Source organism: Streptomyces asiaticus, from assembly GCF_018138715.1.
Taxonomy (GTDB): Bacteria; Actinomycetota; Actinomycetes; order Streptomycetales; family Streptomycetaceae; genus Streptomyces; species Streptomyces asiaticus.
Map to the genome: position 1 here is coordinate 2,690,700 of NZ_JAGSHX010000006.1, position 113,764 is coordinate 2,804,463.

The following is a 113,764-nucleotide window of genomic DNA, read 5'->3' on the forward strand; positions in this document are numbered from 1 at the left end:
TGGACGTGGCCAAGGTGCCGCTGCTCGCCACCATCGCGGCGATCGTCTTCGAGAACTCCCCGGACAAGCCGCTGCCCAAGCAGCGCTTCGACCTGTACGAGGAGTTCCTGACGCATCTGGCGGAGGGGCGCGGCAAGCGGGTGAAGGAGGGTCTGCGGACCCTCCTGGAGGACCTGCCCAACAGCGGTCGGCTGGTGGACGAGATCCGGCAGCGGCGATCCGAGCTGGGCAGGCGGCTCGCCGTGGCGGCGTCCCAGGGCGAGACGGACCTGCTGGGCCAGGCCGAGACCTGGACGCGGCAGCTCGCCAAGGAGCTGGACGTGGCCATTCCGGTCACTCCCCGGTGGCGCAAGACCCTGTTCGCGCTCGCGGAGTACACCGGTCTGGTCACCCGGGACGGGGACAACGTCCGCTTCTGGCACCTGTCGTTCGCCGAACACCTGGCGGCGGAGGTCCACGAGGCGGATCTGCCGGGGGCGTTCGACCCGGAGGCGGAGGTCTGGGGCGAGTGGCTCGACCGGATCTTCGACGGCACCGGCCAGGAGGAGGTCGCCCGGCTCGTGCTGGTCCGGCACACCCACAACCACCCGGACAGCGCCCTCCTCCCCTGGCTCCAGCAGCGGACGGATCGCCATCAGGCGCTGGTGGGCGAGTTGCTGCTGCGCGGCGCACAGGCCGCCGGGCCGGTACTCAAGACGTTCTGCACGATGCTCCGGCGCGTGCTCATCCTGTCGGCGGACGAACGCGACGACGTGCTCACCACGGCGGCGCTCCTCGGCGATCCCGAGGTCTCGGCCACACTCGTCCAGGTCATGGAGGACGACGCGGTCGCCACCACCGGCCGCGTCGTAGCGGCCCAGTTGCTCAGCGAGCGCAGCGAGGCCACGGCGCGGACCGCCGTGGACTACCTGTGGACCGTGATCGACAACCCACACATCCCGGATACGGACCGGGTGCGCGCGGCGTCCGCGGTCGCCCGGTCCCAGCACCCTTCGCGTGGCCGGGCGGCCGAGGCGCTGCTGGCGACGGCCCGTGACGACCGGATCGACTTCTCCCAACGCCGAACGGCGGCGGAGGCCCTGGCGAATCTCGGCGGCGACCGCCTCGCACAGGCGCAAGGCTGCCTGATCGACCTGATGCAGAATCCTGGTGCTTCCGCCCAGCATCTCGTGCCACTCGCGGAGACCCTCGCCAAGCTGTCCTCCGTCGCGTCCGCCGATGCCCTGTCGGCCCTGGAAACACTTGCCGAGGACCCGGCGACCACCGTCTCCAACCGGATCGACCTGCTGCGCGTCATTCCCCTGCTGGATCCTGGCCGCGGACCACGATCCCTCGATGTGCTCGAGGACCTGATGACGTCGGGCAAGGTCACCGCCGGTTCCCGGGCGAAGGCGGCCCAGACGCTGGCCGCGATCGCACCGGGCCAGAGCGATCTGGCCGTGGGCGTGCTGTGGAACCTGGTGCGGAATACCCGCCTCGACATGTACGACCGCATGGACGCGGCGGAACGGCTGGCGGATCTGGATGCCACCCATCGGGTCGAGGTGGCCGAGGAGTTGTTCCGGCTGGCGCAGTCCCCACACTGCCCCACGAACAGCAGGATCGACCCGACGGTGAAGTCCGCTTCGCTGGCACCCCGGACACGGGACCGCTGTCTGGCGCTGCTCGCCTCGATCGCGGCCGATCCCGCGCACGACTGGGACGAGCGGCTTCGCGCGGTCTCGAACCTGAGCGAGATGGACCCGCAGAACCTGGAACAGGTGGTCCCCGTTCTGGAGGACGCCCTGAGTGCGCCGGGGGTGAGGCCCCGCGAACGGGCGAAGGCCGCCGACTACCTCGGAAGGCTCAGTGACGCCCACCGAACGCGTGTCGTCGGCATCCTGCTCGAACGCATGTCGTCAGCGGAGTCGGGACTCAAGGAATCCTGGGAGCTCGCCGAGACGTTGGCGCTGCTCGCTCCGGAGCACACCGAGGAGGCGGAGGCGGCCCTCACCCGGGCATTGGAGTCCCCCTTCCTCGGCGCGAGCGAGCGCGAGGAAGCCGCGCGTTCCCTCGTCCGCGTCGCACCGCACACACAGCCCCGCGTCGTCGAAACGCTGCTGAGCCAGGCAGCCGCGGAGCCGGACGCGTTCTACGTGTGGTGGATGGCCACCTCCGCGGTCGAAATCGACCCGGGTCAGCGCGAAGCCGCGGCCCGCATCCTGCGGTCCCGGCTGACCGGGCTCGCCGCGCGTTCGGACGGAAACCGCTGGGCCGCGAGGGGACTGACGGAGTTGGGCGGTGCCCAGGAGCGCGCCGAACTCATCCGCCTCTTTCAGGCCCGGGTCACCGAGGCCACCACTACCGAGGTACGTCTGGCGGCGGCGGACGACCTCGCGACGATCGACCCCAGGGCGCTGGAAGCCGTGGTGGACGCCCTGGTGGCCATCGCCTCCGATGACTCGTGCCCGGCGCCGTACCGCGTCCAGGCGGCCGCCCGGATCGGCGGGATCGGCCGGGCCCATCACGAGGCGGCCCGGAGGTTCCTGGAGTCGATCGTCGCCGACGAACTCTGCGATGCGAAGGACCGGGAGAAGGCTCAGCACGAGCTCCAGAACCTCCACAACGTCCCGCCGCCCCTCGCCCCTGCCTGACCGGACTCAGCCGCCCGGCAGGGTCGGCGCGGCGCAGCCGTGGTGTTCGGCCGAGGCGGCGGCGAACGCCGCCAGCGCGGCGCGTTCGTAGGCGAGGTCGGGGCGGCGGCGGGTCTCGCCGTCGGCGGCGGCGGCGCGGATGAGGTAGAGGGCGGACTCGGTGCCGCGCGGGCAGGTGGCACCGGCCCAGTAGGCGCTCCGGCCGAGCCGCCCGGCGGGCTTCTCGGCGGGGGTCACGTTCTCGTAGTCGTAGTCCCGGGTGTACTGGGAGCGGGCGTCCTCCGCGTAGGGGCCGTAGTACGCCTCCAGCCGGTAGAGCGGTGAGCCGTCCCGGGTGCCGAGGACGCAAGCCTCGCGCGGTGCGCGGTCGCGGGCGGTCTCGCGGGCGGTGGAGACGGCGGAGCGGGAGGCGGTGGGGACGGCCGCGCAGGTGCCCTTGGCGCCGAGCAGCGGCTCGTACTCGTCCTCGTTCACCGGCAGGCCGACGGTGCGGACCGGCTTGCCCAGGCGCGCGCCGCAGCCCCAGTGGTCGTTGGCCGCCTCGGCGGTCGCGGTGGCGGTGCGGACGAAGTCGGGGCGGACGGCGGGGTCGTCGAGGGTGGCCGCGCCGCGCAGCGCGGTCTCGACGGTGATCAGCAGACTGTCGCCGCGCCGGGCGCAGTCGAGCAGTACGGCGGTGGTGGCCGTGCCGTCCTCGGCGTCGTCCAGCCGTGCGGTGTCGGTGGCGAACAGGCCGGACCAGCCGTGGCCGAGGGGGACGGGGAGCGTACGGCGGGCGGGTACGGCGGTGTAGAGGTCGTCGTATCCGTACTCGGCGCGGGGGCGGGGCGAGCCCGCGATGGAGATGGCGATGTGGCCGGTGTCCTCGGCGGTGATCCGGCAATGGACGGAGAGGGAGTTGGCCCGCCTGGCGCCGTTCCCGTCGCTCTCGCCGCTCTTGGCGTTCCCGTCGCTCTCGCCGCTCTTGGGGCTCCCGTCGCTCTTGGCGCTCTTGGGGCTCCCGTCGCTCTTGGCGCTCCCGTCGCTCCCGGAGGCCGTCTTGCCGAAGGAGCCCTCGGTGCGGTTCGTGACGTCCAGTTCGGTGTCGTCGCCGAGCACCTCGCGTACCTCGCTCACCGGAAGCACCCCGTCGCAGGCCCCCGCCAGCGCCCGGTCCTCGCTGCCCGCGAACCAGACGAACGCTCCGGTGAGGGCGGCCAGCGCCACCGCCACGGCCACCAGGGCGCGGATCTGGCGCCGGGTGAGTGCGGGTCGGGTCAGTGCCACTGCTCGACCTCCCCGAGCACCTGGGTGTCGCGGCACTTCGCGGACGCGGGCCAGCCGTCGTCGGCGTCGAGATAGCGGTCCAGGACCGTACGCGCGGCGGCGGAGAGCCTGGCGCGGTCCTTGCCGCCGATGACGGCCGTCTCGCCGTCCTCGAGCCGGATCTCGGGGAAGACGGCCACCCGGTGGTAGGTGGTGCGGCCGCCGCACACCGACCGGGCCCACAGGGCGAGTTGGGGCCGTCCGGCGTAGGAGGAGACGCGCTCCTCCTGCCGCGCACCACGATCAGCGTCCGTCTCGGAACCGGCCTCGGAGGGGCGCTCGTCGTCCTCCGCCCCCCACCCGGGCACATGGCCCTCGCGTTCGTAGGAGTCGTACGCCGACCGGCCGAGGATCCCCGACCAGCTGGCCGCCTCGACCTCGGTGACCTGCCACTGCTTCGGACGCGGGCGCTCACCGGCGTTCTTCTCCGCGTCCCACTCCCCGGCGCAGGCGCTCAGACCGGTGGACTCCTGAAGATCGCCGAGGGTGGTCCAGGAGCCGGAGGCGACACCGGGGAGCGAGGAGCCGTCGATCCACTCGCACTTGCGCAGGCCCTGGCCGGGCGCGCCATGGGTCTCGTCCGTGTCCACCACGGCGGTGGGCGTCGTGAGCGGGCCGGAGCCGCAGTGCTGGGCCTTGGTGAGGGCGTTGGCCACGTGTACGGCGGTACGGAAGCCGAGGAGCGCGGTGGCGCGGTCCGGCTTGCCGTTCCCCGCCGTGGCGTCATCTGCCGAGTCGGTCCCGTCGGTCCCGTCCGTCACCCGGGCCGTCACATACAGATCGGTCGTGGGCCGGACCCGGCCGCCGAGCCCGCCCAGGCAGTCGGCCACCAGCCACGCGCCCCGCTTCCCGTACTGGCCGGTGGTGCCCGGCGCCACGAAGGTGCCATGGCCTCCGGCCGGTTCGAGGAGGTCCCGGGTCTCGACGGCCTCGGGCACATCGGAGACCAGCGCCTCGGCGTGGACCGTGACCCCGTAGCCGTCGCCCCACGACAGCGAGCAGTCCAGCAACGAGCGGCTCTCCTGGCCGGGGGCGAGCATCGTGCCGTGCTGTCTGAGCTCGCCCGGCCGCTCGTCACGCACCAGCCGTTCGAGGTCCCCGTACGGCAGGGTGCCGTCGCATGCCTTCCTCAACTGGGCCCGGTTGGCGGCGAGATGGCCGCCGCCGCTGTCCCGGGACGCGAGGAGGGCCCCCGCGATCCCCACGACCGCCATCAGTACGACAAGGGGCGTGCGGCGCTGCCACACACGGCCCCATAAACCACGCATCCCGCCCGTAACTCCTTACATCCCCTGACCAGTTCCCCCTTGATCAGGCGGGGACAGTACCAGAGGAGCGGAACCAAGCCACACCGTGAGCTCCGCGGGCCCCACCCCACAGGCCCGTACGAAGGTCCTGTGTCCCGGCCCTGTCCGGGACTGCTCCGGAACGTGTCCCGGACACGGGTCAGCCTTGTTCACACCAGGCACTTGTTCAAGGCTGAACCTCGCCAACAGCACACGGCCGCAGCGGCCTTGATCTTCCACGAGGGAATGATCAAAACCGCTGCGGCCGACGAAGACGAGAAGAAGAAGCGAGAGGACGGAGGCCGTGGCGGCTCAGAAGACCGACTCGGCCTCGTCCATACGGTCCACCGGCACGGTCTTGAGCTCGGTGACCGCGTCGGCGATCGGCACCATCGTGATGTCCGTGCCGCGCAGCGCGGTCATCATGCCGAAGTCGCCCCGGTGCGCCGCCTCGACGGCGTGCCAGCCGAAGCGGGTGGCCAGCACGCGGTCGTACGCGGTGGGCGTGCCGCCGCGCTGCACATGCCCCAGGATGACCGGGCGGGCCTCCTTGCCCAGGCGCCGCTCCAGCTCGGCCGCGAGGCGGTTGCCGATCCCGGCGAACCGCTCATGGCCGTACTGGTCGATCTCGCCCTTCTGGTACTCCATGGAGCCCTCGGCCGGGTGCGCGCCCTCGGCGACGCAGATGACCGCGAACTTCTTGCCGCGGGCGAACCGCTCCTCGACCATCTTCACCAGCCCGTCGACCTCGAAGGGCCGCTCCGGCAGGCAGATGCCGTGGGCGCCGCCGGCCATCCCGGACTCCAGCGCGATCCAGCCCGCGTGGCGCCCCATGACCTCGACGACCATCACCCGCTGATGGGATTCGGCGGTGGTCTTCAGCCGGTCCATGGCCTCGGTGGCGACGCCGACGGCGGTGTCGAAGCCGAAGGTGCGGTCGGTGGAGGAGATGTCGTTGTCGATCGTCTTGGGGACGCCGACGATCGGGAGCCCGGCGTCGGAGAGCATCCGCGCCGCGGTGAGGGTGCCCTCGCCGCCGATCGGGATCAGTACATCTATCCCGTAGTCACGGGCGTGGTCCTTCGAGGTTTCGCACGCCTCGCGCAGCCGGGCGCGCTCCAGGCGGGAGGAACCGAGGATGGTGCCGCCGCGGGCGAGAATGCCGCTGACGGCGTCGAGGTCGAGCTTGCGGTGACGGCCGTCGAGGAGCCCCTTGAAACCGTCCTCGAATCCGATCACCTCGTCTCCGTGGCCGGCGACCGCGCGGTGCACCACCGACCGGATCACAGCGTTGAGACCGGGGCAGTCGCCGCCTGCGGTGAGAACTCCGATGCGCATCGTGCTGTGTCTCCTGCTCCCTACGGGTAGATGTGAGCCAGTCCGATTGTTTCATGGGCGGGGTGGTGCTGTATCCCCCAAGCGACAAGCGCCTTAATCATGGTCGCGGGTATTGTCAAGAGGACTGGGCCGGTCAATGTGGCCGATTTGTGTCCGATAGGCGCACATAACGAAAACACCGACGAACGCCAGAGGAACGGAGAGCACGCGTGACACGCAGCGTGTACGTGACCGGAGTCGAGCGTGGCGACGGACGCCAGGTCGTGGAGCTGGGAGTCATGGAGCTCCTGACCCGCCATGTCGACCGGGTCGGCGTCTTCCGCCCCCTGGTGCACGACGACCCCGACCGCCTCTTCGACCTGCTGCGGGCGCGCTACCGGCTCAGCCAGTCACCGGAGTCCGTCTTCGGCATGCGTTACGAGGACGCGGCCACCCTCCAGGCCGAGCGGGGCACCGATGAGCTGGTCTCACAGCTGGTCGGCCGCTTCCACGAGGTCGCCGACGCGTATGACTACGTCCTGGTGCTGGGCAGCGACTACGCGGCCACCAGCCTCCCCGACGAGCTGGGGCTGAACGCCCGGCTGGCCAATGAGTTCGGCGCCTCGGTGATCACGGTGGTCGGCGGGCAGAAGCAGACCGCCGAGTCGGCCGGCGCCGAGGCCCACAACGCCTACCGCGCCTACGAGGGCCGGGGCTGCGAGGTGGTCGCGGTGGTCGTCAACCGGGTGGCGCCCGGGGACCGCGAGGCCATCGCCGGGCGGCTGGCCGCAAAGCTGCCGGTCCCCAGCTATGTGCTGCCCGAGGACGGGTCGCTGTCGGCGCCCACCGTCTCCCAGATCGTCCGCTCCCTGGGCGCCGAGGTGCTGCTCGGCGATCACACCGGGCTCTCCCGGGATGTGCGGGACTTCGTCTTCGGCGGTGCGATGCTGCCGAGCTTCCTGCCCGCGCTGACCGAGGGCTGCCTGGTGGTGACGCCCGGGGACCGCGCGGACCTGATCGTCGGCGCGCTCGCCGCGCACAGCGCGGGCGCCCCGCCGATCGCCGGGGTGCTGCTCACCCTGGACGAGCGGCCGGGTCCGGACATCCTGGCGCTGGCCTCGCGGCTGGCCCCGGGGACCCCGGTGGTGTCGGTGGCGGGCGGGTCCTTCCCCACGGCGGCCGAGCTGTTCGCCATCGAGGGCAAGCTCACGGCGAGCGCGCCGCGCAAGGCGGAGACCGCGCTGGGCCTCTTCGAGCGGCATGTGGACACCGCGGCGCTGACCGAGCGCATCTCGGTGGGCCGCTCCAGCCGGGTCACCCCGATGATGTTCGAGCGCGAGCTGATCGAGCGGTCCCGCTCCCACCGCCGCCGGGTGGTGCTGCCCGAGGGCGCGGAGGAGCGGGTGCTGCGCGCCGCCGACGTACTGCTCCGCCGCGATGTGTGCGATCTCACACTGCTGGGCGAGGAGGAGCCGATCCGCAAGCGCGCCGCCGAGCTCGGCATCCAGCTCGCCGAGGCGCAGATCATCGATCCGCAGACCTCCCCGCTGCGGGAGCGCTTCGCGGAGAGCTACGCGAAGCTGCGCGCCCACAAGGGCGTTTCCTACGAGCTGGCGTACGACGTGGTGGCCGATGTGTCGTACTTCGGCACACTGATGGTCCAGGAGGGGCTGGCCGACGGCATGGTCTCGGGCGCGGTGCACTCCACCGCCGCCACCATCCGGCCCGCCTTCGAGATCATCAAGACCGCGCCGGGCGCCCAGATCGTCTCCTCGGTGTTCTTCATGTGCCTGGCCGACCGGGTGCTGGTGTACGGCGACTGCGCGGTCAACCCCGACCCGGGCGCCGAGCAGCTCGCCGACATCGCCATCCAGTCGGCGACGACGGCCGCCAAGTTCGGGGTGGAGCCGAGGATCGCGATGCTGTCGTACTCCACCGGCACCTCGGGCTCCGGCGCGGATGTGGACAAGGTGCGCAAGGCGACCGAGCTGGTCCGCGAGCGCCGCCCGGATCTGCTGGTCGAGGGCCCGATCCAGTACGACGCGGCGGTGGACGCCGCGGTGGCGGCGACCAAGCTGCCCGGGTCCGAGGTGGCGGGCAAGGCCACCGTGCTGATCTTCCCGGACCTGAACACCGGCAACAACACCTACAAGGCCGTGCAGCGCTCGGCGGGCGCCGTCGCGGTCGGTCCGGTCCTCCAGGGCCTGCGCAAGCCGGTGAACGACCTGTCCCGCGGGGCACTCGTACAGGACATCGTCAACACCGTCTCGATCACCGCCATCCAGGCCCAGTCCCCGGCGACCGCCACCTCCCCGACCTCCCCCACCTCCCCCGCACAGAAGGCGCAGTCCGCGTGAACGGCTCCCGAGTCCTCGTCCTCAACTCCGGCTCCTCGTCCGTGAAGTACCAGCTGCTGGACATGGCCGACGGCTCCCGTCCGGCCTCCGGCATCGTGGAGCGGATCGGTGAGGGCCCCGTCGCCGACCACTCGGCGGCCCTCAAGCAGGTGGCCGACGAGCTGGCCGCCAAGGGCCTGGGCCTCGACTCGCCCGAGCTGGCGGCGGTCGGCCACCGGGTGGTGCACGGCGGCACCCGGTTCACCGAGCCGACCCTGATCACCGACGAGGTGGTCCAGGAGATCGAGAAGCTGATCCCGCTGGCCCCGCTGCACAACCCGGCCAATGTCACCGGGATCAAGGTGGCCCGCGCGCTGCGCCCGGACCTGCCGCAGGTCGCGGTCTTCGACACGGCGTTCCACTCCACCATCCCGGAGCAGGCGGCGCGCTACGCGATCGACGTGGCGACCGCCGACCGCTGGGGGGTGCGGCGCTACGGCTTCCACGGCACCTCGCACGCGTATGTCTCCCGGGCCACCGCCGCGCTGCTGGGCAAGGAGCCGGCAGAAATCAACACGATCGTGCTGCACCTGGGCAACGGGGCCAGCGCCTCGGCGGTGCGCGGCGGTGTGTGCGTGGAGACCTCGATGGGGCTGACGCCGTTGGAGGGCCTGGTGATGGGTACCCGTTCCGGGGACATCGACCCGGCGGCGATCTTCCATCTGTCCCGGGTGGGCGGTATGTCGACCGATGAGATCGACACGCTGCTCAACAAGCGCAGCGGGCTGGCCGGGCTGTGCGGGGACAACGACATGCGCGAGATCGGCCGCCGGATGGGCGAGGGCGACCAGGCCGCCCAGCTCGCCTTCGACATCTACATCCACCGACTGCGGAAGTATGTGGGCGCGTACACCGCGGTGCTCGGACGGGTGGACGCCATCGCGTTCACCGCCGGTGTGGGGGAGAACTCCGCGGCGGTACGGGAGGCGGCGATGCGCGGCCTCACCGCGTTCGGCGTCGAGGTGGACGGCGTCCGCAACGCGCTGCGCTCCGCCACGGCGCGGCTGATCTCCACGGAGGCCAGCCGGGTCGCGGTGGCCGTGGTGCCCACCGATGAGGAGATGGAGATCGCCAGCCAGACGTATCACCTGGTCAGCGCCTAGGCTCGGTTCCACTCCGCTCTGCCCTTGACTTAAATATTCCGCTCCGAAACAAACCCGATAGGATCTGCCTCATGCGCCGTTCCAAAATCGTCTGCACTCTGGGCCCCGCCGTCGACTCCTACGACCAGCTGAAGTCCCTGATCGAGGCCGGGATGAACGTGGCCCGGTTCAACATGAGCCACGGAAGCCACCCGGAGCACGAGGAGCGGTACCACCGCGTCCGCAAGGCCTCCGAGGAGACCGGGCACGCGGTGGGTGTCCTCGCCGACCTCCAGGGCCCCAAGATCCGTCTGGAGACCTTCAAGGACGGACCGGTGGAACTGGTCCGCGGGGATGAGTTCATCATCACCACCGAGGACGTGGAGGGTGACCGGACCATCTGCGGCACCACCTACAAGGGGCTGCCGGCCGACGTCTCCAAGGGCGACCAGGTCCTGATCAACGACGGCAATGTCGAGCTGCGGGTCACCGCCGTCGAGGGCCCGCGGGTGCGGACCATCGTCATCGAGGGCGGGGTGATCTCCGACCACAAGGGGATCAACCTGCCGGGTGCGGCGGTCAATGTGCCCGCGCTGTCCGAGAAGGACATCGAGGACCTGAAGTTCGCCCTGCGGATGGGCTGCGACATGGTCGCCCTGTCCTTCGTCCGGGACGCGGCCGACGTCCGGGACGTCCACCGGGTCATGGACGAGGTGGGCCGCCGGGTGCCGGTGATCGCCAAGGTGGAGAAGCCGCAGGCGGTCGCCAATATGACCGAGGTCGTCGCGGCCTTCGACGGGGTGATGGTGGCCCGTGGTGACCTCGCGGTGGAGTATCCGCTGGAGAAGGTCCCGATGGTGCAGAAGCGGCTGATCGAGCTCTGCCGCCGCAACGCCAAGCCGGTGATCGTCGCGACCCAGATGATGGAGTCGATGATCACCAACTCCCGGCCGACCCGCGCCGAGGCGTCCGACGTCGCCAACGCGATCCTGGACGGCGCCGACGCGGTGATGCTCTCCGCCGAGTCCTCGGTCGGCTCGTACCCCATCGAGACCGTCAAGGTGATGTCCCGGATCGTCGAGGCCGCCGAGCACGAGCTGCTCTCGCGCGGTCTCCAGCCGCTGGTGCCCGGCAAGAAGCCGCGCACCCAGGGCGGTGCGGTGGCCCGCGCGGCCGCCGAGATCGCCGACTTCCTGGGCGCCAAGTCGCTGGTGGCCTTCACCCAGTCCGGCGACACCGCCCGCCGGCTCTCCCGCTACCGCGCCCAGCAGCCCATCCTGGCCTTCACCACCGACGCGTCCACCCGCAACCAGCTCACGCTGAGCTGGGGCGTGGAGTCCTTCGTGGTGCCGTACGTCGAGCACACCGACGCGATGGTCGACCTGGTCGACGCCGAGCTGCTGAAGCTGGGCCGCTACGCCGAGGGCGACACCATGATCATCACCGCCGGTTCGCCCCCCGGTGTCCCCGGCACCACCAACATGGTCCGGGTGCACCACCTGGGCGGCACGGGCAAGTAGCGCCGAACGCCCCCGCAACGCGACCGTGGGCACCGCCTTTCGAATGAAGGCGGTGCCCACGGTCGTTTCCCTCCTCATGGAGGGGTGTGCGGCTCCCGAACGGGTCGGTGGGGGCGCGGGATCACTCCCCGGTCTTGAACAGGTGCATACCCGGAACGGTCAGATCGCCACCGAACTGACCGGCCTGGGTGACCGTGACGTCGGTGAAGAACACCTCGGGGATGTTCACCGGCGGCGGGCTCTTGGGGCTGAAGGTGATCGGGATGAGCCCCAGGAGGTTCCCCTTCAGCTCCTCGGTGTACATGGTCACCGTGCCGTTGCGAATGGTCGAGGTGGACCCCTCGCGCGCCTGCACATGCGTGGTGGTCCCGGCCGGGCCCACCACCAGCTGGTGGAGGTCCTTGATGTCCACGCCCGAGGCGGTGAACTTCAGGACCTTCTTGGTCTGGCCCCCCTGCGTCTTGACCTCCACGATGCCCTTGTAGTCCAGGCCGTGCAGGCTCAGCATCGTGCTCTTGAGGGTCCAGGGGTCCTCGGGAAGCAGGCTCGAGGTCGGGTCCGTCTCGGCGTTCTCGTACGCGTCGGCGTCGAACTTCGGGCAGGGGAACGCCTCCTTGCCGTCCGCGTCCTTGGAGGCGGACGCGGAGGGCTTGGGAAGCGCCTTGTCCGCCTTGTCCTTGGCGTCGTCGACGGTCTTGCCCACCCCGTCCACGGTGTCCTTGACGCCCTTGCCCACCTTGTCCACCGTGTCCTTGACCGGATCGGTGAGCTTGTCGGAGGACTTGGACGGGGACGGCGACGGCGACGAGCTGGGCTTGTCGCTGGAGGACGGGCTCGGCGAGGCGCTCGGCTCGGCCGACTCGTCCCCGCTCTTGTCGTCGGGCGTGAGGACGTCGTGGAGCGTGTCCCCGAGTCCCAGCGGGTCCAGCGGGTTCTTGGACTTGGAGGGGCTCGGCGAGGCCGACGGCTCCTTCGACTCCTTCTCGTCCCCGGAGCCGGACGACGGAGCGGAGGAGGAACTGGACGGAGACGGCGTGGGAGTGGCCTTGTCGTCCCGGGACCCGGTCTGGCCACCCGAGGACTCCTCGGAACCCTTGGAGCCGTCCTGGGAGCCCTTGTCGGACGAACCCTTGGAGTCCTTGGCGTCCTTGTCCTCGCCCTGGGCGTCCGAGGCGTCCTTGCCGCCCTTGGCGTCCTTGTCCGCCTCGTCCGGCTGTGACACACACGGGCCGGGCTTGTAGCGGTCCTCGGGCCGGGGGCTGGCCGAGGCGAGCTGCGGAGTGAGCCCCATGCCCATCAGCACGGCCGTCGGCATGGCGGCCAGCGCTATGGCCTTGCCGGCGGGCACCTGAAGGCGGGTGAGTACCGACTTCTTCGGTGCCGCGTGCCGCGGGCCGGTTCTGACCCGGCGTGGGCTCACTCCCTCCGGCTGCTCGGGTCGGTCTTCACCCCGCACGGTGCCTCCCATTCCTGGCTTCCTGGTCCAGCGCGGACCCGGCCCCGGCCGGCTCCGGCACGTTCCCACCGTTCCCGTCGTCCTCTGAAGCGTTTCCCGGCCCCTCGGCCGGCTGAGCGGAGGGAGCCTCCCCGGGGGCCCAGGCGATGCTCATGCCGCCGCCGAACAGCGCGAGCAGGAAACCCATCACGAAACCGCCGAAGTTCGAGACGGGGATCGACACCAGACCGAGCAGGATCGTGGCGACTCCGGCGAACACCCGCACCATGGGCTGGAACCACATGGTCAGGCCCAGGACCACCAGCAACACCCCGATGATCAGCGAGGCCGATCCGGCGGTGGTGGACATGTTGATGGTGAATCCACCGGCGTTGAGGTCGTTGTACGGGAAGTACATGATCGGTACGCCCGCCAGCAGGCTCAACAGCCCGGCCCAGAACGGGCGCTGCCAGCGCCATGCCCTGAAGGACCCCCGCCAACGGCTGATACGGTCACTCGCCCCCGGCGACTCGGCACTCATTGAAAACAGCTCCCTGGGGCCGGCGATCGGTGTGATCGCGGTTGTTCTACAGCGGTACTAGCCTGGCGCATACACGCTGCGGGTCGATGCCCGGGTGAGGGGCAGCACGGCGGCCCCCCACCCTTGGCTCAGCTGATCAGAAGCACTCGTTCTTGCCCTTGCTGACCTTCATCGAAAGGCCGGAGAGCTTGAACGTGCCCGCGCTGGTCGCCCAGGCGGTCTGCTTCACACCGGTCAGCGTGGCGGAATCGGACTGCTGGCCGAACGAACCGGGATCGGCCGCGTCGCCCTTGTTGATGCCGGGACCCTTGTGGGCGTCTCCCGCCGCGACACCGATGTCGATCCCACGGAACGTGGCGTCCGCGTTGAGCTGATCGAGATCGATGAAGAGGTTCTTGGCCTCAACCGTCTTGCTGCCATTGCCGGCCGTCAGCTTCAGCGACACATCGCCGAAAACGGGAACCGGGATCACGACGGACTGGCACAGGCCCTTGAGCTTCGCGCTCTTGAACGCCGACACCGCGACGGGGATCTTCTTGCCCCCGTGCTGGGTGTCAAGCGCGCCGTACTGCGCGAACCCGGTGCCGTCGAGCCGGTCGACCGAGACCTTGAACTGCTGACCGGACACGTTGAACGAGGCCGCGAGCGCACCCTGGGACAGGGCGACGCCGATCGCGGCCGTGGCAGCAACGCTCGGCACCATGACAACGGCGAACCGCTTCCATCTGGTGCCGCCACGAGCCACGGACTCCATGACTTTCCTCCTTCTCGGACGTACATCTCCGGCCGGGGCGGGGCCCCGGACCTGGGATGGGAGAAGTGCTACGTCCTCGGGAAGGAGAGCGCCCACGTCTCACAGGCGCACACCGCACCCGAAACACCGGCGATCACCCCCGAGCGACAACCACTGGCCACGCAATCTCGCGCAACCTCCTGGACAGGCCCTGCTTTGTGGGCAGAGACCCCCCTGTCCACGGTCGGCGCCACTGCCGCCGACCTGCCCGGTGGGGACCCAACCACACCGACGCGCCGACCGGATGCCGAGCTACGGGGGGATGGACCGAGCTTGGCCGATCGTGGTCCATTCCCGGCCTGGGCACAAGGGGTTCGTTACTAGCGAGTAACGGACGGATAACCGAACTGCGGCAGGACGGTCGAGATCGGCCACACAGGGTTGCCGGACAGTGACCGGAAAGAGAGGGAGATTTACTCCAAGACCGGACAAAGCCGGGGCTCACCTTTACTGGCAGTAACAGCGACCGCGTTTACCAAGTTTTAGTAAAGAGCGGTCGCTGTGTTGTTTGAGGAGCCGGAGGTCAGAACAGCACCCGCGCCAATGCGCCGCGCGCCGCCACCACTCGGGGGTCCTCACCGCCGATCACCTCGAAGAGGCTCAGGAGATGAACGCGGGCCGCGTCCCGGTCCTCCCCCGCCGTACGGCGCACCGCGTCCACCAACCGGCCGAAGGCGTCCTCCACATGACCGCCCACCAGGTCGAGGTCGGCCGCCGCGATCTGGGCCTTGACATCCGCCGGGCTCTCCGCAGCCGCCTTGCGCACCTGCGTGGCGTCCACTCCCTGGACGCGCTCCAGCAACTGGGCCTGGGCCAGGCCCAGCTTGGCCTCGCCGTTGGCGGGGTCGTCGGCGAGCACGTTCTGGTACGCCCGCACCGCACCGCCCAGGTCACCGGCGTCCAGCGCCTGGTGGGCCGCGGCGAGCGCGAGGTCCTGCGGCGACTCGGGGGCCGCCGGGGCGACCTCCTCGGCGCCCTCTTCCTGGGCGCCGGATTCGACCGGTGTACCCACGATGCCGAACTGCTGCTCCGCCGCCTGGATCAGCTGGTCCAGCACCTGGCGGATCTGTGCCTCGGGCGCGGCGCCCTGGAAGAGCGGCACCGGCTGGCCCGCGATCACCGCGAAGACCGCGGGGATCCCCTGGACGCCGAACTGCTGGAAGAGCATCTGGTTGGCGTCGACGTCGATCTTCGCGAGGACGAACTGCCCCGCGTACTCGGTGGCCAGCCGCTCCAGGACGGGACCGAGCTGCTTGCACGGCTCGCACCACTCGGCCCAGAAGTCGATGACGACCGGCACTTCGGTGGAGCGTTGCAGGACGTCCTGCTGAAAATCCGCCTCGTCGACATTGAAGATCAGACGGCCGGGCGCGGGCGCGCCCCCGGTGCGGGCCGCGTCGGCCCGCGCCCGCTCCGCCTTCTGCTTCGCTTCTCCGGCCGCCTTCACCGCGGCGAGGTCGACCACTCCACTCATGGACATGTTCCGTGGCTGCATGGTCCCATCCTCCCCTCTTCGCGCGGTGAAGGGAAAAGCGCATCGGCCCATGGACCGGCCGTGGCACACCCTTACGCTACGAGTCGTAGCGTAACTCACCCGGGACGATGCGCGGTACTGGCGGGTAGGGTGCCGCGCATGAGCCCGTCCGCACGCCGCACCGGGCGCCCGCGCAGCGCCGAGGCCGACCGCGCCATCCTGGGCGCGACGCGTGCCGCCCTGGTGGAACTGGGCTGGGCGAAGCTGACCCTGGGCGATGTGGCGGCCCGCGCCGGAGTCGCCAAGACGACGCTCTACCGCCGCTGGGCGAGCAAGTGCGAGCTGGTGGTGGACGCGGTCGCGGCGGTCTTCGACGAACACCTGGAAGCGGGCGACCACGGCAGTCTGCACGCCGATGTGGAGGCCGCGGTGATCCGGCTGGGGGCGCTGCTGGAGCGCCCCGAGACGGGCACCGCGCTGATGGCCGTCCTCGCCGAGGCCATGCACGACGAGACGCTGCGGTGCCGGGTGCGCTCGGCGATCGTGGACCGGCAGAAGCGGCTGGTGACGATCGGCCGGGAGCGCGCCCGGCTCCGCGGTGAGCTGCCGCGCGAGGAGGCCCCGGAGGCGTCGGCCCGCAACGCGGACCTGATCTTCGACGCGGTCGCCGGGACGGTGCTCCACCGGCTGATGGTCAGCGCGGAGCCGGTGGACCCGCGCTGGGCGCGGGACTTCACGGATCTGCTGCTGTACGGGATGACCGGGGCGGACTCCGAGGGCGCCGCGGCCGCCGGACCCGCCCCGGACGGGGCTCAGAAGCCGGCCGGCTCCGTGTAGACGCCCCACTCGTCGCGCAAGGCGTCGCAGATCTCGCCGAGCGTGGCCTCGGCGCGCACCGCGGCCAGCATCGGCTCGATCATGTTGGAGCCCTCGCGGGTGGCGGCGATCATCGCCTGGAGCCCCTTGGTGATCTCGGCATCGTCGCGCCCTGCCTTACGGCCGCCCAGCGCCCGCACCTGCTCGCGCTCGACCTCGTGGCTGACCCGCAGGATCTCCAGCTCGCCGGTGACCGAGCCCTCATGGCAGTTGACGCCGACGACCTTCTTGTCCCCCTTCTCCAGGGCCCGCTGGTAGCGGAAGGCGGATTCGGCGATCTCGCCGGTGAACCAGCCGTCCTCGATGCCCTGGAGGATGCCCGCGGTGATCGGCCACCGGGGCTCCTGCCCGTCCGGCACCGTACGGCGGCCGCGCTCCTTGATCTGCTCGAAGATCTTCTCGGCGTCGGCCTCGATCCGGTCGGTCAGCGCCTCGACGTACCAGGAACCGCCCAGCGGGTCGGCCACATTGACCACCCCGGTCTCCTCCATCAGCACCTGCTGGGTGCGCAGGGCGATCTCGGCGGCCTGCTCACTGGGCAGCGCGAGGGTCTCGTCCAGGGCGTTGGTGTGCAGCGAGTTGGTGCCGCCGAGGACCGCGGCGAGGGCCTCCACGGCGGTCCGCACCACGTTGTTGTACGGCTGCTGGGCGGTGAGCGAGACCCCGGCGGTCTGGGTGTGGAACCGCAGCCACTGCGCCTTCTCGGTGGTCGCCCCGTAGACATCGCGCATCCAGCGGGCCCAGATCCGGCGGGCGGCGCGGAACTTGGCGATCTCCTCGAAGAAGTCGACATGCGCGTCGAAGAAGAAGGACAGCCCGGGCGCGAAGGTGTCGACGTCCAGGCCCCGGGAGAGGCCGAGCTCCACATAGCCGAAGCCGTCGGCGAGGGTGTACGCGAGCTCCTGCGCGGCCGTCGCCCCGGCCTCGCGGATGTGGTAGCCGGAGACGGACAGCGGCTTGTACGCGGGGATGCCCTCGGAGCAGTACTCCATCAGGTCGCCGATCAGCTTCAGATGCGGCTCGGGCGGGAAGAGCCACTCCTTCTGGGCGATGTACTCCTTGAAGATGTCCGTCTGGAGCGTGCCGTTCAGCCGTGAGATGTCCACGCCCTGGCGCTCGGCGGCGACCAGGTACATACAGAAGACCGGGACGGCCGGACCGCTGATGGTCATCGAGGTGGTGACATCGCCGAGCGGGATGTCCTTGAAGAGGATCTCCATGTCGGCGGCGGAGTCGATGGCGACACCGCAGTGGCCGACCTCGCCGAGCGAGCGCGGGTCGTCGGAGTCGCGGCCCATCAGGGTGGGCATGTCGAAGGCGACCGAGAGCCCGCCGCCGCCCGCCTTGAGGATCATCTTGTAGCGCTCATTGGTCTGCTCGGCATTGCCGAACCCGGCGAACTGGCGGATGGTCCAGGCCCGGCCCCGGTACCCGGTGGCGTGGAGGCCACGGGTGAACGGGAACTCCCCGGGCCAGCCGATCCGCTCGAACCCCGCCACGGAGTCGCCCGGGGCGGGTCCGTAGACCGGCTCGACGCGGTCCCCCGACAGCGTCGAGAAGTCCGCGTCGCGCTTGTGTGCCGCGTCGTATCGGGCCTGCCACCGTCGGCGGCCCGCGTCAATGCCTTCGGCGTCCATGCTTCAAAAGTACTAGGACGTCCTACTAATTGTCGACGCAACACTCGCCGCATCCGGCCGATCGGGTGACCCCGGCACATGCGTCCGCGCGCCTCGTCCGGGCTCGGACGGGACGCGCGGAGTACCTCGAAACCGCCGGTCAGACCTGCGCGGGCGCGGGCTCGGCGCCGCTGACCAGCGGCTCCACCTCGCGGGTGACCTTGCGCTCGACGAAGAAGGCGGCCGTCGGGATGGTGCCCGCCACCAGGACCCACAGCAGCTTGCCGAACGGCCACTTGGCCTTGGAGCCGAGGTCGAAGGCGAAGACCAGGTAGACGATGTAGAGCACGCCGTGGATCTGGGAGACCACGAGCGTGAGGTCCTCGCCCGTGTCGAAGCCGTACTTGAACACCATGCAGGTGCAGAGCACGAGCAGCATCACTGCGGTGATGTAGGCCATGACCCGGTAGCGGGTCAGCACGCTGCGTTTCATGCCCTGAGCGTAACCGCCCGTTCCGGGGCGATCTTCGCCGCCCCCGGTCTTCGGCGGCCGCCCCCGAAGCCCCGCTCAGTCGTCGTCGAAGTCCTCCGCCGAGACCCTCAGCGGGCGCAGCATCTCGAAGATCCGGCCGCAGTCCTCGGCGTCGTAGACCCCGAGCCCGAACTCCATCGCCATCAGATCGCGGGTGGCCGACTCGACCACCTCACGGCCCCGGTCGGTGATCGAGGCCAGGGTGCCGCGGCCGTCGTTGGGGTTCGGCCGCTTGTCGACCAGACCCGATGTGACCAGGCGGTCCACCGTGTTGGTGACCGAGGTCGGGTGGACCATCAGCCGCTCGCCGATCTTGGACATCGGCAGCTCACCGGACTTGGAGAAGGTGAGCAGCACCAGCGCCTCATAGCGGGCGAAGGTCAGTCCGTAGGGTCTGACGACCGCGTCGACCTGGCTGAGCAGGATCTGGTGGGCCCGCATGATCGAGGTGATCGCGGCCATCGAGGGCACGGACCCCCACCGCTGCTTCCAGAGCTCATCGGCGCGGGCGATGGGGTCGAACGACAGGCTGAGCGGCTTCGGCACACCACCGACCCTACCGGCCGGTCATATCGTGGTCAGCCCTATCTCACACTTCGGGCCGGACGGCCCCGGGGACCGTACGCCGCACCTCCAGCGCCACCAACAGCGAGCACAGCGCCCCGCAGCCGCCCGCCGTCGCGGCCACCACATGGACCGGTACGAACTCGGCGACCGCCCCGGAGACCGTCATGCCCAGACCCTGCGCGGTCATCAGCCCGGCCGACATCGCCGTCATCGCCCGGCCGCGCAGCTCATCGGGGACGGCGGCGAGGAACCACTGGTCGAGGCCGAGGCTGTAGGCGATACCGCAGCCGGTCAGCACCTGGAGGGCCAGCGCCCAGCCGAACGACGGATGGGCGGCGTACCCCAGGGCGGGCAGCATCGCCGCGACGCCGACCGGCAGCGTCAGCCGGGCCCGGGCACGCGGGCCGAGCAGCGAGCCCACCAGCGCCTCGCTGGTGATCGCGCCCACCGGCATCCCGCACATCAGCAGCCCAAGGCCCACCGAGCCGAGGCCCAGCCCATCGGAGTACGGCGTCAGCAGGACCTCGGGCATCACCACGAACATCGGCGGCACCCACGACAGCAGCATCAGCGCCCGGATCCGGCGGTCCGCGAACAGCCGCCGGATCCCGCTCAGCGAGTCCCCGAGCAGGGGGCACCTCCCAGCGGTAGCCGGGGGAGCCCCGCCCCCGGTCAGCCGGCGCGCCGGGCGGCGGCGGGTGCCGAAGCGGAGCACCAGCGCCGAGCCGACGAGCGCCGCCGCGGTGAGCGCCAGCGCGGCCCGCGGCGAGACGGCGGCCAGCAGCAGCCCGCCGACGCCGAACCCGGCCAGCTGCGCGGTCTGGGCGGTGATCCGGAGGACCGAGCGGCCCAGTACGAAGGCGTCGCCCTCGCCGAGGATGTCGCCGAGCGTCGCCGACCGGGTGCCGCTGAACACCGGGGAGATCGCGGCGGGCACACAGCGCAGCGCGAGCAGCACCGCCACCGGCATCCCCGGCACCACCATGGCGGCCACGCACGCGGCGTGCACCAGATCGCAGACCACCAGCACCCGGCGGGCCGGGAAGCGGTCGGCCACGGAGGACAGCAGGGTGCCGCCGATCACGTACGGCAGCATCGAGGTGGCGAACGTCAGGGCGCTCAGCAGCGGCGATCCGGTGAGCCGGAAGACCAGGACGGACAGCGCGATCTGACCGACCACCTCGCCGAGCATGGAGACCAGGTGCGCGGCGAAGACGGCCCGGAACTCACCGACCGCGAACACCGCGCGGTAGCCAACGCTCCCCGGGCCCCGCGGCGGCCCCTCGCCGGCGCCGGGCGCGAGCTCGGGTCGGGAGGCAGGCGCGTCGGGGCGCGACTCGAGGGGGCCCGTGGTGCCGGGCCCGGAGGGCGTTGACATGCCGGAAGCGTGCCCGTACGGGCGGGGCGGGCTCTAGTGTTTCGGACTGAGCCGAATCTTGTGTCGGACTAAGCCAAATCTTCGGGCCCGGGGTGACGCCATGCCACTGCATATGCAGTTCGGTGCCGACGACCTGCTGCGCTGCCGGTTCGCCATCTCGCCGCTGTGCCAGACCCATGAGGCGGTGCGCACCCTGCGCCGGACCGAGCGGCACGGCTACCACCTGCCGTGGCTGCGGCGGGTGCGGGAGGCGCTGGCCGGGCTCGACCTGTCGGAGCTGTGGCTGCTGATGCCGGTGCGCGGCTACACCCCGGACTTCCTGGGTCCGCCGCCTGAGGTGCCGTACGCGCCGTTCGAGGACGAGCTGGCGCGGATGCGGGCCACGGACCCCGCCGTCGCCCGCCGTGAACTGGCCCTGTCCCTGGAGTGCACCCCGGGGGCGGCCGGCTCCGCGCGGGGCCGGGCGATGCTGGACGATCCGGCGCGGGCCGTCCAGCGGCTGGCGGATGTGACCGAGGCCGCCTGGCGGGCCCTGGTGGAGCCGGACTGGCCCCGGCTGCGGGCGTTACTGGAGGCCGATATCGCCTATCGCTCACGGCAGCTGGCCGAGGGCGGCCTGGAGCGGCTGTTCGCGGATCTGCGCCCGGCCCTGCGCTGGACGGACGGCACCCTCACCATCCGCAACTCCGTGGTGCCCGCCCAGACGCAGGACCTCGACGGCCGGGGAGTGCTGCTGATGCCCAGCGTCTTCGTCTGGCCGGATGTGATCAGCGGCTTCGCCCCGCCGTGGCAGCCCACGGTGATCTACCCGGCGCGCGGGGTCGGCGGGCTGTGGCGGGAGCCGGACGCGGTCACGGCGGACGCGCTCGTACGGCTCCTGGGGGTCAGCCGCGCCGCGATCCTCTCCGGTCTGGAGGAGCCCGCGTCCACCACGGCCCTGGCCGCCCGGCACCGCCTGGCGCCCTCGTCGGTCTCGGCGCATCTGGCGGTGCTGCGCGGCGCCGGGCTGCTCAGCTCACGGCGCCAGGGCCATCAGGTGCTGTACGAGCGCACCCCGCTGGGCATGGCCCTGGTGGGCGGGGGCTGAGCCCCGCCGCCCACGCCGGGTGCTCAGTCGGAGAGGTGCCGCTCGACGGTCTCGACCTTGGAGGTCAGACCGTCCGTGACGCCCGGGCGGATATCGGCCTTGAGGACCACCGAGACCCGGGGCGCCCGCGCCTCCACCACCGCGACGGCGCGCCTGACGACCTCCATGACCTCGTCCCACTCGCCCTCGATCGAGGTGAACATCGCGTCCGTACGGTTCGGCAGCCCCGACTCGCGGACCACCCGCACCGCGTCGGCCACGTACTCCCCCACGTCCTCGCCGACGCCCAGCGGCGTCACCGAAAAGGCGACGATCATGCGTTGACCACGCCCTCCTTACGGGCGCGGGCCGCGATCACCCCGGCCTCGGCCTCCCGCTTGAGCTTGCGCTCGGCGAAGAAGCCGCCGGTGGGCAGGACGGAGAGGACGAAGTACAGGGCCGCGGTCTGCCACCTCCACTTGGCGCGGTTCCAGGCGTCCGCCCAGAAGACCACGTAGAGGATGAAGAGCACGCCGTGCACCATGCCCATCACCGGCACCGCGTTGAAGTCCGTGGTGCGCTTGAGCACCGAGCAGATGAGCAGCAGCAGGAACGACACGGCCTCGGGCGCGGAGACCAGGCGGAGCCGGCGCAGCGCGGTGGCGGTCTTGAAGTCCACGAGAGCACCTTCGTGTGAAGAGAGAGACACGGACCAGCTTGTGAAGGAATGCACAAGCTTTCGCCCATTGTCGCAGCCGCGCGGGCGATCTCCGTCCGGGGGGCACCTCATGCCCCCGGCGCTCCCTGTCCCCCGACGTCGCCGGACCGCTACCGTCGGCTCCGTGGCTCAGTTTCGGCTCCAGGGAAGCAGGGTGCTCGCGGTCGATCTGACCGGCGACTCCGTGAAGGCCAAGAACGGCGCGATGGTCGCCTACGAGGGGGAGATGACCTTCAAGAAGAGGACAGGCGGCGGGGAGGGGCTGCGCGGGATGGTGACCCGGCGGCTCACCGGTGAGCAGATGGCGGTCATGGAGGTGAAGGGGCACGGCACGTGCTACTTCGCCGACCGGGCGAGCGAGATCAACCTGGTGTCGCTCCGGGGCGAGAAGCTCTATGTGGAGTCCAGCAATCTGCTGTGCACGGACTCCGCGCTGCGCACCGGCACCTCCTTCACCGGGCTGCGCGGCTCCGCGCAGGGCAACGGCCTGTTCACCACGACCGTCGAGGGCACCGGCCAGGCCGCGCTCGTCTCCGCCGGCACGGCCGTCGTACTGCGCGTCACCCCGCAGACCCCGCTCCAGGTCGACCCGGGCGCGTACATCGCCCACACCGGCGGCCTCAAGCAGCACTTCCAGGCGGGGGTGAACTTCCGCGCGCTGATAGGCGAGAGCGGCGGGGAGTCCTTCCAGATCCGCTTCGAGGGCGATGGGCTGGTCTATGTGCAGCCCAGTGAGCGCAACACGATCGGGGGTGAGGTCTGATGCCGTTCAACGTCCTGACGTCACGGATGGTCGAGGCCCAGGTGATGCCCGGGCAGACCCTGTTCAGCCAGCGCGGCGCGATGCTCGCCTATCGCGGGGACGTCCGCTTCACTCCCAGCATCACCGGCGGCCAGGGCGGGGTGCGGGGGATGATCGGGCGGCGGGTCGCCAATGAGGCCACCCCGCTGATGACCGTCGAGGGCCAGGGCACGGTGATGTTCGGGCACGGCGGCCACCACGTCCACGTGATCGACCTGGTCGGCGACACCCTCTATGTGGAGTCGGACCGGCTGCTGGCCTTCGACGGCTCGCTGCGCCAGGGCACGATGTTCCTGGGCTCCCAGGGCGGGGTGATGGGCATGGTGCGCGGCCAGGTCACCGGCCAGGGGCTGTTCACCACCACCCTGGAGGGGCAGGGCTCGGCGGCGGTCATGGCGCACGGCGGGGTACTGGAGCTGCCGATCGGCCCGGGACGTCCGGTCCATGTCGATCCGCAAGCCTATGTCGCCCACCGGGGTGATGTTCGCAATAAGCTCTCGACGGCGATCGGCTGGCGCGAAATGGTGGGCCGCGGCTCGGGCGAGGCGTTCCAACTGGAGCTGTCCGGCACCGGCATGGTCTACGTCCAGGCATCGGAGGAGAAGCTGTGAACGGCCCGGTCATCCATGACGTCTGGACGCTGCCCGTCGACGACAACATCAATCCGTACGCCTTCAGCGTGGATCTGAACGGCCGGTGGTTCCTCCAGAAGGGGAAGATGGTCGCCTACTACGGGCAGATCGACTTCCAGGGCGTCGGACTCGGCCACCTCGACCACCTCATCGCCCACAGCTTCCACTCCCCGCTGCACGCGGCGGAGTGGGTGGTGGCCGAGGGCCAGGGCAAGATGGTGCTCGCGGACCGCGCCTTCGACGTCAACTCCTACGACCTGGACGACGGCAACCTCTCCATCCGGTCCGGCAATCTGCTCGCCTTCCAGCCCTCGCTGTCCCTGAAGCAGTCCATCGTCCCGGGCTTCCTCACCCTCATCGGCACGGGGAAGTTCGTGGCCGCCTCCAACGGGCCCGTGGTCTTCATGGAGCCGCCGATCCGGGTGGATCCGCAGGCGCTGGTCGGCTGGGCGGACTGCCCGACACCGTGCCACCACTACGACCACGAGTATCTGCGGGGCTTCCTCGGGGCCGTCCGGTCGCGTACCGGCATCGGGGGCGCCTCGGGCGAGGAGCACCAATTCGAGTTCGTGGGCGCGGGGACCGTACTGCTCCAGTCCACGGAGGAGGTCGTCGCCGAGATATCGGTCGGCGAGACAGGGGGTACCGGTTCGTGAGCGCGAAGGTGCGGAGTGTAACGTCGAACAGGTGACCTCTAGCCCGATACATCCATTGGTTCGGAATTCAACTTCTATAGGTAGAATACATCCCATGGAGACCGAGAACGGCACGCGCTGGCTCAGCGACGAGGAACAGCGCGCCTGGCGCACCCACCTGGATGTCAGCCGGCTGCTGACCTACCAGCTCGAAAAAGACCTCCAGCCGTTCGGCCTGACCATGAACGACTACGAGATCCTGGTCAACCTCTCGGAGTCGGAGGACCACCGGATGCGGATGAGCGATCTCGCGTCCGCGACCCTACAGTCCAAGAGCCGGCTGTCCCACCAGATCACCCGGATGGAGAACGCCGGCCTGGTCCGCCGCGAGAACTGCGAATCGGACCGGCGGGGGCTGTACGCCGTACTGACCGAGCAGGGCTGGGACACCATGCGCAAGGTCGCCCCCCATCATGTGGCGTCCGTGCGCAGGCACTTCATCGATCTGCTCGCGCCGGATGACCTCAAGGCGCTGCACGGATCGCTGGTGCCCGTCGCGGAGCATCTGCGCACCCAGCGGGGCCGGGTCTAAGCAGTGTCCGACGGGTCGTGACGCCCGCGGCGGGCCGCGGCTCCGCCGCGTGGTCCGCCGGACAGCCCGTACCTCACCGCCTACCTCGGCAGCCGCAACTCGAACAGGGCGCCGCCCTCGGGTGCCGCCCGGACGGCCAGCGTGCCGCCGTGGCGCACCGCCACGTCCCGCGCGATGGCGAGGCCGAGCCCGGCCCCGCCATCGTCGCGGCTGCGGGCGTCGTCGAGCCGTACGAACCGCTCGAAGATCCGCTCCCGCTCGGCCTCGGGCACCCCCGCACCGTCGTCCGCGACCTCCAGCACGGCCCACCGGCCCTCGTCGCGCACCGCCACCCGCACCCCGCTCCGGGCGTGCCGCTGGGCGTTGTCGATCAGATTGCCCAGCACCTGGGCCAGCTGCCCGCGCGAGCCCGGCACCGCGACCGGCGCCGCCTCGTCCCGCACCGGCACCCGGTCCGCCACCCGCTGGGCCAGCTCCTCGCGCACCAGGGCGTCCAGCGCCACCGGCGTCCCTCCGGTGGGCCGCTCCCCCGCGTCCAGCCGGGCCAGCAGCAGCAGATCGGCCGCGAGCCGCTGGAGCCGCACCACGTCCTCCACCGCGCCGTCCAGGTCCAGCAGCTCCGGATGGGCCGCGCCCACCTCCAGCTGGGTGCGGAGCGAGGCCACCGGGGAGCGCAGTTCATGGGAGGCGTCGGCCACGAAGGCCCGCTGCCGCTCCACGGACGCCTCCAGCGCCGTGAGCGTCTCGTTGGTGGTCCGGGCCAGCCGCGCCACCTCGTCGTACGACCCCGGCTCGGGCACCCGCCGGGACAGGTCCGTGCTCGCCGTGATGGCGGCCATCTCGCGCCGGATGCCCTCCACGGGCCGCAGCGCCCGCCGGGTCACCAGCCAGGTCACGGCGGCCACGACCAGCAGCAGCAGCGGCAACCCGAGCAGCATCGCGTCCCGCACCGTGGTGACCGCGCCGCGCTCGGTGGCCAGCGGGGCGCCCGCGTAGACGGTGACGTCCTCGCCGGATGGGTCGGTGGCCTCCACGGCCGCCCAGACGTAATCGGCGGTCTCCCCGTCGACACGGGCGGAGCCGTCGCCGTACTCCTCCCCGGAGGAGACCTTTCCGGCGCCGCTGTCGTCATCGCCGGTGTCGTCGTCGCGCTCGCCGACGGCCGCGACGGGATTCACGGACGCGCTCCCGGTGCCCGTCACGGCCTCCAGATCCTCGCTGACCGCCCGCACCCGGCCGTCCTCGTCCACGACCTGCACCGGGACGCTCTCGTCCAGCTTCAGCGACCCGTAGCCCACCCCGGCGGCTATCTTCGACGCCACCTCCCGCGCGTCCACCTGGGCCTTCAGCCGCGCCTGGGCCCCCAGATCGGAGCGCAGCACCTGGAGCACCGCGATCCCCGCCGCCACCAGGGCCACCGCCACCACCACGGTCGCCCCCAGCGCGGCCCGCGCCCGTACCGAACCGAACACCTTACGCACGGAGCCGGTACCCCGCTCCCCGTACGGTCTCGATGAGCCCCGCGCCCAACTTGCGGCGCAGGGCGCTCACATACACCTCGACGATGTTGGGGTCGCCGTCGTAGGCGAAGTCCCACACATGCTCCAGGATGTCGGGCTTGGAGACGAGGTCGCCCGCCCGCGTCGCCAACTGCTCCAGCACGGAGAACTCCTTGGCGGTCAGCGGCACCTCCCGGCCGTCCCGCTCCACCCGGCGCGCGCCCCGGTCCACGGTGAGCGGCCCCACCCGCATCACCGGGGAGGCCCCGGGGCCGCGCCGCCGCAGCAGCGCCCGTATCCGCGCCACCAGCACCACATACGAGAACGGCTTGGTCAGATAGTCGTCGGCCCCGGTGTCGAGCCCCTCCGCCTCGTCGTACTCGCCGTCCTTGGCGGTGAGCATCAGGATCGGCACCTCGTGCCCGGCGGCCCGGAGCGCCCCGCACACGCGGTAGCCGTTCAGCCCCGGCAGCATGATGTCGAGGACGACGAGGTCGTACACCCCCTCCTGCGCACGGTGCAGCCCCTCCCGGCCGTCGTGCGCCACATCGACGGCGAACCCCTCCGCCCGCAGCCCCTTGGCCAGCGACAGGGCCAGCCGCCGCTCGTCCTCCACGATCAGCACACGCATGCGGCCAGCGTCGCAGAGCGAACCTGAAGATCTCTTCAGGCGGCTTCAGGTGGGCTTCAGCATCGGTCGGCCAGGGTGGTTGGCGTCCGAACACGAATGGGGAGGAACTCACATGAAGCGCATCATCATTGCATCTTTCGCCGCAACCGCTCTGGTCGGCGGGGGTACGGCCTTTGCGGTGGCGAGCGACGGGACGGACAGCGCACGGCCCTCGTCCACCGCCATCCAGGCGACCGACGCGCCCGCCGCCCGCGCGTCCTTGTCCGACGCCGCCCATGCCGCCCTGAAGGCCGTCCCCGGCACGCTGGACTCCATCGACCGCGATCACGGCCGCTGGGAGGCGGACGTCCTGGGCAAGGACGGCAAGTGGCACGAGGTCACGCTGGACGCCAACGGCAAGGTGATCGACCAGCACGTCGACAGGGACACCGACCCCGAGGACGCCGCCGAGGCCAAGGCCCTGCGGAACGCCGACGTCTCGGCCATCGAGGCGGCCCGGAAGGCCGCGCCCCAGTCCACCGTGACCTCCGTGGAGTTCGACGGCGACCGCACCCCTGTGTGGGAGGTCGAGGCCGTCAAGAACCACAAGGAGCGTGACCTGAACGTAGACGCCCACTCGGGCAAGGTCACCCAGACCCCGGCCGACGACGACCACGGCGACGACGACAGCGACGACGACTGACCGAGCATCGGCCGAGGAGAGGGGGAGCGGGGGCGGGCCCGCTCCCGTCACCCCTGTTCGGTCACCGCCGCCACCAGCTCGTCCGCCGCCGTGTACGGGTCCAGCTCACCCGCGACGACCCGCTCGGCGAGGGCGCCCAGGCGGCGGTCGCCGTGCAGATCACCGATCCGCTCCCGCAGCGCGGTCACCGCGATCGTCTCGACCTCGCCCGCCGCCCGCCGCATCCGGCGCTCCGCGAGCACACCGTGCTCCTCCATCCACGCACGGTGCTTCTCCAGTGCCTCGACGACCTCGTCGATCCCCTCGCCGCGCGCCGCCACGGTCTTCACGATCGGCGGCCGCCAGTCGCCCGGCGACCGCGCCTCGCCCAGGCCCAGCATGTGGTTGAGCTCGCGGGCCGTGGCGTCGGCGCCCTCCCGGTCGGCCTTGTTGACCACGTACACATCGCCGATCTCCAGGATCCCGGCCTTGGCCGCCTGGATCCCGTCGCCCATCCCCGGCGCGAGCAGCAGCACGCTGGTGTCGGCCTGGGCGGCGATCTCGACCTCGGACTGGCCGACGCCCACCGTCTCCACCAGGATCACCTCGCAGCCGGCCGCGTCCAGCACCCGGATGGCCTGCGGGGCGGCCCAGGCGAGCCCGCCGAGGTGGCCGCGGGTGGCCATGGAGCGGATGTAGACGCCGGGGTCGGAGGCGTGCTCCGACATCCGTACCCGGTCGCCGAGGAGCGCCCCGCCGGAGAACGGCGAGGAGGGGTCCACGGCGAGCACGCCCACCCGCTTGCCCGCCCGCCGGTAGGCGGAGACGAGCGCGGAGGTCGACGTGGACTTGCCGACCCCCGGCGACCCGGTCACCCCGACCACATACGCGCCCCCGGCCAGCGGAGCGAGCGCGGCCATCACCTCGCGCAGCTGCGGCGAGGCGCCCTCGACCAGCGAGATCAGCCGGGCGACCGCACGCGGCCGGCCCTGCCGTGCCTGCTCCACCAGCGTGGGCACATCAGCCATGGGTGCCGTACTCCTTATCGCTTGAGCACATTGAGCACATTGAGCACAATCGCTCGATCCCAACGGAACCCGATTCCCGCGCGGGGACTACTTCCCCGCCGGCACCCGCAGGATCAGCGCGTCGCCCTGCCCGCCGCCACCGCACAGCGCCGCCGCGCCGGTGCCGCCGCCGCGCCGCCGCAGCTCCAGCGCCAGATGCAGCGCGATGCGCGCGCCGGACATCCCGATGGGGTGGCCGAGGGCGATCGCGCCCCCATTCACATTCACCTTTTCGGGGGAGACGCCCAGGTCCTTCATTGACTGCACGGCGACCGCGGCGAACGCCTCGTTGATCTCGATGAGATCGAGGTCGTCCACCGTCAGCCCGTCCTTGCCCAGGGCGTGCGCGATCGCGTTGGACGGCTGCGACTGGAGGGAGTTGTCGGGTCCCGCCACATTTCCGTGGGCGCCGATCTCGGCGATCCACTCCAGACCGAGCTCCTCGGCCTTGGCCCTGCTCATCACGACGACCGCGGCGGCACCGTCCGAGATCTGCGACGACGTGCCCGCGGTGATCGTCCCGTCCTTGGTGAACGCGGGCCTCAGCCGGGCCAGCAGCTCCGCGGTGGTCTCGCCGCGGATGCCCTCGTCCTTGTCGAAGACCACCGGCTCGCCCTTGCGCTGCGGGATCTCCACCGGAGTGATCTCGGCGTCGAAGAGGCCGTTCTTCTGCGCGGCGGCGGCCCGCTGGTGGGACTGGGCCGCGAACTCGTCCTGCTCGGGGCGCTGGATGCCCAGCCGGGTGTTGTGCTTCTCGGTGGACTCGCCCATGGCGATCTGCTCGAAGGCGTCCGTGAGCCCGTCGTACGCCATCGCGTCGAGCATCTCGACCGCGCCGTACTTGTACCCCTCACGGGACTTGGGCAGCAGATGGGGGGCGTTGGTCATGGACTCCTGGCCGCCCGCGACCACGATGTCGAACTCACCGGCGCGGATCAGCTGGTCGGCCAGGGCGATCGCGTCCAGCCCGGAGAGGCAGACCTTGTTGATCGTGAGGGCCGGCACGCTCATCGGGATACCGGCCTTGACCGCCGCCTGACGGGCGGGGATCTGCCCGGCGCCGGCCTGGAGCACCTGCCCCATGATCACGTACTGCACCTGCTCGGCACCGACCCCGGCCCGCTCCAGCGCGGCCTTGATCGCGATCCCGCCCAGGTCGGCGCCGGAAAACGAGCGCAGACTGCCGAGCAGTCGTCCCATGGGCGTGCGCGCGCCCGCCACCATCACAGAGGTCGTACGAGACATTGGTGCGTCCCTTCACGAGGAGAAGGAAGTTAACGAGGGTTATCGTCAATGTACTGACGAGTACCCGCGCGGTCACCGGCCCATCGGTGTGATCGCGCGCACGTTGCGTAACCGACCGTACGGCGGTGCACTGTTCCCATGCTGACGAGAATCGACCACATCGGGATCGCCTGCTTCGACCTCGACAAGACTGTCGAGTTCTACCGTGCCACGTACGGCTTCGAGGTGTTCCATTCCGAGATCAACGAGGAGCAGGGCGTCCGTGAGGCCATGCTCAAGATCAATGAGACCTCCGACGGCGGGGCCTCCTACCTCCAGCTTCTCGAGCCGATCCGGGAGGACTCCGCGGTCGGCAAGTGGATGGCCAAGAACGGTGAGGGCGTCCACCACATCGCCTTCGGCACCGCCGACGTCGACACCGACTCCGAGGCCATCCGCGACAAGGGCGTCCGGGTCCTCTACGAGCAGCCCCGCCGCGGCTCGATGGACTCCCGGATCACCTTCCTCCACCCCAAGGACTGTCACGGTGTGCTGACCGAGCTCGTCACCGCCGCGAACCCCGCCGCGCACAAGGACGAAGAGGATCACTGAAGCGGACCACTGACCTACCCCTTCCCCGGCCGGTAGAGTGCTGCATCGGCCGGGGTACGGAAACGGAGAGGGTTCGGGGTCCGGCCCGGGCTTCGCCGATGATCTGACACCATTTCTTCGGAAGGGCCAGCTCCGGTCCGACCCGGCACGCACGTCGCCTGGTCGGTACCGCAAGGGAAACCGTCGAAGGGACCTCGGGGCACCGCAAGGGACCACGGGAGCCTGAAGGGTTACGGAGCCGGCCGCCAATGCGACCAGGGGACGGATGGGACCGCGCAGTGCGGGGCTACGACCGCTACGAGCCTGACGATCAGCTCTCGAAGTTCGAGGCCGAGATGGAGCGGCTGAAGACCGAGCGGGAGAAGGCCGTCCAGCACGCCGACGACCTCGGCTACCAAGTCGAGGTGCTGCGCGCCAAGCTGCATGAGGCGCGCCGTAATCTGGCGGCCCGCCCCGCCTACGACAGTGCCAACGCCGGCTACCAGGCTGAGCAGTTGCTGCGGGACGCGCAGCTCCAGGCGGACCAGCTGCGCGCCAACGCCGAGCGGGAGCTGCGCGAGACCCGCGCCCAGACCCAGCGGCTGCTCCAGGAGCAGGCCGAGCGGCAGTCCCGGCTCGAGGCCGAGCTGCACGCCGAGGCCGTGGCCCGGCGCCAGCGGCTGGACCAGGAGCTGGCCGAGCGCCGCGCCACCGTCGAGTCGCACGTCAACGAGAACGTGGCCTGGGCCGAGCAGCTCCGGGCCCGTACCGAGGCGCAGGCCCGCCGGCTGATGGACGAGTCCCGGGCGGAGGCCGAGCAGGCCCTGGCCGAGGCCCGCGCCGAGGCCCAGCGGATGACCGAACAGGCGCGCCAGCGGCTGGGGTCGGAGGCGGAGGCCGCCCGCCACGAGGCCGAGGCGATCCTGCGCCGGGCCCGTAGCGACGCCGAGCGGCTGCTGACCAACGCGGGCACCCAGGCCCAGGAGGCCACCGACCACGCCGAGCAGCTGCGCACCTCCACCGCCAGCGAGGCGGACCAGGCCCGCCGTGCCGCGGCCGAGCAGACCCGCGCCGCCGAGCAGCGGATGCAGGAGGCCGAGCAGGCGCTGCGGGAGGCGCGCAGCGAGGCCGAGAAGGTGGTCACCGAGGCCAGGGACGCGGCGGCCAAGCGGCTCGCGGCCGCCGAGTCGGACAACGAGCAGCGCACCCGTACCGCCAAGGCGGAGGTCGCCCGGCTGGTCGGCGAGGCCACCAAGGAGGCCGAGCGGCTGCGGGCCGAGGCCGAGCAGCTGCGGGACGACGCCCGCGCCGAGGCCGAGCGGATGATCGCCGAGGCGAGCGACGACGCCCGGGCCAGGGCCGCCGAGGACTCCGCGGCCCAGCTGGCCAAGGCGGCCCGGAGCGCCGAGGAGGTGCTGACCCGCGCCTCGGAGAAGGCGCAGTCCACCACCAAGGCGGCCACCGACGAGGCGGAGCGGATCCGGCGCGAGGCCGAGGAGGAGGCCGACCGGCTGCGGGCCGAGGCGCACGACACCGCCGAGCAGCTCAAGGGCACGGCCAAGGACGACACCAAGGAGTACCGCGCCAAGACCGTCGAGCTTCAGGAGGAGGCCCGCCGGCTGCGCGGCGAGGCCGAGCAGCTGAAGTCGGAGGCGGCCGCCGAGGGCGAGCGGGTCCGCGCCGAGGCGCGCCGCGAGGCGGTCCAGCAGATCGAGGAGGCGGCCAGCACCGCCGAGGACCTGCTGACCAAGGCCAAGGCCGACGCCGAGGAGACCCGCTCCGGTGCCACCGCCGAGAGCGAGCGGGTGCGCACCGAGGCCATCGAGCGGGCCAACGCGCTGCGCCGGCAGGCCGATGAGCTGCTGAAGCGGGCCCGTGGCGAGGCCGATGAGCTGGTGACCTCGGCCGAGGAGCAGGCCGAGCGGGTCAAGTCGGAGGCGACCACCGCGGCCGAGGAGCTGCGCGAGGAGGCCGAGCGGGCCGCCGAGGACCGCCGCGCCGAGGCCGAGGGCGAGCTCAACCGGCTGCACCAGGAGGCCGAGCAGCGGCTCTCCTCCGCCGACCAGGCGCTGCGGGACGCCCGCGAAGAGGCGGAGCGGCTGCGCAGGGAGACCGGCGAGGAGATCGAGCGGCAGCGCACCGAGTCCGCCGAACGGCTGAACGCGCTGCGCCAGCAGGCCGAGGACGAGGCCGCCCGGCTGCGCGACGAGGCCGCCGCGGACGCGTCGAACGCGCGCGCCGAGGGCGAGTCGGTGGCCGTACGGCTGCGCGGCGAGGCCGCGGCGGAGGCCGAGCGGCTGCGCGCGGAGGCCCAGGAGACGGCCGACCGGGTGCGCGCGGAGGCGGCGAGCGCCGCCGAGCGGATCGGCACCGAGGCCGCCGAGGCCCTGGCCGCCGCCCAGGAAGAGGCGGCCCGCCGCCGCCGCGAGGCCGAGGAGCTGCTCGCCGACGCCCGCGAGGAGGCGCAGGCGGAACGTACGGCGGCGCGGGAGCAGAGCGAGGAGCTGCTGGCCGCCGCCCGGAACCGGGTCTCCGAGGCGCAGGCCGAGGCGCAGCGGCTGGTCGAGGAGGCCGAGCGGCGCTCGGCCGACCTGGTGGCCGCCGCCGAGCAGACCGCCCAGCAGGTGCGGGACTCGGTCGCCGGGCTGCACGAGCAGGCCGAGCAGGAGATCACCGCGCTGCGCGGCGCCGCCGAGCACGCCGCCGAGCGGGTGCGCGACGAGGCGCAGGCCGAGGCCGACCGGGTCCGCGCGGACGCCTACGCGGAGCGGGAGCGCGCCTCGCAGGACGCCACCCGGGTGCGGCGGGAGGCCACGGAGGAGTCCGAGGCCGCCAAGTCGCTCGCGGAGCGCACGGTCGCGGAGGCGATCGCCGAGTCGGAGCGGCTGACCGAGCAGGCCCGCGAGGAGGCGGCCCGGCGCCGCGCCGACGCCGCCGAGCAGGCGGACCGGCTGGTCGCCGAGGCCACCCACGAGGCCGAGCGGCTGCGTGCCGAGGCCAATGAGACGCTCGACGAGGCGCGGCGCTCGGCCAACAAGTCCCGTGCCGAGGCCGCCGAGCAGGCCGATACGCTCATCAGCGGCGCCACCGAGGAGGCCCAGCGGCTGGTCTCGGAGGCCACCACGCGGGCGCAGGCGCTGCGTACGGAGGCGTCCGACGCGCGGGCGACCGCGGAGCAGGACGCGGCCCGCACCCGGGCCCAGGCCCGCGGCGACGCCAACAACATCCGCTCGGAGGCGGCCGAGCAGGCGGACCGCCTGGTCACCGAGGCCCGCAACGAGGCCGACCGGCTGCGCGCGGAGGCGAGCGGCGAGGCGGAGCGGCTGCGCAGCGAGGCCGCGGAGACCGTCGGTTCGGCACAGCAGCACGCGGCGCGCACCCGCGCCGAGGCCGAGCGGGTGGAGACCGAGGCGGCGGCCGAGGCGGAGCGGATCCGCAACGAGGCGCAGGCCGAGGCGGACCGGCTGATCGACCGGGCGCGCGAGGACGCCAACAAGCGGCGTTCGGACGCCGCCGAGCAGGCCGACCGGCTGATCTCCGAGTCCTCGGCGGAGGCCGAGCGGCTCACCTCCGAGGCACAGGAGGCCGCGCTGCGCGCGGCGACCGCGGCCGAGGAGCAGGCGGACACCATGGTGGGCGTGGCCCGCCAGGAGGCGGAGCGGCTGATCGCCGAGGCCACGGCCGAGTCCAACGCCATGGTGGAGAAGGCCCGTACGGACTCCGACACCATGCTGGGCGAGGCCCGGGGCGACGCCACCGCCATCCGGGAGCGCGCCGAGGAGCTGCGCGCCCGTACCGAGGCCGAGGTCGAGGAGTTGCACGAGCGGGCCCGCCGGGAGTCCGCGGAGCAGATGAAGGCCACCGGCGAGCGGGTGGACAAGCTGGTCGCGGCGGCCACCGCGCAGCTGATGAAGGCCGAGGAGAAGGCCAAGTCGCTGGTCGCGGAGGCGGAGAGCGAAGCGAGCCGGGTGCGGATCGCGGCCGTGAAGAAGGCCGAGAGTCTGCTGAAGGAGGCCGAGCAGAAGAAGACCGAGGCCGAGCGGGAGGCGGACCGGCTCCGGACCCAGGCCACGGACGAGGCACAGCAGATCGTGGACGAGGGCAAGCGCGAGCTGGAATTGCTCAAGCGCCGCCGCGAGGACATCAACGCGGAGATCTCCCGTGTCCAGGACGTCCTCGAGGCGTTGGAATCCTTCGAGACCCCCGCGTCGGGTGGCGCGGGCGGCAAGGAGAACGGCCAAGTCAAGACAGCGGCGGGTGCGGGTGCGACGAGGAGTGGAAAGCGATCGGAGGGGTAACCGTATCCGGGGGGACGAGTCTCAGCTGTGCCTATCGAGGTTTCGCTTAAGTCTCGCGTCGGTTTCGCGTAAGTCTCGCGTCAGGCTGCGTCCATCACGGCATGTCCGTATCATCCCGACGAGTGACGAGGTCTCCGTCTTACTGCCACTCAAAAGGCTGGAGGTTTCGCAGATCAAACACACGTTGACTCGATGACACGCCGTTCATCCCCCTAGGATTCCCTCTATCACCTCACCGGTCTCTTTCGACAGGAACCCCATGAGCGACACTTCCTCCCCCTTCGGCTTCGAGCTCGTGCGGCGTGGGTACGACCGCGGTCAGGTGGACGACCGCATTTCCAAGCTCGTCGCCGATCGTGACAGTGCACTGGCCCGTATCACCTCTCTGGAAAAGCGCATCGAGGAGCTGCACCTCGAGACGCAGAACGCTCAGGCCCAGATCAACGATTCGGAGCCGTCCTACGCGGGGCTCGGCGCCCGGGTCGAGAAGATCCTCCGTCTCGCCGAGGAAGAGGCGAAGGATCTGCGCGAGGAGGCTCGCCGCGCCGCCGAACAGCACCGTGAGCTGGCCGAGTCGGCCGCCCAGCAGGTCCGCAACGACGCCGAGTCGTTCGCCGCCGACCGCAAGGCCAAGGCCGAGGACGAGGGCGCGCGGATCGTCGAGAAGGCGAAGGGCGAGGCGGCCACGCTGCGCCAGGAGGCGCAGAAGGACGCCCAGTCCAAGCGCGAGGAGGCGGACTCCCTCTTCGAGGAGACCCGCGCCAAGGCCGCGCAGGCCGCCGCCGACTTCGAGACCAACCTCGCCAAGCGCCGCGAGCAGTCCGAGCGCGACCTGGCCTCGCGTCAGGCCAAGGCCGAGAAGCGGCTCGCGGAGATCGAGCACCGCGCGGAGCAGCTGCGCCTGGAGGCCGAGAAGCTGCGCACCGACGCCGAGCGCCGCGCCCGCCAGACGGTGGAGACCGCGCAGCGCCAGGCCGAGGACATCGTGGCCGACGCCAACGCCAAGGCGGACCGCATCCGCAGCGAATCCGAGCGCGAGCTCGCGGCCCTCACCAACCGCCGCGACAGCATCAACGCCCAGCTGACCAACGTCCGCGAGATGCTGGCCACGCTGACCGGCGCGGCGGTGGCCGCGGCCGGTGCCCCGGGCGAGGACGAGGCGGCCACCCGCGGCGTCCCGGCCCAGCAGTCCCGGTGACCCACGGTCACAACGGAGCGCCCGATGCCCCGCGCCGCCCAAGCGGCGCGGGGCACGTGCATGTACACCCCAGCCCTTCCGGCGATTGCCGACAAACCCAGCCCCTCCGGCGATTGAGGAGCCGGGGTCCGGGGGCGGAGCCCCAAACCAGCCCCTCCGGCGTTTACCGGCAAACCAGCCCCTCCGGCGATCGAGGAGCCGGGGTCCGGGGGCGGAGCCCCCGCGCGGGCCGGGCAAACACCGCCCAAACCAGCCCCTCCGGCGATTGAGGAGCGGGGGCCCGGGGGCAGAGCCCCCGCATGGGCCCGGGCGGGGGCCGACAAACCCAGCCCCTCCGGCGATTGAGGAGCCGGGGTCCGGGGGCGGAGCCCCCGGCGGGGCCGGGCGGGGCCCGGTTTCGGGAAGGGGCGGGGTGGGGCAGGCAACCCCCCGTGACCGACCGCACCCTCACAACCCTCGGCTTCGCCGACGTCCCCGCCCAACAACCCCTCACCTACCCCGGCCGCCCCATCACCCACCCCACCCTCCTCACCACCGGTGAACTCTGGGACCTCACCCCCACCCCAGGGCGCCTCGGCACCTGGACGGTCAACCCACGCCCCGGCGACAACGACGCGCCCAAAGAGTCGCTGGACGCCGTCCTCACCCAGCTCGGCCACCCCCCAACCCCCCACCGCCACCCCGTCATCGCCGTCGGCTCCAACGCCTCCCCCGCCCAGCTCCACCACAAGCTGTCCCGCCCCGACCACCCGGCCACCGTCCCCATGGTCCCGGTCGACGTGCACGGCATCGCGGTCGGCTGCTCGGCCCACATCGGCCGGTACGGCTACGTGGCCTCCGCCCCGTACACGGCACCCGGCGCCCGCACCCCGCTCGTCATCAGCTGGCTGGACGCCGAGCAGCTCGCGGCCGTGGACGCCACCGAGTACCCCAACTACCGCCGCGTCCTGCTGCCCGGCAGCCAGTACCCGATGGTCATGCCGTCCGGCGAGCGGCTCCGCGGCGCGTACCTCTACGTCGGCGAGCGCGGAGTGCTGATGTCCCCGGACGGCACCGAACGCCCTCTCCCTGGCGGCGGCGACCAGAGCGCCCTGCTCACCCGCCTCCTCGCGGGCTCACCACGGCTGCGCGCACTCCTCGGCCCGGACCCCCGCGCCTGGGTCACCCGCGCGGGCGGCGACCCCGCGGTACGCAGCACCGGCACCCGGATCTTCCAGGAGGAGGGCTGGGCGCTGCCGCAGCCCGACCTCCTCCGCTGCCCGGAGGACGGGCAGCCCGGCGATCCCGGCGGCCCCGGAGGCTCCGGAGGCGCCAAGAGTTACGATGCGCTCTCATTTCCCGAGTAACAGGAACCGTCAACACGCCGTTATCCTCCTAACTCTCACGGGGCGAGCACGCCCGACCCATGCTCATAAGGGGCGGAGAATGATCGAGGCAGTCGGCCTCACGAAGCGCTACGGCGCCAAGACGGCCGTGTACAACCTGTCCTTCCAGGTGAGGCCCGGCGCCGTCACCGGCTTTCTCGGGCCCAACGGGTCGGGCAAGTCCACCACCATGCGGATGATCCTGGGCCTCGACGAGCCCACCGCCGGCCATGTCACGGTCGGCGGCTATCCGTTCCGCAAACTCCCCAACGCCCCCCGCCAGGTGGGCGCGCTGCTCGACGCCAAGGCGGTGCACGGCGGCCGCAGCGCCCGCCAGCACCTGCTCTGCCTGGCCCAGCTGTCCGGCATCCCGGCCCGCCGGGTGGACGAGGTGCTGGGCGTGGTGGGCCTCCAGAACGTGGCACGCAAGCGCTCCAAGGGCTTCTCGCTCGGCATGGGCCAGCGGCTGGGCATCGCGGCCGCCCTCCTCGGCGACCCGCAGGTGCTGCTCTTCGACGAGCCGGTCAACGGCCTGGACCCCGAGGGCATCCTCTGGGTCCGCAACTTCATGAAGCAGCTGGCCTCCGAGGGCCGCACCGTCTTCGTCTCCAGCCATCTGATGAGCGAGATGGCGCTCACCGCCGACCACCTGATCGTGATCGGGCGCGGACAGCTGCTCGCCGATATGAGCGTCAGGGACTTCATCTCCTACAACTCCGCGGACTTCGCCCGCGTCCGCACCCCCGAGGGTGACCCGGGGCAGCGCGAGAAGCTGACCGCCGCGCTGAGCGAGGCGGGCGGCCAGGTGCTGCCGGAGCAGGACGGCGCACTGCGGGTGACCGGGCTGCCGCTGCCGCGCATCAGCGACCTCGCGCATGGGGCGGACGTACGGCTGTGGGAGCTCTCCCCGCACCAGGCGTCGCTGGAAGAGGCGTACATGCGGATGACGCAGGGCGCGGTGGACTACCGCTCGACCATCGACGAGCGCGCCGCGTTGCAGCAGCAGATGCCGGGCGCGGTGCCGCAGGGCGGTCCGTACGGCTATGCGCCGGGCGCTCCGGCACAGCAGGTGGGCTTCCCGCCGAGGACCGTACTGCCGGGCTACGCCGAACCCCCGGCCCCGCCACAGCAGCACACCCCGGGCGCCCCGCACACCCCGGGCGCCCCGATGCCCGCCGCCCCGGCGGCCCCGTCCGGCGCTCCCGCCGCCCCCGCGATGCCGCCCACCGCTCCCCCGGCGACTCCGGCGACTCCGGCGGCCCCCACGACTCCCTTGGCTCCCCCGGCTCCCCCGGCTCAGCCGCCCGCGGCGCCGTCCGCCCCCGCCGATCTGACCAAGAGCGACACCGAGGACGCCCGATGACCACCCCGTACCAGCAGCAGTACCAGGCGCCCGTCCCCCCGCAGGGCCCTCCGCAAGGCCCTCCGCAGGGTGGTCCTCCGCAGATGCCGCCGCAGGCGGCCCCGCAGGGGGCCCCGCATCATCCGGCGCCCTCCGGGCCTCCGTCGCAGCCGTACGCCGGTGTCGGCCCGTACACCTCGCCGATCCCGGTCCGCCAGACCCACCTCGGCAATGCCCTCGCCTCCGAGTGGACCAAGATCAAGTCGGTGCGCTCCACGATCTGGACGCTGAGTGTGATGGTCGCGCTGGTCGCCGGGATCGGACTCCTGGTGGCGGCGAGCACCAGCGACAGCGACTACGAGACCGTCCCCACCACCCTCCCCGGGTTCTTCGGCACCCTGCTCGGCCAGCTGTGCATCGTCACCCTCGGGGTGCTCGTGATCACCTCCGAGTACGGCACCGGGATGATCCGGACCACCCTCACCGCCTCGCCGCAGCGCTCCCGGGTGCTCACCGCCAAGGCGCTGGTGTTCTTCACCCTCTCGTTCGCCACCACGACCCTCGCGCTCGCGCTGGTGGCCTTCGCCAGCACCGGGATGCACAGCGGACCGGGTGTCCAGGAGCCCACGAGTGAGCAGCTCCTGGGCTCGACGGTCGGCGCCGGGCTCTATATGTCGCTGCTGGGGCTGCTCTCGCTGGCCGTCGGCTGCATGCTGCGGCACTCGGCGGGCGCGATCACCACGATGCTCGGTGTGGTGCTGCTCCCGGCCATCCTCCCCGCGTTCCTGATGATGTCGGACAGCCTCCGCGATCTGGGGGAGAAGATGCAGGAGTACTCCTCGCCCCAGGCACTGGCCTCCCTCTTCCGGATCGACGAGAGCCTGAACAGCGGCTGGCCCCAGCTGTGGGCGCTGGCCGTGGTCACGGCGGGGGCGATGATCGCCGCCTATGTGCTGATGGAGAAGCGCGACGTGTAGGGCTCACGGGTCCTGAGCGGGGCCCGAGAGGGATGCGCGGGGCTCAAGTCGGACGTACCGCGCCCGAGTCGGACGTACCCGCGCCCGAGTCGGACGTGCCCGCGCCCGAGTCAATATCGCGGCGCGTTACGGGACCGCTGGAGCTTCGCGCTCCGGCGGTCCCGTGCGTTCCAGCACGCCTTGTGCCAGTGGCGCCGGTCGTCCGCGCCCATGTGCTGCTGCCAGGCGACCACATGCGCCACCCCCGGCGGAATCTCCTGGTCGCAGCCCGGGCAGCGGTAGTGCTTGGCGGCCGCCCCGCCGCCGACCTGCCGGACCACCCACTCCTCGCCCTGCCAGGTCTCCATGCGGTCGAGGCCATAACGGTCCGTACTCTCGTGGCCGACGGGCTTTTCGCCGCCTCGCGGGCGGTTTCGGCGTGGAGACACGGGGCACCTCGACAAAGCTGGGAGCTAACGGGCTGTGACCAGCGTACGCGCTACGGTCACCCTCCGGGAAAGCCGTCGTCCACACCCACGCTCTGATCATCATGAAAACTTCATGCGCGGCCGTGCCCTTGGCACGTGTCAGGCGTTAATGCCTACGAGGGGGGATGCCCGCGCCGGCACATCAGCCGCGACAAGGAGGCAGTTTCACCATGGATGTGGGGGCTTTCATCCTGGCCGCTCAATTCCCAGGCCAGGGACAGGAAGAGGCGCTGCACCGGGCGGTCCGGTCGGCCGAGCTCTCCGAGGAGACCGGGCTGGACGCGGTCTGGGTCGCCGAGCACCACTTCGTTCCGTATGGCGTCTGCCCGTCCGCGGTGACCCTCGCCGCCCTGCTGCTGGGACGTACCCGCCGCATCGGCGTCGGTACGGCGGTGAGCGTACTCCCGACCGCTCACCCCGTCGCGCTGGGTGAGCAGGCGGCACTGCTCCATCTCCTCTCCGGTGGCCGGTTCACCCTGGGTGTCGGCCGTGGCGGGCCCTGGGTGGACCTGGAGGTCTTCGGCTCGGGTCTGCGGGCGTACGAGCGGGGCTTCCCCGAATCGCTCGATCTGCTGCTGCGCTGGCTGCGCGAGCCCCGGGTGGGGGCCGACGGCGAGCGGTTCGCCTTCCGCGAGGTGGCGGTGGTGCCGCGCCCCGACGACGCCCTCGCCGGGCCGGTGGTGGACGCCCCGCCGGTCGTCGTCGCCTGCACCTCGCCCGCCAGTGTGCGGCTGGCCGCCGAGCGCGGGCTGCCCATGCTGCTGGGCATGCACTGCGGGGACGAGGAGAAGGCCGAGGTGGTCGGCCTGTGGCGGAAGTCCGCGCTGGCGGCGGGCCGTTCACCGGAGCATGTCGAGGCGGTGGCGGCGCGCCATGTCTCGGCCGGGGTGGTGCAGATCGCGGACACCCGCCCCGCGGCGGCCGAGATCCTGACCAAGGCGATGCCCGGCTGGCTGCGGCAGGGTCTTGAGGCGCATGTGACGGTCGACGGCCGGGAGCGCCGGATGCGCGACCCGGTGGCCTATGCGGAGCTGCTGTGCGAGCTGCATCCGGTGGGCTCGCCGCGGCTGTGCGCCGACCGGCTGGCGGCGACCGCCGAGCGCACCGGGATCCACCGGTTCGCGCTGCTGGTCGAGGGGTCGGGCGATCTGGCGGCCACGGAGGAGAACGTACGACGGCTCGGTGGTGAGGTGCTGCCGCTCCTGCGCTGATACACCTCCCCCTGGTGGAGCGGCAGCGTACGTCTCGTCAGCAGTCGCGGAGTTCGGGTGACTGGTTGAGGAGCTGCCCCCGGACCGAGGTGAAGCGGGCGAGGCGCTCGTCGGCCGATGCGTCCATCGGGAAGACCGCCACCCGGTGACAGTTCTGGAAGGCCAGCCGCACCCCGAAGTGGCGCTGGAGCGCGCCGCGTATCGCGTCACTGGCGAGTGCGCGGAGCAGTTGACCGCGTGCCTGCTCATCGGGCGGCGGCGTCTGGTTGTCGGCGAACTCCCCGCCGTCCACCTTCAGCTGGGCCACCAGCGAGCTGATCATCTCCCATGCGTACGGTAGGGAGTTCCGGACGCAGTCGACGAAGGCCGCTTCGTCGACCTCGCCTCGCTCGGCCTGTTCGAGCAGGGCCGGTGAGACGTCGAGCGACATGGGTTCTCCTCTCGCGACCCCGCGAGCGGGGTCTCAGGGATGGGAAGGGCGGACGGCGACGCAGCGTACCCGTCCGACGACCGCCCGCTTCAACGGTAATTCGGCCACTGCGCCCGCACCAGGAGAATGGGCACACAACCAGCCATCGCCGAAGGGGTCCATCGACGGACGAATCGCGTGCGGCGGTGGTGGTCGAGTAGCGTTGCCGACCATGCGTCTCGTCATCGCCCGGTGCTCGGTGGACTACGCCGGCCGCCTCACCGCCCACCTCCCCTCGGCACCCCGTCTGATCCTGGTCAAGGCCGACGGCAGTGTGTCCATCCACGCGGACGACAGGGCCTACAAACCCCTCAACTGGATGTCTCCGCCGTGCACGCTGAAGGAAGGCGACGACGATGTGTGGACGGTGGTGAACAAGGCGGGCGAGAAGCTCATCATCACCATGGAGGAGGTCCTCCATGACTCCTCGCACGAACTCGGCGTCGATCCCGGCCTGATCAAGGACGGTGTCGAGGCCCATCTACAGGAGCTGCTCGCCGATCGTATCGAGACACTTGGCGATGGCTGGACGCTGATTCGGCGTGAATACCCCACCGCCATCGGTCCTGTGGACATTCTCTGCCGCGACGCGGACGGGGCGACGGTCGCCGTGGAGATCAAACGCCGCGGTGAGATCGACGGTGTCGAGCAGCTCACCCGCTATCTCGAACTCCTCAACCGGGACCCGCACCTCGCCCCGGTGAAGGGCGTCTTCGCCGCTCAGGAGATCAAGCCCCAGGCCCGCGTCCTCGCCACGGACCGGGGCATTGGCTGCGCCGTGCTGGACTACGACGCGCTCCGGGGCATCGAGGACGACAAGCTCCGGCTCTTCTGACGCGGGCCCGCTCCGACGAGGGAGGCCGGGGCCGTGCGCCCCAGCCTCTCCTACGTCATACGGGCTCGCGCCCGGCCCCCGGAGCGGGCCCCCACGGGGTGTCCGCCGGACCACGCGCCGGATCCGCCCAGCGATGCTTTCTCCCCTCCCCGCCCCTTCCCGATACAAGGGCTCCGCTCCTGGACCCCGGGGGCACGAGGGCACGGGGCCGAGGGGCCCGGAGGCCGGGGAGCCCGCCCGGAGGCCGGGGAGCCCGCCCGGGGGCCCGGAGGCCCGCCCGGGGTCCGGGGTCCAGGGGCCCGGGAGGCCGGAGGCCCGGAGGCCGGGGGCCCGGGGGCCGAGGGGCCCGGGAGCCTGGAGGCGCGCCCGGGAGTCCGGGGACCCAGGGGGCCGGGAGTCCGGGGACCCAGGGGCCCGGAGGCCCGAGGCGGAGCCCCACCACGCGGCGGATCCGCACAGCGATGCTTTCCCCTCCCCGCCCCTTCCCGATACCAAGGGCTCCACCCCTGGACCCCCGGGGACCGGGGGCCGGGGGCCGAGGGGCCCGGAGGCCGGGGAGCCCGCCCGGGACCCGGAGGCCCGCCCGGGGTCCGGGGTCCAGGGGCCCGGGAGGCCGGAGGCCCGGAGGCCGGGGGCCCGGGGTCCAGGGGCCCGGGAGCCCGGAGGCGCGCCCGGGAGTCCGGGGACCCAGGGGCCCGGAGGCCCGAGGCGGAGCCCCACCACGCGGCGGATCCGCACAGCGATGCTTTCCCCTCCCCGCCCCTTCCCGATACCAAGGGCTCCACCCCTGGACCCCCGGGGACCAGGAGCCCGGAGGCCCGGGGGCCTGGAGGCCGGGAGGTCCGGAGGTCCGGAGGTCCGATACCCCGGGGCCCGGAGGCCCGGCGGCCCGCCCGGGAGTCCGGGGGCTGGGGCCCGGGAGCCCGTCGGCCCAGGAGTCCGGGGGCCCGGGAGCCCGTCGGCCCAGGAGTCCGGGGGCCCAGCAGCCCAGGGGCCCGGAGGCCGGGGAGCCCGGAGGTCCGGAGGTCCGGGAGCCTGGGAGCCTGGGGCCCAGCAGCCCAGGGGCCCGGAGGCCGGGGAGCCCGGAGGTCCGGAGGTCCGAGGGCCCGGGAGCCTGGGGCCCAGCGGCCCAGGGGTCCGGGCCCCTGGCGGGGCCCGCCACGCGGTGGAGTCGCTTACCGACGTTCTCCCCTCCCCGACGCCTCCCGTCACCAGAGGCTTCGCCCCTGGCCCCCCGGGGGTTGGCGGGTCGGCCGTCGCGTCGTGGACACCTGCGTCGGCGGGCTGATCGCGGTCGGCGCGGCGGTGTGGTGGATGGCTGGGCGGTCGCCGTGCGCTTTCGGCTCGTCTGGGCGGGGGCTGGGGCGGAGCCCCAGTTGTGGGGAGGGGCGGGGAGGGGGACAGCCCGCCGCAGGCGTCCGGACACCCCCTGAGCCGAACAGATCACGCCACGCGCGCGTGGCGCCCCCTGGCGCGATCCGGCGCCCCCGCACCGCCTTCCCGGGCCGCTACGCGAACGGGGTGGCCGTACCCGACGCCGTGTGGGTCGTGGGGGCGCTCGCGGTGGTGGAGGTGTCGCCGGTGGGGGTCGTGGTCGGGGACGACGTCGTGGGCGTCGGCTTGGTGGGCTCGCCGGTCGGCGTCGTCGGCCTGCCCGTCGGCGGCTTGGTCGTCGGCCCCGGGTCGGAGGTCGTGGGGTGCGAGGACGGCGAGGAGGGCGGCTCCTCGGTGTCCGAGGGCGAGCCGCTCGTGGACGACGGGCCGCTGGGCGCCGTGGAGCCACTGGGCGAACCGCTGCCGCTCGGCGCGGTCGGGGACGTGGACGCCTTCGGCACCCCGCTGAGGCCCGGCTGGGGGGCCTGGCTGGTGCCGCTCGTGGGCTCGTCGGCGGTCAGGCCCTTGTCGTCGTCCCGCTGACTGGCCGAACGGTCCGGCTTGACCTTGTCGGCCGGGTGGTCGGAGTCGTTGCCCAGGGTGCCCAGGGTCACCACGGTGCCGAGCACGGCCACCAGCAGCACACCCGCGGCCGCCGCGACCACATTGCGCCGGCCACCGTGCGTCACCAGCCGCCGCAGACCGCCCGGCTTGCCGCCCGAGGGCCCGGCGGGCGCGGAGGCGGCGGTGAGGGCCGTGGGGGTGGCGGGGGCCGCCACCGAGGTCCGGGAGGCGGACGGGACCACCGCGGTCGCCGCCGTGCCGCCCATGGCGGCCATCGGCGTCGTCGTCGCCACCTTCGGGGTGACGATCGTGGTCTCGGTGTCGTCCGGCGCTCCGCCCGCCGCCGGGGGCGCCGCGTCGTCCTTACGGTTCCCACCGCTCGTCCCGAACGCCCCGGCCATCGCCGAGCCGGGCGAGCGGTCGGCGACCAGCGCCAGCGCGCGCCGGCCCGCGACCGTGCCCCGCTTGTCCGCGAGGACGCCCCGCAGCCCGATGGACGCCTCAAGCTCGGCGCGGGCCCGGTCCAGATGGCCCGTGCACAGCGCGAGGACGCCCAGCTCGTGGTGGAAGTACGCCTCGTCCGCGACCTGCCCCGCCAGCCGCGCGGCCTCCTGGCCGTGCCGCACCGCGCGCTCCCAGGCGCCCCAGTGCAGCGCCGCGGCGAGCGCGGGCGCGGCGGCGCGGGCCAGGAGCACGGCGGCGTCGGCGTGGCCCGCCTCGCGGCTGCCGATGAGCGCGGTCATCGCCGCGAGGATCGCGTCGGCCTCGGCCGCGACGCGCTCGGGGGCCACCGAGGGGTGACCGGCCCACCAGGCGTAGTGCTGGGCGACGGTGTGCGCGCGCCCGGCGTCCTCGTCGGCGTAGCCCGCCTCCGCGAGCTGGGCGGTGACGCGCGCCGCCAGCCGGTAGTGCGCTCCGGCCGGGGTGACGAGGCCGCAGCCGAGCAGCTCGCCGAGGGCCGCGTCCGCGTGGGTGTCCGCGGAGAGCGCGCGCAGATGCACTTGGTCCGGGCATTCGCCGCCGAGCGCGACCGCGAACCGCAGCGCGTCGCGGGCCGCCTCGCTCAGCCGGGCGGCGAGCAGCGCGGCGGGGGACGCCGCCTCGGCGATCGAGGGCAGCGGGGCCTCGGCCTCCGGCGCGGAGGCGTCGTCGCGCTGGGCGTCGCGCTGGGCGTCCCGCTCGGCATCCCGCTGCCGCAGCAGCGCGCCCGCCTGGACGAAGCGCAGCGGCAGCCCCTCGGACTCGAACCACAGGTCCGCGGCCCAGCTCGCCTCGTCCTCGTCCAGGGGCCGTCGCGCGGCCCGCTCGAGCAGCTCGAGTCCGGCCGTACGGCTGAGCCCGGAGAGGAAGACCTCCTCCAGGTGGGAGTCGGGGGACGGCGCCGGGACATCGGGGGTGGCGGAGATCAGGAACGCGCATTCGGGGGTCGCGTCGAGGAACTCGTCCAGCGCGGCGCCGCCGAACTCGATGTCGTCCAGGACGACGACCGCGCCGATCTCCTGGACCGCCGCCATCAGCTCCGCGCGGTCCGGCCGGTAGAGCGGGGCGCTGAGGACGGCGGCGTAGAGGTCGTGGAGGAGGTCGGTGGGGGTGCGGTGGTAGCCGGAGAGGCGTACGACACCATCGGGCGCGAGCCGCTCGCAGTCGGAGGCCACGGCCTCCAGCAGGGTGCTGCGCCCGGCGCCGGAGGGCCCGGTGACCCGCACCGAGCGGCCGCGGGCGAGCAGCCGGGCGAGCCGCTCCCGCTCCTCGTCGCGCTCCAGCACCGGCAGTTCGGGCACGACGGTGCCGGACGGGCGGGGCGCGGCGGCGGCGCGGCGCAACTCGGCCCGCTCGTCGGGGCCGTGGCGCTCGGGCCGGGCGGGCCGCTCACCGGGTGGGCAGGGTTCTATCTCGCTGCCGTCGACGGGGTTGACCGTGAGCAGATGGTCACCGGCGACGATGCGCGCGGTGCGGGCCGGGGACGCGGAAGCGGGCGCGGAGGAGGGAGAGGAAGCGGAAGAGGCGGAGGAGGGCAGGGAGGGCGGGGAGGCGGACGCGCCGGGCAGCGGGGCGCCCAGCGCGGGCGTCGGCACGTCCCCTGTCGGCCCCGTCGGCGCTATCGGCCCTGTCGGCCCCGTCGGGCGCCGCGACGAGCCGTCGCCCGGGCCGTCCCCCGGGCCGTCCGCCGCACGCGACGCACCGGAAGCGGCACCCGGCGCGGTCTCGTCGTGGCCGTGCTCCTGCGATCCGCGGTTCTTCGGGTCCACTGTCCTTGCCCCCCAGATGCGTGGCGTGCTGTAAGGCTTCCCGGCCTGCCTTCGCTTCTGGTCCGGTGCCGCCGTAGGGAATGTGTCCGGCGTTCACCGAACCCCGGGCCGTATCAGACGGCCTGGACCTGCTCACAGTATCCACCGCGCCGGAGGTGGCCCACGCCACCCCGGGTAACCCACCGGCCCTGGGGCAGGCGGTCCCCGCCGCTCAGACACGCGGCAGGGACTCCGCCTCCAGTCCGCCTTCGATCGCGAGGATGCGGTGCAGCCGGGTGGCCACCAGCAGCCGCTGCATCTGGGGCGGCACCCCGCGCAGCACCAGCCGTCTGCCCACCCGGCCGGCCCTGCGGTGCGCGCCCATGATCACCCCGAGCCCGGTGGCGTCCCAGGAGTCCAGTTCGGTCAGGTCGAGGACGAGATCCCCGCCGCCCGCGTCGACGGCGGTGTGCAGGGCCGTACGGGCGTCCGCCGCGCTCCGGACGTCCAGTCGGCCCCCGACGACCAGCTCGGCGTGGTCGCCCCTGATGTGCATATGCGCTCCCCAATACGGTGCGTCGTGTCGTCAATGCGCCATTTCTGTCTACAGAACTGACTGTCTCTCACACGAGGAAGTTGCCGTCTGTAAGCGAACCGATACCGAATTCACCCAGGAGGGTGAATTCCGGGCCTGACGCCGCACCAAGGCCCTCAGTAGCGGTAGAAGCCCTCGCCGCTCTTCCGGCCGATGTCCCCCGCATCGACCATCCGGCGCATGATCTCCGGCGGTGCGAACTTCTCGTCCTGCGACTCGGTGTAGATGTTGTCGGTGGCGTGCAGCAGGATGTCCACGCCGGTCAGGTCGGCCGTCGCGAGGGGTCCCATCGCATGGCCGAAGCCCAGCTTGCAGGCGGTGTCGATGTCCTCGGCCGTGGCGACCCCCGACTCGTACAGCTTCGCCGCCTCCACCACGAGGGCGGAGATCAGCCGGGTGGTGACGAAACCCGCGACATCGCGGTTGACGACGATACAGGTCTTGCCGACGCCCTCCGCGAACTCCCGTGCGGCGGCCAGGGTTTCATCGCTCGTCTTGTGCCCGCGCACCAGCTCGCACAGCTGCATCATCGGCACCGGCGAGAAGAAGTGGGTGCCGACGACCCGCTCCGGGCGGCGGGTGGCCGCGGCGATCTTGGTGATCGGGATGGCCGAGGTGTTCGAGGCCAGGATCGTGTCGTCCTTGACCAGTTCATCGAGGGCGCCGAAGATCTCCCGCTTGACCTCGATCTTCTCGAAGACCGCCTCCACCACGACATCCGCGTCGGCGGCGGCGTCGAGGTCGGTCGTGGTGGTGATCCGGCCCAGCGCCCGCTCGGCCTCCTCCGCCGCCAGCTTGCCCTTGGCGACGAACTTGTCGTACGAGGCCCGGATGGTGTCCGTGCCGCGCCGCAGCGCCTCGTCGGTCACATCGCGCAGCACCACGCCCCAGCCGGCCTGGGCCGAGACCTGCGCGATACCGGACCCCATGAGTCCGGCTCCGATGACCGCGAGCTTCTTGGCCACGACACACTCCTTCTGATTCCGTCCGACTTGGTCACAGTCCGATGTGCCGGACCTTAACGCCCGTTCACCCCCGCGGGCAGCCCCTCGTAACGCGCGTCACGGTGTGTTCTTCGCCGCATAGTTGAGGACCGTGTCGCTCAGGAGCGACTCCATGACGTCGACGTTGCGGAGGGCGTCCTCGGCGACCGCGTCCACACCGCCGCCCTCCGCGAGCCCGCGGATGATCGAGCGCAGCACCGCGTTCTGCAACCCGACGAGCTGGTGGGCGATGAACTCGGGTCTGGGGTCCCCGGGGTCGGCCGCGGCCTCCTCGCGCAGGGTGGCCCCGAGCTGGTGGACCGCCTTGCCCTGGATCGTGAAGAGCCTGGCCATCAGCGTCGGGGACTCCACGATGACCTGCCGGAACCGGTCGTAGCCCTCGCTCAGCCCGACATAGGCGTGCCGTTCGCGGATGTCCTGGCGCAGCTGGTCCATCAGCGCCCGCGCCGCGGACTGTCCGGGCGCGCGGTCCCGTACGAGCCGGGAGGGGCGGTCGACGACCTCGTCCTCGCGGTCGACGAAGAGGTCCTCCTTGGTCGGGAAGTAGTTGTAGACCGTGTTGACGGAGACCTCGGCCGCCTCGGCGATCTCCGCGATCGTGACCGCCTCGAAGCCGCGCGCCATGAACAGCCCGGTCGCGACGTCCGAGATGTGCTGTCTGGTCTGCCGTTTCTTCCGTTCCCTGAGCCCTTCCGCCATGGCCTCATCCTAGCTTCGCTGGGGCTCATTGATTTTTGGGGTGATTGCAAAATTGGTGCGCCTCTGTTTTTCTGGACCCCATGGCAGTCATCACGACGAACGGCCTCACCCACACCTTCCGGACCAAGCGCGGCCCCGTGGCGGCCGTGCGCGGTATCGACCTGACCGTCGAGCGCGGTGAGATCCTCGGCTTCCTGGGGCCCAACGGAGCGGGCAAGACCACCACGCTGCGCATGCTCACCACGCTGCTCCCGCCCACCGGCGGCAGCGCCACCGTCGCCGGGCACGACCTCGCCCGCGATCCGGCCGGGGTACGCCGGCGGATCGGCTATGTGGCCCAGTCCGGCGGGGTCGATCCGACCGTCTCGGTACGGGAGGAGCTGGTCACCCAGGGGCGGCTCTACCGGATGGGCAAGGCCGAGGCGGACGCCCGCGCCGGGGAGCTGGCCCGGGACCTGGGCCTGGCCGAGCTGCTGGACCGCCCCTGCGCCGCGCTCTCCGGCGGTCAGCGGCGGCGGCTGGACATCGCCCTCGGCCTGGTCCACCGGCCCGAGATCCTCTTCCTGGACGAGCCGACCACCGGGCTCGACCCCGGCAGCCGCGCCGACCTCTGGCAGTTGATCCGCGGGCTGCGCGCCGAGCACGGCATGACGGTCTTCCTGACCACCCACTACCTGGACGAGGCGGAGGCGCTGTCCGACCGGCTGGTCATCGTCGACCAGGGGCTGGTGGCCGCCGAGGGGACGGCGGAGCGGCTCAAGGCCGAGCACGGCGGCGCTGCGGGCGCCACCCTCCAGGACGCCTTCATCGCCATCACCGGGCGCGGCACCGCCCCCCGGAACCCCGCCCCGCTCGCCGTCTGACCAGGACACCCGCCCCCAAGCCCCGGAAGAAGGCCCGATGCCTCATCTCGTCTCCGACACGGCCCTGATATTCGGCCGCTACGCCCGCCAGACGCTGCGCTCCAAACCCGCCCTGATCTTCGGGATGGTCCAGCCGCTGCTCTTCCTCGTCTTCTTCGGCCCGCTGCTCACCGATCTGCCGCTCGGCGGCCCGGCCGGCTCCTGGCAGACCATCGTCCCCGGCATCCTCGTCCAACTCGGCCTGTTCAGCGCCTCGTTCACCGGGATCGGGCTGATCCTCGAGCGCCGTACGGGCGTCGTCGAGCGGATGCGGGTGACCCCGGTCAGCCGGCTGGCGCTGCTGATGGGCCGGGTGCTCAAGGACGTCGTACTGCTGCTGACGCAGTCCCTGATGCTGGTGTGCGTCGCCGTGGCGCTCGGGCTGCGCGCCCCGGTGCTGGGCGTGGCGATCGGCTTCGTCTTCGTCGGTGTGCTGACCGTCTCGCTCGCCTCGCTCTCCTACGCGCTGGCGATGCGGGTGTCCTCGCCGCAGGGGTTCGCGCCGGTCATCAACTCCGTCACCATGCCCGCGATGCTGCTGTCCGGGATCCTGCTGCCGATGTCGCTCGGGCCCCGCTGGCTCGACATCGCCTCGCACTTCGTGCCGTTCCGCTACCTCGTGGACGGAGTGCGGGCCGCCTTCGCCGGGGAGTACGGGGACGGGAAGATCGCGCTGGCCGCGCTGGTCGCCACCGCGCTCGCGGCGGTGGCCGTCACCCTCGGGGCGCGGCTCTTCCAGCAGGCCGGGGCTTAAGAGGGCGCGCGGATAGGTGGGGCGGCGTCGCGGGGCGATGGGCGGCGCCTGGCGGCGTTGTCGTCGGTCGACGACTCCCCCAGCTACCGCTGGGAGGTGCCCCCTCCGCGTCGCCTCCCTCCTCCGCCTTGCCATGCTTGCCCCTCGCCCCGCTCCTTCCTCCACCCCACCTATCCGCGCGCCCTCTGGTCCGCCGCGTACGCTCGGAGCCATGGTCAATCTCACCCGCATCTATACGCGTACCGGCGACACGGGCTCCACCGCCCTCGGCGATATGAGCCGCACCGCCAAGACCGATTCGCGGATCGGCGCGTACGCCGACGCCAACGAGGCGAACGCCGCGATCGGGGTGGCCATCGCACTGGGCCAACTGCCCGCCGAGATCGTCAAGGTGCTGGTCCGCGTCCAGAACGACCTGTTCGACGTGGGCGCGGACCTGTGCACACCGGTGGTGGCGGACCCCGCCCATCCGCCGCTGCGCGTGGCACAGGGCTACATCGACAAGCTGGAGGCGGACTGCGACCGCTTCCTGGAGGGGCTGGAGAAGCTGCGCAGCTTCATCCTTCCGGGCGGCGCCCCGGGCGCGGCGCTGCTGCACCAGGCGTGCACGGTGGTGCGCCGCGCCGAGCGCTCCACCTGGGCGGCGCTCACCGAGCACGGGGACTCGATGAACGCGCTCACCGCCACTTATCTCAACCGGCTCTCGGATCTGCTGTTCATCCTGGCCCGCTCGGCCAACAAGGAGGTCGGCGACGTTCTGTGGGTCCCGGGCGAGAACCGCTGAAAAACCACGGGCCCCGTCGGCCCGGCGTGGCGCGTCGCCGGGGCCGACGGGGCGGGGCGGGGCTCGTCGTCGTCTGCCCGTTACGGGGGTTAGCGGGCAGACGACGCGGAGCGCTCCCGCTTGGGAAAGAGCGTGTAGCTGAGGGCGATGGCCACGTTGATGCCCATCAGGAACAGCATGTTCCGCTGCCAGTCGCGCAGCGAGCCGATCTCACCGTCGTCGCCGACGTACCAGATCCCGCCCTGGAGCAGTGCGATGGCGATGACCGCGGCCAGCACCCAGCGCCCGGCGGTCTTCCACTCGTGCAGGGTGCGCGCCGCACCGTACTTCGCGGGCTTGACCGGCGGCGGCCCGCCGAAGAAGCGGTGGGCCACCCGGGCGTCGACCCATTTGATCGTCGAATGGCCGAGCGCGGCCGAGTAGCCGATGTAGACCGCGGCGAGACCGTGCTTCCAGTCCGGTTCCGCGCCGTTCCTCAGGTCGATCACGGTCGTCACGAACAGCACCACCTCCAGCACCGGTTCGCACAGGAGCACCACGGTGCTCGCCTTCGGCATCTTCGCCACGTAGCGCAGCAGAATGCCGATGCCCAGCAGCACCCAGAAGCCGACCTCACAGGCGATGATCAGCGCGACAACCACGATGTTTCCTCTCTCGCTCTGCCCTTGGTCCCAAGCCTCCCCGTCGATCGGGCCGCACGCGTCGTCGGCGGCGATGAATCCCGACTGCATCCTTCGATGTACGCGGCCGGGCGGTGGGCCCGGACCCAAGGGGGAGGGCCGACCGGCGCGCCACATGGTGTGATGGGTGCCATGCCGTCCCCTCCCCATCTCCCACGCCCACACCGGCATGACGTCCTCATAGGCCTGAGCGGACTGCTCGGCGGGGCCTTGATGTGGGCGATGGGGGTGCACAACAACCAGTCGTTCTTCCACGCGCCCCGCTGGCTGGGGCTGATCGCGCTGGTCGTGGTCTCCGCGTGCGAGCTGCTGCGGCGTTCGAGGCCCCTCGTCGGCCTGGGCGTGGGGACCGCGGCGCTCTCCCTGGACATCCTCAGCGGCGGGCTGGGCGTGACGTTCCTGATGTACACCGACCTGGTGTACTCGGCCGTCATGTACTCCGGCCCCACCGCCGCCCGGCGGATCCCCCGGATCTGCTGGCTCCTCACGGGCCTGGCCACCGTGGTGCCGCTGGCCATCTACAACGACCCCCTGGCGCTGCTGGTCGGCACGTTCGTCGCGCTGCTCACCCTCACCCCGGCGTGGACCGGGTCGGTGGTCCGCAACCACCGCGAGGAGGCCGCGGCCGCCCGGCTGGAGACCGAACGGGTCGCGCTGCTGGCCGAGTTGGACCGGCGGGAGGCGGTGGCCTCGGAGCGCTCCCGGATGGCGCGCGAACTCCACGACATGGTGGCCAACCACCTCTCGGCCATCGCCATCCACTCCAGCGCCGCGCTCTCCCTCAAGGACCCCGCCGCGACCGACGAGGCGCTCGGCGTCATCCGGGAGAACAGCGTGCGCGGCCTGGCCGAGATGCGCCGGCTGATCGGGCTGCTGCGGGACCCCGGGGAGAGCTCGGAACCGGCCGCCACCTCCACGCTCGACGCGCTCGACACCCTGCTGGAGCAGGCCCGCACCAACGCCCGCCCCGGCGGCCAGGACATCGTCCTGTGCGACGAGCGGCCGGCCGGCGCCGCCCCGCTGCCCGCCCCGGTCGAGCTCGCCGCGTACCGCATCGTCCAGGAGTCGCTCACCAACGCCCTCAAGCACGCCGCGCCCGGCCGGGTGGACGTGACGCTGGCGCATCGCGCGGACGGCCCGCTCGAGGTCAGCGTCATCAGCCCGTACGGCGACCGCGAGGGCCCCCGGGCGCCCGGCTCCGGCACCGGGCTGATCGGGATGCGCGAGCGGGTGTCCCTGCTCGGCGGCACGCTCGACGCCGGTCCGGTCTCCGGGCCCGAGGGCATGGTGTGGCGGGTGCGGGCCGCGCTGCCGCTGGACGACGAGAGCGCTCAGAGCCTGAGCGCGCAGAGTGTGCCATGACCCTTCGACGACCAGGAGCCGCCGTGTCCCCGCCCGCCCCGCCCGCCCGTTCCGCGTCCAAGCCGATCCGGGTGCTGGTCGCCGAGGACCAGGGCTCGGTCCGCTCCGGGCTGGTGCTGATCCTGCGGTCCGCCCCCGATGTGGAGGTGGTCGGCGAGGCGGTGGACGGCCTCCAGGCGGTGGAGATGGCCCGGGCGCTGCGCCCCGATGTGGTGCTCATGGACGTCCAGATGCCCCGGCTCGACGGGGTGTCCGCCACCCGCCAGGTGGTCGCCGAGCAGCTGGCCGATGTGCTGGTGCTGACCACCTTCGACCTGGACGAGTACGTCTTCGGGGCGCTGCGCGCGGGCGCCGCCGGGTTCCTGCTCAAGGACAGCGAGGCGGCCGATCTGATCGAGGCGGTCCGTACCGTGGGGCGCGGCGAGGGCATGATCGCCACCGCGGTCACCCGCCGTCTGATCGCGGAGTTCGCCCGGCCCCAGGCCGCCCCCTCCCCCACCGCGCCCAGCCCCGAGGTGCTCGCCACGCTCACCCCGCGGGAGCGGGAGGTGCTGGCCTGTCTGGGGCAGGGGCTGTCGAACGCGCAGATCGCGGAGCGGCTCACGATGGCGGAGGCCACGGTGAAGACGCATGTCAGCCGGCTGCTGAACAAGCTGGAGCTGCGCAGCCGGGTCCAGGCCGCGGTGCTGGCCCAGGAACTGGGCGTGCGCTGAGCAGGTCAGAGGAAAGTCCGCTACGGTTCGGGCAGCGCCCCGAAGGGGCGCGGGGAACTGCGCGACCAGCCACGACGCCGCCGCAGTCGGCCGACGACGACACCTCCAGCGGACCCCTCAGGCCACGTTGACGCGCTGGCCGGGGGGCGCGGCCTCCAGCCAGGCCAGAAAGCCGGTCAGGGCGTCATCGCTCATGGCCAGTTCCAGCCGGGTGCCGCCGTGCCGACAGGCGAGCACCACCGCGTCGGAGAGCAGCGCCAGCTCCTCCTCGCCCTTGGGGGTGCGCCGCTCCAGCACCTCGATCGAGGCGCGCTCCAGGATTCGCCGGGGCCTCGGCGCGTAGGAGAAGACCCGGAACCACTCGACGCGGTCACCGTTGTAGCGGGCGACGCCGTACACCCAGCCCTTGCCGCTGGGCTCGGATTCGCTGGACGGTGGATCCCAGCGCAGTGAACAGTCGAAGGTTCCGCCGGACCGCTGGATCAGCCGCCGCCGGAGACCGAAGACGAAGAGTCCCACCACCACCAGCGCGACGACCACGCCGCCCACAAGCAGAGCGAGGACCATCTTCACCGACCTCCTCGCGTCATCCGGAAAAACCGCACCTGCATCGCCTCAGCCGCGGACCGCTGAAGGGGAGCTCCAGCGAGGTCCGCGGCTGAGGTTTTCCGACCGTACGTGACAGGCTCAGTGCGCTCCCGCCACCGCGCGCAGCCGGACGTCGGCGCGCCGCTCGGCGGCGGCGTCCGCCTCCGACTTGGCACGCTCCAGCGCCCGCTCCGCGCGCTTCACATCGATCTCGTCGGACAGCTCCGCGACTTCGGCCAGCAGTGAGAGCTTGTCGTCCGAAAACGAGATGAACCCACCGTGCACCGCGGCCACGACCGTTCCGCCGTCGACCGAACGGATGGTCACCGGGCCGGACTCCAGCACACCGAGCAGCGGCTGGTGGCCGGGCATGACGCCGATGTCACCCGATGTGGTGCGCGCGATGACCAAGGTGGCCGCACCGGACCAGACACTACGGTCCGCCGCGACCATCTCGACGTGCAGCTCAGCAGCCAACGTGGCTCCTCGGGTCTCTCCCCGCCGGGTCGGGCAGGGCTTTCGTCAAAGAATAACGGGCGTACGGAGAGGGGCGGGACCGGGCCCACCCCTCTCGCGGAGCTACCGGGCTCAGGAGACGCCCAGCTCCTTGGCCTTGGCCTTGAGGTCGTCCAGGCCACCGCACATGAAGAACGCCTGCTCGGGGAAGTGGTCGAACTCACCGTCGGCGATCGCGTTGAACGCGGCGATGGACTCGTCCAGCGGCACGTCCGATCCGTCGAGACCGGTGAACTGCTTCGCCGCGTGGGTGTTCTGCGACAGGAAGCGCTCGATACGACGGGCGCGGAAGACGGTGAGCTTGTCCTCCTCGCCGAGCTCGTCGATGCCCAGGATGTTGATGATGTCCTGGAGGTCCTTGTACTTCTGGAGGATCGACTTCACGCGCGAGGCGCAGTCGTAGTGGTCCTGCGAGATGTAGCGCGGGTCCAGGATCCGGGACGTCGAGTCCAGCGGGTCCACCGCCGGGTAGATGCCCTTCTCCGAGATCGGCCGGGAGAGCACCGTGGTCGCGTCGAGGTGCGCGAAGGTGGTCGCCGGGGCCGGGTCGGTCAGGTCGTCCGCGGGGACGTAGATCGCCTGCATCGAGGTGATCGAGTGACCACGGGTCGAGGTGATGCGCTCCTGGAGGATGCCCATCTCGTCGGCCAGGTTCGGCTGGTAGCCCACCGCGGAGGGCATCCGGCCGAGCAGGGTCGAGACCTCGGAACCGGCCTGGGTGAAGCGGAAGATGTTGTCGATGAAGAACAGCACGTCCTGCTTCTGCACATCGCGGAAGTACTCCGCCATGGTCAGACCGGCCAGGGCGACGCGCAGACGGGTGCCCGGGGGCTCGTCCATCTGGCCGAAGACCAGTGCGGTCTGCGGGAGCACGCCGGACTCGGCCATCTCCTCGATCAGGTCGTTGCCCTCACGGGTGCGCTCGCCGACACCGGCGAACACGGAAACGCCCTCGTGCAGCTTGGCCACACGCATGATCATTTCCTGGATGAGCACGGTCTTGCCGACGCCCGCGCCGCCGAACAGACCGATCTTGCCGCCCTTGACGTACGGGGTCAGCAGGTCGACGACCTTCAGACCGGTCTCGAACATCTCGGTCTTGGACTCGAGCTGGTCGAACGCCGGGGCCTTGCGGTGGATGGACCAGCGCTCGGTGACCTCGGACTCGGCCTCGGGCTCGTTGAGGATCTTGCCCAGGGTGTTGAACACCCGGCCCTTGGTGACATCGCCGACCGGCACCGTGATGCCGTCGCCGGTGTCGGTCACCGCGGCCTGGCGGACCAGACCGTCGGTGGGCTCCATGGAGATGGCGCGGACCAGGCCCTCGCCCAGGTGCTGGGCGACCTCGAGGGTCAGGGTCTTCTTCGCACCCTCCAGCGCCGGGTCGGCGACCTCGACGGTCAGCGCGTTGTAGATGTCCGGCATCGCGTCGACGGGGAACTCCACGTCGACGACCGGGCCGATGACCCGCGCGACGCGGCCGGCGGCCACAGCGGTTGGCTCAACAGTGGTGGTCATAGTGTCAGTCACTCCCCGCGGAGGCGTCGGCCAGAGCACTCGCGCCACCGACGATCTCGCTGATTTCCTGGGTGATGTCGGCCTGGCGGGCCGCGTTGGCAAGCCGCGTGAGCGACTTGATGAGCTCTTCGGCGTTGTCGGTCGCCGACTTCATCGCCCGCCGGGTGGCCGCGTGCTTGGAGGCGGCGGCCTGGAGCAGGGCGTTGTAGATGCGGGCCTCGACATACCGGGGCAGCAGGGCGTCCAGGACGTCCTCGGACGACGGCTCGAAGTCGAAGAGCGGGAGGATCTCGCCCTTCTTCTCCTGCTCCTCCGCCTTCTCCGCGAGGCTGAGCGGCAGCAGCCGGTCCTGGACCGGGGTCTGCGTCAGCATCGAGACGAACTCGGTGAAGACGATGTGCAGCTCGTCCACGCCGCCCTCGGCCGTGTCCTTGAGGACGGCCTCGATCAGCGGGCCCGCGATCTTCTTGGCGTCCGCGTAGGTGGGGTTGTCGGTGAAGCCACCCCACGACTCCGTGACCTTGCGCTCACGGAAGGCGTAGTACGCCACACCCTTGCGGCCGACGATGTAGGCGTCGACCTGCTTGCCCTCGCGGGTGAGCCGCTCGGTGAGCTCCTCGGCCGCCTTGATCACGTTGGACGAGTAGCCGCCCGCGAGACCCCGGTCGCTCGTGATGAGCAGGACCGCGGCCCGGGTCGGGTTGTCGCTCTCCGTGGTCAGCGCGTGCTGGGTGGTGGAGCCCTTGGCGACCGCGCCCACCGCCCGGGTGAGCTCGGTGGCGTACGGAGTCGACGCGGCCACCTGGCGCTGCGCCTTGACGACGCGCGAGGCGGCGATCATCTCCATCGCCCTGGTGATCTTCTTGGTCGCGGAGACGGACTTGATCCGCCTCTTGTAGACCCTCAGCTGGGCACCCATACGCTCAGTCCTCGCCCAGCAGCTTGCCGCCCGAGGTCTCGAACTGCCGCTTGAAGGAGTCCACGGCCTCGCCCAGCGCCTGAATCGTGTCGTCGGACATCTTGCCGCCCTCGACGATGCTGGTCAGCAGCGACTTGTGCTCACGGTGGAGGTAGTCGAGCAGTTCCCGCTCGAAGCGGCGGATGTCCTCGACCGGCACGTCGTCCATCTTGCCGGTGGTGCCGGCCCAGATGGAGACGATCTCGTCCTCGGTGGAGAACGGGGCGTACTGCCCCTGCTTCAGCAGCTCGACCATGCGCGCACCGCGCTCCAGCGACGCCTTGGAGGCCGCGTCCAGGTCCGAACCGAAGGCGGCGAACGCCTCGAGCTCGCGGTACTGGGCGAGGTCCACCCGGAGGCGGCCGGAGACCTGGCGCATGGCCCGGTGCTGGGCGGAGCCACCGACACGGGAGACCGAGATACCGACGTTCAGGGCCGGGCGCTGACCGGCGTTGAACAGGTCGGACTCCAGGAAGCACTGGCCGTCGGTGATGGAGATGACGTTGGTCGGGATGAACGCCGACACGTCGTTCGCCTTGGTCTCGACGATCGGCAGACCGGTCATCGAACCGGAGCCCATGTCCTCGGAGAGCTTGGCGCAGCGCTCCAGCAGCCGGGAGTGCAGGTAGAAGACGTCACCCGGGTAGGCCTCACGGCCCGGCGGGCGGCGCAGCAGCAGGGACACCGCGCGGTAGGCGTCGGCCTGCTTGGACAGGTCGTCGAAGACGATCAGGACGTGCTTGCCCTCGTACATCCAGTGCTGGCCGATGGCCGAGCCGGTGTAGGGGGCCAGGTACTTGAAGCCCGCCGGGTCGGACGCCGGGGCGGCGACGATCGTCGTGTACTCCAGGGCGCCGGCCTCCTCCAGCGCGCCGCGCACGGACGCGATGGTGGAGCCCTTCTGGCCGATGGCGACGTAGATGCAGCGGACCTGCTTCTTCGGGTCGCCGGAGCGCCAGTTGTCGCGCTGGTTGATGATCGTGTCGACGCACAGCGCGGTCTTGCCGGTCTGCCGGTCGCCGATGATCAACTGACGCTGGCCACGGCCGATCGGGGTCATCGCGTCGACGGCCTTGTAGCCGGTCTCCATCGGCTCGTGCACCGACTTGCGCTGCATGACCGTGGGGGCCTGAAGTTCGAGGGCGCGGCGGCCCTCGGTCTCGATCTCGCCGAGGCCGTCGATCGGGGCACCCAGCGGGTCGACCACGCGGCCGAGGTAGCCCTCGCCGACGGCGACCGAGAGGACCTCGCCGGTGCGGTGCACCTGCTGGCCCTCCTCGATGCCGCTGAACTCACCGAGGACGACCGCACCGATCTCGCGCTCCTCGAGGTTGAGGGCGAGGCCGAGGGTGCCGTCCTCGAACTTCAGCAGTTCGTTCGCCATGGCCGAGGGAAGACCCTCGACCTTCGCGATGCCGTCGCCGGCAACGCTGACCGTCCCGACCTCCTCGCGCGAGGCCGCGTCCGGCTTGTACGCCTGGACAAAGTTCTCCAGTGCGTCCCGGATCTCCTCCGGCCGGATCGTGAGCTCCGCCATCTGGGTTCCCTGCTCTCCTTGTTGGGCCCGAAGTGTTTGACTACGGCCCAACTCGGGCCGCTTACATGCTTGTTGAGTTGGTGGCTGTGTCAGCCGGCCATCCGCCGGGCCGCCTCTTCGAGGCGGTCCGCGATGGTCCCGTTGATGACCTCGTCGCCGATGCGCACCGAGATCCCACCGAGGACCTCGGGGTCCACGTCCAGGTTCAGGTGCATCTTCCGTCCGTACAGCTTCCCCAGTGCGTCACCGAGCCGCTGCTTCTGCCGGTCGCTGAGCGGCACCGCGGAGGTGACGACCGCGACCGTACGGCCCCGGCGCGCCGCCGCCAGCTTGGACAGCTCGTCGAGACCCGCCTCCAGGCTACGACCCCGCGGGTGGGTCACCAGACGGATCACCAGCCGCTCGGTCCGCTGGTCGGCGCGGCCGCCGAGCAGCTCGGCGACCAGGCCGGACTTGGCGGAGACGCTCGCGCGCCGGTCGGTGAGCGCACCGCGCAGCTCGGGCGAGGAGGAGACGATCCGGCCGAACCGGAACAGCTCGTCCTCCACGTCGTCGAGGGTGCCGGCCCGCTCGGCCGCGACCAGGTCGGCGGCGTTGGCCAGCTCCTCGATCGAGTCCACCAGGTCACGCGAGCGCGACCAGCGGGAACGGACCAGGCCGGAGATCAGGTCGATGGTCTCGCCGCCGACCTGTCCGCCCAGCACCCGCGCGGCAAGCGTGGCCTTGGCCTCGCCGGGCTGCGCCGGGTCGGTGAGGACCCGGCGCAACGAGACCTCGCGGTCGAGCAGCGCGGTGACGGCGGCCAGCTCATCGGCGAGCTTCGTCGCGTCGACGGAAGTGTTGTCCGTCAGGGCGTCGAAGCGCTCGCGCGCGGCTGCCAGTGCCTCCCGGCTCGCTCCGTTCATCGGCCGGCCTCGGCCTTCGAGCCATCGGTCGCCTTCGCCTCGAGCTCGTCGAGGAACCGGTCGATGGTGCGGCTCTGCCGGGCCACGTCCTCGAGCGACTCACCGACGATCCGGCCGGCCAGGTCGGTGGCGAGCCTGCCCACGTCCTGGCGCAGGGTCTGAGCGGCCTGCTTCCGATCGGCCTCGATCTGCGAGTGACCGGCAGCGATGATCTCCTCACGCTGCCGCTGGCCCTCCGCGCGCATCTCGGCGATGAGCGCGGCGCCCTGCTCCTGCGCCTCCTGGCGCAGTCGCGCGGCCTCGTGACGGGCGTCGGCGAGCTGGGCTCGGTAGTCCTCGAGGACCTGCTGGGCTTCGGCCTGAGTGGCCTCGGCCTTCTCCATGCCGCCCTCGATCGCCTCGCGGCGCTCCTCCAGAACCCGGTTGATGTTCGGGAGGAGCTTCTTGGCGAGGAAGATGAAGACGATGGCAAAGGCGATCAGGCCGATGACCAGCTCCGGGATCGGCGGGATGAGGGGGTTCTCACTCTCCTCAGCCGCCACCTGTACCAGGGCGTTCACATCAGTGCCTTCCGTCTGTCGTGGTTAAAGCGGTCCGTTCAGGACTTGAAAAGGAAGCCCATGACGATACCGATCAGCGCGAGCGCCTCACAGAAGGCGAAGCCCATGATCTGGTTGGCGCGGATCAGGCCGGCCGCCTCGGGCTGACGGGCGAGGGCCTGGGTGCCGTTACCGAAGATGATGCCGACGCCGACGCCGGGGCCGATGGCGGCGAGACCGTAACCGATCGAGCCGAGGTTGCCGGTGATGCCGTCGGCGGCGAGGGTCTGGAGAGCGGACATGCCGGTTCTTCCTTTGCGTTTCATGGGCCGGTGGGGGTTGGCCACCGGACGTCTGATGGTCTGGGAGGCAGGTGTGCTCAGTGGTGCTCGGCGAGCGCGCCCTGAACGTAGTTGCAGGCCAAGAGCACGAAGACGTACGCCTGGACAGCCTGGATGAAGAGCTCGAAGGCGGTCAGCAGAATCGTCATCACGAAGGACGCGCCCGCGTAGGCGATCCCGATGCCGTTCAGCAGGTACCAGGAGCCGATGGTGAACATCAGCAGCAGCAGGTGGCCGGCGAACATGTTGGCGAAGAGCCGGACCGCGTGGGTGAAGGGCCGGATGATCACGTTCGAGAAGAACTCGATCACGACGATCATCGGCAGGATCGCGCCGAGCTCCTTGTCGTAGCCGGTGATGTTCTTCCAGCCGCCGACGAAGCCGTGCTTCTTGAAGGTCAGGTACATCCAGAGGACGTAGACGATGGCGGCGAGACCGGCCGGGAAGGCGATGATCGACGTCACCGGGAACTGGGCGACCGGGATGACCGACCACAGGTTCATGATCCACACGAAGAAGAACAGCGAGACCATGAGAGGGACGTACTTCTCGCCCTCCTTCTTCCCGAGGGCCTCGTAGACCAGCCCGCGGCGCACGAAGTCGTATCCGGCCTCGCCGACCATCTGTAGCTTGCCGGGGACCACCTTGGCCCGGCCGAAAGCGGCCCAGAAGAACCAGACGATGACGACGGTGCCCAGCAGCGCGAGCAGCATCGGTTTGTTGAAGTCGAATCCGCCCACCGAGAAGAGCGGCTCGAACTTGAACGAATGGAGTCCGGGTGCCGGGAAGCCGCACCCGTCGAAGATGTGGCAGTTCGTCTCGAAGGCGAGCGTCTGGTCAGAACTCACCGCGAGCTCCTTCAGCGTGGCGCATGGGTACGGCAACCTCGTTGTGTCGGCGCGGCACGCGGCCACGGAACGGCACTGGACTGGTCTTACGAATGTGGGGGCGGCTGATCGGCGCGGGGCCGAGTGGTATGGAGGGCATCAGCTGCATGGGCCGCCGATTCCGTCCCGTGAATTCCGGGGGTTCAGCTACCTGCGCCCGCTGTGCCTCAGATGGCACCGGACGATAGCAGGTGAGCGCACATGCTCTTATCCCGGCCCTACTTCTCACGGCGTGGACCCGGCGGGAGCGGACTTCTTCGCCCCCCCGGGCTTGCGTTCGTCCTCGGCTTCCGGCTCCACATAGAGGATCTTGGCCTTCATGTGTGCACGGGTCTGTGCGCCGACCCACACCAGGGTCGCGGCGAGCAGTGCGAGGGCGAAAGCCTTGACGTTGAACAGCGTGGTGTCCTGGAACACCGCGAGCACGACCGCCACCAGCAGGAACTCGGCCATGAAGAGGACCATGCCCATGGCCTGGAACAGATGGGGCAGGTGCTTCGCCGTGCGCTCCAGCACGATCAGCCCGGAAGCCATCACCACCACGGCGACGAATGTGCCAAAGCCCGCGCCGATCGCTCCCTTGCCGCCTGCGAGCACAGAACCGACGGCGACGGCGACCACACCGGCGATGGCTGTGGGCACGGCGCAACTCAGGAGCGTTCTGGCGTCGTTGGACTGCATGAAGGGTTTCTCCGGCAAGTGTCGGAAGCAACGATTCGTCGTGGACGAGCGTATCCCCGGGGACAGAGGAGACCTCACGAGGAAGAGCCGTCGCCCTACGGCCCCTCGGTTCTCAGCACCGGGTTTAGTGAACGGTATCACAAACTATTTGATGAGGTCTTTACCCACCGGATGTGCTGCACGTCACACGGGAGAGTTATGAGGTGGGTACCTTGTTGACGCCGCCCTGTGATCTTCAGCGCTCTCGCCGACCCCTTCGCCGGGCGCGATGACTGGGGACATCACGGCGATGACTGGGGAGATTACTGGGGTGTTCCGATGCGCCGACGGTGGGTGAAGCGGGACCGGTCGCCGATCGCGGTGGCGCCGTTCACACCGCTCGCCCCACTGCTCGCGCCGCCGTTCACCCCGGAGCCCACCGGCCCGGGCTTGACCAACTCCGGCTTCGCGGCGGCGGACCCGGCACCGGCCGTGGCCGCCACGGGCTCGGCGGCCGCCTCGGCACCCCGCTCGGCCCTGGCGATCCGGTTGGCGCGGCGGTAGCGCGGCGGAACGAACGCCTCCGCCCAGCGCGGAACACGCGGGGTGAACCGCGGCAGCAGCAACAGCACCAGCCCGACCCCGCTCAGCGCCACGATCGCCAGCACGAACCACACACCGGCCGAGTTCACCGAGTACGCCACGGCGCCGAAGGCGATCAGCGCCGACCAGAAGTACATGATCAGGACGGCCCGGCTGTGCGAGTGGCCGATCTCCAGCAGCCGGTGGTGCAGATGGCCGCGGTCGGCGGCGAACGGCGACTGACCGCGCCAGGTACGCCGGACGATCGCCAGCACAAGATCGGCGAAGGGCACCGCGATGACGGTCAGCGGCAGCAGCAGCGGGATGTAGACCGGGACGGTGGCGTGCACCGCGGCCTGCTCGGAACCCTCGAACAGCTTCATCGCGTCCGGGTCCACCTGGCCGGTGATGGAGATGGCGCCCGCCGCCAGCACCAGGCCGATCAGCATCGAGCCCGAGTCGCCCATGAAGATCCGCGCGGGGTGGGCGTTGTGCGGCAGGAAGCCCAGGCACATGCCCATGAGGACGGCGGCGAACAGGGTGGCGGGCGCGGCCGCCTCCAGGCCGTAGCCGTACCAGATGCGGTACGCGTACATGAAGAACGCCGCGGCGGCGATGCACACCATCCCGGACGCCAAACCATCAAGCCCGTCAACGAAGTTGACCGCGTTGATGGTGATGACGACCAGCGCCACGGTGAGCAGCGTGCCCTGCCAGGGCGTCAGCGAGACCGGTCCCACACCGGGCACCGGAAGCCACAGGATGGTCAGACCCTGGAGCACCATCACACCGGCGGCGATCATCTGGCCGCCCAGCTTGATCAGCGCGTCCACGCCCCACTTGTCGTCCAGCACCCCGAGCAGCCAGATCAGCCCGGCGCCGGACAGCAGCGCCCGTGGCTCGTTGGAGACCGCGAAGACGTCCTTGAGGTTGGTCAGGTGGGCGGCGACCAGCAGCCCCGCGCACAGCCCGCCGAACATGGCGATGCCGCCGAGCCGTGGCGTGGGCTCACGGTGCACATCGCGGGCGCGGATCTCGGGCATCGCACCGGCCGCGATGGCGAATTTCCGCACCGGCCCGGTCAACAGATAGGTGACCGCGGCCGTGATGCACAGAGTCAGCAGGTATTCACGCACAGGCTGCCCCAGAGGTATCGCTGGCCATCACAGCCCCACACCCTATGCGTGTCCGACGCCTCGCGGTGACCGTACTTACAGACGTCCTACACCTTCGGATGGTTGCATGATTCGGCCCTCGTCCGGATAGGGCGGAAATCTCCCGGCCAGATCCGCCACCTTTTCCCGTACCACGCCCTCGTCCCGCAGGACGGTTCCCATGAGATTGGCTATGCGCTCCATTTCCGGCGCTCCCATTCCCTGGGTGGTCACCGCGGCGGTGCCAAGACGCAGCCCCTTCACGCATCCCCGGGGCTCGGTGGCGGACGCCAGCGCGCAGGTGTCCAGGACGATCCCGGCGGCCGCGCAGCGGCCCTTCGCGGTGCGCCCGTCCAGGCCCAGCGGGGCCGGATCGGCGGTGATCATATGGGTGTCGGTGCCGCCCGTGGTGACCGCCAGACCCTCCCCGACCAGGGCGTCCGCCAGTACCCGGGCATTGGCCACCACCCGTCGCGCATAGGCGGTGAAGGCGGGCGCCGCGGCCTCGCCGAACGCCACCGCCTTGGCCGCGACGGTGTGCATCTGGGCCCCGCCCTGGGTGAACGGGAACACCGCCCGGTCCACCCGCTCGGCGAGATCCGCACCGCACAGCAGCATCCCGCCGCGCGGCCCGCGCAGCACCTTGTGTGTCGTTGCGCACACCACGTCCGCGTACGGCACCGGGGACGGCGCCGCCTTCCCCGCCACCAGGCCGATCGGATGGGCGGCGTCGGCGATGAGATACGCGCCCACCTCGTCCGCGACGGCACGGAACGCGGCGTAGTCCAGATGGCGGGGATAGGAGATCGAACCGCAGACGATCGCCTTCGGGCGGTGGGCGTGGGCGAGCCCGCGCAGCCGCTCGTAGTCGATCAGCCCGGTCGCCGGATCGACGCCGTAGCCGATGAAGTCGAACCAGCGGCCGGAGAAATTGGCGGGCGAACCATGGGTGAGATGGCCGCCGTGCGGCAGCGCCATCGCCAGCACCGTGTCCCCGGGCCGCAGCAGCGCGGCGTAGGCGGCCAGCACCGCGGACGACCCCGAATGCGGCTGCACATTGGCGTGCTCGGCGCCGAACAGCGCCTTCGCCCGGTCCTGGGCCACCCGCTCGGCGATGTCCACGATCTCGCAGCCGCCGTGGTGGCGGGCGCCGGGATACCCCTCGGCGTACTTGTTGGCCAGCGGTGAGGCGAGCGCCGCCAGCACGGCCGGCGAGGCGTAGTTCTCGGCCGCGATCAGCTGGAGTCCGCCGGAGACGCGGTCGATCTCGCTCAGGATGATTCCCGCCAGCTCCGGGTCCTGGCGGGCGAGGCTTGCGAAATCGGGGCCCCAGGGGGTGACGGCCATGGCTGCTCACAGCCTCGGGAGGGGACAGCGGATCGTTGTCGGTGGTCACCCCCAATGTAGGCCCCGCGACGCCGCACGGCGCGCCGTACGGCCCGTGCAGGCCCCCTTACGGCGCGCCCCCCGGGTCCCCGAGGGGCTACGCGGGTGCGGGAACGCCCGTCAGCGCCGTGACGACCGGGTCCAGTGCCTGGTTGATCTCGTCCCCGATGGAGCGGAAGAAGGTGATCGGCGCCCCGTACGGATCGTGCACCTCGTCCGCCTCCTCGTTGGGCGCCAGCAGCCAGCCGCGCAGCGCGGCCGCCGCCTGCACCAGGGCGCGGGCGCGCTCCACCACACCGCCCGCCTCCTCCGGGTCGGGCAGCGTCGCGGGGTCTATGGCCCGCACCAGCCGGGTGAACTCCTTGAGCGTGAAGGTGCGCAGCCCCGCCGAGTGGCCCATCGAGATCACCTGCGCCCGGTGGTCGCGGGTGGCGGTCAGCACCAGGTCGGCGCGGATGACGTGCTCGTCCAGCAGCTCACGGCCGAGGAAGCCCGCCGGGTCGGCCCCGAAGTCGGTCAGGACCGTCGCGGCGTGCGCCTCCATGGGCGCGCCCTCATGGCCCCAGGTGCCGGCGGACTCCACGATCAGACCGCGGGTGCGGACACTTCCGAGGCGGTGGGCGAGGGCATGCCGGGTCAGCCGCTCGGTGATCGGCGAGCGGCACACATTGCCGGTGCTGACGTGGAGGATGCGGAAGGTGGCCTCGGCGTTCTTCTCACGGTGTTCCGCTATGCCACGCCCCTCAGGGGCTGTCAATTGGCCACCTCGAGGTCGGGTACGACCTCCCGGAGCTGCTCGGCGGTGAGCGCGCCCGCCCGGAGCAGCACCGGCACCTTGCCGGTCACATCGACGATCGAGGAGGGCACGGCGGCCGGGGTCGGACCGCCGTCCAGGTACACCGAGACGGAGTCCCCGAGCATGTCCTGGGCGGCGTCGCAGTCCTGCGGGGAGGGGTGTCCGGTCAGATTGGCGCTGGAGACCGCCATCGGGCCGAAGTCCGTCAGCAGCTCGATCGCCACCGGGTGCAGCGGCATCCGGACCGCCACGGTGCCCCGGGTCTCCCCCAGGTCCCAGGTGAGCGACGGCTGGTGCCGGGCGACGAGGGTGAGCGCGCCGGGCCAGAAGGCGTCCACCAGCTCCCAGGCCATCTCGGAGAAGTCGGTGACCAGTCCGTGCAGGGTGTTCGGCGAGCCGACCAGCACCGGAGTGGGCATGTTGCGGCCGCGCCCCTTGGCCTCGAGCAGATCGCCGACCGCCTCGGCGTTGAAGGCGTCCGCGCCGATCCCGTAGACGGTGTCGGTGGGCAGCACGACCAGTTCGCCGCGGCGGACGGCGGAGGCGGCCTCGCGCAGGCCGGTCTTGCGGTCGGTCGCGTCCCCGCAGTCGTATCGCCGTGCCATTTAACGGACCTCCTCGTACGTGGCCAATGTGTGGTGCGGTGCCGCCGTCACGGCATGGCCTTCCGCGCGGTGGCGAACCGGGGCCGGTTGTTCAGGTCGGGGTGGTCGGCGGCGTCCGCCCAGCCACGCTCCTCGGTGAAGATCCACGGCACCTGGCCGCCCTGGGTGTCTGCGTGCTCGATGACCACCACGCCGCCGGGGCGCAGCAGCCGGTGGGCGGTGCGCTCCAGGCCACGGATGACATCGAGGCCGTCCTCACCGGAGAAGAGCGCGAGCTGGGGGTCGTGATCGCGGGCCTCCGGCGCCACGTACTCCCACTCGGTCAGCGGGATGTACGGCGGGTTGCTGATGACGAGGTCCACCTGCCCGTCGAGCTCGGGCAGGGCCGTCAACGCGTCCGCGTGATGGAGAACGACGCGGGACCCCTCGACGTTCTTGCGCGCCCAGCGCAGGGCGCCCTCGTCCAGCTCCACGGCGTGCACCCGGGAGCGCGGCACCTCCTGGGCGAGCGCCAGCGCGATGGCCCCGGAACCGGAGCACAGGTCGACGATGAGCGGTTCGACGACGTCCATGGCGCGCACCGCGTCTATCGCCCAGCCGACGACCGACTCGGTCTCCGGCCGGGGCACGAAGACCCCCGGCCCGACCTGGAGCTCCAGATAGCGGAAGAAGGCGCGGCCGGTGATGTGCTGAAGGGGCTCGCGGGCCTCGCGGCGGGCCACCGCCTCCCAGTAGCGGGCGTCGAAGTCGGCGTCGGGCACGCCGTGCAGCTCTCCCCGCTTGACGCTGTGCACAAAGGCGGCGAGCTCCTCCGCGTCGAAGCGCGGTGAGGGCACGCCCGCGTCGGCCAGCCGCTGAGTGGCCTGCGCCACCTCGGCGAGCAGCACGTTCACTGAATTCCTCCAGCCGGTCCGGACAAGGGCACGAAGCGTTGATCAGTGGGTGGCGCTAGCCCGCGGCCGCCAGCTTGGCGGCCGCGTCGGCGTCGACGCACGCCTGGATGACCGGGTCGAGTTCACCGTCGAGCACCTGGTCCAAGTTGTACGCCTTGAAACCGACACGATGGTCCGAGATCCGGTTTTCCGGGAAGTTGTACGTACGGATGCGCTCGGACCGGTCGACGGTGCGGACCTGGCTGCGCCGCGCGTCCGACGCCTCCCGCTCGGCCTCCTCCTGGGCCGCGGCCAGCAGCCGCGAGCGCAGGATGCGCAGCGCCTGCTCCTTGTTCTGGAGCTGGCTCTTCTCGTTCTGGCAGGAGACGACGATGCCGGTGGGCAGGTGGGTGATGCGCACCGCGGAGTCGGTGGTGTTGACCGACTGGCCGCCGGGTCCGGAGGAGCGGTAGACGTCGATCCGCAGATCGTTGGGGCCGATCTCGACCTCGACCTCCTCGGCCTCCGGCGTGACCAGCACACCGGCCGCGGAGGTGTGGATACGGCCCTGGGACTCGGTGGCGGGCACCCGCTGCACCCGGTGCACCCCGCCCTCGTACTTCAGCCGGGCCCAGACGCCCTGGCCGGGCTCGATGGCGCCCCTGGCCTTGACCGCGACCTGGACGTCCTTGTAGCCGCCGAGGTCGGACTCGTTGGAGTCGATGATCTCGGTCTTCCAGCCGATCCGCTCGGCGTACCGCAGATACATCCGCAGCAGGTCGCCGGCGAACAGCGCGGACTCCTCGCCGCCCTCCCCGGCCTTGACCTCCAGGATGACGTCCTTGTCGTCGCTCGGGTCGCGCGGGACGAGCAGCAGCCGCAGCCGGTCGGTGAGCTGCTCGCGGCTCTGCTCCAGCTCCTTGACCTCGTCCACGAAGTCGGGGTCGTCCTGGGCCAGCTCGCGGGCGGTCTCGATGTCGTCCCCGACCTGCTTCCAGGCGCGATAGGCGTTGATCATCGGGGTCAGCTCGGCGTAGCGCTTGTTGAGCCGCCGTGCCTCCCGCTGGTCGGCGTGGACCGCGGGGTCGGCGAGCCGCTTCTCGAGGTCGGCGTGTTCGCCGATGAGTTCCTCGACCGCCTCGAACATCGGAGGGCTCCCTGAGTGGTCTGCGTGGTGTTGCGGAAAGTTCCGGAGGGCCGGTGACGACAAAACGCCGGTCCGGTCGCCCCAGGGAAGGGGCGACCGAAGACCGGCGCCGTGCGGGTCGCTACTTCTTGGCGGACCCGGCGTTCTTGCCGAAGCGGGCCTCGAACCGCGCCACGCGGCCACCGGTGTCGAGGATCTTCTGCTTGCCCGTGTAGAACGGGTGGCACTCGGAGCAGATGTCGGCACGGATGGTGCCGCCGCCCACGGTGCTACGGGTGGTGAAGGAGGCGCCACAGGTGCAGCTGACCTGCGTCTCGACGTACTCCGGGTGGATGTCGCGCTTCAAGGGAATCTCCTAGGTTCGGGAGGGCACCGGGTCGACGGGCGGATTGCCTGTCGTGAACCGGGACCGACGATCCAGTTTGCCAGTACTGGCCGCATCTCCCAAAACCGGGGGGCGGGCCCGGATATTCCCGGCCCGCCCCGGAGGCTGTCGGACGCCCTCCAATGACCCTGGACGACCCTATTTGACGACCTTGCCCGCGCTGGTGGCGTCGCCCGCGGAGCCCTTGGTGGCGGAGGCGGGAACCGGCCGGTCATGGCGGAGCGCGGTCCATATCAGCTTGGCCTTGCGCTCCATGGGCAGCACCCGGGCCGGGTTCTGCGGGTCGTACTCGACGGGCAGCGTGGTCATCTTCATGTTGCCCGAGCCGATGCCCTTCAGGGATTCGGCGAAGCCCTTGAGCTTGCTCACCGAGGCCAGCTCGGAGTCGGTGGTGAGGGCCTTGGTGGAGGTGTCCGCGAGGTCGTAGAGCTTCTTCGGGTTGCCGAACAGGTCCACGTGCTTGACCTGGTCCAGCAGCGCCTTGACGAACGCCTGCTGGAGCTTGATCCGGCCGAGGTCGCTGCCGTCGCCCACGCCGTGCCGGGTGCGCACCAGGCCGAGCGACTGCTCCCCGTCCAGGGTGTGCGGGCCGGCCTCCAGGTCGAGGTGGCTCTTGGGGTCGTGGATCGGGGCGGTGGTGGTGATGTTGACGCCGCCGAGGTCGTCTATCAGCTGCTTGAAGCCGGAGAAGTCGACCTCGAGGAAGTGGTCCATGCGGATGCCCGTCATGGACTCGACGGTCTTGATGGTGCAGGCCGGACCGCCGGCCTCATAGGCGCTGTTGAACATGGCCGCCTGCACGGCGGGCGTCTGCTGCCCGCCCTTGGTGGTGCAGGACGGCCGCTGTATGAGGGTGTCGCGCGGGATGCTGATGACGCTGGCCTTCTTGTGGCCCTTGTAGACGTGGACGATCATCGCCGTGTCGGAGCGCGAGGTGCCCTCGTCCGTGCCGTACTTGGCGTTCTTGCCGGCCCGGGAGTCGGAGCCGAGGACGAGGATGTCCATCGAGCCGTTGTCGACGTTCTTGGGGCGGTTGGCACCGAGGGCGGCGTTGACGTCGACGCCGGTGAGGTTGCCGTTCAGCTTGTAGTAGAGGTAGCCGAGTCCGGCACCGCCGAGCACCAGCACGGCGGCCAGCGTCCACACCGTGTAGAGCACGGCCCTGCGGCGCGTGCCGGCCCGCTTGCGACGGCGTCCCGCCGCCGAGCCGCGGGCGCGGTGGCGGCCCGGACTCACCGGTGCCTTGCTGCTGTCCTCGGCCATGTGCTCCTCAGTCCTCTTTGTGCTGCCCGAGTACCCCCTGCCGTCGCGGTCAGGCGTGGCGTCGCGTTGCGCGGTGGAGTCAGCCTGCGTTCGGGCTCCGTATTCCGACCTGACAGATGGAAGGCCGGCCGCCAGGGTTGCATATCTGCGATGGCCGGTTTTCGCGCGGGCCGCCGAGCGCACCGTTCGCCCCCTTCGTCCGCCTTACCGCTCTGACCTGCACTTTCGCGGGCGATAACATGATCAGAACCGGTCCGTGGCCTGGCCGGAAGATGTGGCTCACCTCTCATGGAACGCAGCGAGGCCCCCCGCGGTGCGGGGGGCCTCGGCTACGGAGCGTTCCGGCGGGTGTCCGGTCAGTCGCCGTTGTTGCCCGGGGTGGGCGTGGTCTTGGCGATCTGCATCAGGAACTCGGCGTTCGACTTCGTCTGCTTCATCTTGTCCAGCAGCAGCTCGATCGCCTGCTGGGAGTCGAGCGCGTGCAGCACCCGGCGCAGCTTCCAGACGATGTTGAGCTCCTCCGGCGCCAGCAGGATCTCCTCCTTGCGGGTGCTGGACGGATCGACGTCCACCGCCGGGAAGATCCGCTTGTCGGCGAGCTTCCGGTCGAGCTTGAGCTCCATGTTGCCGGTGCCCTTGAACTCCTCGAAGATCACCTCGTCCATGCGCGAGCCGGTCTCGACCAGCGCGGTGGCCAGGATGGTCAGCGAGCCGCCGTCCTCGATGTTGCGCGCGGCGCCGAAGAACTTCTTCGGCGGGTAGAGCGCGGTCGAGTCGACACCACCGGACAGGATGCGGCCGGAGGCGGGCGCCGCCAGGTTGTACGCACGGCCCAGGCGGGTGATCGAGTCCAGCAGGACGACCACGTCATGGCCCAGCTCGACCAGGCGCTTGGCCCGCTCGATCGCCAGCTCCGCGACGGTGGTGTGGTCCTCGGCCGGGCGGTCGAAGGTCGAGGAGATGACCTCGCCCTTGACCGACCGCTGCATGTCGGTGACCTCCTCCGGCCGCTCGTCGACGAGGACGACCATCAGATGGCACTCGGGGCTGTTGCGGGTGATCGCGTTGGCGATCGCCTGCATGATCATGGTCTTACCGGTCTTCGGCGGGGCCACGATCAGACCGCGCTGGCCCTTGCCGATCGGCGCGACCAGGTCGATGATCCGGGTCGTCAGCCCGCCGGCCTCGGTCTCCAGACGCAGCCGGTCCTGCGGGTAAAGCGGCGTCAGCTTCCCGAACTCCGGCCGCCCGCGCCCGGTTTCGGGCGCCATGCCGTTCACCGAGTCCAGCCGCACCAGCGCGTTGAACTTCTCGCGGCGCTCGCCCTCGCGCGGCTGACGGACCGCACCGGTGACGTGGTCGCCCTTGCGCAGACCGTTCTTGCGGACCTGGGCAAGCGAGACGTACACGTCGTTCGGGCCCGGGAGGTAGCCGGAGGTCCGGATGAACGCGTAGTTGTCGAGGATGTCGAGGATGCCCGCGACGGGGATCAGCACATCGTCCTCGGACACCTGCGGCTCATTGCCGAAGTCGTCACGGCCACGGCGGCCACGCCGGTCGCGGTAGCGGCCGCGGCGCCCGCGCCGCCCGCCCTCGAAGTCGTCGTCGCTCTCGTCGGCGCGCTGCTGGCCCTGGCCGCGCCCGTCGCGCTGCTGACGGCCGCCGCCCTGCTGGCCGTCCTCGCCCTTGCCGCGGCGGTCGCCGCGGTCGCCGCGGTCGCCGCGCTGCCGGTCCCGGCGGTCGCCCTTCTGACCGCGCTCCTGGCGGTCACCGCCCCTGGCACCCTTGCCCTCGGCGGTGTCGGCGGCGGCCTCGGCCTTCCCGTCGCCCTTGGGCTCGGTCCTGGCCTCGGTCTTGGCGGAGACGTCGCTGCGCGCCTCCGTCTTGGTCTCGACAGCGGTGGCCGTGCCCCCGGCGTCGGGGGTGGTGGCGGGCGCGGTGGCCCGGCGGCGGCGGCGCTCACCGGCCGGCTGCTCATCGCCGGCGGGCTCACCGGGCTGGCCGGGGATCTCGATCTGCGCTTGCGCCGCGGCCTTCTCCTCGGCGTCGGCCTTGTCGGCCTTCTCCGCCTTCCCGGCGGACTTCGAGGACTTGGCGCCGGTCTTCTCCTCGGCGTCGTCGCCCGTACGGGCCCGGGAGGTGGTGCGGCGCTTCGGCTTGGTCACCCCCTCCGCGTCGGACGGAGTGCTCTCGGAGCCCTGGGCGGAGCCGGAGCCCGCGGCCTGCTTCTCCTTGATGACCTCGATCAGCTGGCCTTTGCGCATCCGCGCGGTGCCCTTGATGCCAAGGCTCGAGGCGAGCTGCTGAAGCTCGGCCAGGACCATGGCGTCGAGGCCGGTGCCCGAGCGGCGTCGCCGCGGGGCAGCGCCAGTGGCAGCACCGTTGGCGGGCGCGGAAGCGTCCGTGGCGGGCGCGTTGTTGCCGACACCGCTGTCGGAGGTGCCGGAGGCGTTCACGCCCATCAGATCGGTGGTGTCGCTCACGAAGGGTCCTTCCCTGGAGCGGGCGTCGGCCTGTCTGGCTCGGCGACCGGTTGTGCTGTCCGGCTGTGGTCCTTCGGTTACGGACCGGGCCGGGGCGGTGGTCCGCCGGGTACGGCGGAGGAATCAGTTCATGGTTCCGACGCGGCGGAGGATTCACGAGAATCCGCCACGCCGATTCCGGAGCGTGCTCGATACTGCTCAGGCAGGCTGCTCAGGCAGTGGGGGAGGCTCCCGGAAGAAGGGTGGTCCCTGATGGGGACACTGAGCACCTCGCCTCCGAGTACATCCAAGAGGCATCGAGTGCAGACTTGAGGTTAACACTACCGGATCCAACAAACATTCCCCCTCTCCAAGACCGGCTATCGAGTTTTCCCGGCTCCGGGACACCCCGGATCGCGGTGTCAGGTGAGCGGCAGGACACTCGCCCCCCCGGCGTCGAGAGCCAGCCGGTTGGCCGCCCACCCCTCGCCCGCCAGTCGTGCGACCTTGTCGGCCGCACCGTCCTCGACCAGCGCGAGCACCGTGGGGCCCGCGCCGGAGATGACCGCGGGGACGCCGTCCGCCCGCAGTCGGTTCACCAGGCTCACGCTCTCGGGCATCGCCGGAGCACGGTATTCCTGGTGCAGTCGGTCCTCCGTCGCGGCAAGCAACAGCTCGGGACGCCTGGTCAGGGCCTCGACGAGCAGTGCGGCCCGGCCCGCGTTGACCGCGGCGTCCACATGCGGGACGGTGCGCGGCAGCAGGCCGCGGGCGGTCTCGGTGAGCACCGGCCGACCAGGGACGAAGACCACCGGAACGATGGAATCCGCGGGGTCCATCCTGATCGCCCGGGCGGACCCCGCGTCCGTCCAGGCCAGGGTGAAGCCGCCGAGCAGACAGGCGGCGACATTGTCGGGGTGGCCCTCGATCTCGGTGGCCAGCTCCAGCATCGCCGCGTCGTCGAGCCGCTCGGCGCCGCCTATGGTCACCGCGCGTGCGGCGACGATCCCGGCGCAGATGGCGGCGGAGGAGGAGCCCAGGCCCCGGCCGTGCGGAATGCGGTTGGCGCAGACCAGCTCCAGGCCGCGGGGCTGCCCGCCCAGCAGGTCGAAGGCGGTGCGCAGGGAGCGTACGAGCAGATGGTTCTCATCACGCGGGAGCGACTCCGCGCCTTCACCGGCGATGTCGACGTGAAGACCGGAGTCGGCCACCCGGACCACCACGTCGTCGTAGAGGCCCAGGGCCAGGCCGAGGGCGTCGAAGCCAGGACCGAGATTGGCGCTCGTGGCGGGGACGCGCACTCGGACGGCGGCGGCGCGGAACGCTGGACCGGCCATCGCTCGATGACTCTCCTTGTGGTTACGTGCGATTGCTCGAAGAGGTACGGAACACCGCGAGGGCCGTGACAAGTACGGCGACGCCGCGCAGAGGCGATCGCTCTGCGTCGGGGCGGATTCAGTACAGCCTATCGAAGGAAGGTTCTGTGGCGACATAGGGCGCACGGGAGGCGCACGATGCGTGTCGCGCTCCCTGCCATCGTCCGCGACCACTCTACTGGAGCCCTCCGCGCGCCCTCGCGCTTCTCTGCCACCACTTGAGTGGATCTTTAGAAAAGCCGTGGAAGGGGCTGGAGGGGCTGGGCGGCGTGCCCCGGGAGGGCCCGGCGGGCCGGGGCCGACGTGAACGCGGAGGGGCCCGGCGGGCCCGAGGGCCGACGTGAACGCACAGGGCGGGCCTCGGGGCCGACGTACGCGCAGGGTCCGGCGGCCCCCAGGGCCGACATGAACGCACGTGTACGCGCAGGGCCCGGCGGACCCCAGGACCGGCGTGGACACGCGGGGCCCGGCGGAATCGAGGGCCGACGTGAACGCCGCAGGACCCGACGGACCCGAGGGCCAACGTGGACGCGCAGGGCCCGGCGGACCACAGGACCGACATGGACGCGCAGGGCCCGGCGGGCCCGAGGGCCGACGTGAACGCGCAGGACCCGGCGGACCACAGGACCGACATGGACGCGCAGGGCCCGGCGGACCCGAGGGCCAACGTGGACGCGCAGGGTCCGGCGGGCCCCAGAACCGACGTGCACGCACAAGGTCCGGCGGACGCGAGGACCGACGTGCACGCAGGCCCGGCACGCCCCGGGGTCGACGTGGACGCGCAGGGCCCGGTGGGCCCCTGGGCCAACGTGCACGCACAGGGCGGACCCCAGGACCGACGTGAACGCACAAGACCCGGCGCGCCCCAGGACCGACATGGACGCGCAGGACCCGGCGGACCCCCGGACCGACATGGACGCGCGGGGCCCGGCGGGCCGGGACGGGTGGCCCGCCGTAACCCTCGTCGCGCCAGGTCCCGGCCCTGCTCAGGGCCGGTTCGCGGCGCGCCGCGTCAGGCCAGTCCGAGCCGTACGGCCGCGGCGTCCGCGTCCACCGGGACCACGACCGGCTGCGGCGCACCCGCCACCGCCCAGTCCGGGTCCTTGAGCCCGTTCCCGGTCACCGTGCAGACGATGCGCTGGCCCGGGTCGACCAGCCCCTGCTCGGCCGCCTTCAGCAGACCCGCCACGCTCGCCGCGGAGGCGGGCTCGACGAAAACGCCCTCCTGGGCGGCGAGCAGCCGGTACGCGGCGAGGATCTGACGGTCGGTCACCTCGTCGATGAGGCCGCCGGACTCGTCGCGCGCCTGCTCGGCGAAGGTCCACGAGGCCGGGTTGCCGATGCGGATGGCGGTGGCGATGGTGCTCGGCTCCTTGACCGGCTCACCACGCACGATCGGCGCCGCGCCGGACGCCTGGAAGCCCCACATCCGGGGCGTACGGGAGGCGTGCGGCTCACCGTCGGCGAACGGCGCCGCGTACTCCGTGTAGCCCTTCCAGTAGGCCGTGATGTTGCCCGCGTTGCCGACCGGCAGCACATGGATGTCGGGCGCGTCCCCGAGCATGTCCACGATCTCGAAGGCGGCGGTCTTCTGGCCCTCGATCCGGGCCGGGTTGACCGAATTGACCAGCGCCACCGGGTACTTCTCCGACAGCCCGCGCGCCAGCGTCAGGCAGTCGTCGAAGTTGCCGTCGACCTGGAGGATCTTCGCGCCGTGGACGAGGGCCTGACCCATCTTGCCCAGCGCGATCTTCCCCTGCGGGACCAGCACCGCGCAGACCATCCCGGCCCGTACGGCGTACGCCGCCGCCGAGGCCGAGGTGTTGCCGGTGGAGGCGCAGATGACGGCCTTGGCGCCGGCCTCCTTGGCCACGCTGATGGCCATCGTCATCCCGCGGTCCTTGAACGACCCGGTGGGGTTGGCGCCCTCGACCTTGAGGTGCACCTCGCAGCCGGTGCGCTCGGAGAGCACCTGGGCGGGGACCAGCGGCGTGCCGCCCTCGCGCAGGGTGACGACGGGGGTGGTCCCGCCGACCGGGAGGCGGTCGCGGTACTCCTCGATGATCCCCCGCCAGCCGTGCCACTGGCGGGTGCCGGACATTCGAGGCCCGGCGTCGGCGATTGCGTTCATGATTTCCCTTACTCTCCGCTCACCCTCTGTTCGGCCTCAGCGCGGCCGCTGCCCGGCCTCTGCCCGGCCTCTGCTCGCCCACTGTTCGCCCATGGCTCGTCCTCCACTCGCCCTCCACCCGCCCTCTACTCGCCCTCGACCCGCATGATGCTCGCGACATCGCGGACGGTGTCGAGCCGGCGGAGCGCCTCCACGGTCGCCGACAGCGCGGCGTCGCTCGCGCGGTGGGTCACGGCGACGAGGGACGCCTCGCCGTCCTTCCCCTGCTGGCGGACCGTATCGATGGACACGCCGTGCTCGGCGAAGACTGTGGCGACCTGCGCCAGAACTCCGGGTTTGTCGGCGACGTCCAGGCTGATGTGGTAGCGAGTGACCACCTCGCCCATCGGGCTCACCGGGAGCCGGCTGTAGGCGGACTCCCCGGGTCCGGTGGCGCCCGCCAGCTTGTTGCGGCAGGCGGCGACGAGGTCGCCGAGGACGGCCGAGGCGGTCGGCGAACCGCCCGCGCCCGGGCCGTAGAACATCAGCTTCCCCGCGGCGTCGGCCTCGACGAAGACCGCGTTGTACGCCTCGCGGACGGAGGCGAGGGGGTGGCTCAGCGGAATCATCGCCGGGTGCACCCGCGCGGTGACCGACCGGCCGTCGGCGGCCCGCTCACAGATCGCGAGCAGCTTGACCGTGCAGCCCATGCGCTTGGCGGAGGCGATGTCGGCGGCGGTCACCTCGGTGATGCCCTCGCGGTGCACATCGTCGAGGGTGACCCGGGTGTGGAAGGCGATCCCGGCGAGGATCGCGGCCTTCGCGGCGGCGTCGAAGCCCTCGACATCGGCGGTCGGGTCGGCCTCGGCGTACCCCAGGGCCGTGGCCTCGTCCAGCGCCTCGCTGTAGCCGGCGCCGCTGCCGTCCATCCGGTCGAGGATGAAGTTGGTGGTGCCGTTGACGATGCCGAGGACGCGGTTGACCTTGTCGCCCGCGAGCGACTCGCGCAGCGGCCGCACCAGCGGGATCGCCCCCGCGACCGCGGCCTCGTAGTAGAGGTCCGCACGGCGCTGCTCGGCCGCGGCGTGCAGCGCGGCGCCGTCCTGGGCGACCAGCGCCTTGTTGGCGGACACCACGCTCGCGCCGTGGTCGAAGGCGGTGGTGATGAGGGTGCGGGCGGGCTCGATCCCGCCGATGACCTCGACCACCACATCGATGTCCCCGCGTTTGACCAGGGCCGTGGCGTCGGTGGTGACCAGCTCCGCGGGCACCCCCTCCCGGACCCGGCCGGGGCGGCGCACGGCGATCCCGGCCAGCTCGACCGGGGCCCCGATACGCGCCGCGAGGTCGTCCGCCTGCGTCGTCATGATGCGCGCCACCTCTGAGCCGACCACTCCACAGCCCAGCAGCGCCACTTTCAGCGGACGCGTACGCATCATCCGACCTCGTTTCTCATCCATCGCGTTAATGCATCAGCGCGTTAGTGCACCAGTCTCATGCACTGGACGGGATTTTCTGTCCCGGGTCCAGTATCCGAGATCCATTTCTCGCTGGCTGAATCCGCCGGCCGAACCCGCTGGCCGAACCCGCTGGCTGAATCCGCTGGCGGTAGCGGCCGGCGAGTAGCGGATCTCGCTAGCCGACATCGAGCCGCAGCAGATCTTCCTCCGTCTCGCGCCGGACGATCTCGCGCGCCTGCCCGTCCCGTACGGCGACGACGGGCGGCCGGAGCGCGTGGTTGTAGTTGCTCGCCATCGAGCGGCAGTACGCGCCGGTGGCGGGGACGGCGATCAGGTCGCCGGGCGCCAGGTCGGCGGGCAGGAAGGCGTCCCGTACGACGATGTCGCCGGATTCACAGTGCTTGCCGACGACGCGGGAGAGCATCGGCTCGGCGGTGGAGGCGCGGGAGACCAGCGCCACCGAGTACTCGGCGTCGTAGAGCGCGGTACGGATGTTGTCGGACATCCCGCCATCGACGCTGACGTACGTCCGCAGCCCCGGCAGCTCCTTGACCGTGCCCACCTCGTAGAGCGTGAACGCGGTCGGCCCGACGATCGCCCGCCCCGGCTCGACCGACAGCCGCGGCACCGCGAGCCCGGCCGCGTCGCACTCCCGGTGCACGATGTCGCGCAGCGCCTTGGCGATCTCATGCGGCTCGCGGGGGTCGTCCTCCGAGGTGTACGCGATGCCGAGGCCGCCGCCGAGGTCGATCTCGGGCAGCTCGACGCCGTGCTCGTCCCGGATCTCCTTCAGCAGCCCCACGACCCGGTGCGCCGCCACCTCGAACCCGGATGTGTCGAAGATCTGCGACCCGATGTGCGAGTGGATCCCGATGAGCTCGAGCCCGTCGAGCTTGAGCGCCCGCCGCACGGCCTCGGCGGCCAGCCCGCCCGCGAGCGGAATGCCGAACTTCTGGTCCTCGTGGGCGGTCGCGATGAACTCGTGGGTATGCGCCTCCACACCCACGGTGATCCGGATCTGCACCCGCTGGCGCCTGCCGAGCCGCTGGGCGATATGCGCGACCCGCACGATCTCCTGGAACGAGTCGAGCACGATCCGCCCGACGCCCTCCTCGACCGCCCGCTCGATCTCGGCGGTGGACTTGTTGTTCCCGTGCAGCGCGATCCGCTCGGCGGGCATCCCGGCGGCAAGCGCGGTGGCCAGCTCCCCGGCGGAGCACACGTCGAGGTTGAGCCCCTCCTCGTTCAGCCAGCGCACGACGGCGCGGGAGAGGAACGCCTTCCCGGCGTAGAACACGTCAGCGTCTTCCCCCTCCCCCTTGAACGCCTCCCGCCAGGCCCGGCAGCGGGCCCGGAAGTCGGCCTCGTCGAGGAAGTACGCGGGCGTCCCGAACTCCTCCGCGAGCGTCTTGACGTCGATCCCGCCGACGGTCACGACGCCATCGGCGGCGTTCCGGCTGACCGTGCGGGACCACACGCGCGGATCGAGCTGATTGAGATCGGCGGGCGGCGCGGCGTAGTGCCCCTCGGGGAGGACATCGGCGTGGCGGGGCCCGGCGGGATGGGCGGAACGGCTCATGCTGTCTCTGCTGTCTCTCTCAAGGTCTTACACAAGGTCTACAGATGTTCGGGTGCGCTGATGCCGAGCAGATGCAGGCCGCCGGCGAGCACCGCCCCGGTGGCATCGGCAAGGGCCAGCCGGGAACGGTGGACGGCCGAGGGTTTGTGCTGGTGGGAGGGCAGGACCGGGCAGTCGTCATGGAACCGGTCATGGAACCGGAAGAAGGCATCGGCGACGCCGACGAGATGCCGCGCGAGCTGGTCGGGCGCACGGTGCCGGGCGGCGGCCTCGATGGTGCGGGGGTGATCGGCGAGGAGAGCGAGAAGGCCGGTCTCGGCGGGGTGGTCGTACGCCCCGGACTCGGGCTGGGGCTCAGCTGCGAGGCCGAGCTGGCCGGCGTTCCGCATCAGGGCGCGGGTACGGGCATGGGCGTACCGAACCCGGAAAAGGGGGTTGTCCTCGCGCTGGGAGAGAAGCCGGGAGGGGTCGAGATCGGGCAGATCATGCCCGGCGGGCTGAAGCAGCGCCCAGCGGGCGGCGTCGGGGCCGAGGGAGCGGAGCAGCTCGACCCCGGGGACCGGAACGGGCCGAACAACAGGCCCACGACCTGCGACAACAACTCCTCCCGCGGCGTGGACGAGCCCTCGCACCACATGAGCGACCAGGGCGGCCCGCACCTCGGTCGCGGGCCCGAGCGGAACGGAAACCCCGGCAAGCGCGTCCCCGTGCCCGTAGCGGGACCCCGCGGAGAGGATGTCGCGCACAAGCTGAGCATGGGAACTGGCATCAAGGGTGATGTTGAGAAACCCAGGAGCAGCGACCTCAACGCGGGCAATCCCGGGCGTACGAACCAACCGCCGCCGCAAAACCTCAGCGATGACGAGCGCGTCCCCCTCACCCCTCTCACCCCTGTCCCCTCTGGCCAGGAGCAGGGCGACATTGGTGGCGTAATCCCCACACCCAGGCCGAGGAGGCGTCCGCACCTTCACCCGCTCCGGCACGGCAACGCACAGCTCGTCGTCCTCAACGGCACGACGCACGGTGTGCAGCACAGTGCGGGAGAGCTGGGCGGGAGTCACGGGACCAGCGTATGGGAGGAGGGGGGTACGAAAGCGAACCGGTTTCGCCCTTCGGACGAGCACCCGACAGGGGAGCCGAGGCCGGGACCGGAAGGAAGCCCCGGGCCCCGAACCCCCAAAGAAGCCAAGCCCCGGACACAACCGAAGCCCGACCCCCGGACACAACGGAAGCCCAAGCCCCGGGCACAGCCGAAGCCCAATCCCCCGGGCCGAACCGGAAGGAAGAGACCCGGGCCTGGGGCCCACCACTACCCGGTGGGCCCCACAACCGGCTCGGCATCACCGGGCGCGGCCGCACCGGCCGCCCCCTGCCTCATCAGCCGCCGCACGAGCTCGACAAGATCGACGGGCTCGAAGGGTTTCGCGAGGAAGGCATCGACGCCCAGCGCCTTCCCGCTGTCCATCTCGTACTGCGTACACGCACTGATGATCGCGACGGGCACATGACACGTTCGAGCATCAGCGCGCAGCCTCGATGCCGTATGCAGCCCATCGAGTCTGGGCATCACGACATCGAGAGTGATCACATCGGGCCGCACCTGGTGAACGATCTCCAGGCACTCGGCACCATCGGCCGCGGTCACGACCTCGAAGCCCTCCAGCTCGAGGTTGACCCTGATCAGCTGCCGGATGACCTTGTTGTCGTCGACGACAAGGACCCGGCCGGACAAGCCAGGCACATCCTGAAGAGTAGGCGCGCAGCCGCGGCTGCGTCCGGGTTTTCCCCACTTCCGCCCCGTGCGAGGGACCTTTCCCCAAGACCCCTGCGCCCCACCCTCCACATGCGGTATACGCCCCTCCGCTCCCACATCCACCCCCGACCGCCGCCTCCCGATAAACGTTCATGACCACCCTCTGCGAGCTGATAGTGTTCTACCTGTCGCCGCGAGACAGCAGCGACAGACGCAAGCCCCCGTAGCTCAGGGGATAGAGCAACGGCCTCCGGAGCCGTGTGCGCAGGTTCGAATCCTGCCGGGGGCACCTTGAAGTAGGTGCCAGCAGACCCCGCCATCAGCCCAGACGCTGAGTGCGGGGTCTTCGCGTGTGTGCGGCCGGATGCAGCCAAACGCAGTCCCATGACAGTGATCACGTTGTCATAGCGTGATGATCTTGCTCATCTCGCCCGCAGGTCAGCCAGCGATTGCCACGCATGGGTGCACAAGCCAACTGGTCATACACGACAGCGGACCGACTGAGGCGTATACCGAGACCGCCGCCACGCCGCCGAGCCGCCGCCAGTGCCAGGGATTACCGAGGGACGGGGCGACCCGGGCCGGTCACCGGGCGCAGGTTCCGATGGGCCCACCACTCGGGCGGCAGGGTTTCGGCCAGGACAGCGGCCTCGCTCTCGTCGGTGAACGGCGCGTCCAGCCAAGCGGACTGATAGCGGTGCGCGGTGGAAACCCGGCCCGCATCCTTGCGAAGTTCCACGGCCAGGAGGTCCGGCAGCATGCCGGGGCGGGGTGGCAAGGTCCACAGCGGGGTAACCCTGGCTTGAATGTCGGGCCGCAGTCCCTGGTAAGCGGCCATGGCATGCGGCCGGGTCGGTAGCACGGAAACATACAGCGGCTCGGACATGGCGACTCCCCCTCAGCGCAGACCGTGTCGTCTCTCGACCTTCAGGGTGAATTCATCCGGTCCGCATCTCTGCTTCACTTCCGGTGAGTGGCGAGCCTTCAAGGCAGGCATGACCGCAGGAGACTTTGACAATCTATAAATCGATCTTTCGGAACAGCTCACCGGTTCAACTTGCGGATCTTTCGGCTGATCGGCCAGAAGGCGGAGGCTGGGAAGCCGCCAAGAAGATGAGCGCCGCCGAAGCCGCGGCCCGACCCTGTCCACGTCTGCCTCCGCCTCGGCCGCTACTTCAGCTTCTTTCCGTCAGCCGACGTTCGATGCCCTCGCGCACCGCTACCGCGCGAGGGTCATCGAAAGCGGCGAGGAACCTCAGCGCCTCTGTCCAGTGCCGACGGGCCTCGTCCGGGCTTTCGTCGAGTACGGCCGAGGCCAGGCCATCCAGAGCCAGGGCCTGGTGCCACTCATCACCGAGATCGCGGTGCGTCGAGGCAGCCTGGCGGTGGAAGTCGGCCGCCTCGGCATGACGTCCGAGCTGGCGGTACACCTCACCAACCCCTTGCCAGGCCAGCGCCTCTCGACTGCGGTCGGCGAGGCGTCGGTGGAGTGTGGCGGAGCGCTGGTAGGAGGTCAAGGCCTCGGCGTACTGGCACTTCGCCTGCTGGGCATCGCCGAGGGTCAGCAGCCAGAAGCCCTCCAGACGCAGGTTACGGAGGCTGAGGGCGATATCGAGGGCGGCCTGGGCCGTGGCCAGGGATGCCTCGATATCGCCCTGCTCACGCTGGACGTCGCTCAGCACGCGCAGGATGTTGCCCTCGCCGCGCTGATCGCCGAGGGTCCGGTGCGCTGCAAGGGCCTGGTCGATGACGGTCGCCGCCTCCGGGAGCCGCCCGGCGCGGTAGTGGGTGGTCGCGAGGTTGGACAGCGCAGTGGCGGCCCAGTGGGCGGCGTCCTGCTCCTGGAAGGCGGAGATGGCTTGCTCGAAGTAGTGGGCAGCGGGGTCGAGTCGTCTGCCGCGAAGGTGGTTCAGCCCGATCAGGTTGAGTGAGCGTGCTTCGCCAAGGCGGTCGCCCAGGTCGCGCCGGATGGCCAGCGCGTTCTCGTGGGATTCGAGGCTCTCGGTCTGGCGGTTGAGGCGGGTGTAGGCCATTCCGAGGTAGGCATGGAGTGCGCCTTGTGCCGCGCGTTCGTCCAACCGTTCGGCTGCCTCCAGGCCGATGTGGCCCACGGCCGGCCAGCTTGTGCCTGAGACGGAAGGGAACTGCGCGTTCCACAGGACTGTGGCCATCTGCCACGTCAGTCGGTCATATCCGGCATCGGCGGCCGTACGTATGGCCTGGAGGAGGTTGTTGTGCTCCCGCTCGGCCCAGTCCACGGCGGCGTCGTACTCGGAGAACGTCAGCGGGCTGACGTCATCCGGGGCAGGCGTGAGGGGCACACGGTCCTCGGCGGGGTTGATCCAGCCCTGCGCGGCGTCGGCGGTGTGCAGGTACCACTCCAGCACGCGTCGCAGCGCTGCCTCCCGCTCGACCGGCGGCTCCTCGTGCTGGGCCTGGTCGATGGCGTAGGCGCGCAGAAGGTCATGGAACTGGTAGCGGTCCGGCGCGGTCTGTTCCAGAAGGTGTGCGCCGACCAGAGAGTCCAGCAGTTGCCGGGACCGACTGATGCTGGTCGCCCCTGCCAGGGCCGCGGCGGCTTGCAGCCCGAACTCGGGTCCGGGGTGTAGGCCCAGCAGGCGGAACAGGCGGGCGGCCTGCTCGGCCAGGGCGCGATAGGACCAGGCGAAGACGGTTCGGACGGCTTCGGCCTCCTCGTCGTCGCCAGTGCTCAGGGCGTCCCAGAGGGCCGATTCGTCCCGTAGGTCGGCGATCAGGTCGTCCAGCCGTAGGTGGGGATGACTGGCGGCGCGTTCGGCGGCTATCCGCAGAGCGAGCGGAAGTCGTGCGCACAGCTGGGCCAACTCGGCGAGCTGCCGTTCGTCGTCGACCGGCCGGTATCCCGCGGTGACGACGCGCAGCAGGGCAACCGCCTCCGGCTCCGGCAGCACGCCAAGGGTGAGCCGGCGGGCCCCGTCCCGGACGGCGAGGCCGGACAGGCGGCTGCGGCTGGTGACCAGCACCAGGCTGTGTGCGCTCCCGGGCAGCAACGGCCTGACCTGGCCGACGGTGGCCGCGTTGTCCAGCACGACCAGTACCCGGCGGTCGGCCAGCAACGAGCGGTACAGCGCGGCGGCCGCGTCGAGATCCTGCGGTACGGCTTCGGGCTGAACACCGAGCGAGATCAGCAAGCGGTGCAGGGCCTCGCGTGCCGCGACCGGCTCTCCGGGGTCGTAGCCGCGCAGATTGGCGTACAGCTGGCCATCCGGGAAGCGCTCCCGGACCTGGTGTGCCCAGCGCAGTGCCAACGATGTCTTTCCAGCGTCGGCGGTGCCGGCGATCACGTATACCGAGACGACGAGCGGACGGCCGTCCTCGCTGGTGAGGACGGCATTCAACTGGCCGAGCTCATCGGTTCGGTTGACGAATCCGCCCACGTCGGCCGGTAACTGGTGTGGGACGGGGCTGGAGGAGCTCCCCGCGTCCGGTGTGCGCTGCGCGTGGAAGTGGATGCCTCCGTGCACACTTCTCGCCTGGACGAGTCACGTGAGGATCCCGACAGCTCGGAGTGGGTGCTGCCGAAGTGCTCGTCCTGTCCGCCTGGCGATGTGATCGGCCTACTCCCGTCCCGCCTCGCTCAGCGGCGGCGGATCAAGGTGCGCCACCTCGCGGTCGAAGTAGGAGATCACCTCTTCACCCACCGCGTAGAGCGCCTTGATGTAGTTCTCCCAGCGCTCGACGAGGTCACGGTCGGTGTAGCGGATCGCGCCGTTCGCGACTCCTGCTTCGGTGTAGAGGACTTGGAAGAGGGTGCGGCCGCCCAGCACAACCACTTCCGGAAGCGGCCCGGTGTCCTCCGAGGCGGCCACCTGTTCGGCGGGAACGATCCTGATCCGCTGCCCGTACTCCGCACGCTGCCGCTGGGAGTGGAGTTCCCACTGCACATACGGCGTCAGTGGGCTCTCGACCACCCGCACACGGTGAAAGGCATATCCCCTGCGCTTGTCTTCCTGAGCGGCCTTGGCCAAGGTGTCGCGCCGGTCGGCGAGGAGCCGAAGTGCCTCCTCCCAGTCACCCCGACGCAGGGCGTCCCGGCTCGGACTGCCCTGCTCCTCGAAGTGCTGCCGGCGCTCCAGCTTCCAGGAACTCCCGTCACGGACCGCGTCCTCCCGTTGCCGGAAGTCCTGCTTGTAGGCGGTACGGGTGAGCCGATCGCCCTGCTCGGGATCGAGGACGGGGGCGAGGAGGTCAAGCATCGGGGATGTCCTTCTTTGCCGCGCGGAGCATGTTCCCCGGGATGACGACCAGCCGCTCATCAGGAGCGAGGTTCACTCCCTGCGGCAGGCGGGGGCCGTAGACGGCCGTCAGATCCCTGCCGATCACAGCCACATCACCGTTGTCGAGCTGCCAGATGTCCGGACACTCGTCGTTGCCGTCGGAGTTCCCGAGCTCTTCGGCCGACTTCCCCAGCCGACGGTCGAATAACGCGGACGGGTCAGCCTCCCAGGCACGGGCCATGTCTGCCTCCGGTCGAGGTGGTCAAGCACGCTGTGGCTACCCACTGTATCCAGGGACACACCCATGGGTGAGGGGTTGCCCCACGGCCGAGCCGTCGGGGGCACGGCCGTGGGGGCGGCTCCCCGTGCGGTCGGAGCACCCGTCAGCTACGCGCGCTCGAGTCACCGGCACCGGGACGGTCGTCTGGATCACCGGCGACACCCATGGAAAGCCTGTACGGAGGCTAGGTGGCCCAGCTAGACGCGGCTGGCCCTCGATGCGACCCACCCAGCACCGACCTGCTGATGGGCCTCCCGGCCTTCCACACCGACGACATCGGCCACCACGTATCGGCCGAGACGGTGACGGCGGCCGTCCGGGGCGCCCGCCTCGGGCTGAGCCGACAATCGCCCAGGGCGCCGCGGTCGTCAAGGCCGGGACGACAGGCGACTACCGAGGCGCTGACAGCCAATTACCTGTTCCACGACAACGATCACGTCGTGTGGGTCAGGCGGACCACAAACAATACAGGTCGTCCGATGCCCGGGAGCGCCTCCGATTCCCACTTCTACAGGTCTGCCGCGACTCGCTGGATGCGCTTAAGTCCTTCCTCGGTACAGGAAAGAACGACCTGAAACCTCGCTCTATCGGTGCGAACGCCAGGTCGACTCACATACGACCATTTAGATCCGGCCCCATCAAGAATTTTCAGGAATTCCGGAAATTCCTCATGCTCTTCAGCCAGGATCTTGTGTGCATCTTCGACAAATAGAAAGTATTGCTCCGCATGCAGCCAATTCAAATCGCGCAAACAGTCATTCAATGCGGGAAGATTCCACCCGAAGTAGTCAGGCAATCGAAATCCATCCCAGAAACTTTGAAACACCCCGTCCAGGCTGCCCATGTCGCTTCCTTTCATCCATGCTGCGAACGTCCGGCCGGGCAAAGGCTGCAATGACCGTAGCGGTGCATACGCATCCGGCACCACGAGATGAAGCCAAGGTTTGATTTCCATCCAGAACTTCTGCTCCATCACCATTTCGGACTCTCCACGACGATGTAGGTCTGGTAGTGCGTCGGGGTGTAGTAGATGGAGCCGTCACTCCCCCACACCGTCCTCTCGCCTCCCGGCTTGGGGTTCGCGCTTGATGCTGGCGCACCATACTCTCGGTAAGTGATCGGGTTACCCGAAGCATCGTGCGTCGGAAGGCGGTAAGCACCATTCTTTCCGCTGTTACTGAACGGCTCCGTCGTCAGGTTTGGCCCATGCCATTGAGCCCCCCACCCAGTAGCGTCTCGGCCATACTTCTTGACATCATTGATGGACTCCATCGCTTCGTCAGGAACCTCCTTGGGAATCCAACCACCGAGCTTACTCGTCTCACCGAGTTGGGCACCCGGCTCGAACCCCTTTGGGCCGCAGGCCTTTAGCCCAAGTGGGTCGATCCAAGAGTACGGGTTTGGGATGTATGTGGTCGGATTGGGTGCAGGGGCGAGGCCGAGGGGATCGGGGGCGGCGTAGCGGGCGGTTTCGGGGTCGTAGTGGCGGATGTAGTTGTAGTGCAGGCCCGTTTCGGGGTCGGCGTATTGGCCGGGGAAGCGGAGGGGGCAGTCGACCGTTGATGTGCTTGCCCCGGTGGGGAAATCTGTGCCCCAGAGGGTGGTGCGGTGTTGCCAGGCCAGGTCACCGGCCGCGGTGACCAACTCCGTTGGGGTGCCGACCAGGTCCGTGATGATGGCGTGGAAGCGTGGTGTGGTGTCGTCATCGGCTCCGGTGAATTTCTCTATGAGGGATTCGCCGGGCTCGCGCACCAGTGACGTGTGGTCGGTTTGGGTCAGAGGGCGGTGGGTGTCCGGGGTGTAGTCCCAGGTGGTGTGGTTGCCCTCTGGTGTGGATTGTTCAGCCAGGCGGGTGTCTTCCCATGCGAACGTCAGCGATTCCGCCACCGTGCCGTCCTCGGCCAGGCGTTGTTTGGATATGCGGCGGCCGAGGGGGTCGTAGGTGTAGTGCCAGTGGTCGCCGTCCGGGGTTGTCGCGTCCGTCAGGCGGTCTTCCGCGTTCCAGGTGTAGGTCCAGGTGCGGGTCTGGCCGTTGAGGAGTTTGCGGGTGCGGCGGGTCAGGCGGCCCTGGGTGTCGTGTTCGTACGTCGTGCGGCCCGCTCGGTGGATCACTGTGCCGGTGAACTCGCGGTCGCCGGGGGACGCGTGGTCAGGGGCCGTGGCATTCGTGAGGTTGCCCGCCGTGTCGTAGGCGTACGTCTCGGTCCAGCCGTGCGCGTGGACCGCCGTCACGCGGCCGGACGGGTCGAGGTCGAAGCGGCGGGTGCCCGAGGTCAGTTCGCGGATCTCGGTGAGGTAGCCGTCCGGGCGGTAGGCGTAGGAGCGGTGTTGGAGGATGCGGTTCGCCTCGTTGCCACGGCCCTCGGCGATCGTCTGGGTGGTCAGGCGGTCTGACCCGTCCCAGGTCTGCGTCAGTGTCACGGACTCGCCGAGGTGGCGTTCCGTCTCGCGGCCCGCCGCGTCGTACGTGAAGGTCAGGGTGCCCGCCGTGCCCGCCGCCAGTTGGCTGGGGCGGCCCGACTCGTCGTAGGTCCAGGCGCTCCTCAGGCCCGAGGGCATCGTGCGTTCGGTGCGGCGGCCCACGGCGTCATACGCGTACGTCGTCGTCCGGCCGTTGACCGTTTCCGACAGGACTCGGCCCAGCGCGTCCCGTTCGAGGGTCAGCTCGACGTCCGGATTCGCCGCTCGCGTCAGGGCGCCCTGCGCGTCATAGGCATACGTCGTCCGTGTGCCCGCCTCGTCGCGCTGTTCCGTCGTGCGGCCCAGCGCGTCCCGGGTGAAGTGCAGCGTCTCGCCCGCACCATTGGTGCGGGTCAGCAGGTCGCCCGCCGCATCGTGGGTGTAGGCCACAGTGCGGCCGTTGAAGTCGGTCTCGGAGGTGAGCCGGCCCGCCGGGTCGTAGGTGTAGGTCCAGGTCAGGCCCTGAGGGTTGGTGACCCCGGTCAGCCGCAGTTCGGTGTCGTAGGCGAAGGCGTACCTCGCGCCGTCCGGTTCCGTGCGGGTGGCGGGTACGTCGAAGTGGGTGGACGTCTGGTGGGTGGTGTGGCCCGCCGGGTCGGTGTGGGTGAGGAGATTGCCCTCGCCGTCCCAGGTCCAGCTCTCCCGGGCGCCGTCCGGCTCCTCCCGCCACGCCGGTTTGCCCTCGGTCGTCCAGCCCATACGGGTAATGTGGCCCAGCGGATCCGTCGCCTCCACCACCCGGCCGAAGGCGTCCCGCCGGACGCTCGTGGTGTGCCCCAGCGGGTCCGTTACGGCGATGGGCAGCCCTGCCGCATCCGGGGTCAGACGCGTGGTGTTGCCCAGCGCGTCCGTCACCTCGGCCAAGTGGCCCCGGTCGGTGTACGCGTAGGTGGTGGTCGACCCCGTCGGGTCCGTGGTGGCGGTCAGGTTGCCCGTGTCGTCGTACGTGTGGCGCCACGTTCCGCCGCCCGGCTCGGTGACCTCCACCGGCAGGCACAACGCGTTGTAGGTGGCGCGACCCTCCGCGCCGTCAGCGAGGGTGACGGTCGTGAGGTTGCCGTCCTCGTCGTACCCGTAACGCCTCGTGCGCCCCAGGGGATCCGTCACCGCGACCTTACGGTCGCCGCGCGCGTCCCATTCCGTCAGCGTGGTGTGGCCCAGCGGACCGGTCTCCTCGATCAGCTGCCCATCGGCGTTGTAGCGGTACGACGTCGCGTGGCCGAGCGAATCCGTGTAGACCGTCGTCCGCGCCTCGTCGTCATACTCCAGGCCGCCGTTGAAGACGCCGTCGCTGCCCTCGGTGCGCACCACCTTCCCGTCCGGCCCGTAGACGTACCGGAACGACGTGCCATTGCGGTCCGTCCAGGACGTCACCCGCCCCTCGCCGTCGTAGGTGAACCGCAGGGGCATACCGCTGGAGTTGATGACCTCGGTGAGGTTGCCCGCCTCGTCATAGCCGTAGCGCATCACCACCGTGCCGCCCTCACGGCCCTGCTCGGGGGTGTAGACCGACGGCGGCTCATCCAGCAGCCGGAGCGCCGTGACCCGCTGGCCCTCGGTGTCGATGGCCAGGTAGTAGCCCCCGGAGTGGCGTATGGCCAGCGGGTTCCCGCCCGAGGCGCGTTCGATGTCGATGCGCGCGCCATTGCGGTCCTGAAGGCTCTCCAGGGCCAGATAGACCGCGCCCGCCTCCTCCGTCGCGGCGGGACGGACGAACGTCCGCACCACACCCGCCTCCGGATCGGTGACCGTCATGACGCCGTCCGGCTTGCCGTCCCACTCCAGCGGCCACCGCGCGCCCTTCGCGGGCAGCGTCGGCACCCCCGGCTCCGGCACCGGATACACCAGCCGCATCCCGTCCGCCGCGGCGAACACCACGCCCTCCGCGTCCAGTTGGACCCGCTCGTCCAGCAGACTGGCCCACGTCGGGCCGAACCACACCCCGCCCCGGTACGAGGACACATGGGTACGCTCGAAGACCAGCGGCAGCGACCCCGGCAGCGTCAGATCGGTCTGCTCCATCAGCATCGCACCCGTCGCGATGTCGATCGGCTCACCCGTGCACGGGCACTTCCTGGCCGGGCGGGCGGCCGGGCCCTCCTCGATGAGGTTCGGCCGCAGCGAGGGCACCTTCGGGGGCCTGAGCAGGTCCGGGACGCCGGTGAGCTTCGGCATCACACCGGGCTTGAGCACCCCGAACCCGGCGCCGAAAATACCCCCGTCGATCATGCCGTCCTTGGCCGCCTGGTTGACCTCATCCAGGCTGAAACCCTGCTGCTGCCCCAGGGCGATCTTCACCGGCTGGGCCACCGCCGCGTCGATCGTCACCGACAGCACGCTGGTGAAGACCGCACCGGTGAAGATCTCCGCGGCCAGCGTCGCCACCGCCTCCTCCACCGCGATGCCCAGCCCGCTCGCCATCGCGATGATCTCCGCGGCCACCTCGTCCGAGGCGCCCCCGGTGAACGGGGTCAGCAGGAGACCGCCGACCAGCGCGGCGGCGTCGATGGCGATCTGCGCCTTCAGCGCGTCGATGGCGTCATCGACCTTGTCGGCGAACTTCTCCAGGAACTTCGCCATGTTCCGGGCCGACTTGGCGAGATTACTCAGCCAGCCCTCGTCCTTGCCCTTGGCGTAACGCCCCCAGAAGGTCTCAAAGGCATCGATCGCCTCGCCCTTGTTGTGGTGGATCAGTGTCGTGGCCGCCTTGTCGGTCGCCACCCGCACATCGTCCACGCTGTCGGCGAACGTCCGCCAGGCGTCGGCCGCATCGCGCAGGGTGCCGGAGTCGGCGTCCGGCCACCACATGCCCAGCTTCATGAGGAGGGCCTTGGCCTTCTCCTCGATCTGGCTCCCGAAACTCACCGATGACCGCCCGCGCCCGGACCCTGATCATGGCCGGAGCCGTGCTTGGCCTTGGTGAACATGCCCTCGATCAGCTTGTCGTTGTCGACATGCCCGTCGGCCATATCGTTCATCGCCTCGTAAATGCTGGTCAGCCCGAGGACGAGAATCCCGGCCGCCGACTCGATGTGCTTCTGATTCGGCTTGTACTGCTTACCGAAATCCTTCCCCGGCTTGTCGTCCCCCCCACGGCTCCCCATAGCCGTCCAGCGTCGAGATCAGCGTGGTCAACGCCTCACTCAGCTTCACCGACTGGTGGTGAAAGGTCGGCGCGACGGACTTGATGTCCGCCACCTTGATGTCCAGGACCTCGCCGCCGCCGTGCCCGCCACTGTGTCCGCCGCCGCTGCCCATGCGACGCCTCCCCCGCTGAACTGTGCGCCTGTCGTACAAAGCTTCCAGGCTAGGGCGGCGACCCTCACGGACCGTTCAATGTGGCCTCTACAGCGAGTAAAGAGTGCCGACCCGGAACGCTGAGCCCGGCCCCGATTGGCGCGGTCGGACGGGCACGGTCAGCGATCGCCGCCAACGGGTGCCAGCTGTCGGCTGAGCCTGAGTACGTCGTCGACCGTCCGGCGGTCGGTGCTTGCGTGGGAGGCGGGGACGGGGGTGGCCTCGGGGCCGATGAGCAGGCCGGTCCGGCCGTCGAGGGAGGCGTCGGTCGCGGCGGCGATGGACGACCGGGCGGCCAGGAGGGCCGCGGGTCCGGCGGTGGAGCGTTCGATGGCCCGCCGGACCAGCGGCCAGAGCAGACGCAGCGTCGGGGAGACGATCTTCGGTGAGCGTATGGTGCCGTTGGCCATGTCGGTCGCGGCACCGCCGGGGTCGGCCGCGAAGACCGCGACACCGCTGCCGCGCAGGCGTTCCGCCAGGTCCAGGGTGTAGGCGAGGTTGGCGAGCTTGGCCCGGCCGTACCAGTGGAAGCCGTAGTAGCCACCCGGCGGTTCGACGGCGTCGAAGGTGCGCTTGGCGAGGCGTATCGCACCGGTGCTGACGTTCACGATCCGGCTCGGCCCGCCGGCGCGGAGCTGGTCGAGGAGCGATTCGGTCAGCAGATACGGCGAGAGGTGGTTGACGGCGAACGTCGTCTCGATCCCGTCGTCTGCGCCAGCGTCACCGCCTCGCCGATGCGGCGTTCCGTCTCGCGGCCCGCCGCGTCGCCTGGGCCGAGACCACGTCCGACGCGCAAGCGGACTCCGCCGTCGAGCGGGCAGTGGCGATGGCCGGACACACCGTCGGCGCCGACGCCACGCTGACGCGCGTGCTGGGCCCGCGGACGCAGGCCGCATGGCTGAGCCGTGCGACCCCGTTCAGCGAATCGGACCTCGGCCTGGCACGGCTCCGTCCCCCGGACGGGGTTCGGGTCGTGGCCGGCGACCCGGCGCAAGGGCTGGACGGCTTTCGCCGCACACATATCGAGGCCACGCACGCGCGCCGTGTGGTGATGCTGAGCGAACCCCATGCCGCGCCCATCACTCGATACCGGAACGTGGCCGTTGCCGCGCTGGGCACCGTGGACCCGGAGCAGGCTCGCACATTCGTCACTCGTGTGCTCGGGCGCCTCGCCACCGATGACGAGAACACCCTCCGCCTGGCGACCACCCTCGCGGCCTACCTTGACGAGAACCGCAGCCGCACGCGGACCGCGGAACGGCTCGTGATCCACCCCAACACGGTGGCCTATCGGGTGCAGCAGACCAAGCAGATCCTCGGTCGCGGCATCAAGACGGGGACCCTCGACCTCCGAGTGGCCTTGGCCTTGCCTCCCACTCTGCGTGGCCTGCCAGGCGCCCACTGACGCAGGCCCCCGGAGGCACCTGCGCGAGGCCAGGCATACGTGTGCCGTCGCGGATCGAGGCGGTTACCTGATCGACCGGTGGCGTCAGGTTGCCCCGCCGTGTAGCGCACGACGGCTGAAAGGTGATTTTGGGCGGACCGTTGTGTCAGTGCGTTGCGGCGGTCAGTCCGGCGCGGTGGATGCGGGTGTGCTCGGCGACGCGCCGGCCGAGGTGGCGGGCGGTGTTCAGGTCCGCGTCGTGGACGGCGGGTGTGTCGTTGAAGCTCTGCGCACCGGCGCCGAGGTAGAAGCCGAGGCGGTTGTCGTCCTGGGGGCTGGATGTGGTGGTGTTCCAGCCCGGCAGGAGGTTCAGGCTCACCCAGAGCATTCCGTGCTGGGCCGCCAGGAGCGCCAGGTACTGCAGGGTGTGCAGCTTGTCGCCGCTCATGGAGCCGGAGTTGGTGAATCCCGCCGCGAGCTTGTCGCTCCAGGCGCGGGTCATCCACCGCTTGCTGCTGGCCTCGGCGAAGGCGTGGAACGCCCCCGACGCGGTGCCCATGTAGGTGGGGGTACCGAAGATGATGGCGTCCGCGGCGTCCATCAGTTCCCAGTCGGCGTCACTGAGGGAGGCGACGTCCACGCGGTGGACGTGCGTCCCGGCGATGGAGAGCGCGCCGTCCGCGACGGCCGTGGCGATCTGCGCGGTGTGGCCGTAGCCGGAATGCGACGCGATGACGATCGAGATATCGGACACGGGTGTTCCTGTTCTGCCGCGATGGCGGCGTGTTCGGTGGTGTGCCGGCGGACGATGAGCTGCCCGCCGCGGCGGTGGACCGCACTGCTCCACGCTTCGGGTACCGGAGGCCCGGGCGGGGCGTGGCGCATGCCCAGGTCTCGCGGGCCGGCGCCGACCGCCATCAGCATGGATCGTCGTTCCGCTTGAAACAGTAGCACCGATAAAGCGGCGATACGCAAAATGGGATATCGTTGTTCCATGAACGAGGGACGACGCGCCGCGCGGCGCCAGGTGCTGCAGGTGGCCGCCAAGCTTTTGGAGGAGGGCGGCAGCGAGGCGGTCTCCACACGCGCTGTCGCCGCGGCCGCGGGCATCACGGCCCCCGCGCTCTACCGGATGTTCGACGACAAGGACGGACTCCTGGCCGAGCTGGCCGCCTACGGATTCGAGATGTACCTGGCCGAGAAACGGGAGGCACTGGCGCTGACCCCCGACGACCCGGTGGCCGACCTCTACCGCGGCTGGGACCTGCACGTCGACTTCGGACTGCGGCACCCCGCGTTCTACATGCTCATGTACGGCACTGTGCGGCCCGGGCGGCGACCCCCGGCCGCGGACGAGGCGCACGCCCTGCTGGTGAGACTGCTGGGCCGGGCGGCCGACGCCGGGCGCCTTCGGGTTCCGGTGGAGCAGGCGACCCGCGTCATCCACGCGGCGACAACGGGTGCCACGCTGGCGCTGATCGGCGACGAGCCCTCGGAGCGGGACCTGACCACTTCGGCGCGGCTGCGGGACACCGTCATCGCCTCGGTCACCACGGACCCGCCCGCCTCATCCGGGTCGGACCTGGCCTCGCGCGCGCTGGCCCTCGATGCCGCACTGGAAACCGCGCTCACCACCGGGCCCCCGGCTGCGGGCACCGGGGTACCTCTGCGAGACACGGAGACGGCTCTGCTGCGCGAATGGCTGCAGCAGCTGGCAGGCTGAACCGGCCGCCTCTCCGTGGGTGGTGGGTGGTGGGCGCAGTCGGTCACGCCGGCCGCGAGGCCCTGGGGTGTTGATGCCCCCCTCGTCGGACGCGAAATCCGCAAGGCCGCCGACGGCCCGGAACTGCCCGTACGGTGGCTGCCGGCCGAATGGCCTCGCGATCTGGACCGGCGCCTGCCCCACCTGTCACCGTGACATGCCAGAACCGAGACCAACCCGACCAAGCCCAACTAGGGCCTGTCTGGGGTTGTGATCTGGATCAGGGAGCGGGGCGTGGTGCGTGCGATCGCAAGGCGCCGGAAGGCCCTCGTAGCGGAGCTACTAGGGCGTTTCGGCAACGCGGCGAGCGTGCGTGCCACGCCCCGCGAGCCCAGATCACAACCCCAGACAGGCCCTAGCGGCGGGTGAGGTGGGTGAGCGTGACGCCGTTGGGGAAGGCCGTGCGCTCGGCGACGTCGAAGACGGTGGGATCGAAGGCGCCGTCGAAGGCCGGAATCCCGGCACCCGCGACCACGGGGTAGTTCTTGATCACCAGTTCGTCGATCTCCGGCAGCAGAGCGCCCGCGAGCTTGCCACCGCCGCACAGCCATACGTTCAGCGTCGCGCCGTCCTCCCGCTTGAGCTCGCGTACGAGGGCGAGCGGGTCGCCCGGCACGACGGTGACGGCCGGGTCGGTGTCGGGCTTGAGGGTGCTGGACACCACGTACTGGCGCAGGTGGGCGTACGGGCTGGTGATCCCCGCGTCGAGGGCGGGGCGGTAGGTGCCGAGACCCATGACGACGGTGTCGAAGTGCCGGTTGGGCGCGTCGGCCAGGCCGACCGCCGCGCGGTAGGCGGTCGGGACCGTCTCGGGGAACAGCGCGTTGGTCCAGGCCGAGTAGGCGGCGGACTGCTGTTCGTCGCCGCTGGGGAAGAAGTCGTACTCGCCGCCGGGGCCCGCGATGCGGCCATCGAGCGTGACGCCGACGTAGTACACGAGCTTTCGCATCTCTAGTCGCTCCAGACGTAGTACTCTGGTTGTAGTGGTTGGAACGTAGTACTACAGGTGGAGTGGTGTCAATGGTGAGACGGAACGACCAGCGGCGCGCCGCCCTCGTGGACGGCGCGATCGAGGTGCTGGCCAGGGAAGGCGCACGCGGCCTGACCTTCCGCGCGGTGGACGCCGAGGCCGCCGTGCCCGCCGGGACCGCGTCCAACTACTTCGGCAGCCGCGACGATCTGCTCACCCAGGCCGGCGCCCGCGTCTATGAGCGGCTCCAGCCCGACGAGGCCACGATCGCCCGCCAGCGGGCGGCGGGCCGCGACCGGGGGACCTACGCGGAGCTGATGCGTGAGCTCGTCAGCCGCGTCGCCGCATTCCGCACCGGCTATCTCGCGCTGCTGGAACTCCGCCTCGAGGCCACCCGCCGGCCCGAACTGCGCAAGGTCCTCACCGAGCGGGTCCGGGCCGATCTCGACGCGAACGTCGCGTACCACGAGGAGTCGGGCCTCCCTGGCGACGCCACGGCCGTCAAGCTGCTCATGCTGGCGCTGAACTGGCTGATCGTCGAGCAGCTCACCTTGCCGGACGTCTTCACGGAGGCGGAGCGGGATCAGTTGGTGGCGGCCGCGGTGGAGCGCATCGTGGCGGCGGAGTAAGGCGGATCAAGAGGGTCGCGTCCGGGCCTACCGCCTGGGCCGGTCCGGGCCGCGCTCCTACCGCTTACGCGGAGTGGGAATCCTTCTGGGAGTCCTTCTTCAGCTGCTCCTCGTTGGGGATCGCCCCGCCGAAGCGGCGGTCCCGCGAGGCGTACTCCAGGCACGCCCGCCACAGATCACGGCGGTCGAAGTCCGGCCACAGCACGTCCTGGTACACCATCTCGGCGTACGCGCTCTGCCAGATCAGGTAGTTGGACGTGCGCTGCTCGCCGGACGGGCGCAGGAAGAGATCCACATCCGGCATGTCCGGGTAGTAGAGGTACTTCGCGAACGTCTTCTCGTTCACCTTCGACGGATCGAGCCGACCCGCCCGGACGTCCTCCGCCAGCGCCTTCGCCGCGTCCGCGATCTCCGCGCGGCCGCCGTAGTTCATGCAGAAGTACATCGTCATGGCGTCGTTGTCCTTGGTCTGCTCCTGGGCGACCTGGAGCTCCTGCGCCACCGACTTCCACAGCTTCGGCATCCGGCCCGCCCAGCGGATCCGGACGCCCATCGCGTCCATCTCGTCGCGGCGGCGGCGGATGACATCGCGGTTGAAGTTCATCAGGAAGCGCACCTCGTCGGGCGAGCGCTTCCAGTTCTCGGTCGAGAAGGCGTAGAGGGAGAGGTTCTTGACCCCCATCTCGAGGCAGCCCTTGAGCACGTCCATCACGACGCCCTCGCCGACCTTGTGCCCCTCGGTGCGCGGCAGCCCGCGCTCCTTGGCCCAGCGGCCGTTGCCGTCCATCACGCAGGCCACGTGCTGCGGCACCAGCTCACCGGGGATCTTCGGCGGCCTGGCCCCGGACGGGTGCGGTTCCGGGGTCCGGTACTCGCGCCGCTGTCGGCCCAGAAACCCGCGTCCTGCGATGCCTGCCATGTCTCCCTCAGCCCTTGCTCTCGTGCTACTGCTTCTGCTGCTACTTCTCTACGTACCGCAGCGACCGAAGTCCCCGCTCCAGGTGCCAGTGCAAATACGCCGCCACCAGCCCGCTGCCCTCCCGGGCATGCCGCAGCTCACACGCGTCCGCCGTCTCCCAGTCGCCCGTCAGCAGCGCGCCCAGCAGCGTCAGCGACTCCGCCGAGGGTACGACGCTTCCGGGCACCCGGCACTCTCCGCAGATGACCCCGCCCGCGCCGACCGAGAAGAACCGGTTCGGACCGGGCATCCCGCACTTGGCGCAGTCGTCGAAACTCGGTGCGTAGCCGTTCACGGCGAGGGAACGGAGCAGAAACGCGTCCAGGACGAGATGCGGCTCATGATCCCCGGCGGCGAGGGTGCGCAGCGCGCCGACGAGCAGCAGATACTGCTGTACGGCGGGTTCGCCCTCGTGGTCGGTGAACCGCTCGGCCGTCTCCAGCATGGCCGTACCGGCGGTGTAGCGGGCGTAGTCGGTGACGATCGAGCCACCGTACGGAGCGATGGTCTCGCTCTGCGTGCAGAGCGGCAGCCCGCGCCCGATCAGCTCGCCGCCCCCGCGTGAGAAGAACTGCACGTCGACGTGGCTGAACGGTTCGAGCCGCGCGCCGAACTTCGACTTCGTCCGCCGCACGCCCCGCGCGACGGCGCGGACCCGGCCGTTGTTGCGGGTGAGCAGGGTGATGATCCGGTCCGCCTCCCCCAGCTTCTGGGTGCGCAGCACGATGCCGTCGTCGCGGAACAGACTCATGGCGCCCATTGTCCCCTAGCGGGACAGCTGATCGAACCGCCCGGCCCGGGCGGCCCGCGTGAGCGCCCGGAGGGCGGCGGGGGTGGTTGCGATCACGGTGTGCGGTTCGTCGCTCTCGCGCATAAGGACGGTGTCCGGTGTTCGGGCCAGCTCGACGCAGTTGTTGGCCGCGTCACCTGAGTACGAGGACTTCCGCCAGTGATGCATGTCCCCCTCAGCCAGCCATGTGGTCAAACCCGCCGGTCTTGATCCTCGCGACAAGTCCCCGGAGAGCATCTGGGGTGGTTGTGATCATGACGCCGGGATCATCGCTCTCGCGGAGGAGTATGGCGCCCGGCGCGCAGCCGAGTTCCACACAGTTGTGCTCGGCATCCTCTCCGGAGTACGAGGACTTCCGCCAGTGCATGTCGGGGCATCTCCTGTGGGTCAGAGTTGCTGTGCTATCTCGCGGATGAGGTCGCTCGTGGCCTCTGGTGTAAGGGCCAAGGCTTCCATCTGGTCCAAGATACTGCCGTAGCGTTCGAGGTGCGCTTCCGTATCGAGGAAGGCAGCGCCCGAGGGCGTATCGGCCTGCACGGTGTCCAGTTGCCGGACCGGCCCGAATGCGTAGAGCGTGCTCATGCCTGGGCTTGAGAACCCGCCCGCCGAGAACGGAACCACGCGCACGGTCACGTTGCTCCGCTGCGACGACTCGATCAGCTGCTCCAACTGTGCCCGCATCACCTTCGGCCCGCCGAACTCCATTCTCAGCGCGGCCTCATGGATGAGGAAGGTGCACTCCGGCGGAGTGTCCCTGTCCAGTACGTCCCGGCGCCTGAGTCGGTAGGAAATGCTGGCCCGCAACTGCGTCGGCGTGGGGCTGGACGTGGCGGTGGAGAACACGGCCTTCGCGTAATCCTCTGTCTGGAGCAGGCCCGGCACATGCATGATCTGCGCCGAGCGCATGGCCACCGCGTGATGTTCGAGCTCGGCCAAGTCGAGTGCGTTCGCCGGAGTCTTGCCCCGGTAATCCTCCCACCAGCCGCGGACGCGTTCCTCATTCATGGCGACGAGAGCGTCGACATACGCCCTGTCCATACAGGAGTAGATGGTCGCGAGCGTTCTGATGCGGTCCTCGCTCACGCCGAAGCGCGCAGCCTCGATGTTGCTGATGCGAGTGCGGTTCACGCCGAGGAGCTGACCGGCTTCCACCACGCTCATGCCTGCCCGCTCGCGCATCTTGCGCAGCTCTGTACCGAGGCGCCGCTGCCTCGCGGTCGTGGCCGTCCTCTGCCCCACGCGTTCCCCTCTCCGGTACCTGGGACGACGATCCCACATCGTAACCAGTTCCACCACAACGGTGGAACTGGTTACCCACGATGCCCTATGGTCCTCACCACAGCGTGACGAACAGGCCACGCACCGCGTTGGGAGAACCGCCATGCCCGAAGCCGCAAACCTTCCGTACGCCTACCGCCTCAGCGCCCCCAACTCCCCCAAGAGCCCCAGGGTCTGCCGCGACGCCATCGCCGCCCTTCTCCAGGCCAACGACCTGCACGACCTCGCGGACACGGCGAAACTCCTGGTCTCCGAGGCCGTGACGAACGTCAATCAGCACACCAACACCCAGCTGATCCACATCGACACCCTCGTCCGCGACCGCATCGCGACGATCGCCGTACGCGACGGCTCCCCGGACCGTCACCCGTACCCCCGCGACGCCAAACCCGACGAGGAGGGTGGACGCGGCCTGTTCCTGATGCGGGAGCTGGCCTACGCGTGGGGCGTCACCTGGGAGAACGGCCTACGCCCCACCGGCAAGCACATCTGGTTCGAGCTACGGTAGGCGGGCCGTCTTCCCTCACAGCAAACGGAAAGATTCAGGCGCGCGGCAGCACGCCCAGGAGCGCCGAGGTGAAGGAGACCCGCAGAGCGTCACGCAACTCCATGTGGAGCACACCGAGGGCGGGCTCGTCCGCGTAGGCGGCAAGGACGCTGGGCGGCGGCGGGACGTACGCCGACAGGGCACCCGCCGAGACCAGGCTCATCAGGCAGAACAGCTGCGCGCCGTCGCCGAGTTCGGGCAGGTGGCGGCGCACGAGCTCGGTCATGGCCGCGAGCCGCGTGAGGGAGGAGCGCTTGTGCCGCTTGACCACCTCGACCGAGACGTTGTGCTCAAGGACGCCGCCCTGCGCGCCGAAGAGGTCGCACAGCACCACCCGGCCCGCCAGCGACCGACTGAGGATCTCGGCCAGCTGGCCCGCCCGTACTTCCGGCGCCGCATGCCCCTCGATGCCCGCGGCCAGCTCGTCCGCCAGCTCGGCTAGCCAGCTCTCCAGAAAGACGTCCAGCAGTTCGAGCAGTACCGCCTCGCGCGACTCGAAATACCGCAGGACGTTCGACTTGGCCAGGCCCACCCGCCGGCTGAGCTCGTTGAGGCTCACCTCGGCCACGGGCATCTCGTCGAGCATCGCCGCCGCCGTGTCCAGGATCGCCCGGCGGCGGATCTCCCGCTGCTCCTCGCTTCGCGCCCGCTGAAATGTCACGCCCTCAGCCTAGCTTAAAGACCACCGGTCTCTTGACAGGAGACCGGCGGTCTCTTACGTTGACCCTCATAACAGACCGGCGGTTCTTTAAGGGGTACCTCATGAGCGGCAACTGGACAGAGCAGCACATCCCTGATCAGCACGGCCGGGTGGCGATCGTGACCGGCGCCAACACCGGGCTGGGCTTCGAGACCGCCCGGATGCTCGCGGCGCGCGGGGCGGCGGTGGTCCTGGCGGTCCGCGACGTGGAGAAGGGCAAGCAGGCAGCTGCCCACATCACCGGCGACGTCACCGTCCAGGCCCTCGACCTGGCCTCCCTGGACTCGATCCGGTCCGCGGCGGCCGACCTGCGCGCGGCCCACCCGCGCATCGACCTTCTGATCAACAACGCGGGCGTGATGTACACCCCGCGGCAGACCACCGCCGACGGCTTCGAGCTTCAGTTCGGCACCAACCACCTCGGCCACTTCGCCCTGACCGGCCTGCTGCTGGACCGGCTCCTGCCCGTCCCCGGCTCCCGCGTCGTGACGGTCAGCAGCACCGGTCACCGCATCCGGGCGGCCATCCACTTCGACGACCTGCACTGGGAGCGCTCGTACAGCCGCGTCGCCGCCTACGGCCAGGCCAAACTCGCCAACCTGATGTTCACGTACGAACTACAGCGCCGGCTCGCACCGCACGGCACCACGGTCGCGGTGGCCGCCCATCCCGGCGTGTCCAACACCGAGCTCGCCCGCAACACGCCCGCCGCGCTTCGCGTGCCCATCACCTGGCTCGCGCCGCTGCTCACCCAGAAGGCCGAGATGGGCGCCCTGCCCACCCTGCGCGCCGCCACCGATCCGGCCGTCATCGGCGGCCAGTACTACGGCCCCGGCAACCGGGGGGAGATCCGCGGCTACCCGAAGTTGGTCACCTCCAGCCCCGACTCCCACGACCAGGCAGTCCAGCAGCGCCTGTGGACCGTCTCCGAGGAGCTCACCGGGGTGGCATTTCCCGTGCGGTGAAGCGTGACCCCACAGCGGAGGGTGGGCCTCACGATCTGGCCAAGTCCTCGCCACGGTAGGTGGAGAGGTCGGCCAGGAACTTACGGCGCAGGGCGGGGACCCTGCTGGTCGCGGCGAAGTAGCTGCGGGCGGCGAAGAGCGCGAAGAGACCCGTGACGGGCCGGAAGAGCGGGTCGTCGCCGCTGGTGCCATTGCTGGTGAGGGATTCGGCGACGCGCGCGAAGCCGTAGGGGATCATCTCGGCCTCGTAGTCGCCGATCGCGGCCGGCAGCCGCTTGCGCCCGCCCGCGACGGCGGTCAGCTCGCGGCACAGCAGTCTGGCGTCGCGCAGTGCGGTGTTGGCGCCGACGCCCTGGCCGGGGGTCATGGTGTGAATGGCGTCGCCGAGCAGGGTGATGTTGGTCGTCGGCCACGGGTCGATGGGAACCGAGGTCGCTATCTTCAGCGGGAACGCGGCCTCCGGATCCGACAGCTCGAAGATCCGGCGCAGATTGGGGTGCCAGTTGGCGGCCGCTTCCAGGGCGGTCGCGATGAGCCGCCGCCCGCGCCGCCGGGTCGTGTCCTCGGGGAAGTGAGCGTGAGAGCTCCAGATGGACAGGTTGATGTAGTCGCGGTCGGTGTCGAGCTCCAGCCCCGGCCAACCGCCCTGGGCGTCCCGCTTGAACGTCATGACGTGCAGCATGCCGATCATGCCCTTCGTACCGAAGATCAAGGAGAGGCCGTTGAGCGCCTCGTCCGGCAGCAGGGCGCGGGTCTCGGGCGTGAGCGCGGTCTTGGTGGCGATGGCGGTGACACCGGCGTCCTTGATCTCGGCATGGGGCAGGAACTGCCGGCGCACGGCCGAGCGGGTGCCGTCGGCGGCGATCAGGAGGTCGCCGGTCGCGGTGGTGCCGTCGCCGAAGTGGGCGGAGATCGTGCCGTCGGGGTGCCGCTCGTAGCGGGTGAACTCCTTGCCGTAGTGCACGACGTCGTCCATGCCGGTGAAGAGCACCTGGCGCAGGGTCGCGCGGGACACCGAGCGCTCGCTGTTGACCGCGTCGCGCGCCGGGGGCAGCTGGAACGTGGCGGTGGTGCGCAGGGACTGGGTGAGCACGTTGAAGTGGCGCGGCTCCCGGGCAGCGGTGGCGACGAAGGTGTCGAAGAGCTCGGGTGGCAGACACTCGTGCAACGCCCGGCTGCCGGTGGGGTCGATGCCGACCCGGTAGCCGTAGAGACCGTCGCGGCGGGAGCTGTAGCGCTCGTACACGGCCACCGAGACACCGGCCTTCTTCAGGCCGTGGGCCAGGCACATCCCGCCGGTGCCGCCGCCGATGATCAAGACATGCATGAGGATCGCTTCCCTTGAGAGTCAGGTATCTTGAATGCCAAGGCATATATACCTTGAGTATCAAGAGACTCGACTGTCAAGCCATCTGGTCGGCAAGGAGGTATCCCGATTGGCGAACGAGAAGGAACGGGTGCTCGCTGAGCTGGGCAAAGTCATTCAGGGCTACCAGGCCGCGGTCGATGACTCCGATCGCGAGACCGCCCGGCTCCTCGGCGTGAACGAAACCGATCTGCGGTGCCTGGAGCTGCTGATCGACGCCGAGGAGCTCTCCCCGCGTGAGCTCAGCAGACAGCTCGGACTGACCACCGGCAGCGTGACCGCCATGCTCGACCGGCTGGAGAGGCTCGGCCTGCTCACCCGCGCCCCCCACCCCGTCGATCGCCGCAAGAGCGTGGTCAAGGTGACCTCGGAGGGGAGCCGGCGCTGCTACGAGCTCATCGCCCCGCTCATCGAGGACGGGGCGCGGGAACTCGGCACGAAGTACAGCGCGGAGCAGTTGGAACTGGTCATGGACTTCCTGCGGTCCACCACCGCGCTCCAGAACCGACACACCGAACGCCTGCGGGCCCTCCCCGCCCCGGCGGCGGAACGCCGAGGCCGCGCCGGGCCCGGTGGCAACCGCGCCACCAGGCCCGGCCCTTGAGTGCGCTCAGCGGCCGGCGGCAGGCGGCCGGCGGCCGGCGGCAGGCGGCCGGCCGCTGGACGCGGGCGGCTACGTGCTCGCGTCCGAGTTGCCGCGCAGCGGTCATAGCGACGACGCGTCCATGTCAATCACGCGCGCACGACGGGCTGCCGGATGTGGCTTCCGGGCGCGCCCCGGGTGAGGGTGTCAGCGGATCCGCGGCAGCGTGTAGCCGCGATTGAGCCCGAACCGGGAGATGACCAGCAGGACGGCCAGTTCGCCAACGACCAGCAGGTAGGCCCCGGCCTTCGGCAGCACCGAGCCCAGCAGTTGGCCGCGCGATTCGTATCCCCAGTCATCGCCGGCGAACACGGTGGCGCCCTTCCTCGTCGGCTCGGCGCCCGCGTCGACATCCCCCTCGCCGGTACGCCCATCGGAGAACCGCCACGTCGCGCGGCAGGTGTACAGCGGGGTGCCCTTGTAGCTGTGGGTGGAGCACCGCCGCACCTCCAGCACATCGGCCCGATCCCCCGTGACCACCCGCTCGGCTTCCGGGTATTGCCACAGGCCCCACCCGACGAGGGCGGCCAGACCCAAGGCGACCAGCAGCCGGAAGATCATCTTCCGAGGCCGTTTCCCCGGCCGTTCGAGCATCCCCGTCGGATCCGGTTCCATCCCCACCACACCCCCAGCATCGCCCACCATCGCCATAATCGAGGCAAAGGTAGCCGGGGAATCACGCATTCAGTCTCCGCGAGGGGGGCTCCGGGTCGGTTCGCGGGGCCAGTGAAGCCAGTGCGGTGGGCCGGACCGCGTCGGTGGCGGTTGAGCCGAGGAGCAGTTCGGGCAGGTTGTGGGGCTGGGACCGCTCGTCGGTGGGGGTCGCCGCGGTGATGCGGTCCAGGCGGAAGCCTCGGCCGGCGCGGCGGGTGCGGCACCAGGCGATGAGGTACCAGCGGCCGTCGGCGGTGAGCAGTCCGGCCGGTTCCACGACGCGGTCGGTTTCGCGTCCGGCCGCGTCGGTGTAGGAGAGCCGCAGCGCCACGTTGTGGGTGAGGGCCCGTTCCACGGCGGTGCGGATCTCGGAGTCGGTCCGGGTCGGGCGCGTGACGATCCGTGCGGCGAGTTCGCGGGCCGCCGTCGAGGCGGGGCCGGTCATCGAGGCGGCGATCTTCTGGGCCGCGGTGCGGGCCGCGCCCGCGTAAGGGGTGGCGGCGCCGACAGCGGCGAGCGCGGCGGTCAGCGCGGAGGCTTCGTCGGCGGTGAAGCGGATCGGGGGCAGGGTCATCTCCGGGGAGATGGACCAGCCCCCGCCCCGCCCGGGTGTGGTGCGCACCGGAACGCCCGTCTCCATCAACGCCTGGAGGTCGCGCTGCACCGTGCGGGTGCTGATCTCGAATCGCGCGGCGAGCGCCGCGACCGTCAGTGGCCGCGGCGCGGCCGCGCGCAACTCCTCCACCAGCGCGTACAGCCGGGCGGTGCGGTTCATGGCGCCGACGCTACCGTCAGGCGGCGACACGCTACCGTCACGCGGTAGGGCGCTGCCGTCACGCGGTGGGACGCTACCGTCACGCGGTGGGACGCTACCGTCACGCGGTGGGACGCTACCGTCAGGCGGCGGGACGCTGCCGTCACGCGGTAGGGCGCTACCGTCACGCGGTGGCCAGGAAGTCCCGCTCACGCCGCTGTTCCCGCTCGGTGATGGTGAGGGGGAACAGGGTGAATCCGTGCATCGCCCCGGCGATGACGTCGAGCCGTACGGGCGCGCCCGCCGACCGCCAACGCTGGGCCAGGAAAAGGGAGTCGTCCAGCAGCGGATCCTCGGTGCCGACGACGACGCGAGCGGGTGGCAGACCTGCCAGGTCCGCGAAGAGCGGGGAGACCTCGGGGTCGCGGCGCCGCTCCGCCCCCATCCCCGGCGTGAACAGCTCATAGGCGCCCCGGAGCGAATCGGTGTTGCTCAGCAGCGGTCGGGGGCCGAACAACCGCACGCTCGGTGTCATCGACAGGTCGTAGGGACCGAAGAGCAGGTGGGCCGCCCGGAACGCGCCGGTGACGCCGTGCCGGTCGCGAAGGCGCAGCAGCGTCACGACGCTCAGGTGGGCACCGGCCGATTCACCGCCGATCAGCAGCCGTTCGGTACCGAACTCGGCCGCGGCGTGCTCCACCAGCCACCGGGCGACCGCCTCGCAGTCGTCGGGCCCGGCGGGGAACGGATGCTCCGGCGCCAGGCGGTACTCCACGCTCACCACCGCCAGCCGGGCCTCCACGGCAAGCCGCCAGAGCCTCTCGTCCTGCCCGTCCGCGGAGCCGAACGCCCAGCTGCCTCCGTGGATGTGCAGGTGCACGCCGTCGACGCGGTCCGGCACGAACGTCCGCACCTTCACCCCGCCCGCGACGACGCGGTCCCGGCCGTGCTCCAGTCTCACCGGTGGGGTGTCGGCACCGAGCCGATTGCGCCGCAGGAGCGCCAGCGTGGCCGCGCTCGGCACCGGCCCACGGGCCGGCCGGCTCGCCGCGTCGGCTTCGAACTTCTCGTTGAAGGCCAGGGTTTCGGCGAGGCAGTCCTCGTCTGTGATCGTCATGCCGCCGACGTTCGCAGCCGCCCGCGACAACACCCTGTCACCCTTTCTCCGTGATCTACGTCACGGCCGGTGCGGCATCCCGGCCGCGATGGCGGTGCCGCGATGTCACAGCCGTGTGCTGGACGCGATCTGGGCCGGTCACAACCCGGCGGAGGCAGGGCAGTTGGCGGCCCGGCGGTGTTCTCCATTGCGCACACTGGTGGTGCGGGGCAGGTCAGCGACGAGTTGGGGGGATACGCCATGGCGGCCGGTTGCCGGGACTGTGAGACGTGTACGAGGTCGTGGCTGGGGCGGCTGTTCCAGAACGCGGCGGTGGGGCTGATGCATGTGGTGACGATCGGCATCAGCTACCTGATCAAGAAGGGGTTCAGGCGGCACTGCCCGCAGTGCAAGCACCTGCTGTCGAGGCACGCGCGCAGGGCGGACGGTTCGTTTCGGGACTAGCGGCCCGTCCGGCGGGTCGTGCCGGACGCGGAAGGTCGAGCACCTTGCCGGTCAATCCGGGATGCCGCCGCATGAGAAAATCGCCCGCCGCCGTGCTGCCGCAAGGCCATGACTGACGGTCACCAGCCGGCTGCGGCTCCGGCGGATGTCCGGCCCGCGGCCGGGAGGCTGCCCGTGGGGCGGCGCAGGTGCCAGACGTCGGCCGGGGGCAGGTTGGCCCAGACCGTGCTGCGGCCGGTGGCGTAGCGGCGGCGGTAGTCGGCCAGCACCTCTTCGGCGGCCCGGTGCCGCCGCGCCTGGCTCCGGGAGGGCAGCAGGTTGCGGGCCTGCCGGGTGCCGCGGTAGGCGAAGTAGGCCAGGAGGCCGCCGGGGCGCAGCAGCTCCAGATACCGGCCCATGATCGCCTCGATCTGGTGAGGATCGAAGTTGGCGAAGGGCAGCGCCGAGATGATCGCGTCGTAACGGCGGCGTACGTCGAGTTCCTCGACGTACGCCTCGTGCACGCGTATCCGCCCGGACCGTCCGGCCAGGTGCGGGTGGGTGCGGACGAGGTCGCGCAGCCGACCGGTGAAGCGGGGGTTGGCCTCGACGATGTCCAGGCGGCTGCCGGCCGGCAACTGGTGGAGCAGGGAACGGGTGACCGACCCGGTACCGGCACCGGCCTCCAGGACGCTCAGCGGCCGGCCCGCCTGAGAGCGCACCGGCTCGGTCAGCGCGTGGGCCAGCGCCCTGCCGCTGGGGGCGAGGGCCCCGGTGGTGCGCATGTCGCGGGCTGCCTCGAGGAGGAACATCCAGCCTCCGGCGGCGCGCTGTCCGAGGACGTGGTCATGCGGGGTGGTCGAGTCATCCGTGGCGTGCATGGGCGCACGCTACATACCGGCTCCGCGTGGGCCGATCCCTCGGCGTGTGACGGTGCCCACGCGCGCGTCGCGAGGGGCGGCGCGGAGGGCCGACGCGTTGCGCTCCGGCGGCCGACCTGGGCGCGTTTCGGGTGAGTTGGCGGCGCGGGACGAGGGGGCGGCGCGTACGGGCACCTCGGAGCAGTGACGCGGATCACATCCACCCCTCGGGACGGTGGCTCGGCCGAGGGTTACTCCTACCTCACCGTACGCACGCGGCGGACACCCGTGGGGCCTGTCCGGCGGACCTTGGCGCCTGCGGCGGGTTGTTCCCCTCCCCGCCCCTTCCCGTAACTGGGGCTTCGCCCCAGACCCCGGGACCTGGGGCGAAGCCCTGCCACGCGGCGGACGCCCGTCGGGCCTGTCCGGCGGGTCGTGCCGGACAGGCCCCTGGTCCCGAGGAGGGCTCAGCGCTTGAGCATGAAGGTGAAGTCGCCGGTGAGCTTGCCGCTCAGCCGGACCGCGGAAACGAGCTTCTCCTCCGTGATCAGCCTCTCGACCTCGGCCCGCGAAAGACCGAAGCCTTCAGCGATCAGCCGCACCGGCCGGACGGGGATCCGCGCCGCGAAGCGGACCGAGACATCGGCTACCTCCCGGTCCAGGTGATCCGATCCGCCGGTGTCGAGGCGCCAGGCGTTGTTCCAGTCGAGGGCGATGCGATGACGGCGCCGCACGACCGGATCCTGGAGCAACTCGGCTGTCAGGCCGAGGTCGTTGTCATGCAGTCGATCGAGCAGCTCAGGTCGCACGGAGCGCACATTCATCCGCTCGAAGACCGTGAGCTTCGCCGTTTCCCCGCACCCGGTACAGAGCACGAGGAGCCAGGCGTCGATGAGCTTGTGGTTCGCGTTGACGCGGAATTTACCGTTTGCCCGGAAGCGCTCGGACGCGCACGCGTGACAACGGCGGCGAACGAGCGGCAGGCAGGTGGGCATGACCACCCAGTTGGAGAGCACAGAAGTACACCGGTTTCAGTGAGAAATCCGCAGCAAAAAGGAGCGCGGCGCAGATGCGCGACGCGCGACAAATCAGCGCTTGGGAGGTCTCACACGGTGTACAACGGCACGTCCCTGCCTGGACGACTTGGGTCGGCAGAACGGTAATGGCGCGGAGCGGCGCCGCCCCACTGGTTTTTTCGAAGCCGGTCAGCCGATCAGCCGGTCAACCGGTCAGAGGGGCTGGAGCCGACGGCGCAGGAGGCAGAACTCGTTGCCTTCGGGGTCGGCCAGGACGTACCAGTCCTCGGTGCCGGTCTGACCGACGTCTGCGGGCTTGGCGCCCAGCGCGAGCAGCCGCTCCAGCTCGGCGTCCTGATCGCGGTCGGTGGCGTTGACGTCGATGTGCAGCCGGAGCTTCTCGGGCCGGGGATCGCTGCTGGGGCTGAGGATGAGGGTGGGCTGCAAGCCGCCGAAGCCGACGCCGGGCGGCCCGATCTCGATGCCTCCGTCGTCCTCCCGGCCGATTTCGACATAGCCGAGGACCTCGCTCCAGAACGCGGCGAGCCGCTCGGGGTCGGCACAGTCGAGGATCAGTTCACTGATGCGGCATGCCATGCCCGGCAGTCTACGGAGAAAACCCGAAAAGCAACCGGCCGCTGCGGTGGAGCCACCGGAAGGTGACTCCACCGCAGCGGCCGGGCGGGCATTGACGTTTACTCGTGGGCTACGCGTGGGCGCTGATCACACCGCCGGTGCTGAGCACGATGTACACGCCGTTGGCGTCGAGCCCGGCGTCGTGTCCGTTCGCCTCCATCGTGCCCATGACGTCACCGTGGCCGATGATCTTCGCACGGTAGTGGCCCTCGCCGACCTTCGTCACCTTGGCCGTCCAACCGCCCGCGAGCTTGAAGGTGCCCGGGCCCTGGTGCTCGCCGCCCATCCAGGACTGGACCTCGCCGCCCATCGTGAGCACGACATACATGCCGTTGCCGTCGAGCCCGGCGTCCTGCCCATTCGCCTCGAACGTGGCCAGGACGTCACCGTCGTTGACGATCTTGAGGCGATAGTGCTGGTCGCCGAGCTTGTAGATCTCGCCCGTGCTGCCGTCCGCCAGGGTCTCGGTGCGGTCCGGGGATGCCGCCTCGTGCGCGGCGGCCGACTTGGTGTCGACCTTGGCGTCGGAGCCGTTGGCTCCGTTGCCACCGGAGCCCTTCGCACCGGTGGCGGAGGAGGCGCTGCTGGAGCTGGCGGAGGAGGCCGCGGGCTTCGAGCTCGCGGCGTCCGAGTCGTTGCAGGCGGTCAGGCTGAAGCCGGCGGCTGCGATCAGGACAGCGGCGGCAACGCGCAGGGTGCGGCGACGAACGGTGCGGACGGCGGTGTTGGAGCTCATTTCGGGTCCCCCCCAGGGGCAGTCGATGTGGTGGTCTTCTCGGTGCGTCACCAACTCTGGTCGGGCCCGCTACCGCGAGGCTGCCGCTCCGCTAACGGTCGGCTAACACGGCTAACACGGCCGTGAGCAGGGACAAGGACGCGGCACGGTCACGCGACCAGGCGCAGCCGGGCCGACGCGAGCGCGGCGTGACCGGCCGACGTCGGGTGCACACCGTCCGCGGCCGTCCGGGGTGGGCCCAGCGGTCGCGTTTCAGGCCTCGGCGGCGGCTTCCGCTGTGGCGGCGTCGTCGGAGGCCGCCGGTTCGGGGAGGCTGGGCAGGAGCAGGCACAGCGGGACGGCGACGGCGGTGAGGGCCACCGACCACCAGAAGGCGGTGCCGAAGCCGTCGGCCAGGGCGCCCGGGGTGTGGGCGCCGCCGGTGCTGTGCTGGAGGATGACGGCGAGGACGGCGATGCCCACCGCGCCGCCGAGCTGCTGGGCGACGCGGGTGATGATGCTGGCGTCGGGGATCTCCCCGTGCTCCAGCCCGACGTACGCGGCGCCCATGGGCGCGATCATGGCGGCGCCCAAGGCGATGCCGCGGACGAACAGCGCGGCCATGAGCAGGGCCTCGCTGGTGTCGGCGGTGACGAAGGCGAACGGCACGGTGGCCGCGGCGACCAAGGCGAATGCCGCGAAGGCGACCCCGCGGGGGCCGATGCGATCGGTGTACGTGCCCGCCAGGCCGCGCGCCAGGAGCGCGCCGACGCCCTGCGGGATGAGCAGCAGCCCGGCACCGAGCGCGTCCTCGCCGCGGACCTGCTGAAAGTACAGGGGCAGCAGCATCATCGACCCGTACAGGGAGATGCCGCCCAGGAGGAGCAGGGTGGCGGAGGAGGCCACCGCGCGGTGGCGGAACAGCCGCACATTGACCAGGGCGGCGGTGGTGCGGGTGAGCGCCCAGGCGGTGAAGCCCCCGACCAGGACGAGTCCGCCGACCAGCGGGACGAGGACCTTGGCGGTGGCGAAGCCCGCACTGCCCTCGACCTGGGAGAGGCCGTGGACGAGGGCGGCGAAACCCGGGCAGAGCAGGAGCAGCCCGACGGTGTCCAGACGGGCGCGGGGGCGGTCGGGCGCCGGTCGGTCGTCGGGCAGATTGCGCCAGGCGAGCCAGGCGCCGATGACGCAGAAGGGAATGTTGACGAAGAACAGCCAGCGCCAGTCGGCCAGATGCAGGATGAGGCCGCCCAGGACCGGGCCGAGGATCGGGCCGAGTGCGGTGGGCACGGTGATGATGGCCATGACCTTGCCGATGTTGCGGCCCTGGGCGGCCCGCATGAGCAACGTGGCCATGAGCGGCATCATCATGCCGCCCGCGCCGCCCTGGACGACGCGGAAAGCGATCAGGCTGGGCGCGTTCCACGCCAGCGCGCTCAGGACCGAGCCGAGCAGGAACACGACCAGGGCCGCGATCCACAGATACCGGCCGCCGAGCCGCGACTGGGCCCATCCGGCGAGTGGGATGGTCACGAACACCGCCAGCAGATAGCCGGTGCTCACCCACTGGATGGTGGCCAGCGGGGCGTCGAGTTCCCTCGCCAGGTCGTTGAGCGCGACGCTGACGATGGTGGTGTCGAAGACGACGGCGAGGGCGCCCACGATGAGGGTGATCGCCATGCGCCACACGGCGGGATCTACACGATCGGGATCCACACGATCGGGATCTACGCGATCTGGGTCCGCCGCCGCGGATGTGGGGTCGGACCGATTGGGAGGAGTGCTCATGAACGGCCACCTTAAGATACAGCGATCTATCTTACGGCGGCCAGAGTAAGGCGCTAGGATAAGAAAGGCAAGTCTATCTAAGGGAGGGACGCATGCCCGAGCGACGCCGCGGAGCGGCACTGGAGAAGGCGCTCCTCGATGCGGCCTGGGAAGAACTCACGGACACCGGCTACGCCAGGTTCACCATGGACGCCGTCGTCAAGCGCGCGGGCACCAGCCCGCCCGTTCTCTATCGCCGCTGGTCCAACCGCGACGACCTCGTCCGGGCGGCCATCGTCCACACCCTGAACCAGTTCCGCCTCGACGTTCCCGACACGGGGAGCCTGCGGGAGGACATCCTCACCCTCATGCGGGAGATCAACTCCACCCGCGTCCAGTTCATCACCATCATGAGCATGCACCTGGCCGACTACCACCAGGAGACCGGAAACAGCCCCGGCGATCTGCGCGACCCCCTCGTGACGGGGCGCGCGGAAGCTCTCGACGCGCTCTTCGCCCGCGCCGTGGACCGCGGCGAGGTCACACCGGAACGCCTCACCGAACGCGTCAAGTCGCTCCCCTTCGACCTGCTGCGCCATGAAATCCTCACGACCTTCGCCCCCGTGCCCGACGACGCCCTCGAAGAGATCGTGGACACGGTCTTCCTCCCCCTGGTGCGCTAGGGGGGTGTCCGGCGGATCTTTCCCCTCCCCGCCCCTTCCCGCGGCATCGATGTGCGGCTCCGCCGCGTGGCGGGGAGGGGACAGCCCGCCGCAGGCGTCACGATCCGCCGGACACTCCCTGGGCGAGACGGGTCAGCCCTCTTCGGCGACCAGGGTGTAGCGCACGGTCTGGGCCTGGATGAGGCCGTCGCGGAAGACGAAGGTGTCGACTCCGTCCCCCACCCGCGCATGGGCGGTGGCGGCCGACCACTCGAGGAAGAGGACGTCATCCGCCAACTGGGGCTTCAACTCCCAGGCGGCGTTGGGGAGATCGCCGAGCAGCGCGCCGATGCCCCGCTTCACCCCTTCGCGGCCCCGCAGCACACCGGAGGGCGTGACGAAGACCGCGTCCTCCGCGTAGTTGGCACTGATCCGGTCCAGGTCGCCCGAGCCGAGCGCTTGGCCGTGGTCATGGAAGATCTGCTCGGGGGTCCGGGTCGTCATCGCTCCAGCCGTTCCGTTCGCGGGTTGTTTCGCGGATACGCGAGGTGACTCGAGACAATAGTTGCATACGCGGATGATTGCAAGCGCTGACTATTGCGGGAGCAAGCTCCTGTCGAGTTGATCGGCCAGATCGGCCAGGCCGTCGGCGTACAGGTCAAAGTGATCCGAGGACGCGGGCGGGTCGCCGACGGGGCGGGCGACGCAGGCGGTGCGCAGGCCGAGGGTCTGCGCACCGCGCAGGTCCCAGGCGTGGGCGGCGACCATCAGCAGCCGCTCCGGCGGCCGTCCGGAGACCGTGACGGC

Annotated in this window: 104 protein-coding genes, 1 tRNA gene and 3 pseudogenes (2 of these 108 only partly in view); 32 read left to right on the forward strand and 76 right to left on the reverse strand. The window is 70.8% G+C overall.

The genetic code is table 11. The features are described from left to right. On the forward strand, positions 1–2,633 hold the 3' portion of the coding sequence (locus KHP12_RS18965) for a caspase, EACC1-associated type (RefSeq protein ID WP_167442736.1). The gene continues 1,681 nt to the left of window position 1, outside the view; the window shows 2,633 of its 4,314 coding nt (coding positions 1,682–4,314); its start codon lies beyond the left edge, outside the window; the stop codon is at positions 2,631–2,633. Between the two features lie 6 nt (positions 2,634–2,639). On the opposite strand, the gene KHP12_RS18970 is transcribed toward KHP12_RS18965, so the two are convergent. The 3 genes from KHP12_RS18970 to KHP12_RS18980 all read right to left on the reverse strand — a co-directional run bounded on the left by KHP12_RS18970 (position 2,640) and on the right by KHP12_RS18980 (position 6,562). Further along, positions 2,640–3,899, reverse strand: coding sequence for a hypothetical protein (locus KHP12_RS18970; RefSeq protein ID WP_211833205.1), 1,260 nt, complete (start codon positions 3,897–3,899; stop codon positions 2,640–2,642). Continuing rightward, positions 3,890–5,206 (reverse strand): hypothetical protein, encoded by a 1,317-nt coding sequence (locus KHP12_RS18975; RefSeq protein WP_211833206.1) that lies wholly within the window; start codon positions 5,204–5,206, stop codon positions 3,890–3,892. Before KHP12_RS18975 ends, KHP12_RS18970 begins: the two co-directional genes overlap by 10 nt. A gap of 330 nt (positions 5,207–5,536) precedes the next feature. Continuing rightward, positions 5,537–6,562, reverse strand: coding sequence for an ATP-dependent 6-phosphofructokinase (locus KHP12_RS18980; RefSeq protein ID WP_086885310.1), 1,026 nt, complete (start codon positions 6,560–6,562; stop codon positions 5,537–5,539). Between the two features lie 209 nt (positions 6,563–6,771). Between KHP12_RS18980 and pta the strand changes: the two genes are divergently transcribed. From pta to pyk, 3 genes are all read left to right on the forward strand, one after another. Then, positions 6,772–8,898: a phosphate acetyltransferase gene (pta, locus tag KHP12_RS18985; protein ID WP_086885309.1), complete on the forward strand. Its 2,127-nt coding sequence runs from the start codon at positions 6,772–6,774 to the stop codon at positions 8,896–8,898. Then, the gene (locus tag KHP12_RS18990; RefSeq protein WP_086885308.1) at positions 8,895–10,040 is read left to right on the forward strand and encodes an acetate kinase; all 1,146 of its coding nucleotides are present in this window, start codon (positions 8,895–8,897) and stop codon (positions 10,038–10,040) included. The genes pta and KHP12_RS18990 overlap by 4 nt, the downstream gene beginning before the upstream one ends. 71 nt (positions 10,041–10,111) lie before the next feature. Then, a complete protein-coding gene (gene pyk / locus KHP12_RS18995) occupies positions 10,112–11,539 on the forward strand; it encodes a pyruvate kinase (protein WP_086885307.1) in 1,428 nt (475 codons plus the stop codon). A gap of 121 nt (positions 11,540–11,660) precedes the next feature. On the opposite strand, the gene KHP12_RS19000 is transcribed toward pyk, so the two are convergent. The 4 genes from KHP12_RS19000 to KHP12_RS19015 form a co-directional block, all read right to left on the reverse strand. Continuing rightward, positions 11,661–13,007 carry a hydrogenase expression protein HypF gene (locus KHP12_RS19000; RefSeq protein WP_086885306.1) on the reverse strand — a complete coding sequence of 449 codons (1,347 nt, stop codon included), beginning with the start codon at positions 13,005–13,007 and terminating at the stop codon, positions 11,661–11,663. Next, complete coding sequence (locus KHP12_RS19005) at positions 12,985–13,515, reverse strand: DUF6114 domain-containing protein (RefSeq protein ID WP_037958500.1); 531 nt, start codon at positions 13,513–13,515, stop codon at positions 12,985–12,987. Before KHP12_RS19005 ends, KHP12_RS19000 begins: the two co-directional genes overlap by 23 nt. Before the next feature lie 136 nt (positions 13,516–13,651). Then, positions 13,652–14,269 (reverse strand): DUF6230 family protein, encoded by a 618-nt coding sequence (locus KHP12_RS19010; RefSeq protein ID WP_086885305.1) that lies wholly within the window; start codon positions 14,267–14,269, stop codon positions 13,652–13,654. Positions 14,270–14,831: 562 nt separating this feature from the next. Beyond that, complete coding sequence (locus tag KHP12_RS19015; RefSeq protein WP_086885304.1) at positions 14,832–15,803, reverse strand: tetratricopeptide repeat protein; 972 nt, start codon at positions 15,801–15,803, stop codon at positions 14,832–14,834. Between the two features lie 138 nt (positions 15,804–15,941). Between KHP12_RS19015 and KHP12_RS19020 the strand changes: the two genes are divergently transcribed. Continuing rightward, positions 15,942–16,619, forward strand: a complete 678-nt coding sequence (locus KHP12_RS19020; RefSeq protein ID WP_086885303.1) for a TetR/AcrR family transcriptional regulator — start codon at positions 15,942–15,944, stop codon at positions 16,617–16,619. Here the strand turns inward: KHP12_RS19020 and icmA are convergent. From icmA to KHP12_RS19040, 4 genes are all read right to left on the reverse strand, one after another. Continuing rightward, complete coding sequence (icmA, locus tag KHP12_RS19025) at positions 16,595–18,295, reverse strand: coenzyme B12-dependent isobutyryl-CoA mutase large subunit (RefSeq protein WP_086885302.1); 1,701 nt, start codon at positions 18,293–18,295, stop codon at positions 16,595–16,597. The genes KHP12_RS19020 and icmA overlap by 25 nt on opposite strands. A gap of 139 nt (positions 18,296–18,434) precedes the next feature. Further along, on the reverse strand, positions 18,435–18,767 hold the full coding sequence (locus KHP12_RS19030) for a DUF3817 domain-containing protein (RefSeq protein ID WP_037958485.1): 333 nt from the start codon (positions 18,765–18,767) through the stop codon (positions 18,435–18,437). 75 nt (positions 18,768–18,842) lie between these two features. Then, positions 18,843–19,352, reverse strand: coding sequence for a MarR family winged helix-turn-helix transcriptional regulator (locus KHP12_RS19035; RefSeq protein WP_086885301.1), 510 nt, complete (start codon positions 19,350–19,352; stop codon positions 18,843–18,845). 43 nt (positions 19,353–19,395) lie between these two features. Next, positions 19,396–20,751: an MFS transporter gene (locus tag KHP12_RS19040; RefSeq protein WP_211833207.1), complete on the reverse strand. Its 1,356-nt coding sequence runs from the start codon at positions 20,749–20,751 to the stop codon at positions 19,396–19,398. A gap of 100 nt (positions 20,752–20,851) precedes the next feature. On the opposite strand from KHP12_RS19040, the gene KHP12_RS19045 reads away from it, so the two are divergent. Further along, entirely contained in the window at positions 20,852–21,838 is a 987-nt protein-coding gene (locus KHP12_RS19045) for an ArsR/SmtB family transcription factor (protein WP_086885299.1), read from the forward strand. Between the two features lie 23 nt (positions 21,839–21,861). Here the strand turns inward: KHP12_RS19045 and KHP12_RS19050 are convergent, their stop codons facing one another. Next, a complete protein-coding gene (locus tag KHP12_RS19050) occupies positions 21,862–22,155 on the reverse strand; it encodes an MTH1187 family thiamine-binding protein (protein ID WP_086885298.1) in 294 nt (97 codons plus the stop codon). Further along, a complete protein-coding gene (locus KHP12_RS19055; RefSeq protein WP_037958474.1) occupies positions 22,152–22,496 on the reverse strand; it encodes a DUF3817 domain-containing protein in 345 nt (114 codons plus the stop codon). The genes KHP12_RS19050 and KHP12_RS19055 overlap by 4 nt, the downstream gene beginning before the upstream one ends. Positions 22,497–22,659: 163 nt before the next feature. Here KHP12_RS19055 and KHP12_RS19060 point away from each other — a divergent pair, with 163 nt between their 5' ends. From KHP12_RS19060 to KHP12_RS19075, 4 genes are all read left to right on the forward strand, one after another. Next, entirely contained in the window at positions 22,660–23,298 is a 639-nt protein-coding gene (locus tag KHP12_RS19060; protein ID WP_106969168.1) for an AIM24 family protein, read from the forward strand. Next, complete coding sequence (locus KHP12_RS19065) at positions 23,298–23,948, forward strand: AIM24 family protein (RefSeq protein ID WP_086885297.1); 651 nt, start codon at positions 23,298–23,300, stop codon at positions 23,946–23,948. Before KHP12_RS19060 ends, KHP12_RS19065 begins: the two co-directional genes overlap by 1 nt. Next, positions 23,945–24,625: an AIM24 family protein gene (locus tag KHP12_RS19070; protein ID WP_086885296.1), complete on the forward strand. Its 681-nt coding sequence runs from the start codon at positions 23,945–23,947 to the stop codon at positions 24,623–24,625. Before KHP12_RS19065 ends, KHP12_RS19070 begins: the two co-directional genes overlap by 4 nt. A 94-nt stretch (positions 24,626–24,719) precedes the next feature. Then, the gene (locus KHP12_RS19075; RefSeq protein ID WP_037958464.1) at positions 24,720–25,196 is read left to right on the forward strand and encodes a MarR family winged helix-turn-helix transcriptional regulator; all 477 of its coding nucleotides are present in this window, start codon (positions 24,720–24,722) and stop codon (positions 25,194–25,196) included. An 80-nt stretch (positions 25,197–25,276) separates the two neighbouring features. Here the strand turns inward: KHP12_RS19075 and KHP12_RS19080 are convergent, their stop codons facing one another. Both KHP12_RS19080 and KHP12_RS19085 read right to left on the reverse strand, forming a co-directional pair. Then, positions 25,277–26,677, reverse strand: coding sequence for a sensor histidine kinase (locus KHP12_RS19080; protein WP_086885295.1), 1,401 nt, complete (start codon positions 26,675–26,677; stop codon positions 25,277–25,279). Beyond that, positions 26,670–27,326 carry a response regulator transcription factor gene (locus KHP12_RS19085; RefSeq protein ID WP_086885294.1) on the reverse strand — a complete coding sequence of 219 codons (657 nt, stop codon included), beginning with the start codon at positions 27,324–27,326 and terminating at the stop codon, positions 26,670–26,672. Before KHP12_RS19085 ends, KHP12_RS19080 begins: the two co-directional genes overlap by 8 nt. 112 nt (positions 27,327–27,438) lie before the next feature. On the opposite strand from KHP12_RS19085, the gene KHP12_RS19090 reads away from it, so the two are divergent. Next, positions 27,439–28,008: a PepSY domain-containing protein gene (locus KHP12_RS19090; protein ID WP_086885293.1), complete on the forward strand. Its 570-nt coding sequence runs from the start codon at positions 27,439–27,441 to the stop codon at positions 28,006–28,008. Between the two features lie 47 nt (positions 28,009–28,055). Here the strand turns inward: KHP12_RS19090 and meaB are convergent, their stop codons facing one another. Beyond that, positions 28,056–29,015 carry a methylmalonyl Co-A mutase-associated GTPase MeaB gene (meaB, locus tag KHP12_RS19095; RefSeq protein WP_037958452.1) on the reverse strand — a complete coding sequence of 320 codons (960 nt, stop codon included), beginning with the start codon at positions 29,013–29,015 and terminating at the stop codon, positions 28,056–28,058. Between the two features lie 87 nt (positions 29,016–29,102). Continuing rightward, positions 29,103–30,281, reverse strand: a complete 1,179-nt coding sequence (locus tag KHP12_RS19100) for an acetyl-CoA C-acetyltransferase (RefSeq protein ID WP_037958448.1) — start codon at positions 30,279–30,281, stop codon at positions 29,103–29,105. Positions 30,282–30,437: 156 nt separating this feature from the next. Here KHP12_RS19100 and mce point away from each other — a divergent pair, with 156 nt between their 5' ends. The 6 genes from mce to KHP12_RS19130 all read left to right on the forward strand — a co-directional run bounded on the left by mce (position 30,438) and on the right by KHP12_RS19130 (position 40,048). Beyond that, the gene (gene mce / locus KHP12_RS19105; RefSeq protein WP_037958445.1) at positions 30,438–30,890 is read left to right on the forward strand and encodes a methylmalonyl-CoA epimerase; all 453 of its coding nucleotides are present in this window, start codon (positions 30,438–30,440) and stop codon (positions 30,888–30,890) included. 248 nt (positions 30,891–31,138) lie between these two features. Beyond that, positions 31,139–35,167, forward strand: a complete 4,029-nt coding sequence (gene scy, locus KHP12_RS19110; protein WP_276328675.1) for a polarized growth protein Scy — start codon at positions 31,139–31,141, stop codon at positions 35,165–35,167. Between the two features lie 259 nt (positions 35,168–35,426). After that, on the forward strand, positions 35,427–36,365 hold the full coding sequence (locus tag KHP12_RS19115) for a coiled-coil domain-containing protein (protein WP_037958439.1): 939 nt from the start codon (positions 35,427–35,429) through the stop codon (positions 36,363–36,365). A gap of 431 nt (positions 36,366–36,796) precedes the next feature. Further along, positions 36,797–37,711 carry a hypothetical protein gene (locus tag KHP12_RS19120; RefSeq protein WP_211833208.1) on the forward strand — a complete coding sequence of 305 codons (915 nt, stop codon included), beginning with the start codon at positions 36,797–36,799 and terminating at the stop codon, positions 37,709–37,711. Positions 37,712–37,790: 79 nt separating this feature from the next. After that, positions 37,791–39,092: an ABC transporter ATP-binding protein gene (locus KHP12_RS19125; protein ID WP_210609871.1), complete on the forward strand. Its 1,302-nt coding sequence runs from the start codon at positions 37,791–37,793 to the stop codon at positions 39,090–39,092. After that, the gene (locus KHP12_RS19130; protein ID WP_086886414.1) at positions 39,089–40,048 is read left to right on the forward strand and encodes an ABC transporter permease; all 960 of its coding nucleotides are present in this window, start codon (positions 39,089–39,091) and stop codon (positions 40,046–40,048) included. Before KHP12_RS19125 ends, KHP12_RS19130 begins: the two co-directional genes overlap by 4 nt. Positions 40,049–40,158: 110 nt before the next feature. On the opposite strand, the gene KHP12_RS19135 is transcribed toward KHP12_RS19130, so the two are convergent. Further along, positions 40,159–40,476, reverse strand: a complete 318-nt coding sequence (locus KHP12_RS19135) for an Rv1322 family protein (RefSeq protein ID WP_086886413.1) — start codon at positions 40,474–40,476, stop codon at positions 40,159–40,161. A 209-nt stretch (positions 40,477–40,685) separates the two neighbouring features. Between KHP12_RS19135 and KHP12_RS19140 the strand changes: the two genes are divergently transcribed. Continuing rightward, a complete protein-coding gene (locus KHP12_RS19140) occupies positions 40,686–41,726 on the forward strand; it encodes an LLM class flavin-dependent oxidoreductase (RefSeq protein WP_037951006.1) in 1,041 nt (346 codons plus the stop codon). 37 nt (positions 41,727–41,763) lie between these two features. On the opposite strand, the gene KHP12_RS19145 is transcribed toward KHP12_RS19140, so the two are convergent. Beyond that, positions 41,764–42,156 carry an SCO5389 family protein gene (locus KHP12_RS19145; RefSeq protein WP_037951008.1) on the reverse strand — a complete coding sequence of 131 codons (393 nt, stop codon included), beginning with the start codon at positions 42,154–42,156 and terminating at the stop codon, positions 41,764–41,766. 211 nt (positions 42,157–42,367) lie between these two features. Between KHP12_RS19145 and nucS the strand changes: the two genes are divergently transcribed. Then, positions 42,368–43,030, forward strand: coding sequence for an endonuclease NucS (nucS, locus tag KHP12_RS19150; RefSeq protein ID WP_037951157.1), 663 nt, complete (start codon positions 42,368–42,370; stop codon positions 43,028–43,030). 1,508 nt (positions 43,031–44,538) lie between these two features. Here nucS and KHP12_RS19155 read toward each other — a convergent pair. The 4 genes from KHP12_RS19155 to KHP12_RS19170 all read right to left on the reverse strand — a co-directional run bounded on the left by KHP12_RS19155 (position 44,539) and on the right by KHP12_RS19170 (position 49,494). Then, positions 44,539–47,217 carry an ATP-binding protein gene (locus tag KHP12_RS19155; RefSeq protein WP_211833209.1) on the reverse strand — a complete coding sequence of 893 codons (2,679 nt, stop codon included), beginning with the start codon at positions 47,215–47,217 and terminating at the stop codon, positions 44,539–44,541. A 211-nt stretch (positions 47,218–47,428) separates the two neighbouring features. After that, positions 47,429–47,752 carry an STAS domain-containing protein gene (locus KHP12_RS19160; protein ID WP_014054940.1) on the reverse strand — a complete coding sequence of 108 codons (324 nt, stop codon included), beginning with the start codon at positions 47,750–47,752 and terminating at the stop codon, positions 47,429–47,431. Between the two features lie 155 nt (positions 47,753–47,907). Continuing rightward, entirely contained in the window at positions 47,908–48,756 is an 849-nt protein-coding gene (locus KHP12_RS19165; RefSeq protein ID WP_211833210.1) for a 3-hydroxyacyl-CoA dehydrogenase family protein, read from the reverse strand. Between the two features lie 96 nt (positions 48,757–48,852). Then, positions 48,853–49,494 (reverse strand): TetR/AcrR family transcriptional regulator, encoded by a 642-nt coding sequence (locus KHP12_RS19170; RefSeq protein ID WP_086880447.1) that lies wholly within the window; start codon positions 49,492–49,494, stop codon positions 48,853–48,855. A gap of 80 nt (positions 49,495–49,574) precedes the next feature. On the opposite strand from KHP12_RS19170, the gene KHP12_RS19175 reads away from it, so the two are divergent. The 3 genes from KHP12_RS19175 (at position 49,575) to KHP12_RS19185 (ending at position 51,934) form a co-directional block, all read left to right on the forward strand. Further along, entirely contained in the window at positions 49,575–50,357 is a 783-nt protein-coding gene (locus tag KHP12_RS19175) for an ABC transporter ATP-binding protein (protein WP_086880448.1), read from the forward strand. A 37-nt stretch (positions 50,358–50,394) separates the two neighbouring features. After that, positions 50,395–51,150, forward strand: a complete 756-nt coding sequence (locus tag KHP12_RS19180; RefSeq protein ID WP_086880449.1) for an ABC transporter permease — start codon at positions 50,395–50,397, stop codon at positions 51,148–51,150. A 211-nt stretch (positions 51,151–51,361) separates the two neighbouring features. Further along, on the forward strand, positions 51,362–51,934 hold the full coding sequence (locus KHP12_RS19185; protein ID WP_086880450.1) for a cob(I)yrinic acid a,c-diamide adenosyltransferase: 573 nt from the start codon (positions 51,362–51,364) through the stop codon (positions 51,932–51,934). An 89-nt stretch (positions 51,935–52,023) separates the two neighbouring features. Here the strand turns inward: KHP12_RS19185 and KHP12_RS19190 are convergent, their stop codons facing one another. Further along, positions 52,024–52,575 (reverse strand): hypothetical protein, encoded by a 552-nt coding sequence (locus tag KHP12_RS19190; RefSeq protein ID WP_037951159.1) that lies wholly within the window; start codon positions 52,573–52,575, stop codon positions 52,024–52,026. Between the two features lie 171 nt (positions 52,576–52,746). On the opposite strand from KHP12_RS19190, the gene KHP12_RS19195 reads away from it, so the two are divergent. Both KHP12_RS19195 and KHP12_RS19200 read left to right on the forward strand, forming a co-directional pair. Next, complete coding sequence (locus KHP12_RS19195) at positions 52,747–53,976, forward strand: sensor histidine kinase (protein ID WP_167442400.1); 1,230 nt, start codon at positions 52,747–52,749, stop codon at positions 53,974–53,976. A 23-nt stretch (positions 53,977–53,999) separates the two neighbouring features. Beyond that, on the forward strand, positions 54,000–54,689 hold the full coding sequence (locus KHP12_RS19200) for a response regulator (RefSeq protein ID WP_051572968.1): 690 nt from the start codon (positions 54,000–54,002) through the stop codon (positions 54,687–54,689). 117 nt (positions 54,690–54,806) lie between these two features. Here KHP12_RS19200 and KHP12_RS19205 read toward each other — a convergent pair whose 3' ends face one another. The 25 genes and pseudogenes from KHP12_RS19205 to KHP12_RS19325 all read right to left on the reverse strand — a co-directional run bounded on the left by KHP12_RS19205 (position 54,807) and on the right by KHP12_RS19325 (position 82,105). Beyond that, entirely contained in the window at positions 54,807–55,256 is a 450-nt protein-coding gene (locus tag KHP12_RS19205) for a DUF2550 domain-containing protein (protein WP_037951163.1), read from the reverse strand. Between the two features lie 120 nt (positions 55,257–55,376). After that, the gene (locus KHP12_RS19210) at positions 55,377–55,754 is read right to left on the reverse strand and encodes a F0F1 ATP synthase subunit epsilon (RefSeq protein WP_037951023.1); all 378 of its coding nucleotides are present in this window, start codon (positions 55,752–55,754) and stop codon (positions 55,377–55,379) included. 111 nt (positions 55,755–55,865) lie between these two features. Next, positions 55,866–57,311, reverse strand: coding sequence for a F0F1 ATP synthase subunit beta (gene atpD, locus KHP12_RS19215; protein WP_037951025.1), 1,446 nt, complete (start codon positions 57,309–57,311; stop codon positions 55,866–55,868). A 4-nt stretch (positions 57,312–57,315) separates the two neighbouring features. Continuing rightward, positions 57,316–58,230, reverse strand: coding sequence for a F0F1 ATP synthase subunit gamma (locus KHP12_RS19220; protein WP_086880580.1), 915 nt, complete (start codon positions 58,228–58,230; stop codon positions 57,316–57,318). A gap of 4 nt (positions 58,231–58,234) precedes the next feature. After that, entirely contained in the window at positions 58,235–59,806 is a 1,572-nt protein-coding gene (gene atpA, locus KHP12_RS19225; RefSeq protein WP_086880581.1) for a F0F1 ATP synthase subunit alpha, read from the reverse strand. Between the two features lie 89 nt (positions 59,807–59,895). Next, entirely contained in the window at positions 59,896–60,711 is an 816-nt protein-coding gene (locus tag KHP12_RS19230; RefSeq protein WP_086880582.1) for a F0F1 ATP synthase subunit delta, read from the reverse strand. Then, positions 60,708–61,271, reverse strand: coding sequence for a F0F1 ATP synthase subunit B (locus tag KHP12_RS19235; RefSeq protein WP_037951034.1), 564 nt, complete (start codon positions 61,269–61,271; stop codon positions 60,708–60,710). Before KHP12_RS19235 ends, KHP12_RS19230 begins: the two co-directional genes overlap by 4 nt. A gap of 38 nt (positions 61,272–61,309) precedes the next feature. Beyond that, positions 61,310–61,552, reverse strand: a complete 243-nt coding sequence (atpE, locus tag KHP12_RS19240) for an ATP synthase F0 subunit C (protein ID WP_037951036.1) — start codon at positions 61,550–61,552, stop codon at positions 61,310–61,312. A 77-nt stretch (positions 61,553–61,629) separates the two neighbouring features. Continuing rightward, complete coding sequence (gene atpB, locus KHP12_RS19245) at positions 61,630–62,439, reverse strand: F0F1 ATP synthase subunit A (RefSeq protein ID WP_037951039.1); 810 nt, start codon at positions 62,437–62,439, stop codon at positions 61,630–61,632. Positions 62,440–62,703: 264 nt separating this feature from the next. After that, complete coding sequence (locus tag KHP12_RS19250) at positions 62,704–63,159, reverse strand: Cg1360 family ATP-synthase-associated protein (RefSeq protein ID WP_086880583.1); 456 nt, start codon at positions 63,157–63,159, stop codon at positions 62,704–62,706. A 302-nt stretch (positions 63,160–63,461) separates the two neighbouring features. After that, positions 63,462–64,856, reverse strand: a complete 1,395-nt coding sequence (locus KHP12_RS19255; protein ID WP_086880584.1) for an MraY family glycosyltransferase — start codon at positions 64,854–64,856, stop codon at positions 63,462–63,464. A 75-nt stretch (positions 64,857–64,931) separates the two neighbouring features. Beyond that, positions 64,932–66,221 carry a serine hydroxymethyltransferase gene (gene glyA / locus KHP12_RS19260; protein ID WP_086880585.1) on the reverse strand — a complete coding sequence of 430 codons (1,290 nt, stop codon included), beginning with the start codon at positions 66,219–66,221 and terminating at the stop codon, positions 64,932–64,934. Positions 66,222–66,357: 136 nt separating this feature from the next. Beyond that, positions 66,358–67,017 carry an arsenate reductase/protein-tyrosine-phosphatase family protein gene (locus KHP12_RS19265; RefSeq protein WP_037951046.1) on the reverse strand — a complete coding sequence of 220 codons (660 nt, stop codon included), beginning with the start codon at positions 67,015–67,017 and terminating at the stop codon, positions 66,358–66,360. After that, positions 67,014–67,661 carry an L-threonylcarbamoyladenylate synthase gene (locus tag KHP12_RS19270; protein ID WP_014054918.1) on the reverse strand — a complete coding sequence of 216 codons (648 nt, stop codon included), beginning with the start codon at positions 67,659–67,661 and terminating at the stop codon, positions 67,014–67,016. The genes KHP12_RS19265 and KHP12_RS19270 overlap by 4 nt, the downstream gene beginning before the upstream one ends. Positions 67,662–67,708: 47 nt before the next feature. Continuing rightward, positions 67,709–68,554, reverse strand: coding sequence for a peptide chain release factor N(5)-glutamine methyltransferase (prmC, locus tag KHP12_RS19275; protein ID WP_020868414.1), 846 nt, complete (start codon positions 68,552–68,554; stop codon positions 67,709–67,711). 55 nt (positions 68,555–68,609) lie between these two features. Continuing rightward, positions 68,610–69,680, reverse strand: a complete 1,071-nt coding sequence (gene prfA, locus KHP12_RS19280) for a peptide chain release factor 1 (protein WP_086880587.1) — start codon at positions 69,678–69,680, stop codon at positions 68,610–68,612. 121 nt (positions 69,681–69,801) lie between these two features. Next, on the reverse strand, positions 69,802–70,026 hold the full coding sequence (gene rpmE / locus KHP12_RS19285) for a 50S ribosomal protein L31 (RefSeq protein WP_030823398.1): 225 nt from the start codon (positions 70,024–70,026) through the stop codon (positions 69,802–69,804). Between the two features lie 177 nt (positions 70,027–70,203). Beyond that, entirely contained in the window at positions 70,204–71,328 is a 1,125-nt protein-coding gene (locus tag KHP12_RS19290; RefSeq protein WP_086880588.1) for an LCP family protein, read from the reverse strand. Positions 71,329–71,684: 356 nt separating this feature from the next. Continuing rightward, the gene (gene rho, locus KHP12_RS19295) at positions 71,685–73,811 is read right to left on the reverse strand and encodes a transcription termination factor Rho (RefSeq protein ID WP_138913793.1); all 2,127 of its coding nucleotides are present in this window, start codon (positions 73,809–73,811) and stop codon (positions 71,685–71,687) included. Positions 73,812–74,212: 401 nt separating this feature from the next. Then, on the reverse strand, positions 74,213–75,127 hold the full coding sequence (thrB, locus tag KHP12_RS19300) for a homoserine kinase (RefSeq protein WP_037951055.1): 915 nt from the start codon (positions 75,125–75,127) through the stop codon (positions 74,213–74,215). Positions 75,128–76,178: 1,051 nt separating this feature from the next. Beyond that, positions 76,179–77,297: a threonine synthase gene (gene thrC, locus KHP12_RS19305; protein ID WP_233361966.1), complete on the reverse strand. Its 1,119-nt coding sequence runs from the start codon at positions 77,295–77,297 to the stop codon at positions 76,179–76,181. Positions 77,298–77,422: 125 nt separating this feature from the next. Continuing rightward, a complete protein-coding gene (locus KHP12_RS19310; RefSeq protein ID WP_037951059.1) occupies positions 77,423–78,715 on the reverse strand; it encodes a homoserine dehydrogenase in 1,293 nt (430 codons plus the stop codon). A 196-nt stretch (positions 78,716–78,911) separates the two neighbouring features. Continuing rightward, positions 78,912–80,315: a diaminopimelate decarboxylase gene (gene lysA / locus KHP12_RS19315; RefSeq protein ID WP_138913795.1), complete on the reverse strand. Its 1,404-nt coding sequence runs from the start codon at positions 80,313–80,315 to the stop codon at positions 78,912–78,914. A 38-nt stretch (positions 80,316–80,353) separates the two neighbouring features. After that, complete coding sequence (gene nrtL, locus KHP12_RS53420; protein ID WP_372455207.1) at positions 80,354–81,625, reverse strand: ArgS-related anticodon-binding protein NrtL; 1,272 nt, start codon at positions 81,623–81,625, stop codon at positions 80,354–80,356. Beyond that, a pseudogene (locus tag KHP12_RS19325) lies at positions 81,625–82,105 on the reverse strand (response regulator). Before KHP12_RS19325 ends, nrtL begins: the two are co-directional and overlap by 1 nt. A 180-nt stretch (positions 82,106–82,285) precedes the next feature. On the opposite strand from KHP12_RS19325, the gene KHP12_RS19330 reads away from it, so the two are divergent. Beyond that, positions 82,286–82,357: transfer RNA gene (locus KHP12_RS19330), tRNA-Arg, on the forward strand. A 267-nt stretch (positions 82,358–82,624) separates the two neighbouring features. Here the strand turns inward: KHP12_RS19330 and KHP12_RS19335 are convergent. The 8 genes and pseudogenes from KHP12_RS19335 to KHP12_RS52435 form a co-directional block, all read right to left on the reverse strand. After that, entirely contained in the window at positions 82,625–82,954 is a 330-nt protein-coding gene (locus KHP12_RS19335; RefSeq protein ID WP_086881446.1) for a beta family protein, read from the reverse strand. A 289-nt stretch (positions 82,955–83,243) separates the two neighbouring features. Continuing rightward, positions 83,244–85,571: an ATP-binding protein gene (locus KHP12_RS19340; RefSeq protein ID WP_308289455.1), complete on the reverse strand. Its 2,328-nt coding sequence runs from the start codon at positions 85,569–85,571 to the stop codon at positions 83,244–83,246. Positions 85,572–85,664: 93 nt separating this feature from the next. Next, positions 85,665–86,303 carry a DUF6879 family protein gene (locus KHP12_RS19345; RefSeq protein ID WP_211833211.1) on the reverse strand — a complete coding sequence of 213 codons (639 nt, stop codon included), beginning with the start codon at positions 86,301–86,303 and terminating at the stop codon, positions 85,665–85,667. Further along, positions 86,296–86,565: a hypothetical protein gene (locus tag KHP12_RS19350; RefSeq protein WP_086881449.1), complete on the reverse strand. Its 270-nt coding sequence runs from the start codon at positions 86,563–86,565 to the stop codon at positions 86,296–86,298. Before KHP12_RS19350 ends, KHP12_RS19345 begins: the two co-directional genes overlap by 8 nt. Positions 86,566–87,112: 547 nt before the next feature. After that, on the reverse strand, positions 87,113–87,583 hold the full coding sequence (locus KHP12_RS19355) for a barstar family protein (RefSeq protein WP_211833212.1): 471 nt from the start codon (positions 87,581–87,583) through the stop codon (positions 87,113–87,115). Continuing rightward, on the reverse strand, positions 87,577–91,929 hold the full coding sequence (locus KHP12_RS19360) for a DUF6531 domain-containing protein (RefSeq protein WP_498073217.1): 4,353 nt from the start codon (positions 91,927–91,929) through the stop codon (positions 87,577–87,579). Before KHP12_RS19360 ends, KHP12_RS19355 begins: the two co-directional genes overlap by 7 nt. Beyond that, positions 91,926–92,322, reverse strand: a pseudogene (locus tag KHP12_RS19365) (hypothetical protein). Before KHP12_RS19365 ends, KHP12_RS19360 begins: the two are co-directional and overlap by 4 nt. A gap of 158 nt (positions 92,323–92,480) precedes the next feature. Continuing rightward, a pseudogene (locus KHP12_RS52435) lies at positions 92,481–93,068 on the reverse strand (SDR family NAD(P)-dependent oxidoreductase); the annotation flags it as partial. Positions 93,069–93,187: 119 nt separating this feature from the next. On the opposite strand from KHP12_RS52435, the gene KHP12_RS19375 reads away from it, so the two are divergent. Then, positions 93,188–93,766 (forward strand): PucR family transcriptional regulator, encoded by a 579-nt coding sequence (locus tag KHP12_RS19375; RefSeq protein WP_246648625.1) that lies wholly within the window; start codon positions 93,188–93,190, stop codon positions 93,764–93,766. A 145-nt stretch (positions 93,767–93,911) separates the two neighbouring features. Here KHP12_RS19375 and KHP12_RS19380 read toward each other — a convergent pair whose 3' ends face one another. Further along, positions 93,912–94,499: a flavodoxin family protein gene (locus KHP12_RS19380; protein WP_086885717.1), complete on the reverse strand. Its 588-nt coding sequence runs from the start codon at positions 94,497–94,499 to the stop codon at positions 93,912–93,914. Positions 94,500–94,739: 240 nt separating this feature from the next. Between KHP12_RS19380 and KHP12_RS19385 the strand changes: the two genes are divergently transcribed. Continuing rightward, complete coding sequence (locus KHP12_RS19385) at positions 94,740–95,468, forward strand: TetR/AcrR family transcriptional regulator (RefSeq protein ID WP_086885719.1); 729 nt, start codon at positions 94,740–94,742, stop codon at positions 95,466–95,468. Between the two features lie 394 nt (positions 95,469–95,862). On the opposite strand, the gene KHP12_RS19390 is transcribed toward KHP12_RS19385, so the two are convergent. Continuing rightward, positions 95,863–96,456 (reverse strand): dihydrofolate reductase family protein, encoded by a 594-nt coding sequence (locus KHP12_RS19390; RefSeq protein ID WP_086885720.1) that lies wholly within the window; start codon positions 96,454–96,456, stop codon positions 95,863–95,865. Between the two features lie 71 nt (positions 96,457–96,527). On the opposite strand from KHP12_RS19390, the gene KHP12_RS19395 reads away from it, so the two are divergent. Beyond that, the gene (locus KHP12_RS19395) at positions 96,528–97,106 is read left to right on the forward strand and encodes a TetR/AcrR family transcriptional regulator (RefSeq protein ID WP_086881138.1); all 579 of its coding nucleotides are present in this window, start codon (positions 96,528–96,530) and stop codon (positions 97,104–97,106) included. A 64-nt stretch (positions 97,107–97,170) separates the two neighbouring features. Here the strand turns inward: KHP12_RS19395 and KHP12_RS19400 are convergent, their stop codons facing one another. From KHP12_RS19400 to KHP12_RS19420, 5 genes are read right to left on the reverse strand one after another with little or no spacing between them, the layout of a single operon-like run. Further along, complete coding sequence (locus tag KHP12_RS19400) at positions 97,171–98,016, reverse strand: isoprenyl transferase (RefSeq protein WP_037946079.1); 846 nt, start codon at positions 98,014–98,016, stop codon at positions 97,171–97,173. 49 nt (positions 98,017–98,065) lie between these two features. After that, positions 98,066–98,815: a DNA repair protein RecO gene (gene recO, locus KHP12_RS19405; protein WP_044575559.1), complete on the reverse strand. Its 750-nt coding sequence runs from the start codon at positions 98,813–98,815 to the stop codon at positions 98,066–98,068. A 15-nt stretch (positions 98,816–98,830) separates the two neighbouring features. Further along, positions 98,831–99,022, reverse strand: a complete 192-nt coding sequence (locus KHP12_RS19410) for a DUF397 domain-containing protein (protein WP_086881137.1) — start codon at positions 99,020–99,022, stop codon at positions 98,831–98,833. 7 nt (positions 99,023–99,029) lie between these two features. Further along, the gene (locus KHP12_RS19415) at positions 99,030–99,221 is read right to left on the reverse strand and encodes a DUF397 domain-containing protein (RefSeq protein WP_086881136.1); all 192 of its coding nucleotides are present in this window, start codon (positions 99,219–99,221) and stop codon (positions 99,030–99,032) included. Positions 99,222–99,241: 20 nt separating this feature from the next. Further along, positions 99,242–100,093 carry a helix-turn-helix domain-containing protein gene (locus KHP12_RS19420; RefSeq protein ID WP_086881135.1) on the reverse strand — a complete coding sequence of 284 codons (852 nt, stop codon included), beginning with the start codon at positions 100,091–100,093 and terminating at the stop codon, positions 99,242–99,244. 142 nt (positions 100,094–100,235) lie between these two features. Here KHP12_RS19420 and KHP12_RS19425 point away from each other — a divergent pair, with 142 nt between their 5' ends. Next, positions 100,236–100,640 carry an ATP-binding protein gene (locus tag KHP12_RS19425; RefSeq protein WP_211833214.1) on the forward strand — a complete coding sequence of 135 codons (405 nt, stop codon included), beginning with the start codon at positions 100,236–100,238 and terminating at the stop codon, positions 100,638–100,640. 34 nt (positions 100,641–100,674) lie between these two features. Here KHP12_RS19425 and KHP12_RS19430 read toward each other — a convergent pair whose 3' ends face one another. Beyond that, a complete protein-coding gene (locus KHP12_RS19430; RefSeq protein WP_211833215.1) occupies positions 100,675–101,340 on the reverse strand; it encodes a TetR/AcrR family transcriptional regulator in 666 nt (221 codons plus the stop codon). 101 nt (positions 101,341–101,441) lie between these two features. On the opposite strand from KHP12_RS19430, the gene KHP12_RS19435 reads away from it, so the two are divergent. Further along, positions 101,442–102,344, forward strand: a complete 903-nt coding sequence (locus KHP12_RS19435; protein ID WP_086881133.1) for an SDR family NAD(P)-dependent oxidoreductase — start codon at positions 101,442–101,444, stop codon at positions 102,342–102,344. Between the two features lie 28 nt (positions 102,345–102,372). On the opposite strand, the gene KHP12_RS19440 is transcribed toward KHP12_RS19435, so the two are convergent. After that, a complete protein-coding gene (locus KHP12_RS19440) occupies positions 102,373–103,671 on the reverse strand; it encodes an FAD-dependent oxidoreductase (protein ID WP_086881132.1) in 1,299 nt (432 codons plus the stop codon). A gap of 109 nt (positions 103,672–103,780) precedes the next feature. Here KHP12_RS19440 and KHP12_RS19445 point away from each other — a divergent pair, with 109 nt between their 5' ends. Then, positions 103,781–104,314 (forward strand): MarR family winged helix-turn-helix transcriptional regulator, encoded by a 534-nt coding sequence (locus KHP12_RS19445; RefSeq protein ID WP_246643203.1) that lies wholly within the window; start codon positions 103,781–103,783, stop codon positions 104,312–104,314. 186 nt (positions 104,315–104,500) lie between these two features. Here KHP12_RS19445 and KHP12_RS19450 read toward each other — a convergent pair whose 3' ends face one another. The 8 genes from KHP12_RS19450 to KHP12_RS19485 all read right to left on the reverse strand — a co-directional run bounded on the left by KHP12_RS19450 (position 104,501) and on the right by KHP12_RS19485 (position 112,208). Then, entirely contained in the window at positions 104,501–104,914 is a 414-nt protein-coding gene (locus KHP12_RS19450; protein ID WP_210609268.1) for a hypothetical protein, read from the reverse strand. A gap of 115 nt (positions 104,915–105,029) precedes the next feature. After that, positions 105,030–105,782, reverse strand: coding sequence for a helix-turn-helix transcriptional regulator (locus KHP12_RS19455; RefSeq protein ID WP_211833217.1), 753 nt, complete (start codon positions 105,780–105,782; stop codon positions 105,030–105,032). 163 nt (positions 105,783–105,945) lie between these two features. Next, a complete protein-coding gene (locus KHP12_RS19460) occupies positions 105,946–106,878 on the reverse strand; it encodes an alpha/beta hydrolase (RefSeq protein WP_086881128.1) in 933 nt (310 codons plus the stop codon). Positions 106,879–107,441: 563 nt separating this feature from the next. Continuing rightward, positions 107,442–108,182 carry a class I SAM-dependent methyltransferase gene (locus KHP12_RS19465; RefSeq protein ID WP_086881127.1) on the reverse strand — a complete coding sequence of 247 codons (741 nt, stop codon included), beginning with the start codon at positions 108,180–108,182 and terminating at the stop codon, positions 107,442–107,444. A 446-nt stretch (positions 108,183–108,628) separates the two neighbouring features. Next, positions 108,629–109,177, reverse strand: coding sequence for a DUF1062 domain-containing protein (locus tag KHP12_RS19470; protein WP_086881126.1), 549 nt, complete (start codon positions 109,175–109,177; stop codon positions 108,629–108,631). Between the two features lie 213 nt (positions 109,178–109,390). Next, complete coding sequence (locus KHP12_RS19475) at positions 109,391–109,774, reverse strand: VOC family protein (RefSeq protein ID WP_086881125.1); 384 nt, start codon at positions 109,772–109,774, stop codon at positions 109,391–109,393. Positions 109,775–109,883: 109 nt separating this feature from the next. Further along, positions 109,884–110,549 (reverse strand): hypothetical protein, encoded by a 666-nt coding sequence (locus KHP12_RS19480; RefSeq protein WP_086881124.1) that lies wholly within the window; start codon positions 110,547–110,549, stop codon positions 109,884–109,886. Between the two features lie 252 nt (positions 110,550–110,801). Continuing rightward, positions 110,802–112,208 (reverse strand): MDR family MFS transporter, encoded by a 1,407-nt coding sequence (locus KHP12_RS19485; RefSeq protein ID WP_208652945.1) that lies wholly within the window; start codon positions 112,206–112,208, stop codon positions 110,802–110,804. Between the two features lie 200 nt (positions 112,209–112,408). On the opposite strand from KHP12_RS19485, the gene KHP12_RS19490 reads away from it, so the two are divergent. After that, positions 112,409–112,978, forward strand: a complete 570-nt coding sequence (locus KHP12_RS19490; RefSeq protein ID WP_211833219.1) for a TetR/AcrR family transcriptional regulator — start codon at positions 112,409–112,411, stop codon at positions 112,976–112,978. Between the two features lie 132 nt (positions 112,979–113,110). Here the strand turns inward: KHP12_RS19490 and KHP12_RS19495 are convergent, their stop codons facing one another. Continuing rightward, positions 113,111–113,461 carry a nuclear transport factor 2 family protein gene (locus KHP12_RS19495; protein WP_086881121.1) on the reverse strand — a complete coding sequence of 117 codons (351 nt, stop codon included), beginning with the start codon at positions 113,459–113,461 and terminating at the stop codon, positions 113,111–113,113. Positions 113,462–113,551: 90 nt separating this feature from the next. Further along, positions 113,552–113,764 carry the final stretch of a haloacid dehalogenase type II gene (locus KHP12_RS19500; RefSeq protein ID WP_211833220.1) on the reverse strand. The gene runs 489 nt beyond the window's last position, so only the last 213 of its 702 coding nucleotides appear in the window; its start codon lies off the right edge, out of view; the stop codon is at positions 113,552–113,554.

Excerpts from the sequence above, each read along its gene's own strand:
- prfA (WP_086880587.1), bottom strand. The coding sequence starts at position 69,680 with ATGTTCGAGGCGGTCGAGGAACTCATCGGCGAACACGCCGACCTCGAG.
- KHP12_RS19460 (WP_086881128.1), bottom strand. The coding sequence starts at position 106,878 with ATGACGATCACAGACGAGGACTGCCTCGCCGAAACCCTGGCCTTCAAC.
- glyA (WP_086880585.1), bottom strand. The coding sequence starts at position 66,221 with ATGGCCGTCACCCCCTGGGGCCCCGATTTCGCAAGCCTCGCCCGCCAG.
- KHP12_RS19375 (WP_246648625.1), top strand. The coding sequence starts at position 93,188 with ATGGCCGGACACACCGTCGGCGCCGACGCCACGCTGACGCGCGTGCTG.
- KHP12_RS19145 (WP_037951008.1), bottom strand. The coding sequence starts at position 42,156 with ATGTCGCTCGACGTCTCACCGGCCCTGCTCGAACAGGCCGAGCGAGGC.
- KHP12_RS19415 (WP_086881136.1), bottom strand. The coding sequence starts at position 99,221 with ATGCACTGGCGGAAGTCCTCGTACTCCGGAGAGGATGCCGAGCACAAC.
- atpD (WP_037951025.1), bottom strand. The coding sequence starts at position 57,311 with ATGACCACCACTGTTGAGCCAACCGCTGTGGCCGCCGGCCGCGTCGCG.
- KHP12_RS19020 (WP_086885303.1), top strand. The coding sequence starts at position 15,942 with ATGAGCCCGTCCGCACGCCGCACCGGGCGCCCGCGCAGCGCCGAGGCC.
- meaB (WP_037958452.1), bottom strand. The coding sequence starts at position 29,015 with ATGGCTGATGTGCCCACGCTGGTGGAGCAGGCACGGCAGGGCCGGCCG.
- thrC (WP_233361966.1), bottom strand. The coding sequence starts at position 77,297 with ATGAACGCAATCGCCGACGCCGGGCCTCGAATGTCCGGCACCCGCCAG.
- recO (WP_044575559.1), bottom strand. The coding sequence starts at position 98,815 with ATGAGTCTGTTCCGCGACGACGGCATCGTGCTGCGCACCCAGAAGCTG.
- KHP12_RS19170 (WP_086880447.1), bottom strand. The coding sequence starts at position 49,494 with ATGGCGGAAGGGCTCAGGGAACGGAAGAAACGGCAGACCAGACAGCAC.
- KHP12_RS19065 (WP_086885297.1), top strand. The coding sequence starts at position 23,298 with ATGCCGTTCAACGTCCTGACGTCACGGATGGTCGAGGCCCAGGTGATG.
- KHP12_RS19455 (WP_211833217.1), bottom strand. The coding sequence starts at position 105,782 with ATGAACCGCACCGCCCGGCTGTACGCGCTGGTGGAGGAGTTGCGCGCG.
- KHP12_RS19045 (WP_086885299.1), top strand. The coding sequence starts at position 20,852 with ATGCCACTGCATATGCAGTTCGGTGCCGACGACCTGCTGCGCTGCCGG.
- KHP12_RS19385 (WP_086885719.1), top strand. The coding sequence starts at position 94,740 with ATGAACGAGGGACGACGCGCCGCGCGGCGCCAGGTGCTGCAGGTGGCC.
- KHP12_RS19450 (WP_210609268.1), bottom strand. The coding sequence starts at position 104,914 with ATGATCTTCCGGCTGCTGGTCGCCTTGGGTCTGGCCGCCCTCGTCGGG.
- KHP12_RS19345 (WP_211833211.1), bottom strand. The coding sequence starts at position 86,303 with ATGCTTGACCTCCTCGCCCCCGTCCTCGATCCCGAGCAGGGCGATCGG.
- KHP12_RS19115 (WP_037958439.1), top strand. The coding sequence starts at position 35,427 with ATGAGCGACACTTCCTCCCCCTTCGGCTTCGAGCTCGTGCGGCGTGGG.
- KHP12_RS19250 (WP_086880583.1), bottom strand. The coding sequence starts at position 63,159 with ATGCAGTCCAACGACGCCAGAACGCTCCTGAGTTGCGCCGTGCCCACA.
- KHP12_RS19310 (WP_037951059.1), bottom strand. The coding sequence starts at position 78,715 with ATGATGCGTACGCGTCCGCTGAAAGTGGCGCTGCTGGGCTGTGGAGTG.
- KHP12_RS19350 (WP_086881449.1), bottom strand. The coding sequence starts at position 86,565 with ATGGCCCGTGCCTGGGAGGCTGACCCGTCCGCGTTATTCGACCGTCGG.
- KHP12_RS19355 (WP_211833212.1), bottom strand. The coding sequence starts at position 87,583 with ATGGTGATGGAGCAGAAGTTCTGGATGGAAATCAAACCTTGGCTTCAT.
- nucS (WP_037951157.1), top strand. The coding sequence starts at position 42,368 with ATGCGTCTCGTCATCGCCCGGTGCTCGGTGGACTACGCCGGCCGCCTC.
- scy (WP_276328675.1), top strand. The coding sequence starts at position 31,139 with ATGCGACCAGGGGACGGATGGGACCGCGCAGTGCGGGGCTACGACCGC.
- KHP12_RS19440 (WP_086881132.1), bottom strand. The coding sequence starts at position 103,671 with ATGCATGTCTTGATCATCGGCGGCGGCACCGGCGGGATGTGCCTGGCC.
- KHP12_RS19040 (WP_211833207.1), bottom strand. The coding sequence starts at position 20,751 with ATGTCAACGCCCTCCGGGCCCGGCACCACGGGCCCCCTCGAGTCGCGC.
- KHP12_RS19090 (WP_086885293.1), top strand. The coding sequence starts at position 27,439 with ATGAAGCGCATCATCATTGCATCTTTCGCCGCAACCGCTCTGGTCGGC.
- KHP12_RS19465 (WP_086881127.1), bottom strand. The coding sequence starts at position 108,182 with ATGCACGCCACGGATGACTCGACCACCCCGCATGACCACGTCCTCGGA.
- KHP12_RS19185 (WP_086880450.1), top strand. The coding sequence starts at position 51,362 with ATGGTCAATCTCACCCGCATCTATACGCGTACCGGCGACACGGGCTCC.
- atpA (WP_086880581.1), bottom strand. The coding sequence starts at position 59,806 with ATGGCGGAGCTCACGATCCGGCCGGAGGAGATCCGGGACGCACTGGAG.
- KHP12_RS19085 (WP_086885294.1), bottom strand. The coding sequence starts at position 27,326 with ATGCGTGTGCTGATCGTGGAGGACGAGCGGCGGCTGGCCCTGTCGCTG.
- KHP12_RS19490 (WP_211833219.1), top strand. The coding sequence starts at position 112,409 with ATGCCCGAGCGACGCCGCGGAGCGGCACTGGAGAAGGCGCTCCTCGAT.
- thrB (WP_037951055.1), bottom strand. The coding sequence starts at position 75,127 with ATGGCCGGTCCAGCGTTCCGCGCCGCCGCCGTCCGAGTGCGCGTCCCC.
- KHP12_RS19130 (WP_086886414.1), top strand. The coding sequence starts at position 39,089 with ATGACCACCCCGTACCAGCAGCAGTACCAGGCGCCCGTCCCCCCGCAG.
- icmA (WP_086885302.1), bottom strand. The coding sequence starts at position 18,295 with ATGGACGCCGAAGGCATTGACGCGGGCCGCCGACGGTGGCAGGCCCGA.
- KHP12_RS19000 (WP_086885306.1), bottom strand. The coding sequence starts at position 13,007 with ATGGGAGGCACCGTGCGGGGTGAAGACCGACCCGAGCAGCCGGAGGGA.
- mce (WP_037958445.1), top strand. The coding sequence starts at position 30,438 with ATGCTGACGAGAATCGACCACATCGGGATCGCCTGCTTCGACCTCGAC.
- KHP12_RS19290 (WP_086880588.1), bottom strand. The coding sequence starts at position 71,328 with ATGGCCGAGGACAGCAGCAAGGCACCGGTGAGTCCGGGCCGCCACCGC.
- KHP12_RS19410 (WP_086881137.1), bottom strand. The coding sequence starts at position 99,022 with ATGCATCACTGGCGGAAGTCCTCGTACTCAGGTGACGCGGCCAACAAC.
- KHP12_RS19270 (WP_014054918.1), bottom strand. The coding sequence starts at position 67,661 with ATGGCACGGCGATACGACTGCGGGGACGCGACCGACCGCAAGACCGGC.
- KHP12_RS19205 (WP_037951163.1), bottom strand. The coding sequence starts at position 55,256 with ATGGTCCTCGCTCTGCTTGTGGGCGGCGTGGTCGTCGCGCTGGTGGTG.
- pyk (WP_086885307.1), top strand. The coding sequence starts at position 10,112 with ATGCGCCGTTCCAAAATCGTCTGCACTCTGGGCCCCGCCGTCGACTCC.
- KHP12_RS19195 (WP_167442400.1), top strand. The coding sequence starts at position 52,747 with ATGCCGTCCCCTCCCCATCTCCCACGCCCACACCGGCATGACGTCCTC.
- KHP12_RS19230 (WP_086880582.1), bottom strand. The coding sequence starts at position 60,711 with ATGAACGGAGCGAGCCGGGAGGCACTGGCAGCCGCGCGCGAGCGCTTC.
- KHP12_RS18975 (WP_211833206.1), bottom strand. The coding sequence starts at position 5,206 with ATGCGTGGTTTATGGGGCCGTGTGTGGCAGCGCCGCACGCCCCTTGTC.
- KHP12_RS19175 (WP_086880448.1), top strand. The coding sequence starts at position 49,575 with ATGGCAGTCATCACGACGAACGGCCTCACCCACACCTTCCGGACCAAG.
- KHP12_RS19075 (WP_037958464.1), top strand. The coding sequence starts at position 24,720 with ATGGAGACCGAGAACGGCACGCGCTGGCTCAGCGACGAGGAACAGCGC.
- KHP12_RS19015 (WP_086885304.1), bottom strand. The coding sequence starts at position 15,803 with ATGCAGCCACGGAACATGTCCATGAGTGGAGTGGTCGACCTCGCCGCG.
- KHP12_RS19435 (WP_086881133.1), top strand. The coding sequence starts at position 101,442 with ATGAGCGGCAACTGGACAGAGCAGCACATCCCTGATCAGCACGGCCGG.
- KHP12_RS19390 (WP_086885720.1), bottom strand. The coding sequence starts at position 96,456 with ATGCGAAAGCTCGTGTACTACGTCGGCGTCACGCTCGATGGCCGCATC.
- KHP12_RS19125 (WP_210609871.1), top strand. The coding sequence starts at position 37,791 with ATGATCGAGGCAGTCGGCCTCACGAAGCGCTACGGCGCCAAGACGGCC.
- KHP12_RS19475 (WP_086881125.1), bottom strand. The coding sequence starts at position 109,774 with ATGGCATGCCGCATCAGTGAACTGATCCTCGACTGTGCCGACCCCGAG.
- KHP12_RS19480 (WP_086881124.1), bottom strand. The coding sequence starts at position 110,549 with ATGAGCTCCAACACCGCCGTCCGCACCGTTCGTCGCCGCACCCTGCGC.
- KHP12_RS19335 (WP_086881446.1), bottom strand. The coding sequence starts at position 82,954 with ATGTCCGAGCCGCTGTATGTTTCCGTGCTACCGACCCGGCCGCATGCC.
- KHP12_RS19425 (WP_211833214.1), top strand. The coding sequence starts at position 100,236 with ATGCCCGAAGCCGCAAACCTTCCGTACGCCTACCGCCTCAGCGCCCCC.
- KHP12_RS19030 (WP_037958485.1), bottom strand. The coding sequence starts at position 18,767 with ATGAAACGCAGCGTGCTGACCCGCTACCGGGTCATGGCCTACATCACC.
- lysA (WP_138913795.1), bottom strand. The coding sequence starts at position 80,315 with ATGAGCCGTTCCGCCCATCCCGCCGGGCCCCGCCACGCCGATGTCCTC.
- KHP12_RS19160 (WP_014054940.1), bottom strand. The coding sequence starts at position 47,752 with ATGCACATCAGGGGCGACCACGCCGAGCTGGTCGTCGGGGGCCGACTG.
- atpE (WP_037951036.1), bottom strand. The coding sequence starts at position 61,552 with ATGTCCGCTCTCCAGACCCTCGCCGCCGACGGCATCACCGGCAACCTC.
- KHP12_RS19005 (WP_037958500.1), bottom strand. The coding sequence starts at position 13,515 with ATGAGTGCCGAGTCGCCGGGGGCGAGTGACCGTATCAGCCGTTGGCGG.
- KHP12_RS18980 (WP_086885310.1), bottom strand. The coding sequence starts at position 6,562 with ATGCGCATCGGAGTTCTCACCGCAGGCGGCGACTGCCCCGGTCTCAAC.
- KHP12_RS19050 (WP_086885298.1), bottom strand. The coding sequence starts at position 22,155 with ATGATCGTCGCCTTTTCGGTGACGCCGCTGGGCGTCGGCGAGGACGTG.
- KHP12_RS19495 (WP_086881121.1), bottom strand. The coding sequence starts at position 113,461 with ATGACGACCCGGACCCCCGAGCAGATCTTCCATGACCACGGCCAAGCG.
- KHP12_RS19180 (WP_086880449.1), top strand. The coding sequence starts at position 50,395 with ATGCCTCATCTCGTCTCCGACACGGCCCTGATATTCGGCCGCTACGCC.
- KHP12_RS19010 (WP_086885305.1), bottom strand. The coding sequence starts at position 14,269 with ATGGAGTCCGTGGCTCGTGGCGGCACCAGATGGAAGCGGTTCGCCGTT.
- KHP12_RS19140 (WP_037951006.1), top strand. The coding sequence starts at position 40,686 with ATGGATGTGGGGGCTTTCATCCTGGCCGCTCAATTCCCAGGCCAGGGA.
- KHP12_RS19395 (WP_086881138.1), top strand. The coding sequence starts at position 96,528 with ATGGTGAGACGGAACGACCAGCGGCGCGCCGCCCTCGTGGACGGCGCG.
- KHP12_RS19220 (WP_086880580.1), bottom strand. The coding sequence starts at position 58,230 with ATGGGTGCCCAGCTGAGGGTCTACAAGAGGCGGATCAAGTCCGTCTCC.
- KHP12_RS19485 (WP_208652945.1), bottom strand. The coding sequence starts at position 112,208 with ATGGCGATCACCCTCATCGTGGGCGCCCTCGCCGTCGTCTTCGACACC.